Origin of the sequence: Niallia sp. FSL W8-0177 (assembly GCF_038006285.1) — a bacterium.
GTDB lineage: Bacteria > Bacillota > Bacilli > Bacillales > Cytobacillaceae > Niallia > Niallia circulans_A.
In genome coordinates, this window is sequence record NZ_JBBOUX010000001.1 from 692,057 (window position 1) to 807,399 (window position 115,343).

General features: G+C 35.7%; 105 protein-coding genes and 5 pseudogenes (1 of these 110 cut by a window edge). 71 read left to right on the top strand and 39 right to left on the bottom strand.

From position 1 onward, the window contains the following. Positions 1-4: 4 nt before the first annotated feature. Together NST77_RS03325 and NST77_RS03330 are read left to right on the top strand one after the other, a co-directional pair. Entirely contained in the window at positions 5-478 is a 474-nt protein-coding gene (locus tag NST77_RS03325; RefSeq protein WP_341122733.1) for a DsrE/DsrF/DrsH-like family protein, read from the top strand. Between the two features lie 31 nt (positions 479-509). After that, positions 510-806, top strand: a complete 297-nt coding sequence (locus tag NST77_RS03330) for a rhodanese-like domain-containing protein (RefSeq protein WP_123257296.1) — start codon at positions 510-512, stop codon at positions 804-806. A 51-nt stretch (positions 807-857) separates the two neighbouring features. Here NST77_RS03330 and NST77_RS03335 read toward each other — a convergent pair whose 3' ends face one another. Together NST77_RS03335 and NST77_RS03340 are read right to left on the bottom strand one after the other, a co-directional pair. Next, the gene (locus NST77_RS03335) at positions 858-1,214 is read right to left on the bottom strand and encodes a hypothetical protein (RefSeq protein ID WP_123259735.1); all 357 of its coding nucleotides are present in this window, start codon (positions 1,212-1,214) and stop codon (positions 858-860) included. A gap of 37 nt (positions 1,215-1,251) precedes the next feature. Beyond that, positions 1,252-1,446 carry a hypothetical protein gene (locus tag NST77_RS03340; protein ID WP_341122734.1) on the bottom strand — a complete coding sequence of 65 codons (195 nt, stop codon included), beginning with the start codon at positions 1,444-1,446 and terminating at the stop codon, positions 1,252-1,254. Between the two features lie 169 nt (positions 1,447-1,615). Here NST77_RS03340 and NST77_RS03345 point away from each other — a divergent pair, with 169 nt between their 5' ends. Both NST77_RS03345 and NST77_RS03350 read left to right on the top strand, forming a co-directional pair. After that, on the top strand, positions 1,616-2,290 hold the full coding sequence (locus tag NST77_RS03345; RefSeq protein ID WP_445668901.1) for a spore coat protein: 675 nt from the start codon (positions 1,616-1,618) through the stop codon (positions 2,288-2,290). Positions 2,291-2,359: 69 nt separating this feature from the next. Next, the gene (locus tag NST77_RS03350; protein WP_123257299.1) at positions 2,360-3,091 is read left to right on the top strand and encodes a polysaccharide deacetylase family protein; all 732 of its coding nucleotides are present in this window, start codon (positions 2,360-2,362) and stop codon (positions 3,089-3,091) included. A gap of 119 nt (positions 3,092-3,210) precedes the next feature. Here NST77_RS03350 and NST77_RS03355 read toward each other — a convergent pair whose 3' ends face one another. Further along, positions 3,211-4,737 (bottom strand): solute symporter family protein, encoded by a 1,527-nt coding sequence (locus tag NST77_RS03355; RefSeq protein WP_123257300.1) that lies wholly within the window; start codon positions 4,735-4,737, stop codon positions 3,211-3,213. Continuing rightward, positions 4,734-5,084, bottom strand: coding sequence for a DUF485 domain-containing protein (locus tag NST77_RS03360; RefSeq protein WP_095332143.1), 351 nt, complete (start codon positions 5,082-5,084; stop codon positions 4,734-4,736). Before NST77_RS03360 ends, NST77_RS03355 begins: the two co-directional genes overlap by 4 nt. A gap of 300 nt (positions 5,085-5,384) precedes the next feature. Between NST77_RS03360 and NST77_RS03365 the strand changes: the two genes are divergently transcribed. From NST77_RS03365 to NST77_RS03375, 3 genes are all read left to right on the top strand, one after another. Continuing rightward, positions 5,385-6,215, top strand: a complete 831-nt coding sequence (locus NST77_RS03365) for a manganese catalase family protein (RefSeq protein WP_095332145.1) — start codon at positions 5,385-5,387, stop codon at positions 6,213-6,215. 308 nt (positions 6,216-6,523) lie between these two features. Next, positions 6,524-7,627 carry a 5-methyltetrahydropteroyltriglutamate--homocysteine S-methyltransferase gene (locus NST77_RS03370; protein ID WP_123257301.1) on the top strand — a complete coding sequence of 368 codons (1,104 nt, stop codon included), beginning with the start codon at positions 6,524-6,526 and terminating at the stop codon, positions 7,625-7,627. Between the two features lie 122 nt (positions 7,628-7,749). Next, positions 7,750-8,301 (top strand): SF0329 family protein, encoded by a 552-nt coding sequence (locus tag NST77_RS03375; protein WP_163186116.1) that lies wholly within the window; start codon positions 7,750-7,752, stop codon positions 8,299-8,301. A 50-nt stretch (positions 8,302-8,351) separates the two neighbouring features. On the opposite strand, the gene NST77_RS03380 is transcribed toward NST77_RS03375, so the two are convergent. Both NST77_RS03380 and NST77_RS03385 read right to left on the bottom strand, forming a co-directional pair. Further along, positions 8,352-9,383, bottom strand: a complete 1,032-nt coding sequence (locus NST77_RS03380; protein WP_095332151.1) for a HAMP domain-containing sensor histidine kinase — start codon at positions 9,381-9,383, stop codon at positions 8,352-8,354. Continuing rightward, entirely contained in the window at positions 9,380-10,054 is a 675-nt protein-coding gene (locus tag NST77_RS03385; protein ID WP_095332153.1) for a response regulator transcription factor, read from the bottom strand. Before NST77_RS03385 ends, NST77_RS03380 begins: the two co-directional genes overlap by 4 nt. 177 nt (positions 10,055-10,231) lie before the next feature. Between NST77_RS03385 and NST77_RS03390 the strand changes: the two genes are divergently transcribed. The 3 genes and pseudogenes from NST77_RS03390 to NST77_RS03400 all read left to right on the top strand — a co-directional run bounded on the left by NST77_RS03390 (position 10,232) and on the right by NST77_RS03400 (position 11,578). Next, a complete protein-coding gene (locus NST77_RS03390) occupies positions 10,232-10,438 on the top strand; it encodes a hypothetical protein (RefSeq protein WP_123257303.1) in 207 nt (68 codons plus the stop codon). A gap of 194 nt (positions 10,439-10,632) precedes the next feature. After that, positions 10,633-11,147, top strand: a pseudogene (locus NST77_RS03395) (IS1595 family transposase); the annotation flags it as partial. Between the two features lie 17 nt (positions 11,148-11,164). Further along, positions 11,165-11,578, top strand: a complete 414-nt coding sequence (locus tag NST77_RS03400; protein WP_095332157.1) for a DUF6678 family protein — start codon at positions 11,165-11,167, stop codon at positions 11,576-11,578. 347 nt (positions 11,579-11,925) lie between these two features. Here the strand turns inward: NST77_RS03400 and NST77_RS03405 are convergent, their stop codons facing one another. Together NST77_RS03405 and NST77_RS03410 are read right to left on the bottom strand one after the other, a co-directional pair. Beyond that, a complete protein-coding gene (locus NST77_RS03405; RefSeq protein ID WP_095332159.1) occupies positions 11,926-13,647 on the bottom strand; it encodes a sensor histidine kinase in 1,722 nt (573 codons plus the stop codon). 1 nt (position 13,648) lies between these two features. Beyond that, complete coding sequence (locus NST77_RS03410) at positions 13,649-14,350, bottom strand: response regulator transcription factor (RefSeq protein ID WP_095332161.1); 702 nt, start codon at positions 14,348-14,350, stop codon at positions 13,649-13,651. Between the two features lie 149 nt (positions 14,351-14,499). On the opposite strand from NST77_RS03410, the gene NST77_RS03415 reads away from it, so the two are divergent. The 3 genes from NST77_RS03415 to NST77_RS03425 are packed head-to-tail and all read left to right on the top strand — an operon-like array spanning position 14,500 to position 16,317. Continuing rightward, positions 14,500-14,670, top strand: coding sequence for a hypothetical protein (locus tag NST77_RS03415; protein ID WP_164463596.1), 171 nt, complete (start codon positions 14,500-14,502; stop codon positions 14,668-14,670). Between the two features lie 55 nt (positions 14,671-14,725). Beyond that, positions 14,726-15,415 (top strand): ABC transporter permease subunit, encoded by a 690-nt coding sequence (locus NST77_RS03420; RefSeq protein ID WP_163186119.1) that lies wholly within the window; start codon positions 14,726-14,728, stop codon positions 15,413-15,415. Then, entirely contained in the window at positions 15,415-16,317 is a 903-nt protein-coding gene (locus tag NST77_RS03425; RefSeq protein ID WP_095332165.1) for an ABC transporter ATP-binding protein, read from the top strand. Before NST77_RS03420 ends, NST77_RS03425 begins: the two co-directional genes overlap by 1 nt. Positions 16,318-16,925: 608 nt before the next feature. On the opposite strand, the pseudogene NST77_RS03430 reads toward NST77_RS03425, so the two are convergent. Then, a pseudogene (locus NST77_RS03430) lies at positions 16,926-17,627 on the bottom strand (HAD family hydrolase); the annotation flags it as partial. Between the two features lie 203 nt (positions 17,628-17,830). Between NST77_RS03430 and NST77_RS03435 the strand changes: the two are divergent. Together NST77_RS03435 and NST77_RS03440 are read left to right on the top strand one after the other, a co-directional pair. After that, positions 17,831-18,620: pseudogene (locus NST77_RS03435) on the top strand (hypothetical protein). Positions 18,621-18,622: 2 nt separating this feature from the next. Beyond that, positions 18,623-19,090: a hypothetical protein gene (locus NST77_RS03440; RefSeq protein ID WP_341122735.1), complete on the top strand. Its 468-nt coding sequence runs from the start codon at positions 18,623-18,625 to the stop codon at positions 19,088-19,090. Positions 19,091-19,127: 37 nt separating this feature from the next. On the opposite strand, the gene NST77_RS03445 is transcribed toward NST77_RS03440, so the two are convergent. Then, on the bottom strand, positions 19,128-20,027 hold the full coding sequence (locus NST77_RS03445; protein ID WP_095332171.1) for a 3-hydroxyacyl-CoA dehydrogenase: 900 nt from the start codon (positions 20,025-20,027) through the stop codon (positions 19,128-19,130). Between the two features lie 214 nt (positions 20,028-20,241). Here NST77_RS03445 and NST77_RS03450 point away from each other — a divergent pair, with 214 nt between their 5' ends. After that, positions 20,242-21,543, top strand: coding sequence for a globin-coupled sensor protein (locus NST77_RS03450; RefSeq protein WP_095332173.1), 1,302 nt, complete (start codon positions 20,242-20,244; stop codon positions 21,541-21,543). Between the two features lie 46 nt (positions 21,544-21,589). Here NST77_RS03450 and NST77_RS03455 read toward each other — a convergent pair whose 3' ends face one another. The 3 genes from NST77_RS03455 to NST77_RS03465 form a co-directional block, all read right to left on the bottom strand. Next, positions 21,590-22,132: an NAD(P)H-dependent oxidoreductase gene (locus NST77_RS03455; RefSeq protein WP_163186122.1), complete on the bottom strand. Its 543-nt coding sequence runs from the start codon at positions 22,130-22,132 to the stop codon at positions 21,590-21,592. 134 nt (positions 22,133-22,266) lie between these two features. Next, positions 22,267-23,856 carry a response regulator gene (locus NST77_RS03460; protein ID WP_095332177.1) on the bottom strand — a complete coding sequence of 530 codons (1,590 nt, stop codon included), beginning with the start codon at positions 23,854-23,856 and terminating at the stop codon, positions 22,267-22,269. A gap of 1 nt (position 23,857) precedes the next feature. Beyond that, a complete protein-coding gene (locus NST77_RS03465; RefSeq protein WP_341122736.1) occupies positions 23,858-25,690 on the bottom strand; it encodes a sensor histidine kinase in 1,833 nt (610 codons plus the stop codon). Between the two features lie 210 nt (positions 25,691-25,900). Between NST77_RS03465 and NST77_RS03470 the strand changes: the two genes are divergently transcribed. From NST77_RS03470 to NST77_RS03495, 6 genes are all read left to right on the top strand, one after another. Continuing rightward, positions 25,901-27,181 carry a sugar ABC transporter substrate-binding protein gene (locus NST77_RS03470; protein WP_095332181.1) on the top strand — a complete coding sequence of 427 codons (1,281 nt, stop codon included), beginning with the start codon at positions 25,901-25,903 and terminating at the stop codon, positions 27,179-27,181. A gap of 75 nt (positions 27,182-27,256) precedes the next feature. Further along, positions 27,257-28,150, top strand: coding sequence for a carbohydrate ABC transporter permease (locus tag NST77_RS03475; RefSeq protein ID WP_204259854.1), 894 nt, complete (start codon positions 27,257-27,259; stop codon positions 28,148-28,150). Positions 28,151-28,164: 14 nt separating this feature from the next. Then, complete coding sequence (locus NST77_RS03480; protein ID WP_095332185.1) at positions 28,165-29,007, top strand: carbohydrate ABC transporter permease; 843 nt, start codon at positions 28,165-28,167, stop codon at positions 29,005-29,007. 18 nt (positions 29,008-29,025) lie between these two features. Continuing rightward, the gene (locus NST77_RS03485) at positions 29,026-30,126 is read left to right on the top strand and encodes a glycoside hydrolase family 172 protein (protein WP_095332187.1); all 1,101 of its coding nucleotides are present in this window, start codon (positions 29,026-29,028) and stop codon (positions 30,124-30,126) included. Positions 30,127-30,221: 95 nt separating this feature from the next. Continuing rightward, complete coding sequence (locus tag NST77_RS03490; protein ID WP_082138277.1) at positions 30,222-30,338, top strand: DUF4023 family protein; 117 nt, start codon at positions 30,222-30,224, stop codon at positions 30,336-30,338. Positions 30,339-31,048: 710 nt separating this feature from the next. Further along, positions 31,049-31,324: a YqhV family protein gene (locus NST77_RS03495; RefSeq protein WP_095332193.1), complete on the top strand. Its 276-nt coding sequence runs from the start codon at positions 31,049-31,051 to the stop codon at positions 31,322-31,324. A gap of 90 nt (positions 31,325-31,414) precedes the next feature. Here NST77_RS03495 and NST77_RS03500 read toward each other — a convergent pair whose 3' ends face one another. Next, complete coding sequence (locus tag NST77_RS03500; protein ID WP_095332195.1) at positions 31,415-31,837, bottom strand: hypothetical protein; 423 nt, start codon at positions 31,835-31,837, stop codon at positions 31,415-31,417. Positions 31,838-32,025: 188 nt separating this feature from the next. Between NST77_RS03500 and NST77_RS03505 the strand changes: the two genes are divergently transcribed. After that, a complete protein-coding gene (locus NST77_RS03505) occupies positions 32,026-33,315 on the top strand; it encodes an MFS transporter (RefSeq protein WP_235850314.1) in 1,290 nt (429 codons plus the stop codon). 29 nt (positions 33,316-33,344) lie between these two features. Here NST77_RS03505 and NST77_RS03510 read toward each other — a convergent pair whose 3' ends face one another. From NST77_RS03510 to NST77_RS03530, 5 genes are all read right to left on the bottom strand, one after another. Continuing rightward, positions 33,345-34,004, bottom strand: a complete 660-nt coding sequence (locus NST77_RS03510; protein ID WP_235850315.1) for a YitT family protein — start codon at positions 34,002-34,004, stop codon at positions 33,345-33,347. Positions 34,005-34,247: 243 nt separating this feature from the next. Continuing rightward, on the bottom strand, positions 34,248-35,042 hold the full coding sequence (locus NST77_RS03515) for an ATP-binding cassette domain-containing protein (protein ID WP_163186738.1): 795 nt from the start codon (positions 35,040-35,042) through the stop codon (positions 34,248-34,250). A 19-nt stretch (positions 35,043-35,061) separates the two neighbouring features. Continuing rightward, on the bottom strand, positions 35,062-35,844 hold the full coding sequence (ssuC, locus tag NST77_RS03520) for an aliphatic sulfonate ABC transporter permease SsuC (protein ID WP_095332203.1): 783 nt from the start codon (positions 35,842-35,844) through the stop codon (positions 35,062-35,064). Then, positions 35,841-36,842, bottom strand: a complete 1,002-nt coding sequence (locus tag NST77_RS03525) for a sulfonate ABC transporter substrate-binding protein (RefSeq protein WP_095332205.1) — start codon at positions 36,840-36,842, stop codon at positions 35,841-35,843. The genes ssuC and NST77_RS03525 overlap by 4 nt, the downstream gene beginning before the upstream one ends. Before the next feature lie 420 nt (positions 36,843-37,262). Next, entirely contained in the window at positions 37,263-38,723 is a 1,461-nt protein-coding gene (locus tag NST77_RS03530) for a spore germination protein (protein ID WP_095332207.1), read from the bottom strand. Between the two features lie 319 nt (positions 38,724-39,042). Between NST77_RS03530 and NST77_RS03535 the strand changes: the two genes are divergently transcribed. The 7 genes from NST77_RS03535 (at position 39,043) to NST77_RS03565 (ending at position 48,213) form a co-directional block, all read left to right on the top strand. After that, on the top strand, positions 39,043-40,014 hold the full coding sequence (locus NST77_RS03535; protein ID WP_163186736.1) for a LacI family DNA-binding transcriptional regulator: 972 nt from the start codon (positions 39,043-39,045) through the stop codon (positions 40,012-40,014). A 241-nt stretch (positions 40,015-40,255) separates the two neighbouring features. Continuing rightward, complete coding sequence (locus tag NST77_RS03540; RefSeq protein WP_095332211.1) at positions 40,256-41,245, top strand: ABC transporter permease; 990 nt, start codon at positions 40,256-40,258, stop codon at positions 41,243-41,245. Positions 41,246-41,289: 44 nt separating this feature from the next. Continuing rightward, positions 41,290-42,141: a carbohydrate ABC transporter permease gene (locus tag NST77_RS03545; protein ID WP_095332219.1), complete on the top strand. Its 852-nt coding sequence runs from the start codon at positions 41,290-41,292 to the stop codon at positions 42,139-42,141. 30 nt (positions 42,142-42,171) lie between these two features. Further along, entirely contained in the window at positions 42,172-43,785 is a 1,614-nt protein-coding gene (locus tag NST77_RS03550) for an ABC transporter substrate-binding protein (RefSeq protein WP_095332213.1), read from the top strand. 14 nt (positions 43,786-43,799) lie between these two features. Further along, positions 43,800-45,257, top strand: a complete 1,458-nt coding sequence (locus NST77_RS03555; RefSeq protein ID WP_341122737.1) for a glycoside hydrolase family 32 protein — start codon at positions 43,800-43,802, stop codon at positions 45,255-45,257. Positions 45,258-45,279: 22 nt separating this feature from the next. Then, positions 45,280-46,323, top strand: a complete 1,044-nt coding sequence (locus NST77_RS03560) for a carbohydrate kinase family protein (protein WP_341122738.1) — start codon at positions 45,280-45,282, stop codon at positions 46,321-46,323. Between the two features lie 30 nt (positions 46,324-46,353). Continuing rightward, positions 46,354-48,213 carry a glycoside hydrolase family 32 protein gene (locus tag NST77_RS03565; RefSeq protein ID WP_095332217.1) on the top strand — a complete coding sequence of 620 codons (1,860 nt, stop codon included), beginning with the start codon at positions 46,354-46,356 and terminating at the stop codon, positions 48,211-48,213. A gap of 209 nt (positions 48,214-48,422) precedes the next feature. On the opposite strand, the gene NST77_RS03570 is transcribed toward NST77_RS03565, so the two are convergent. From NST77_RS03570 to NST77_RS03595, 6 genes are all read right to left on the bottom strand, one after another. Continuing rightward, positions 48,423-49,991 carry a glycoside hydrolase family 32 protein gene (locus NST77_RS03570; RefSeq protein WP_217279858.1) on the bottom strand — a complete coding sequence of 523 codons (1,569 nt, stop codon included), beginning with the start codon at positions 49,989-49,991 and terminating at the stop codon, positions 48,423-48,425. Between the two features lie 447 nt (positions 49,992-50,438). Then, the gene (locus NST77_RS03575; RefSeq protein WP_095332225.1) at positions 50,439-51,902 is read right to left on the bottom strand and encodes a glycoside hydrolase family 68 protein; all 1,464 of its coding nucleotides are present in this window, start codon (positions 51,900-51,902) and stop codon (positions 50,439-50,441) included. A 302-nt stretch (positions 51,903-52,204) separates the two neighbouring features. After that, a complete protein-coding gene (locus NST77_RS03580) occupies positions 52,205-53,491 on the bottom strand; it encodes an ABC transporter substrate-binding protein (protein WP_095332227.1) in 1,287 nt (428 codons plus the stop codon). Positions 53,492-53,538: 47 nt separating this feature from the next. After that, positions 53,539-54,696 (bottom strand): response regulator, encoded by a 1,158-nt coding sequence (locus NST77_RS03585; protein WP_095332229.1) that lies wholly within the window; start codon positions 54,694-54,696, stop codon positions 53,539-53,541. A gap of 50 nt (positions 54,697-54,746) precedes the next feature. Then, positions 54,747-56,498: a cache domain-containing sensor histidine kinase gene (locus NST77_RS03590; protein ID WP_095332231.1), complete on the bottom strand. Its 1,752-nt coding sequence runs from the start codon at positions 56,496-56,498 to the stop codon at positions 54,747-54,749. Between the two features lie 460 nt (positions 56,499-56,958). Then, the gene (locus NST77_RS03595) at positions 56,959-57,870 is read right to left on the bottom strand and encodes a LysR substrate-binding domain-containing protein (RefSeq protein WP_095332233.1); all 912 of its coding nucleotides are present in this window, start codon (positions 57,868-57,870) and stop codon (positions 56,959-56,961) included. A 147-nt stretch (positions 57,871-58,017) separates the two neighbouring features. Between NST77_RS03595 and gdhA the strand changes: the two genes are divergently transcribed. From gdhA to NST77_RS03615, 4 genes are all read left to right on the top strand, one after another. Continuing rightward, the gene (gene gdhA, locus NST77_RS03600; RefSeq protein WP_095332235.1) at positions 58,018-59,400 is read left to right on the top strand and encodes an NADP-specific glutamate dehydrogenase; all 1,383 of its coding nucleotides are present in this window, start codon (positions 58,018-58,020) and stop codon (positions 59,398-59,400) included. A gap of 384 nt (positions 59,401-59,784) precedes the next feature. Next, positions 59,785-61,017, top strand: a complete 1,233-nt coding sequence (locus NST77_RS03605) for an MFS transporter (protein ID WP_095332237.1) — start codon at positions 59,785-59,787, stop codon at positions 61,015-61,017. Continuing rightward, positions 61,014-62,594 (top strand): gamma-glutamyltransferase, encoded by a 1,581-nt coding sequence (gene ggt, locus NST77_RS03610; protein WP_095332239.1) that lies wholly within the window; start codon positions 61,014-61,016, stop codon positions 62,592-62,594. The genes NST77_RS03605 and ggt overlap by 4 nt, the downstream gene beginning before the upstream one ends. Before the next feature lie 211 nt (positions 62,595-62,805). Next, positions 62,806-64,860, top strand: a complete 2,055-nt coding sequence (locus tag NST77_RS03615; protein ID WP_095332327.1) for an ABC transporter permease subunit — start codon at positions 62,806-62,808, stop codon at positions 64,858-64,860. 248 nt (positions 64,861-65,108) lie between these two features. On the opposite strand, the gene aiiA is transcribed toward NST77_RS03615, so the two are convergent. After that, positions 65,109-65,864: a quorum-quenching N-acyl homoserine lactonase AiiA gene (gene aiiA, locus NST77_RS03620; RefSeq protein ID WP_095332241.1), complete on the bottom strand. Its 756-nt coding sequence runs from the start codon at positions 65,862-65,864 to the stop codon at positions 65,109-65,111. A gap of 329 nt (positions 65,865-66,193) precedes the next feature. Here aiiA and NST77_RS03625 point away from each other — a divergent pair, with 329 nt between their 5' ends. From NST77_RS03625 to NST77_RS03650, 6 genes are all read left to right on the top strand, one after another. Beyond that, positions 66,194-67,633, top strand: coding sequence for a glycoside hydrolase family 1 protein (locus NST77_RS03625; protein WP_095332243.1), 1,440 nt, complete (start codon positions 66,194-66,196; stop codon positions 67,631-67,633). Positions 67,634-68,015: 382 nt separating this feature from the next. Beyond that, positions 68,016-70,421, top strand: a complete 2,406-nt coding sequence (gene nirB, locus NST77_RS03630; protein WP_341122739.1) for a nitrite reductase large subunit NirB — start codon at positions 68,016-68,018, stop codon at positions 70,419-70,421. 32 nt (positions 70,422-70,453) lie between these two features. Beyond that, on the top strand, positions 70,454-70,771 hold the full coding sequence (nirD, locus tag NST77_RS03635) for a nitrite reductase small subunit NirD (RefSeq protein ID WP_095332329.1): 318 nt from the start codon (positions 70,454-70,456) through the stop codon (positions 70,769-70,771). Positions 70,772-70,774: 3 nt separating this feature from the next. Further along, positions 70,775-72,211 carry a uroporphyrinogen-III C-methyltransferase gene (cobA, locus tag NST77_RS03640; RefSeq protein ID WP_303981777.1) on the top strand — a complete coding sequence of 479 codons (1,437 nt, stop codon included), beginning with the start codon at positions 70,775-70,777 and terminating at the stop codon, positions 72,209-72,211. Further along, positions 72,211-72,933, top strand: a complete 723-nt coding sequence (locus NST77_RS03645) for a sirohydrochlorin chelatase (protein ID WP_171509474.1) — start codon at positions 72,211-72,213, stop codon at positions 72,931-72,933. Before cobA ends, NST77_RS03645 begins: the two co-directional genes overlap by 1 nt. A gap of 25 nt (positions 72,934-72,958) precedes the next feature. Further along, entirely contained in the window at positions 72,959-73,759 is an 801-nt protein-coding gene (locus NST77_RS03650; RefSeq protein WP_341122740.1) for a formate/nitrite transporter family protein, read from the top strand. A 170-nt stretch (positions 73,760-73,929) separates the two neighbouring features. Here the strand turns inward: NST77_RS03650 and NST77_RS03655 are convergent, their stop codons facing one another. The 3 genes and pseudogenes from NST77_RS03655 to NST77_RS03665 form a co-directional block, all read right to left on the bottom strand. Next, the gene (locus NST77_RS03655) at positions 73,930-75,279 is read right to left on the bottom strand and encodes a sigma-54 interaction domain-containing protein (protein ID WP_095332253.1); all 1,350 of its coding nucleotides are present in this window, start codon (positions 75,277-75,279) and stop codon (positions 73,930-73,932) included. Between the two features lie 200 nt (positions 75,280-75,479). Further along, a pseudogene (locus tag NST77_RS03660) lies at positions 75,480-76,438 on the bottom strand (DUF561 domain-containing protein). Positions 76,439-76,466: 28 nt separating this feature from the next. After that, positions 76,467-77,144, bottom strand: a complete 678-nt coding sequence (locus tag NST77_RS03665; RefSeq protein WP_445668902.1) for an MFS transporter — start codon at positions 77,142-77,144, stop codon at positions 76,467-76,469. Between the two features lie 23 nt (positions 77,145-77,167). Here NST77_RS03665 and NST77_RS03670 point away from each other — a divergent pair, with 23 nt between their 5' ends. Beyond that, positions 77,168-78,472: an IS91 family transposase gene (locus NST77_RS03670; RefSeq protein ID WP_083967595.1), complete on the top strand. Its 1,305-nt coding sequence runs from the start codon at positions 77,168-77,170 to the stop codon at positions 78,470-78,472. Positions 78,473-78,494: 22 nt separating this feature from the next. Continuing rightward, complete coding sequence (locus tag NST77_RS03675; protein WP_341122616.1) at positions 78,495-78,638, top strand: hypothetical protein; 144 nt, start codon at positions 78,495-78,497, stop codon at positions 78,636-78,638. A gap of 17 nt (positions 78,639-78,655) precedes the next feature. Here the strand turns inward: NST77_RS03675 and NST77_RS03680 are convergent, their stop codons facing one another. Together NST77_RS03680 and NST77_RS03685 are read right to left on the bottom strand one after the other, a co-directional pair. Beyond that, positions 78,656-79,285, bottom strand: a complete 630-nt coding sequence (locus NST77_RS03680) for an MFS transporter (protein ID WP_341122741.1) — start codon at positions 79,283-79,285, stop codon at positions 78,656-78,658. 11 nt (positions 79,286-79,296) lie between these two features. Continuing rightward, positions 79,297-80,877 (bottom strand): acyl CoA:acetate/3-ketoacid CoA transferase, encoded by a 1,581-nt coding sequence (locus NST77_RS03685; protein ID WP_341122742.1) that lies wholly within the window; start codon positions 80,875-80,877, stop codon positions 79,297-79,299. 490 nt (positions 80,878-81,367) lie between these two features. Between NST77_RS03685 and NST77_RS03690 the strand changes: the two genes are divergently transcribed. Next, a complete protein-coding gene (locus tag NST77_RS03690) occupies positions 81,368-81,511 on the top strand; it encodes a hypothetical protein (protein ID WP_164463598.1) in 144 nt (47 codons plus the stop codon). A gap of 64 nt (positions 81,512-81,575) precedes the next feature. On the opposite strand, the gene NST77_RS03695 is transcribed toward NST77_RS03690, so the two are convergent. Together NST77_RS03695 and NST77_RS03700 are read right to left on the bottom strand one after the other, a co-directional pair. Beyond that, positions 81,576-81,953 carry an SLAP domain-containing protein gene (locus tag NST77_RS03695; RefSeq protein WP_095332261.1) on the bottom strand — a complete coding sequence of 126 codons (378 nt, stop codon included), beginning with the start codon at positions 81,951-81,953 and terminating at the stop codon, positions 81,576-81,578. A 72-nt stretch (positions 81,954-82,025) separates the two neighbouring features. Then, positions 82,026-82,229 carry a hypothetical protein gene (locus NST77_RS03700; RefSeq protein WP_341122743.1) on the bottom strand — a complete coding sequence of 68 codons (204 nt, stop codon included), beginning with the start codon at positions 82,227-82,229 and terminating at the stop codon, positions 82,026-82,028. Between the two features lie 194 nt (positions 82,230-82,423). Here NST77_RS03700 and NST77_RS03705 point away from each other — a divergent pair, with 194 nt between their 5' ends. The 6 genes from NST77_RS03705 (at position 82,424) to NST77_RS03730 (ending at position 87,359) form a co-directional block, all read left to right on the top strand. Beyond that, positions 82,424-83,050, top strand: a complete 627-nt coding sequence (locus tag NST77_RS03705) for a metal-dependent hydrolase (RefSeq protein ID WP_095332265.1) — start codon at positions 82,424-82,426, stop codon at positions 83,048-83,050. A 154-nt stretch (positions 83,051-83,204) separates the two neighbouring features. Continuing rightward, positions 83,205-84,335 (top strand): DUF4236 domain-containing protein, encoded by a 1,131-nt coding sequence (locus NST77_RS03710; RefSeq protein WP_341122744.1) that lies wholly within the window; start codon positions 83,205-83,207, stop codon positions 84,333-84,335. A 154-nt stretch (positions 84,336-84,489) separates the two neighbouring features. Beyond that, the gene (locus NST77_RS03715) at positions 84,490-85,686 is read left to right on the top strand and encodes a GTP-binding protein (RefSeq protein ID WP_341122745.1); all 1,197 of its coding nucleotides are present in this window, start codon (positions 84,490-84,492) and stop codon (positions 85,684-85,686) included. 129 nt (positions 85,687-85,815) lie between these two features. After that, positions 85,816-86,085 carry a 30S ribosomal protein S14 gene (rpsN, locus tag NST77_RS03720; protein ID WP_095332269.1) on the top strand — a complete coding sequence of 90 codons (270 nt, stop codon included), beginning with the start codon at positions 85,816-85,818 and terminating at the stop codon, positions 86,083-86,085. 26 nt (positions 86,086-86,111) lie between these two features. Then, positions 86,112-86,363 carry a type B 50S ribosomal protein L31 gene (locus tag NST77_RS03725; protein ID WP_047941460.1) on the top strand — a complete coding sequence of 84 codons (252 nt, stop codon included), beginning with the start codon at positions 86,112-86,114 and terminating at the stop codon, positions 86,361-86,363. 105 nt (positions 86,364-86,468) lie between these two features. Continuing rightward, positions 86,469-87,359 (top strand): fructose bisphosphate aldolase, encoded by an 891-nt coding sequence (locus tag NST77_RS03730; protein WP_123257334.1) that lies wholly within the window; start codon positions 86,469-86,471, stop codon positions 87,357-87,359. A 117-nt stretch (positions 87,360-87,476) separates the two neighbouring features. Here NST77_RS03730 and NST77_RS03735 read toward each other — a convergent pair whose 3' ends face one another. Continuing rightward, positions 87,477-88,724 (bottom strand): DUF438 domain-containing protein, encoded by a 1,248-nt coding sequence (locus tag NST77_RS03735; RefSeq protein WP_341122746.1) that lies wholly within the window; start codon positions 88,722-88,724, stop codon positions 87,477-87,479. Continuing rightward, positions 88,717-88,965, bottom strand: a complete 249-nt coding sequence (locus NST77_RS03740; RefSeq protein WP_123257336.1) for a DUF1858 domain-containing protein — start codon at positions 88,963-88,965, stop codon at positions 88,717-88,719. The genes NST77_RS03735 and NST77_RS03740 overlap by 8 nt, the downstream gene beginning before the upstream one ends. Positions 88,966-89,287: 322 nt before the next feature. On the opposite strand from NST77_RS03740, the gene NST77_RS03745 reads away from it, so the two are divergent. The 19 genes and pseudogenes from NST77_RS03745 to NST77_RS03835 all read left to right on the top strand — a co-directional run bounded on the left by NST77_RS03745 (position 89,288) and on the right by NST77_RS03835 (position 107,587). Further along, positions 89,288-89,737, top strand: coding sequence for a PTS sugar transporter subunit IIA (locus NST77_RS03745; RefSeq protein WP_235850318.1), 450 nt, complete (start codon positions 89,288-89,290; stop codon positions 89,735-89,737). Positions 89,738-89,752: 15 nt separating this feature from the next. Next, entirely contained in the window at positions 89,753-90,040 is a 288-nt protein-coding gene (locus tag NST77_RS03750) for a PTS sugar transporter subunit IIB (protein WP_095332275.1), read from the top strand. A gap of 20 nt (positions 90,041-90,060) precedes the next feature. Continuing rightward, positions 90,061-91,323 carry a PTS ascorbate transporter subunit IIC gene (locus NST77_RS03755; protein WP_235850319.1) on the top strand — a complete coding sequence of 421 codons (1,263 nt, stop codon included), beginning with the start codon at positions 90,061-90,063 and terminating at the stop codon, positions 91,321-91,323. 52 nt (positions 91,324-91,375) lie between these two features. Further along, on the top strand, positions 91,376-91,963 hold the full coding sequence (locus NST77_RS03760; protein WP_095332277.1) for an SIS domain-containing protein: 588 nt from the start codon (positions 91,376-91,378) through the stop codon (positions 91,961-91,963). Between the two features lie 79 nt (positions 91,964-92,042). After that, on the top strand, positions 92,043-92,969 hold the full coding sequence (gene dapA / locus NST77_RS03765) for a 4-hydroxy-tetrahydrodipicolinate synthase (RefSeq protein ID WP_095332279.1): 927 nt from the start codon (positions 92,043-92,045) through the stop codon (positions 92,967-92,969). Then, positions 92,956-93,591 (top strand): ketohydroxyglutarate aldolase, encoded by a 636-nt coding sequence (locus NST77_RS03770; RefSeq protein WP_095332281.1) that lies wholly within the window; start codon positions 92,956-92,958, stop codon positions 93,589-93,591. The genes dapA and NST77_RS03770 overlap by 14 nt, the downstream gene beginning before the upstream one ends. Before the next feature lie 106 nt (positions 93,592-93,697). Further along, positions 93,698-95,779, top strand: coding sequence for a BglG family transcription antiterminator (locus tag NST77_RS03775; protein WP_095332283.1), 2,082 nt, complete (start codon positions 93,698-93,700; stop codon positions 95,777-95,779). A gap of 259 nt (positions 95,780-96,038) precedes the next feature. Next, positions 96,039-96,152: pseudogene (locus tag NST77_RS03780) on the top strand (hypothetical protein); the annotation flags it as partial. A 338-nt stretch (positions 96,153-96,490) separates the two neighbouring features. Then, positions 96,491-97,369, top strand: coding sequence for an AraC family transcriptional regulator (locus tag NST77_RS03785; RefSeq protein WP_235850320.1), 879 nt, complete (start codon positions 96,491-96,493; stop codon positions 97,367-97,369). 298 nt (positions 97,370-97,667) lie between these two features. After that, on the top strand, positions 97,668-98,597 hold the full coding sequence (locus NST77_RS03790) for a carbohydrate ABC transporter permease (protein ID WP_217279861.1): 930 nt from the start codon (positions 97,668-97,670) through the stop codon (positions 98,595-98,597). A gap of 19 nt (positions 98,598-98,616) precedes the next feature. Beyond that, positions 98,617-99,471, top strand: coding sequence for a carbohydrate ABC transporter permease (locus NST77_RS03795; protein WP_095332285.1), 855 nt, complete (start codon positions 98,617-98,619; stop codon positions 99,469-99,471). A gap of 27 nt (positions 99,472-99,498) precedes the next feature. Continuing rightward, positions 99,499-100,866 carry an extracellular solute-binding protein gene (locus tag NST77_RS03800; protein WP_095332287.1) on the top strand — a complete coding sequence of 456 codons (1,368 nt, stop codon included), beginning with the start codon at positions 99,499-99,501 and terminating at the stop codon, positions 100,864-100,866. Between the two features lie 110 nt (positions 100,867-100,976). Beyond that, positions 100,977-102,014 (top strand): Gfo/Idh/MocA family protein, encoded by a 1,038-nt coding sequence (locus tag NST77_RS03805; protein ID WP_095332289.1) that lies wholly within the window; start codon positions 100,977-100,979, stop codon positions 102,012-102,014. 204 nt (positions 102,015-102,218) lie between these two features. After that, positions 102,219-102,977: a sugar phosphate isomerase/epimerase family protein gene (locus tag NST77_RS03810; RefSeq protein WP_095332291.1), complete on the top strand. Its 759-nt coding sequence runs from the start codon at positions 102,219-102,221 to the stop codon at positions 102,975-102,977. A 45-nt stretch (positions 102,978-103,022) separates the two neighbouring features. Further along, positions 103,023-104,186 (top strand): Gfo/Idh/MocA family protein, encoded by a 1,164-nt coding sequence (locus tag NST77_RS03815; RefSeq protein WP_095332293.1) that lies wholly within the window; start codon positions 103,023-103,025, stop codon positions 104,184-104,186. 63 nt (positions 104,187-104,249) lie between these two features. Then, positions 104,250-105,068, top strand: a complete 819-nt coding sequence (locus tag NST77_RS03820; protein WP_095332295.1) for a sugar phosphate isomerase/epimerase family protein — start codon at positions 104,250-104,252, stop codon at positions 105,066-105,068. A gap of 12 nt (positions 105,069-105,080) precedes the next feature. Next, on the top strand, positions 105,081-105,851 hold the full coding sequence (locus NST77_RS03825) for a sugar phosphate isomerase/epimerase family protein (RefSeq protein ID WP_095332297.1): 771 nt from the start codon (positions 105,081-105,083) through the stop codon (positions 105,849-105,851). 321 nt (positions 105,852-106,172) lie between these two features. Beyond that, positions 106,173-106,706 (top strand): cell wall hydrolase, encoded by a 534-nt coding sequence (locus NST77_RS03830; RefSeq protein WP_047941620.1) that lies wholly within the window; start codon positions 106,173-106,175, stop codon positions 106,704-106,706. A 107-nt stretch (positions 106,707-106,813) separates the two neighbouring features. Continuing rightward, entirely contained in the window at positions 106,814-107,587 is a 774-nt protein-coding gene (locus NST77_RS03835; RefSeq protein WP_095332299.1) for a serine/threonine protein kinase, read from the top strand. Between the two features lie 37 nt (positions 107,588-107,624). Here NST77_RS03835 and NST77_RS03840 read toward each other — a convergent pair whose 3' ends face one another. From NST77_RS03840 to NST77_RS03855, 4 genes are all read right to left on the bottom strand, one after another. After that, the gene (locus NST77_RS03840; RefSeq protein ID WP_370999853.1) at positions 107,625-107,825 is read right to left on the bottom strand and encodes a hypothetical protein; all 201 of its coding nucleotides are present in this window, start codon (positions 107,823-107,825) and stop codon (positions 107,625-107,627) included. Positions 107,826-108,112: 287 nt separating this feature from the next. Next, complete coding sequence (locus NST77_RS03845; protein ID WP_095332301.1) at positions 108,113-109,603, bottom strand: glycine betaine ABC transporter substrate-binding protein; 1,491 nt, start codon at positions 109,601-109,603, stop codon at positions 108,113-108,115. 94 nt (positions 109,604-109,697) lie between these two features. Continuing rightward, positions 109,698-110,813: an ABC transporter ATP-binding protein gene (locus tag NST77_RS03850; protein ID WP_095332303.1), complete on the bottom strand. Its 1,116-nt coding sequence runs from the start codon at positions 110,811-110,813 to the stop codon at positions 109,698-109,700. Between the two features lie 337 nt (positions 110,814-111,150). Then, the gene (locus NST77_RS03855) at positions 111,151-112,389 is read right to left on the bottom strand and encodes a helix-turn-helix domain-containing protein (protein ID WP_163186681.1); all 1,239 of its coding nucleotides are present in this window, start codon (positions 112,387-112,389) and stop codon (positions 111,151-111,153) included. 206 nt (positions 112,390-112,595) lie between these two features. Between NST77_RS03855 and NST77_RS03860 the strand changes: the two genes are divergently transcribed. The 3 genes from NST77_RS03860 to NST77_RS03870 all read left to right on the top strand — a co-directional run. After that, entirely contained in the window at positions 112,596-113,909 is a 1,314-nt protein-coding gene (locus NST77_RS03860) for an ABC transporter substrate-binding protein (RefSeq protein ID WP_095332307.1), read from the top strand. Between the two features lie 93 nt (positions 113,910-114,002). Then, complete coding sequence (locus NST77_RS03865) at positions 114,003-114,920, top strand: carbohydrate ABC transporter permease (protein ID WP_082138282.1); 918 nt, start codon at positions 114,003-114,005, stop codon at positions 114,918-114,920. Then, positions 114,920-115,343, top strand: the 5' portion of a protein-coding gene (locus NST77_RS03870) for a carbohydrate ABC transporter permease (protein WP_176474233.1). It continues 404 nt past the right edge of the window; 424 of the gene's 828 nt are visible here — the first part of the coding sequence; the start codon lies at positions 114,920-114,922; its stop codon lies off the right edge, out of view. Before NST77_RS03865 ends, NST77_RS03870 begins: the two co-directional genes overlap by 1 nt.

The following is a 115,343-nucleotide window of genomic DNA, read 5'->3' on the forward strand; positions in this document are numbered from 1 at the left end:
TAATATGGCAACGAAAACGACGATTGTGTTATTCAGTGGTGATTATGATAAAGCGATGGCTGCCTATATAATTGCTAATGGGGCAGCTGCTTACGATCATGAAGTTACTATCTTTCATACTTTTTGGGGATTAAATACTTTAAGAAAAGAAGAAAATATAAAAGTAAATAAGGGATTGTTAGAAAAGCTCTTTGGAAAAATGATGCCAAAAGGAGCAGATAGAATGGGGCTATCCAAAATGAATTTTTTAGGATTTGGTCCTAAGATGATTAAACATGTTATCAAACAGCATCAGGCAATGACACTTCCACAATTAATAGCAATGGCGCAGGAACAGAAGGTAAATCTTGTCGCATGTACGATGACAAAGGATTTACTTGGATTAAAAGAAGAAGAGCTGTTAAAAGGGATTGATTATGCTGGTGTTGCTGCCTATTTGGCTGAAGCAGAGGATGGCAATGTGAATTTATTTATCTAAAATTAGTTTTTCGAGGGAAGGGGTAAATGAAATGAAAGAAATAACAACAACGGAATTAAATAGCAAATTGCAGAGTGGAGAGAAAGTCTCGATTATTGATGTTCGGGAACCAGCGGAAGTGGCGACAGGGAAAATTCCTGAAGCGATAAATATTTCTTTGCGTCTTATTGAATTTAGAATGCATGAATTAGATAAACAAAAAGAATATTTTATGGTATGTCAATCGGGAGGAAGAAGTAGTCAGGCTGCTCAAATATTAAATAAAAATGGATATCGTGTAGTAAATGTCATTGGTGGTATGCAAAGCTGGGAAGGAAAAGTTGAATAAGAAGTATAGTTAAAAACAGGAAGCGTAAAACCTTCCTGTTTTTAAACATTGTTATTGTATCTTTGGAAATTTCACGGGAGTATTTATAGAAAGCTTGTCCTTGTAAGAACGGTAGGCGATCAATACATGATCTTTTGTACTCGCATCCAATTGTAAGATGAAGTCTCCATTTGTTTCTAAATAATAACGAATACCATTCTCTTGTAAGTGACTGAAGTAATAATAATTGCCTAATAAATATTTGCTTTCTGTTTTTGTTTCTTTATTTTCTTTTATATATTTTGCCAGTTCATTAACGGACAGAGAAGTTTCACCCGTTAAGGTGAAAAAACCTTTTCGAACCGAATCAGCAGCCTGAATAATGGAATCTTTCACTTTAGTGACCATCGTATCCAAATAACTATTCATTTTTTCCTCCATACAATTGCTAATTTTCGTGTTACTATCATTTATCTTTAAAAGACTGATTAAATTTTGTTAATTCAGGATCTTTTTTTAATTGCTTGACATGAAATGCTGTTGTTTCAACTTCTGTATCTCTACTTATTCCTAATTGATCTCCATCAGCGTCTGCAATCACACCTTCTCGTGGACCATCCATATTTGGATCAACATTCGCTTGAACTTGATTTCTAGGCATCTTGACACCTCCTAGTGTTAGGATGGATAAAAAGAAAGAAAAAAATCCATGGTTTAGTGTTTTTAAAACCTTTAGTCTCTAGTAAAAATTAACAAAGCAATAGTTCTATCATTGTCGATTATTAACAATTTTTAAGCGTATAGTTTATAGAGCGTTCACCATACTAATCATGTTGTTTAAAATCCATTTACAGGAGGAGATTATATTGTTGCAAAACGGACAGCAAGTACACCAAAATCTACAAACAGGTCAAGTTCCACAAGCGATGAATCATGGCGGACATGAAATGTTTGATGTTCATGAAGTACTAGTTGGAGCAATAAATACAATGAATTTGTATAAATTGTTAGGAAACCATATTCAGGATCCAGAATTACGAGATATTCAAAACAGACAATATCAATTTATTCAAGAAGAGTACAATTTAACATTAGAGTGTTTTCAAACTGGACAACCTCCTGCAAAGAGAACTGAACCATATATGATGAAAGAAAATAATGATTTCATCTTTGGAATGACCCAGATGCCTCCTGCAAAGCCAATTCAAAATGTGACGGAAATGAGTGATCAGGCAATGCTTAGTGCATTAAAAGCTTCTGCTTCCATGAAAACAATGGCAGCAGCTGAAACAACTAATCCGGTTGTACGTCGAGTTATTGCAGCTTCTATTCCGAACTGTTTGGAAATGGCTTATGAAGTATCTTTATACCAAAACAAGCATCATTATTATCAAGTTCCTCAGCTAGCTGCTCAAGATATGCAAAATATCTTAAACGGATTTGCACCTGCACAAGGAGCTCCAATGATGCAGCAGCAAATGAATATGAATAATAATATGCATTAATTTAAAGGAAGTTATCTCTCTTTGAGATAACTTTCCTCCATAATACTTTGTTAAAATGAGGTTTGTATGATGGGAAAAACGGTAATGATGTTAATTCTTTTAATTCCCTTTCTACCTTCTATGGTGATTGCACAAACAAAGATTCCTATTTTGGTTTACCATTCCATTGAAGAGTTCCATGGACAAGGTTCAAAAGAATTATATGTGACTCCAGCAAATTTTGAAAAGCAAATGATTTATTTGCGAGATCATGGTTTTACTCCGTTAACTTTTGAAAAATGGCAGGATATAAATAAAGTTAGAAAGCCAATTTTTATTACGTTAGACGATGGTTATAAAAATAATGTAAGAGTATTGGGAATTTTTCGAAAGATAAAAACAGACGATTTTACCCCAACAGCAACGATGTTTGTTATAGCAGATTTTATCGGAAATGCCAATAGGTTATCTAATCAAGAGTTGAAAGAATTAGCTAGTTCAGGTTTTCTATCAATTCAATCCCATACAGCAACACATCCTGATTTGGTGAAAACAACAGACTATAAACATGAGCTAAAAGATTCGAAAGACAAAATCGAAGCAATTACAGGAAAGAAAGTCATTGCCCTTTCTTATCCTTATGGAAATATTGATTCTAAGACAATGGAGGAAGTCAAGAAGCATTATTCTTTTGGGCTAACCACAACACCAGAATTCTATAGTGCAAAGGGAATAAAGGATGAACTCTATCTGTTACCGCGTAAGTATGTTAAGTACTCTACCACATTAGAGGAGTTTGCTGATATAGTCGAGGGGCAGTGAAGGGTTGATTGCTTTGAAAAGTAATCGACTTTTGGCGCTTTTTGTCATTTTATTTCCCGGAAAATGAAAAGACTGACTCTACTCTAACGTTTAAGCTATAGAAAGTCAGTCTTTTTTCTTCACTTCATACCCGTATTTGCTTTCACAATAACCTCGGCGTATTTCTTTTCATCTCGTTTATTGGAGAGGATGGTCCCAATAATTGCACCGAGAAAACCTGCAGGAATGGAAATGATAGCAGGATTTGTTAACGGGAATATAGCCGTTCCAGTTAAAATAGCAGCACCAGGTACAGGATTAAGTACACTTGGGCTGATGGCAACCAACACTAACGCCGTAAGTAGTCCTGTTACTACGCCTGATATAGCGCCGGCTGTATTAAATCTTTTCCAGTAGATTGTAAAAATGATAACTGGTAAATTAGCACTGGCTGCTACACAGAATGCAAGGGATACGAGAAAGGCTACATTCATTTTTTGAGCAAAAAGTGCAAGGATAATGGATAGCAAGGCTACTGCAACCGAAGCATAACGAGCTGCTTTCATTTGCTGTTTTTCGGTAACCTTTCCTTTTTTGATTATTTGACCATATATATCATGGGCAAAGGCTGAGGCACCTGATAATACAAGTCCTGCAACAACTGCTAGAATGGTCGCAAATGCTACCGCCGAGACAAAACTCATTAAAAAGTCACCGCCAAGAGCGTGAGCAAGCAATGGTGCTGCCATATTGCCCGCAGCATTTGCTTCCACAATGTTGCTAGCCCCTACAAAAGCAGCAGCTCCAAAGCCTAAAAAGATGGTTAAGATGTAGAAAATGCCTATAACCCAAGTTGCTGTTACAACAGAGTTTCTAGCAGTTTTCGCATCTTTTACTGTGAAGAAGCGCATTAGTATATGCGGCAGACCAGCAGTTCCTAGAACGAGTGCTGCCATCATAGAAATAGTATCGAGAGAGTTGGTATACTTCACGCCGGGATTAATATAGTTTTCTCCTAATGGTGTAAGTGTTTTGATTTCGTCGAACATCGTAAGAATATTAAAGTTGAATTTTGCAAGAACAAGAAAGGAGATAACAACTGTTCCAAGCATTAAAAGGACAGCTTTTATAATTTGAACCCAGCTTGTAGCAGTCATACCGCCAAATAATACATAAATAGTCATCATGACGCCAACAATTAAAACCGCAAGCCAATAATCGATTCCCAATAATAGCTGGATAAGGGCGCCAGCTCCAACTAATTGAGCAATCATATAAAAAATTACAATGGTAATCGTGCTTAATGCGGCTACACCACGCACTTTTTTCTGATCAAAGCGGGCATTTATCATATCAGCAATTGTATACTTTCCTAAATTTCTTAGTGGTTCTGCAACAATATAAAGAACGACTAAATAAGCAACTAAATATCCAATCGAATAGAAAAATCCATCAAAACCAGTTAACGCGATGGCACCTGCTATTCCGAGGAAGGAGGCGGCTGATAAATAGTCCCCTGCAATGGCTAAGCCATTTTGCCAGCCTGTTAATCCCCCGCCAGCAGTATAAAATTCACTGGTTGTATTGGTTCTTTTAGCTGCCCAATATGTAATGATAAGAGTGATGAGGACGATAATGACAAACAACATTAATGCGATTGGACTCATTTATTGTTAGCCCCTTCCATCTGGTTTTCTTCCACAATGTCAGCAGCTAATTCATCAAATTTCATTGCTTTTCGAACATAAATCATGGATAACACCCAAGTCATGATAAACTGTGCAAATGCATACACCCACGTCCATGTAATCGATCCGATAGCAGGCTTGTTTAAAATAGTTGTGTAAGAAGTCAAAATTGGTAACATAAAATAAAAGAGTAAAAAGAAGACGGTGAGAGGAATTAGAAATTTTTTCTTTTGGGACATTAATTGCTTGAACTTAGAACTATTGGCAATTTGTACGAAATCGTAAGGCGGAGATTGCTTTTTTGCATCTTTGGCCAAATTACTCATTCACTTTCCCCCTTGAAAATAATATATTTTTCAATATAACAATAGTGTAAAAACTTCATAGAAGAATCGCAATGGTTCTTTTTTCTTAAATGTAAGCGTTTTACTTGAGCGAAAGGGCTTATTTTTGTTGAAAACAACTAAATTTATGCGAATAGAAGCTTAAGGGAAAATGGAATTATTTTGATAGTGTTGTGTAGAAGTATTTACTATATTAAAATTTTTTTCTTTGTTTATTAAGTTTGAAGACGGGGTACATCTTAATCGAACAGCAATATGAAAAGTCAAGGAGGAGATAGCGTCATGTTTCGTCATCAAAAAGAATTACAGTTTGAAGTGAAAGTGGACAGACCAGATCCAATGTTAGCACGTCAAATTCAAGAGGTGCTTGGAGGACAATTCGGTGAAATGACCGTAATGATGCAATATCTTTTCCAAGGTTTTAATTGTCGCGGAGAAGAAAAATATAAGGATATGCTCATGGATATAGGAACGGAAGAGATTGGTCACGTTGAAATGCTTTGCTCTCTAATCAGTCAGCTTCTAGATGGTGCATCACCTGAGGATCAGGCTGAAGCAGCGAAAGATCCAGCAGTTGCAGCCATTATGGGTGGAATTAATCCACAACATCTACTTGTAAGTGGATTGGGTGGCATGCCAACTAATTCTAATGGGGTACCTTGGAATGGATCGTATATTGTCGCAAGTGGAAATCTTTTAGCTGATATGCGTTCAAATTTACATGCAGAAAGCCAAGGACGCTTACAGGTAGCAAGATTGTATCATATGACAACTGATGAAGGAGTAAGAGCTACATTTAGAAAAATGTTAGCTCGTGATCGTTACCACCAATATCAATGGCTAGCAGCAATCGAGGAATTAGAAGCTAAAAATGGTGTAGTTGTTCCAGCAACCTTCCCTCCGGAAGCAGAAAAAGAATCTCAGCCAGAAGCGTATGAATTCTGGAATTTATCAGAAGGAGATGCTTCTTCAGAAGGTCTCTGGGCAACAGGTAGTGCCCAAGATGGAACAGGAGATTTTGTGTATGTAAAAGAACCAGTTCCAAAGGGGCAAGTTCCTCTCAATCCCATTCCACCTGAATCATTGCATCATGATTTAAATATTAAAAAGTAAAAAATATAGAGGAAAATAGACACAAACTATTCGGTCCAATAATAGTTTGTGTCTATTTTTTTCCTTTTTATTGGCTAGTAATCTTGTTGGAAATAGTGTAGAATAACTTAAAAAAGTTTAAATAATCACAAGAGTTTAAATTTTTCGTGTTTCCATCGGCTTGTTTTCATGTTACATTTAAACAAGTTATGGATTCTAGCGGTGTGAAAGCCACAAGTTAGATTTTTCTATACATAAAAATATATACATATTTCTGAAAAATCTAATATTAAAGAGAGAGAAGAAATTTTACGGAGGTAGGGATTCAAATGACAAAAACGATTATTAAAGCACCATTTAGAGCAGATCACGTAGGAAGTTTACTGCGTCCTCAATCTATTCATGATGCTAGAAAGAAGTTTGCAGATGGAGTTATTTCAGCAGAAGAACTACGTGCAGTAGAAACAGAAGAAATTAAACGTATTGTGGACAAGCAGATTGAGGTTGGTCTTCAAGCCGTTACGGATGGAGAGTTCCGCCGCAGATTTTGGCATACTGATTTCATGGAGCATTTAACAGGAGTAGAAGGCTATGTACCAGACCATGGTTATAAATTTAATGGGGTTGAAACGGAAGCTTACGATGTGCGAGTAACAGGAAAAGTATCTTTTAATCCTGATCATCCTCATTTAAAAGATTTTAAAGAATTCTATGAGATTGTGGGCGATCGTGCCGTTGCAAAAATGACCATTCCAAGTCCAAACCAATTTTTCAATGCGGGTATCCGTAATGAAGAAATCTATCCGGATATTGAAGATTATGCAAATGATATTATCCAAGCTTATCGTGATGCTGTTCAAGCATTCTATGAGGCAGGCTGCCGTTATCTACAATTTGATGATGTATATATTGCAGGACTTTGTGCTCCAAAGCTGCCATTTGCAAAAAGTGAGTTAGAAAGACAAGAATTAATTGACCTAGCTTTACGTGTGGTGAATGGTGTTCTAGAAGGAAAGCCAGAAGATTTAATCGTAACAACACATCTTTGCCGTGGAAACTATCAATCTACTTGGGCGTTTGAAGGTCCATATGATAAAATCGCTCCTAGCTTCTTTGCAAAAGAAAAAGTAGATGGTTTCTTCTTGGAGTATGATGATGAGCGTTCCGGTGGATTCAGGCCACTTGAATTTGTACCAAATGGAGGTCCACAAGTAGTTTTAGGTGTATTCACATCAAAAACTGGTGAATTAGAAGATAAAGAAGCAATCAAAGCACGTGTAGAAGAAGCTTCTAAATACGTTGCCCTTGAACAGCTTTGTATCAGCCCGCAATGTGGATTTGCTTCAACCCATCACGGAAACATCTTATCAGAAGAAGAACAATGGAATAAATTAAAATATATTGTAGATGTAGCGAAAGAGATTTGGGGATAAGATAGGTTTATAGGAGGATAAAAGAGGCACATACTCATATTAAATGTGCCTCTTTTTTTAGCAACTTCTATAAAAAGATATAATAAGGTTATGAAGTTTGTTTTAGAAGAGAGGAATAGCAGATGCAATGGAGTAAGTTAAAGACCAAAATGGAAGGTTTTATTAGTGAAAAATTAAAAGATAGAATGCAAATTCATATTACTGCTTATCGAAAATTCCATGATAGCCCAAGAAGGATTTGGATAACTTTTGATAAAGAAGTAATAGTTAGTGCTTCGGATACTAACTATTGGATTTTACATGAGAAAATATATGAAGAAATAAAGTTTGAACAACGATTAAAGCCAATTCCGTATGAGGCGGATTGGTGGAAAATGTATGAATCAGAGGAGCGACAAGAATTGGTAAGAGCTTCTGAAGAGGCAGAACAAAGTCTCTTAACTGCAAATATAATGGATAGTGGGTATGTCTATCAATCCTTTCTTGATTATTGCTCTCTTTCTATAGATCATGCTTTACATTCTGAGAATGAATTTATTAGAGCTTTTGCTATGTTTGATAGGAGGATTGGAAAAAGGAGATTAAGTAATATAGATAGAAAGACACTGAATCATCCATTAATTAGTAAATTTTATCAAATACGATGTCAGGTAGAAAAAATGGCAAAAAGATAACGGATTAGCTACTGTCTAATTGGTTATCTTTTTGCCATCTTCAAACAAGCTTAGAGCCTCACCATAAAAATACTCCCTTTTCCTTTTTCACTCTCCACATAAATTTTCCCGTTACATAGTTCGACGATTCTCTTTACCAGTGCTAATCCTAAACCATTTCCCGATTGGGAATGAGAGGTATCGCCTTGATAAAATTTATCAAAAAGACGTTTTTTTGTTTGGTCATCCATTCCAGGACCATTATCTTGAATCGAAAAACAAACTTCTTCTTTGAACTTAGTGAGATGTATTGTTATGTTTCCGCCTATTTCGGAAAACTTAATAGCGTTATCTAAAAGATTTAGCCAAATTTGCTGAGTTAAATCTTCATTTCCGTGATAAGTAACTTCATCAAGCTCGACATCTATGACTATATCTTTTGCGGACCATTTTGGTTCCATCAATACAATCGTTTTTCGAATTTGCTCATCTAATCGAAATGGAGTTTTTTCGGTAATAATCTCGAGATTTTCATACTTTGATAGGATGAGTACATTTGTAGAGAGTGCAGCTAAGCGCTCAGACTCGGTAATGATTATATCAAGATATTCTTGTCTTTCCTCTTCCGTTAAGTTATTTTCTTTTAGTAATTTTGCGAAACCGCGTAATGAAACAATAGGTGTTTTGAATTCATGAGAAAAATTATTAACAAAATCACTTCGTAATGTTTCAATTCCAGAAAGCTCTTGGGTCATTTTATTAAAGCTATGAGATAATTCTTCTAATTCGCCTATTCCCTTTATGTTAACTTGTACAGAGAAATCCCCGCTGGCTACTTTATGGGTTGCATCAATTACCGTCCGAATAGGATTTAATGCTTTCTTACTGAGAAAGGCTGTTAGGGAAGTCCCAAGTAAAATGCAAAAACCTAAAAAGGCAATGAGCGGGAATACGGGAAGCTGACTATTGTCTGAAATAATCCCTAAATGCTGTAAAGCAAAAGTTATAACAGCAACAACTAGGACTGTTGCCATCATGACGCCAAAAACAAACATGACTAGTGTAATGGCAAGGCTTAAACGTTTTGTGAAAAATTCTCTCATCCTTTTTTCACTGCCTTATAACCAAGTCCTCTGACTGTTAAAATTTCAAACTCTGGAAAATCACGAAGCTTGTCTCTTAATCGGTTAATGTGGACATTGAGTGTACGATCATCCGTTTCAGATTCCATTCCCCAGATTTCATCCATAAGCTGAATTCGAGTGAAAATCATATTTGGATATGATAATAGTTTAAACAATAAGAAAAACTCTTTAGGTGGTAAGGTAATAACATGATTCTCACGAGAAACGGTAAGGGCATCATAGTCGAGTACAGTTTTCCCGATTGTTAAACGATGCTCATTTACAATCTTCGCTCTCCGCAGCAGAGCCTTAATACGTAAAATCATTTCTTCTTCATCTACTGGTTTGGTCATATAATCATCCGTACCAACAAGAAATCCTTTTCGTTTATCTGCTGCCTCCTGCTTGGCGGTAACCATTAAAATAGGGAGGTTCTCCCACGTCTGCCGCAAATGCTGTGTTAATTCGTACCCGTTCATTTTGGGCATCATTAAATCGAGTACAGCTAAATCAACATGCTCTTTTTCCATTATCTGAAGAGCTTCGATCCCATCTTTAGCTGCATAAGTCTGAAATCCATGGTGCTTTAAGACAGCACACATTAATTTTCTAGTATTTGTATCATCTTCTACCACGAGTATTTTAAACATCTAATACCTCCATTCATTTAAGTTATACCTATTTTATTATAAAAATGTAAACTGAAAATTAATTTAGAGAAGTTTATATTCAGTTTACTTTACCACGGTATACTAAGAAACATAAAGAAGAAACCGGATAATCATTAAGTAGACATTTGGATAGGTAGTAGAGAGGAGATCGTTTTAATGGGTTACACCATTTTATTCAGTTATTATGAAATAGTAGGAGAAGAAGCACATTTGATAGATGAATATAAACTTCCAGTTAAAGAACGAAAAGAGAGCTTAGAAACCTTATTAATAGAGCAGAACTACAAATTTATTGGAAATGTCGATTTATGGGGATTTCGTACTAGCAAATTTATGAATATTGCCGAGATTATTAAAAATTGAAGCAGATAGCCGGAAAGATACATAAATGTCGTCTTTTAATAAGGTCTGCTCATTTATAAAAAAGTTTGATTAAATTCCTGTGTAGATAGGCAAGATATTTCTGATTCGTAAACATGTCATATTCTTGCATAGAACTTTTAAAATCACTTTAGATAATTATGATAAAATAAGCGGAGGAGTTGGAGCTTAATATTGAAGGTATCGTTGAAGTTAACGAGAACCATTTTCAGTACTCTCAAAAAGGTCAACGTAGGATTTCGGAACGCAAACCTCGTAAACGTGGCGGGAAATCCAACCTTTGAGGCATAAGCCACGAACAAGTTTGTGTTCTTATTGCAAGAGACCGTATCAAAGCAACTGTCTCAAAAGTAGCTTGTATGGGGCATGTCGTTAAAATGATAGTGGAGAGTATGATTGGCTCTAAACTGACAACTGATAATCTACTCGTTACAAGATGCTTGGAGAGCCTATAAAACCTATGGAAAGGAAAAAGGATTAAAACATTATCGAATTAAATCAAACGATGGATAGACCGTTTTAAATGTGTAGATACAAAGTATCTCGACAACTATCTCGCGTGGTTTTTGTTTGTAGATAACCGTAGTAAGAAAGCATAAAACACAATATTAAAGAATTTCTGTTAACATCATTTGTATTTGAGATGACCGACACTTATGATAGTTTACGCCTATCAAAGTTTAAAGCTTAGATTTTAGGAGGGAGAATATGGACGAAAAGCAAAAGGTTGTTGCAGTTGTAAATAAAAAACAATTAGCTTCAGTTATGAACAACACGAAATGGGAGCAGTTGCAGAAATTTGTAATTGATACATTGCCGTTCACCCCACCTTATCAAGTTAAGTATGTATTAGAAGATGCTCCTTACCCAGAAACTTTTATAGAAGATGTATGGTATTGGGGTGATTGGGAACAGGGGCTGCGTCCGTTCTATTCCATAGAATGGTTGCGAATCAGACCAAGGTATGTAAAAAGTAGAGGTAGACTTATTGAACCTGAAAGATTTGATATAACTGATGAATTCATAGAATTATTACAAAAGCTAAATATTCCGTTTGTTAAAGAAGATAGCATAATTTGTATTTATGGTTATGTTAAAAGTACAGAAACATTCAATTGTTAAGCCCTGAATGAAAAAGAGCGGGGATCCAAAAAAGGTTCCCCTACTTACTATCCATATTTGTACATTAAAATTTAACAGAGCCTTTGTTTTTAATAAATAAAACTAGCGAGTAAAGCATAATCAATCGGATGCAATTGTTTTTTTATCGATCAAATACAGTTAAAAGAATATAAGAGAATGGCCCATGTTATAGTAGTTGCCTTTTTGCTATTACTGTTTATAGCTTGTTTAAACTTCAAGCTCTGCTCCCAAAACCAGGAGCAGAAACTATTAGACTCACCAGTTCATGAGACATTTTGCTGGGAAAATTCTTGAGAATTTATCTTTTTTTTACAATAAAGATAAATTTAATCATCAAGTAACGGAAGGAGTATTCTGATGGTTGTTCCCTTCTCAAGCTCAGTTCTTACTTTAATGGAACCGCCATGGAGTTCAATTAGCTTTTTTGTTATCGTCATACCGAGTCCTGTTCCGTTCATTGAGCTGCTTGTATTTGTTCCTCTGTAATAGCGTTCGAACAATCTGTTTAGTGTTTCATTATCCATGCCCACACCATTATCTTTAATCGTAATTACCAGCAAATGATGGTCAAGCTTTCCGATCGTTATTGTGACAGTCGTTTTTGGTGGATTATACTTAATTGCATTTTCAATTAAGTTTTCCATAATGCGTTGGAACCACTTTGGATCTACTGCTGCAATCAGTTCCTTAGGGGAAGGCTGAAATACAAATTCATATTGCTGTCCTGCAGGCCCGTTCACATAGTGGATGACAGTTCGTCTGATTTGTTCATTTATTTCCACTTTTTCCTTGGCGATAGGAAAGCCCTCACTTCTAAGCTGATACGTTAAGGTCAAATCTTCCAGAAGCTGTTTCATGTAGTGCGCCTTTTCCTTGATTGTGCTAGAAAAAGTCCGAACTTCTTCTTCAGTCCATGAATATTGATCTGATTGTAGCATCTCAGCATATCCTCCTATAGAGGCAAGCGGCGTTTTTAAATCATGGGATAGTCCGCTAATCCACTCATCTCGAGCTTTGTTAGCCTTTCTTCTTAATTGTTTATTTTGTTCCAGCGATGTTGTCAATTGGATAAGTGTGGTAATCAATTCCTTATATATTTTATATTTCCGTTGTAGCTTTCCTTTTTTCGTAAGCATCATAGAGTGCTTGTTATGCCCTTCTTCATAATTTTCCTTCCCCAAATCTCCAATCCATTTCATGATGGTAACAAGTGGAGCACCGAATTTATAACCAAACCAAATATTAAGCATAATTAACAATAAAAGAGCAAGCAAAAATAGGAAAAGAATTTTGTTCCCAGTATCTTGCATTATTTCTGTATCGGATTGCAAGCTGTTTGTTTGGTCTGTACCTGTTAGAAGAACCTGACCTGTCTCTCTATTATAGTAGGTGGATACATCCTTTTGTTCGTTCTTAGTAAGCTGAAATAGTTCTTGGAAAGAGTACCTATCCTTTTGATTGTCTGCTTCATAACTGTCCTGAACTACACCATCTTTACTAACCAGCTGAACCCAACCGTGTTTATTGGTAATTGTTTTTCCTTGAGTATCGGTAATATTTAGTTGGTTTTTCTGCCAGTTTACTGCAACTTTAATAGTATTTAAAATGGACTTGCTGCCAACTTCTTTTCCATAAAGGACAATGAGGGGCTCAGCAGTATCTTGTTGAATTGACCACATATAGTAATGGTATGAATCATCTTCACTTTCCGAAAGTAGCAGGGCAAAGTCGATTTTTGAGAAAGAGGTACCCTTTGGCAGATTATATGTTTTTATGGGATTTCCGTCCTCCGCCAAGATAGCAAGCCAACCATTCTGTTTCCTGACTAAATCCTTTAAATCATTGGATATAGAAATATGACTATTTTTAACTGATATCCAGTCTTCCATATTAGATGAGTCAGCCTGAGTCAAGTCAGAGTATAGTTCGTTTTTCATGACAGTGAAACCAATAATTGCCCAAAATAATAAAAAAATAATGGATACGAGAAAAAAAACAAACAAAAGCTGAAAAAAGAATTGCAGGATGAATCGTTTGGTCATATTCATTTTATTTGTAACCTTCTACAGATAATTTATAGCCGAGCCCTCTCACTGTCACGATATACTGCGGCTGGCTGGGATCTACTTCAATTTTTTCTCTAAGTTTGCGTATATGAACCATAATCGTGTTATCCTCTCCAAGAAAATTCTCGCCCCACACATTTTCATAAAGTTGAGCTTTACTGAAAAGTTGATTAGGATGCTTGCAGAAATATAGTAGTAACTGATACACCTGTGCAGGCATGGAAACTTTAACTCCTCTTACCATGACTTCTCCAGATGAACTATTTACAAATAAGTCACCATATTGATATGTAGTTGATTCCTTTACTGTATTAGCTGTATATCTTCTCAGATGAGCTTTCACTCTCGCTACTACTTCCAATGGATTAAAGGGTTTGGTGATATAATCATCAGCACCTAATGCAAACCCTGAAAGTTTATCAAGGTCAGTGGACCGCGCTGTTAAGAAGAAGATGGTGGCATTTGTCTTTTCTCTAATGAAAGGACAAATATCAAAACCACTTCGATCTGGAAGCATGACATCTAGAAAAATTAAGCCGTAATCGTTAACTGCACATAGTTGTAATGCTTCCTCCGCTGTTTCGGCAGTATCAATTCGCTCAAATCCTTCCTTCTGCAAAATAATCTTTAACATCTGGTGGATAGCCTGTTCATCATCCACTATTAACAATCTTATCTTTTTCATATAATTTGTCTCCCTAATGTCCAAATATAAAGATATCATATCATTTTTTATCCTCATTATTAGAAATTAAGGAAGAATTAAGGTTCTGATTTTAAAGGGTTAAGGTACGATAGATATAATTCTTATAGATTAAGGAAATGAGGTGTAAAATGAAAAAAGTATTTAGTGCTATAGCAACCGTAGCGGCCGTAATTATGCTTTCAAGACATATTGGAAATGAGTTTGCAGCTCAGAATTATTCTAGCTTAGCAATAATCCTGATGATTGGATTAATTGGTCAAATTCTCTTCCATTTTCGAGAGAAAAAAGTTAGTGATTAAGCAGCCTTTAAGAGAATCAGGATAAAATTTAGGATGAAAGAGAGAGTTTAATATTATGCTTACTATAGGGAAAAGAGAATTTCTCCAATTATTTAAAGGGTTTAAATCAATTTTATTAATTTTAGTATTTTTAGTCACATCCTATTATTCAGCTAAGTTTGCTGATGGTATAGCTGAGGCAATGGAACTGACAGCGCAAGAGGCAGGTGAAGCTCATTTAGTTGGATTATTGTTTTTAGTTATGTTTTTTGGACATTTATTTGTGGCGAGTCTATCTCATGACAGTATAAATAAAGAAATCCGTGAAAGAACCATGCGGTTTTTAGTAACTAAAACAACTAGATTTTCTATTATAGTTGGTAAGTTTTTGGGTATTTGGATGTTTTGGTTTGTTTGTCTGTTTCTGTCATTCTTAATAATTGCTCTAACAACAGAAAAAATAGATTTTCTAGTTTTTGCTCAGACGATGAGCCTACTTACATTGCAGATATCATTCATTCTCTTAATGTCCGTTCTCATCAATAAGCCAGGAGCAACAATGTTCCTTGGAATTCTTGGAGGGATATTGTTACCAATATTAGGAGGTTGGTTTGTGCTTACTTCTAATCCAGCAATTAGTTGGCTAAAATATGTATCACCTTTTTATTATCTGGACTTAAATGAATATAGCTTCTTAGTTCTTCTTGTAGTTGCAGCTATCTTAATTTATCTTACTAATTTATTATTCAAGAGGAGGGAATTCTGATGTCAGCTATTAAAGCAGTAAAGATGACAAAGAAGTATAACGGAGTAACAGTAGTTAACGGAATTGATTTAACAATTGAAGAAGGGGAATTATTTGGATTTTTGGGTAGAAATGGCGCAGGAAAATCAACTTTTATCAATATGCTGACAGGGATTGCGAAACCTACTTCAGGTTCATTTTCTTTGTTAGGAGGAAATATAGATCACATAGAGGTTAAAAGAAAAATTGGTGTGCTGCCTGATTATTCAAGTTTCTACGAATCCACTACAGCACTGGAGCATTTGCGGTTCTTCTCTGCACTATCTGGTGAAACTGCACAAAAAAGTGAGTGTCTTGAAGTATTAGAAGCAGTCGGATTAGCTGATCATGCTAATAAAAAATTAGGAAAGTTCTCGTTTGGAATGAAAAAGAAACTTGGTGTCGCTCAAGCCATTATCCATGATCCAGAGCTCTTATTTTTGGATGAACCAACATCAGGGATGGATGCAGAATCAGCAATTCAAATTCAACAGCTGATAAAAAGACTGCATGGAGAAGGCAAGACGATCTTTTTAACTTCTCATAATTTGGATGAGGTCGAGAAATTATGTACCAGAATTGCTATCATGAAAGAAGGTAGGATTGTAAAAATCGGAACAATGAATGAACTCAGAGCATTTTATCGTTCCAACATTATCGTAAATATTAAACATAGTCCAATACCTGTTTCAGAATTATCAAAGTTTCACCAATGGATTAAAGATAAAGGTACGGAAATTCACACAAAAGAGGAATCACTTACTATCACAGTTGAGGAAGAAAATAGAATTTCTGAAATCACAAGAGCCCTAACGGCATGTAATACAAATGTTTACCGAGTCAATGTTGAGGAACCAACTTTAGAAGAGATATTTTTGGACTGACCCCTTAAATTAGGGGTCTTAGACATTTAGACACTTAATGAAGGAGGCATAAGGATAAAAAATGGAGGTAGATATTAAAGTATGATCAGAAATATAATTGGAACTACGTTAATTCTGATAAGTTATTTAGTAATGGGAATAAATTGGTTTTATTTGCTGCCAAGAGGGTTAGAATCCATGCCATATTGGAGTTAGATTGTTTTTATAGGTGCTTTTTTTGGAGGGATTATTAAATATTATAAACCAAATTCTAAAAATAAAAATAAGGAATATAGGAAACTGAGTAAAATCAGTGAATTTTCGGATGATTTAATAGACGTTATAACAGGTCATATTAATAATGAGGATGAAATGGATAAAAATAAGCAGTCCAAGAAATAGACCGGAAAGAGAGATCGGCTATTTCTATAGGACTTACACATATCAGTCATTTTAGCTGATTTAAGTTTTACACCACAAAATTTAAGTTCACGACAATCAAAATAGCAAACAAAACTGGGTTCATATTAATGTAATGATCGTGGAAATATATAGAATTAAGCAAATGTTATGCCTGCATATTCCCTTTTTTCCCGAGGCTATGTTTGGTCTTTGGTATAAGTGAGCTATTATTTAATCGTATTATTTTTTATTTGAAATGCAGGTGATGCTGCTAGGATGGAAGTTAATTCGATAAGATCATCAATAACCATATCTGCTTGCTTCATTTCGTCATCTTTAGCAAAATCAAAATTACAACCGACAGATAGAAGGTCATTTTCTTTTGCAGCTTTTATATCAGATAAGCGGTCTCCCACAACAGCTGCTTGAGTAATTCCATGCTTCTTAATAATCCTACAAACGAGGTCAGACTTATTCAATGATTCAATGTCCTGAATACTGCATGTTTCTGTCACCCATTTATCCAATTGATAATATTCAACGATCGCTTGCAAGTATGCTGTTAAACCATTACTAGCGATATAAATAGAAATATCATTTTCCTTTAAATAGGAGAAAACTTCTTTGACATTTGGATATAAGGCCCCTTTGCCTTTTTTTATATTTGTCACTAATCGTTCGAGAAAATAAGCATCTATTTTTTCTCTTAAGCTAAGGGAATGATTAGGCAGTAATGTTTCCCACACAATCGGCAATGGAACACCCATAATTTCGCGGTATTTATCAATAGGTGTTTCTCCATCCCATTGATGAATCGAGCGCAAGTAATGAAAAGTATCATCTAAAGATATTTCTAAAATTTTGTCTGTTTGAAAGAGTGTACCATCCATATCAAATATTATTGCTTGAGACAACTCCCTTTCCCCCTTTTGAAACTTTATGTATTTATGTACAGTTTAACATAAACCTAATAAACCAAAGATTCTTATCAATTCTAATCTGTTTATTTTTCTTCTAGTTCTATTCTACTAAAAAAATCGGCAAATGGATGGAATTACATGATTTTGTTAAAAATAACTTTTAGTAATGATTTCTCTTTTATTATCCATAGATGGAAAAGGTGTAGGTGAGTATGGACAACTATAATAATGACAATACAGCAAGAAGATATAGAGCACATGTAAGTACGCTTGGTACTACACAAATTCACCTGCGAAATCCTTATATCATTGCATGGTGGAGTGCAGCTTTCCCTGGATTTGGTCATCTTTTATTATCCAAATATCTGCGAGGATTCGTTTTATTTATTTGGGAAGTAGTAGTAAATGTAAACAGCAATTTAAATTTGTCGATGATTTATTCCTTTCAGGGAGAGATTGAAAAGGCTAAAGAAATCTTAGATACAAGGTGGTTACTCATTTATATCCCAGTTTATATATTCGCTATTTGGGATAGTTATCGAACGACGGTAGATTTGAATAAAATCTTTGTGTTGGCAGAAAGAGAGGAGCACCGCTTTAATTCATTTAGTATCGGTATCATGGAAATCAATTATCTTGATAAAAGAAATCCTCTCATGGCTATCATCTGGTCCCTATTTATGCCTGGTTTAGGGCAATTATACATTCATAGAGTAATAACTGCATTCTTTGTTATCATTTGGGGCGTTGTGTTTTTTTTATTTATCTCATGGACTAGAAGCTTTGTCCTTATTGTTTTTGGGAGAGATTAAACAAGCGACGGATGTGATTAATCCAGAGTGGCTATTGTTTTTTCCATCTATTTATGGGTTTGCAATATTTGATTCTTATATAAATACGGTAGAAAACAATAAGCTATATGATAAAGAACAACGTTTCTATTTTAGGGAGAAATATCAATCTTCGTCTTTTCAAGTATTAAAAGGGCAAAAGGTGAATTAAAGATGCAATTATTTTCGACATTTGAACACTCAGTTTTTATAGAAATGGCACTCAGCACATTAGAAAAAAAGGGGATAAAAAAAGAAAATATATTTGTTGTTCCACTTGATAATAGAACCGAGCAACGAAAGATTTTTGATGACTTGTATCGATCAGACGGAACTTCTCTTATTGATATAGGTGTTGCATTAGCAACGGCATTATCTGTTGTGTTTGCAAGTATAGGATTTAAGCTTGCATGGGGGCCGATATACTGGGGACTAATTGGTGCGGCAGCTGGCTTTTTACTAGGATTTGTTATTCGTCTTTTTACAGAAATTATAGTAAAAAAGAAGAGAAGATTACTGAAGGGATTCCAATCTGAAATAATTGTTATTGTTGATTGCGAAGAGTCGCAAGGGGAGATGATAGAGAATGTATTATTTAGCCATTATGCTTTAGGGGTAGCGAAGGTAAAAGCAAAACAGTAGAGGAGAATCTATCTATTCTCCTCTACTGTTTTTAATGTTAATTTTTTAAGAAATCTGGCTGAATGAAGCTAGGGTTCGGGTATTTGTAGAATCCTTCTCCTGTACTTCTGCCTAATTTACCTTGATCAATATAGTTTGTTTTTAATAAGTGTGAAAGCTTTATATAAGCAGGGTTACCAGTAGCTTCCGCTTTGCCCTTTACGATATTGTAAGCAGTAGTAATACCAATTACATCTAGCATTGCAAATGGTCCAAGCGGCGCTCCTGTACCAATCATCCATGCTTTATCGATCGTTTCAATTTCTGCGACTTCGTTCACAAGTAACATTTCTGCTGATTCTAATAGAGGAACCAATAAAGAGTTTAATACGTAACCTGGTTGTTCCTTTTGAATCGGTAAAGCCACCATTCCGATACTTTTAGCAAAAGCAATCACTGTCTGAAATACTTGTTCCTCGGTTGTTTGATGCTTCATAATTTCTGCTGTGTTGTTCTTCCAAATTTCATTAGCGAAGTGAAGTGCTAGAAATTTTTCTGGACGACCAGTTGCTTCAGCAAATTGGCTTGGCAGAAGGGTAGAAGAGTTCGTTGCAAAAATAGTATGCTTCGGTGCTACTTTTGCTAATTCCTGATAAAAGTCTCGTTTAATTTGGACTACTTCTGGTATTGCTTCAATGACTAAATCTGCTTTCTCTGTTGCTTTTCCTAAATTGGTAGAGTAGAATAGGCGGTTATATACTTCTTGTAGCTCTTCTGGTGTTGCATCTAAATCTCTTTGATAAAATGCCTCTAATTGTTTCATTCTATTTTTAGACTTTTCTAGTACTTCATCATTAATATCATAAACAGCAACTTGAAATCCTTTATATGCCGCTTGAAAAGCAATTTGACTTCCTAATACGCCACTGCCTGCAACGGTGATCTGTTTAATATCCATGTTGTATGCTCCTTTTTTCAACTAATTTGCCCATATGTACCACTTCTTTCAATTCTTCTTTTAAATCTACGCAATTATTAAAATCTTGTCAACTTGAGTATGGTACAAATATATTATTTATTTCCCATTTATTTCTTATAATTCCCTCTTTTTTACTGTAAAATCCATTTTCTTTTCCGATATAAAGGAAAAGGACTTAGTAGGAGGAAAATCCATGCTTTTTAAAAAAGGTGTCAAAGAGAAAGAAAATAAAATTCAGCAACTCATTGACCAAGAAATAAATAAAGTATCAATAGATATTGAAAAAGGTTCAGATTATGAGATGCAGCTAAATGTTATTGGTTTAGAAAGAGAGGATTTAGCGTTATTAAAAAGCATTCAACCAATCGTGGCAAAGCATCTACCAGCTATTAGAACAGAATCATTTCATTTTTCACATGAAGGTATGTCTAAAATTATTGATACTTCCAGGATTGGAATCTCAACAGAAGACAGCATGAAATATTTCTTATCTTTTTTTAATGGGAAAATTGATCGGGAATACGTGCAAAGAAGAGCAATGTTAGCGCAAATGTATGTGAAAATAGGTGTGGAAATTCGCTGGTTTCTTTCTGTCTATCACTTGTTAATGACAGAAATTATGATAAAGGTCAACCAAGAACTACAGTTAAATGAAAAAGAAGCTACTATTTTATTTATGGCCATTTCCAAAATATTCAACCTAGAAAATCAACTAGTTATCGATTCCATGCATAATGCCCAAAAAAATATGATTGCTAAAAAAGAACAAGAAGCGAAAATAGATATTAAGAATTTTGTCGGAGGATTTGTGGAAAACTTGGCTGCTATGACAGAAGAAACGGGCGCTTCTGTTGAGCAAATTGTAGAACAATCTGGTCATATTGCTACAAGTGCTAAAAAAAGTTTAGCTAGTTCTATCGAAATGGAAGAACGATCAGAAAATGGAAAGCTTCAACTAGATAAAGTAATTAAAAATATGCAAGAGCTGAAGGAAGATATTCAACGAATAATGAAAACGATTGATGAGTTAGAAGATAACTCAAAGAAAATCGGTGGAATTGTCAATGTTATTACAGGGATTGCCGATCAAACGAACTTACTTGCACTAAATGCAGCGATTGAAGCAGCACGAGCAGGAGAGCATGGAAAAGGATTTGCGGTTGTCGCTGATGAAGTAAGAAAATTAGCAGAACAAACAAAGGACTCTTCTTCCAGTATTACAGAACTAGTCCAAGGTACTATTGCACATATCGCTAATGTGATTGAGCAAATTAGTACCATTAACAAAGTAGTTGATACAGGTAACCACGAGATTAAATTGACAACAGATGTTTTTGATAACATTTTAGGAAGCAGCAGAGATAATAATAAAATGATCAAAAGTACAGAAAATGATTTACAATTGCTTATTCAATTACTAGAGGAGATTAATCAAGCGGTAGCGAAAATGGCAGTATCTACAGAGGAACTGAATGAAACTGTGGCAGGATTTTGACCTTGACATAAAGAAAGAACGAAAGCAAGCAAAGATGCTTTCGTTCTTATAATAATTCCTTTTTTAACTGAGCAGCCGCAAAAATGGCATTTTTATCCTTCAAAATATCGCCAGGTTTATTGCCATTTCCTAAAATATACCCTCCAAACTCAATCCCCATAAAATCAAAAATATGTTGAAATTGCTGGATCATTGGTATCCCTTTTATAGTGGGATTATCTCCACCAACAGACAGAACATAAGCTTTTTTTCTCGCCATCTTCGCTTTGAAATCAGGAGAGCTTGAATCTCTGAGTGAGTGAGACCAGCGATCAATAAAATTTTTCATTAAACCAGACATGCTGTACCAATATATAGGAGTAGAGAAGATTAATATATCATGAGGAAGTATGCGATCTACTATTGAATTGTAGTCATCCTCTCTTTCTTGAAATCCTTCTAAAGTGTGGCGCATGTCCATTATAGGAAGGATAGTATACTCTCTAAGCAGAATAGTATCTACCGGAATACCTTCGATTACTTTCTCAGTCAGGAGAGCTGTATTCCCATTGGGACGAGTTCCTCCATCAATAACAGCAATTTTTTTCATGGATTTACACCCTTTCCTATTCATTTATATTAATCATATATTGGATGGGACGAATAATAAAGATGAATATTTAGATAGGTGTCATCGAGAAAATTGATAGTAGAATGAAGCGATCAAACAGAGTACAACTATATTTAAACGGTAGTGGAATGAGTACGATATTCAGTTGGTGTTAGTCCGGTTACTTTTTTAAAGGATGCACTAAAATAATATTGATTGGAATAACCTACTTTTTCACTGATCTCCATAATTGGTATACTTGTAAAAGACAAGAGTTCTTTTGCCTTATTTATTCTTAGAAATGTAATATATTTAGATATACTGGTATTTTTAATTTTCTTAAAAATAGATCCAACATAGGATGGACTCATATTAATATGATTACTGATCGTATTTAAGTTCAGCGTTAAATCATTATAATGATTCTCGATATATTGTATGATCTGTTCAGCAATCTGGCTATGTTTAGAATGAATAGATTGTTGAATTTTCTCGCTAGTAAGAAGACAAATTTTTTCTAGATTTTCACAAACTTCTTCTACCGTGTTAAATGTATCCAAGATAGAAAAGGTATGCGTTATTTTCTCCACAATTTCCGTATCTTTAATTTCAACTTCGTAAAGAAAACGCAAAATTTTTGACAGAATGGATGAAATGTATGAAAGAATGCCATTTTTATTATAATATACACTAGACCAGTTGTTTTCTATATAGGCTAGAAATTCTTTAATTCCCTGTTTGTCTTTTTTGGAGATTAAATTAATTAGTAATTCTTCATCCTGTCTTGATAGAAAAAGAGGAGGAGAAGCAGCTTGATGTATTTCTTCCGTCGAATATATATTATTGTCTCCAAAAATAAATTTATATTCTGTTGCTTTTTTTGCATTTCGATAGGAATTCGAAATTTCCCAGATAGATTGTACCGTATGACCGATTCCTATTGTAATCGTCAAAAAATCAAACTGTTTCTTTATCGTCTCGAAAGCTTTCATAACATGGGTACTTAATTTATGGGGATATTGCTTTTGACCAATAATAAAAATGATTCGTCCCCCTTGATTTATAGTATAGACATCTTCAGAGGCGAAGTAGTCTTCTACAGCATGAATCAGTTGAAAAGTATAGAGATGATATCGCTCTACTCCGAGGCTGTTCATGTAGTCTATATGTTTACTTATCTCTAAATAAATACAAATGTATCGCTTCTTTGTAAATTGCAAATTTAGGTAACTAGCTTGATTTTGAAGCATGTATTCTGCATAAGTTGGACCAGCATTAATAAGGTTTAAAAAGAATTTCTCTTTCAATATTGGTTGACTATGTTTTAACTGTTCCATCGTTTCTGTTTCTTGTTGAATATTCCGTAGTACTTTTTGAATGACAGTAGTGAGATAATCATAGTCAATTGGCTTTTCGACATAGTCACAAATATTAAGTCTAATTGCTTCCTGTGCATAAACAAAATCATCATAGGAACTGATAAATATAATTTTTATAAAAGGAAATCTTGTTAATATAGATTTTGCCAATTCGATTCCAGTTATTTCTGGCATTTGAATATCGGAAATAACTAAATCTGGCTGGGTTTTTTCTATTTCTTTCAGTGCTTCTATCCCACTAGCATATATCCCACAAACGGTCGCTCCAATGTCTTCCCACTTTATGTTTTTATAAATACCTTCTAAACAAACGGTGTTGTCGTCAATCATTATAATTTTTTTCATTTTATCCTCCTAATTCTTCAAAAAATAATTCTTCCGATATCATTTGGTGGATAGTGAAGGAAACTAGAGTACCCTGTGGATGTAATCTACTTATTTGTATTGTCGGCTTTTCGGATGAATATAAAGATAATCGATAATTTACATTGCTTAGACCAAAATGATTTGTACGAAAAGCGTTATTGTTTAGAACCTGACATAGTGTTTCTATTTTTTCATCCGTAATTCCTCGCCCATTATCTTGGATCGTAAATTGAATAGCATCATTTTTATAGGTAATAGAAATTTGAATGAATAATGGTGTGTTAACATTATTCATTCCATGGTGGATACAATTTTCCAAAATAGGCTGCAGAACAAATTTTGGAATAAGAAAATTTTCAATTCCTTCCTCTTTCTCTATCTTCCAATGAAATTCCATGCTTTTGTTTAATTTTTCTAACTGGAGATAAACTTGAGCAATTTCTAGTTCATCCTTTATTAGGATAAGTTCATCGCCTTTCTTTAAAATCATCCGGTAGAAATGCGCCAATTGGGATATCATTTTATTTGCATCATCTATTCGACCAAGGGTCTGACAAGTTTTAATAGAATCAAGCATGTTATATAGAAAGTGAGGGTTTATTTTAGATTGCTCTAACTGATATTTCATTTTTTCTTCTTGTATTTTGAAATTTAAAATAGCATTAAAATTGGTATTTATCGATTCTGTCATATTGTTAAATGTTATTGCTAATGAATCAAATTCATCTTTAAATTCCTTTTCTTTATCTATAGGCAACTTAACAGAAATAAGATTATTGTTATCAAGAGAGATTGATTTAATCGTTTTAGCTATTGTTCTTATTTTTTTACTTAATTCCTTGGAGATGAATAAACTGCTGACAATGCTAATGATGATAACTAGTATGACCGCTGAAATTAAGATACTTATAAGGACTATAGTATTTTTAACAATATAGCTTGTTGGAACTTCTGTAACAATATACCAGCCAGTTATTTCGTTACGTTTAAAAATATACTGGTTATTCTTGATTTTAAATGGCCCTTCATTCGTTGCTATTTTGTTAAATATCTTTTTTTTCATTTGCTGGCCGATTAGCTTGCTATTATTATGTGCTAAAATAATCCCGTTTTGATCAATTAAATAGCTATTAATAGAAGCGTCAGTAGAACTTTCATCAAGTAATTGATTTACTTCCTGTGCATCTAAATCAAGAAAAATGGCATAATCTATTGTTTTTGTGTCTTTCTTTTGATAGGTGATAAAACAAGTTAAATACCTTTTCTTTTGATAAGACTGGTTTACCACAAAGGGCTCATTAATATTCTCAGATAGAATCCATTCTAGCTTGTTCGTATTAATAGATAGTTGCTGCTCGTTTATTCCACGTTTATGTAACTCACTTGTAGGAAAGAAGGTAATTCCTTCATCACTGAAAAGAAATTGTGGGTTTATATAAATGGTGATATTATCCAACAAGTAAGCTTCTTTTAAGTAAATAATATTATTCCTAACCGTACTATATGATTCTAATTGGTCCGATAACTTTTGTGGTGGTTGAATTACTAACGGGTATAAATAATTCTGAATTAAACTGGAAGCATTTTTCATCTGCTCAAAACGATTAGAAAGAATCACATTTAATTGATTACTTGAATAAGAGATGGAATCAAATATTTTATTTTTTGCAATATTGTAAGACAGAAAATAAGAGAGAACGCATAAAGAGATTAATGGGATAATGGAAGTAAGAAGAAAACTCCATAAAATCTTCTTTTGAAAACTAGTAAAGTATCTTTGAAAAAGTTTCTTTAAATAGAAGTATAGACGCATACAATATTTCTCCCCCTCCATTCAGAAACCGCTTACTTTTTATCCATAAGTTTATCTAGAAAAGTTTATTAAAGCAATAGATTTAAAAAATATAATCAATCAACAAATATTATATTTTTTAGATGAGAATTTATATTTAAGTGTTTTTTTTTCTTTTATATAATGAGTTCGAATATGTGAAAGCGTTTTATAAAAAGGGAGGTTAAGGGAATGCAGAAATCAAGAAAGTGGTACAGTATTGTTTTATGCTTAATGATTGTAACAGCAATTTTCCTAACTGGCTGTGTCGGAGTAAATAACACAAGTTCTAATGCTGATCAAGCTTCCGGAGGCGAAGGGAAGGCTGAAGGAGAGACTATTACTTTAATGACAAATGATTCAACAAAGGCAGGATGGTCTGTTTATCAGAAGAAAATAGAAGAGGCTACTGGAGTAAAGTTAAATATTATTGTTACACCTACCAACCCAGATGATATGGTAGCCAAAATGACGACTATTCTTTCTTCAGGTGATAATACAATTGATTTAATGCATGTTAATGATGAATTAATTACAGCCTTTTCGAGAGCAGACTATCTAGAGCCCTTAGAGAAAGAGGTTATGACTCCTGAGATCGTAAAGAATTTTTCTGAGCAATATATAAAGGATATACCGACTTATAATGGGAGCATCTTTTCCGTGCCTAGCTACTTAGAAATCTTAGCATTTTGGGTGAATAATGAATTATTGAAAAAAACAGGCATGGAGGCTCCAAAATCAAAAGAAGAATTTCTTGAGTACGCAAAAGCGGCAACAAAAGATGGTGTATATGGTTATGGAGGCTCATGGGAAAAAAGTTATGTTTTTAATGAAATTGGTACTTTTGTTAATCTTTTTGGCGGCGATTATTTTGATTGGACCAATCCAAAAACAAAAGAAGCATTGCAGTTTATGTATGATTTAGCACACAAAGAAAAGGTAACCCCGATATCCCAGCTTGCTGATATCTATGACCCTATGAATCAAAAATTTATTGATGGGAAATATGGAATGCTATTTATGTATACAGGTGCAATTCCTACATTTGAAGAAGCTGGGAAATTTAGTCCTGAACAATTAAATATAGAGCCAATGCCAACTTTTGAGACAAACGATGCCTTTATTGCTTCCTGGCATTATGTATTAAATAAATCTTCTGAGAAGAAAGCTGCATCAAAAAAAGTACTGCAATATATTGCTAGCCCTGATGGACAATTAGCATATAGCGAAATGTCTGGGAGACTTCCAGCACGTCTCGATGTAATTAATGATCCTAATTTTACTGCCAAAGGATTAGAGAGTGTCAAAGAATATATCAGCAATAGTACGTTGAGAGGTAGACCTTTAGTTCCTCAGGCTATGGAGTTTGTTAATGGAATTGGAGCGATATTCCAAAAGTTTATTTCTGATGAAATAAGTTTAGATGAGGCAGTAGAACAAGCTCAAAAGGAAATTGCTCGTTTAGCCAAGTAAGTACAATCTTGAAACAAATGAAGAGGATCAAATTTATATAGAATTTTGGTCCTCTTTATGGAAAGGGGCTATAAAATGAAGACTGTTCTTAATAAATCCTTTCAAAACAAGTTAGTTATTGCTTGGATTTTGATACTACCAGTATTAATTATTAGAGGATTTACGATTATTTATCCCATTATAGTTACCTTTATTAATAGTATGTTTGAAATTAATATGTTTAAAGGCGGAGTTGCAACATTTATAGGATTTCAAAACTTTTTTGCTATTTTTAAAGATGATAAGATTATTACTTCATTAGAATTCACATTGATTTTTACCATCATATCCATGATCTTTCATGTAATCTTAGGTATATTCTTAGCCGTTTTATTAAATCAGAAGTTTAAAGGAAGGAAGTTTTTACGAACAATTGTTTTAATACCATGGGCGATGCCTATGGTTGTAACAGGGTTAGCAGCAAGATGGGCATTTAATGATAGCTATGGTTTAGTGAATGATTTAATACGAAGAATCTTTACTACATTTCACTTCGATTGGTTAATTCACCCAGAATCTACAAGAATTGCGGTCATTTTGGTGGACTTATGGAAAGATGTTCCTTTCTTTGCGATTCTCGTTTTGGCGGGACTTCAGTTTATCCCAGAAGAGATTTATGAATCGGCTAAAATGGATGGTTCAAATGTGGTTAGAACATTTTTCTCTATTACGATTCCCCTAATAATGAAGAATTTGTTGACATTATGTATCTTTTTCACCATGTGGCGAATTGTTAGCTATGATATTGTCTATGCCATGACTACTGGAGGACCTGGTGATTCGACGAGTTTACTAGCATATAGAATTGCAGTAGAAGCTTTCACGAACTTAAATATTGGTTATGCCTCTGCTATAGCAGTACTTTTATTTTTGATGATGATTATTATCAGCAGTATAAGTTTATTAGGGATCAAGAAAAATGACTATTAGGAGGTATGTAAAGAATGAATATAAGGTCGACGAAGAGTTTTTATTTTTTTCTTAGATGGGGATTGACCTTTGTTGTAGCAATTATTATCTTGCTGCCTCTTTACTGGATTTTTATTTCATCTATAACGCCAAAGGGTTCTCTATTCCAAACTCCTATTGATTACTTTCCTAAGACCATTACTTTTCAAAACTATCAAGATTTATTTATTCAATTGGGAATTGGGGAAATGGCGATTAATACATTGTTGATTACTGGTTTATCTTTAGTTGCTTCTATTATATTTGGTACGGCAGCTGCATATGGATTTGCCAGATATGATTATTCAAGAGGGGTTAGCTGGGGATATAAATTGCTGCTGTTTTCAGCACTAATCCCACCAGTTATAACTGCGCGACCGCTATACGATTTTATGAAGTCGGTACAATTGGTCGATACCTATTTAGGGTTAACCATTTTATATACGAGTTCCTTGCTCCCGTTCTCTGTTCTAATTCTATATAATTTCGTGAAACAAATTCCTCCGTCTTTGGAAGAAGCTGCTCAAGTAGATGGAGCAAATTTTTTACAAGTATTATTCAAAGTATATTTTCCGCTGATGAAGCCAGCTATAGCTACTGTTAGTATTATTAACTTTATCCAATGTTTAAATGAGTTTTTTACCCCTTTATTTTTTTCTTACAAAATTAAAGTATTAAGTGTGGGGATTACAACGATTCCAAGAACAAGTAATTTTGAAGTTCCATGGGATTTAATAAGTTCTATGGGCTGGTTCATTACTTTACCTATTATTTTATTTGTGATGATTTTTGAAAAGAACATTATGGAAGGAATTATTGCTGGAGGAGTTAAACAATAAAAAAATTGGAGTGATACGATGTTTAATGGACTATCTACCTTACCTATTTTAAATAATGGAAGAACAAGAGCAATTAATGCGGAAAATCCTACAGGTGAAAAAGGAGGTGGAGGGAAGGCAGCAAGTAATCTTGGGCCTTCGCGAAAAGGGGCTCCGTGCTTAAGAGACATTAAATCAGGCGAAGTAAAAGTATTAGCTGAAATAGATGGACCGGGTGTAATTGAACATATTTGGATAACGGTTCCTGCAAAGATAAATGATAAAAATCCGTTTGTATTAAGAGATATTATTATTAGAATGTATTGGGATGATGAAGAGAATCCATCAGTTGAAAGTCCATTGGGAGATTTCTTTTGCTGTGGATTTGGGCAAGGGTGTTTAGTGAATTCCATGCCTATAGCTGTTAATCCAAATAGAGGAATGAATAGTTATTTTTCTATGCCTTTTCATAAAAAAGCACGCATTACGATCGAAAATCAATGCGAAGAAGCAATTCCTGCCTTTTTTTATCAAGTAGACTATTGCTTATATGATACTTTGCCAAAAGAAATAGCTTATTTTCATGCCCAATGGAGAAGACAGAGTATTACTGAAAAAGGACAGGATTATATTATTTTAGATGGTGTGAAAGGAAAAGGGCAGTATGTTGGTACGTATATGGCATTATCTACATTAGAAAGATATTGGTGGGGAGAAGGGGAGGTAAAGGTTTTTCTAGATGGAGACAAGGATTACCCGACTATTTGCGGAACTGGAACAGAGGATTATTTTGGTGGTGCTTGGAGTTTTGCAACATACGATGAGCATGGCAAAATGGATGAAACAACTTATTCTACACCTTTTTTAGGCTTTCCGTTTTATGCGAAACAGGATAATACCGTTGTTAATCCTTACCATAATGATGATGTACCGCCAATGCGTGGATTTTATCGCTGGCATATTATGGATCCTATTCGCTTTGAAGAGGAAATTAAGATAACAGTACAACAAATTGGTGTTAGCCATCGTGGATTGTTTGAGAGACAGGATGATGTTTCTACTGTTGCTTATTGGTATCAGACATTGCCCCATAAGCCATTCCCTGTTTTCCCTTTAAGAGAAGAACGATGGCCACGATAAATATATCATCCCTAAATTAGAATTAATTTGCTCTCCAAGAATGTAAATCCTCTAAACGGTTAAAATAACAAGAACAACTTTTAGGAGGGTTAATAATGGAAGACACAGGTAAATTCGTGGAAAAACTTAAGGATGATCAAAAGAAACAGGAAAAAAATAAAAAGCATGGTAAAGGACATCCAGAGGCTAAATTACCAAATAAGCAGCACTAAAAATACATGCTAAAGAACTGCACCTCATCTTGTTGACAAAAGGAATTTAGGAAATGCAAATGGAATTATTATGCATTGATTGGAGTGGAAGGGGTGAGACTCCTGTGGGATCTGCGAGACAGTCTGAGACCCTGCAGGCCTTTAGGTCGAAGCGGCTCAGCGCGAGCCCCACGGAAAGCGAACCCCTGCAACGGAAATCAATTCTTATTTAAAAGAATGTATATGTATAAACTAAGACAAACTCCTAATTACTGAATTAGGAGTTTGTCGATTTTCTGACTGCATCTTTATTTAGGTTGCAGTTTTTTAGGGTACTATTCTCTTTCTTTTTCAAAAAAATCCTTATTGCTATCACGAATTGATAGCAATTTGCATACTTTAACAAAGGATATAGAGGAGAAAGGAAGAGATGGAATGAAAATTGAAAAAGTCATGACATATTACGGATATGATTTGATGATTAATGAAATTTTACATAAGAAGTGTCTGAAGTGTAAACAGTGGTATAAATTTGATGGGGAGTTAGGTTATTGTAATTCATGTATAAGGGAGCTAGATAAAAAAAGACAGCGTTCTTTTAAACAATAGATTTGTTGGCTTTTACTATTCCGTTCGTAATCAAGTTTCTATTCCGAGCTTCAAAAACATGTCCTATTAAACATCCCACTGCATATAATGGTAGTAAATTTTGCTATTGGTGGGAGGAGTATATGTTATCGTTCATTGAAAAAGCAGTTCTCGGAATGGTTATCCTAAGATTATTATCAGGAAGCATAGAAATTACTGCAGCACTTTTGATGCTGAAGGCAAATGAAATAGAAAAAGCACTTATAATCAATAGCTCATTAGCAATAGTTGGTCCTCTTGTACTTATAGCAACTACCTTTATTGGCTTATGGGGTTTAACAGATAAAATATCCTTTGTTAAAATGATGTGGATTTTATTAGGAGTTGGGTTGATTATATATGGGGTGAAAAGCGAATAATGAATATAAATTGCCTTTTTTCTCCTTGTCAGGTGGTCAAAAGGCAATTTATTTTGCTTTTGTTTTGGAAGAATATCGCAAAAAAAAACATTAGGACATAATGACTTCCTTCGAAAGAACATTTTCGATTTTCCTAAATAATTTTTGGATTTCCTCGCCTTTAGAAATATTGACATTTATTTCACTCAGGCAATGCTCTTTAATTAAATCTATCTTTTTCTTTTTGTTCTCAGCCTCAGCCCCATCCTCTTCGCTTTCTTTGCCGTTAACATTTTTTAATAGCTGTTCATTTCCATGGTGATTTAATATCCAAAAGGTATAAGTTAAATTTGGTTTTTTTTCCGGATAACTGAAAAATAGGACAAAGTGAATAAAAAAGTCTTTATCAAAATACTGTAATGTGCCTCTAAGATAATTCTCTTCATTCTTACTAGAGGAAAGAGAAGTGCGAAATCCTTTTTTTAATCCAATTTGTTCTATTTCATCCAAGATGTATTCGATAAATAATTTCAATTTTTTTCCTCCGTTGTTCAAGTTTTATAACACTTAGCTAATGTATTTTCTCCCTCGTCAAGTGTTTGTATTCTAGAAATAAACATATTTTGTAAGACGGAATAACTTCTCCATGTACGGATAATCTAACTAAAGATCCCTAAAAATCATAAAATATAATGGAATACGGATGTATAGTAACGGAGGTATTGTTTGTGGAGAAAAAAAATACAAAAATGACTGCAGTAGCGATTGGTTCTATCCCGCTCATTATGACACTAGGAAATTCCATGTTAATACCAATACTGCCAAAAATGCAAACGGAAATTAATCTTTCTGCTTTTCAAGCTAGTATGACGATAACAGTTTTTTCTGTAGTTGCCGCTTTTTTTATTCCCATTTTAGGTTATTTATCGGACCGCTTTACACGAAAATCTGTTATTATTCCTGCTTTGTTTTTATATGGAGTTGGAGGAATATTAGCTGGATTTGCTGCAGCGAAATTTTCTCATGCTTATACATGGATTTTAGTAGGACGGTCTTTACAAGGGATAGGTGCTGCTGGAACAGCGCCGATAGCAATGGCATTAACGGCCGATTTATATAAAGGAGCGAAAGAAAGTAGGATTTTGGGACTTGTGGAAGCATCCAATGGATTTGGGAAAGTACTTTCTCCTATACTTGGTTCTGCCATTGCCTTAATTGTTTGGTATGGCGTATTTTTTGCTTTTCCAATGGTTGTATTAATTTCTATTATCTTGTCATGGATTTTCATTAGAGAGAAAGAACATAGTAAAAAGCCTCCATCTCCAAGCAAATATATAAAAGGGTTAGTAAGTGTTTTTAAACATGAAGGAAAATGGTTATTTACGGCATACTTAGCAGGGGCAACCTGTTTATTTACTCTCTTCGGTATTCTTTTCTATTTATCAGATACTTTAGAGAATACGCATAAAATTGATGGAATTATCAAGGGGTTAATATTAGCAATTCCCTTATTAATAATGTGTACAACATCCTATATTACAGGAAGTAAAATAGGAAAAAATCAAAAATTAATGAAAAAGTTAATCGTTCTTGGTTTTATTTTTGTCACTGCATCTTATGCAACCTTAAGTTTATTTAAGAGTCTTGTTCCTTTTATAGCAGTCCTTGCAGTCAGCAGTGTTGGAACTGGTTTAATTTTGCCATGTATTAATAGTTTTATTACAGGTGCTGTTGGCCAAGAAAGAAGGGGATTCGTTACCTCCTTATATGGTTCTGTGCGGTTCCTGGGAGTTGCAATCGGACCGCCAATTTTCGGAAGGTTGATGGATTGGTCTCGGATAGGTATGTTTTTATCAATAGCTGGATTTACTTGTCTCGTTGGTCTTCTAGCTTTGTTATTAATTAAAGTAGAGGATAAAAAACAACCGCAGGGAGAAAAAGGGAAGAAAGACAAAAAAGAAGCGGATGCAAAAGAAGTTATTCCTTTTTTAGAGCCTATTGAAGGAAGATAATAAGGATGTTGGGGATTATCCCGACATCCTTATTTTTTCCGCCAGGCAAAGGCAGGGCCAGGTATAGGTAGTCGGATTCTTAAATTATAGAGATAGGCAACAATCTGTGTGGATAACCATTGACAGATGAGGGCTTGTATCACAATTTGCCAATCGATAATATAAGCAGTGATAACAAATATTACCCCATTTATCCAAAATAATGGTCTACCTGGATTAATATTTCTATATTTGGAGATGATTAAAGCAATAACTCCGATTCCGCCATTCGATACACCTTGCCTTAAAAGTATGCCAATTCCCGTACCGAGTACCAAGGATCCCATAAGCATATCTATCCACACATTGGAAAAGGGTGTACTGAAATAGGCTTGGGAAAGATTAACGGCTATTGAAGTGATCGTAATTCCAAATAATGTTCCAACTGCACTGCTGCCGCCTAAGAAATGGAGGGCAAAAAGGAGCATAGAAGAATTGATTATCCAAAGAATAATACTTAGGGGAATGTTGAAAAAATAATGAAAGAGAACAGTTAAACCGCCAGCTCCTCCAGAAGGGATAGAATTTGGAAAAAGGAATATACCCATTGCACATCCTTGTATAATCGCTCCAAGCAAAATGAAGGAGTATTGTCTACATATTCTTCTAAATCGATAAGGTGAATAAGTTACCGGCTTTTTTTTTCTCAAAAAAATCATCCCTCATTTAGTATGCATGTCCACTATAATAACAAGTGTATGCAGAACCATGAAAAGGAATGACTTTTATTAGAGGAATGGGGAGTTTTTCTTCCAAGAGACTGTTCGCTTTAACTGATGGTCAGTTGATGGGGGTATCTTGTTTAAAAAGGAGTATTAGGTTTATTCTGTTGCCATGCTAAAAAGAAAGAAGAAGACCAGACAAAAAAAGTTAGTCTCCTCCAATAACACTTATTAATTTAGCTTTGGAATCGTTTTTAATGCTAAGTTTCGTTCCTCCTCAATCATTCGATGGGACTTTTCGTCGGTTGGATGGAGGATTTTTTTTAATATATCGTTTACTAAAGAGGCAAAAGCAGCATGATTTCGCTGGCGTGACTTTTCTAGAGTAATTGGTATATCTTGAGCAATAATGCCATCCTGAAGAACGATGACTCGATCAGCAAGTGCTACAGCCTCTTCGACATCATGTGTTACTAATAAAGAGGTAAATCCGTGGGTCATTTGAATATTTTCAATCATAGATTGCATTTCAAGACGGGTAAGAGCATCTAATGCTCCAAGGGGTTCATCAAGTAACAGCAACCTTGGTTTATGCATAAGAGACCGAGCTAATGCTACGCGCTGCTTCTGTCCGCCAGAAAGATTTGCTGGCCATTCATCTTTCTTATCTTCTAATCCAACATCACGCAAAACCTGAATAGCTCCCTCTCGGCGAATTCCTTTTACTCCTAATTTCACATTATCTAATACGCATTTCCATGGAAGCAAGCGTCCATCTTGGAACATCATGCATGCTTCCCTATTTAAACTATTTAAAGGTTTTCCGTCAATGAGTATTTCACCTTTAGTTGGTTTTTCTAACCCTGACAGTAAGCGAAGTAATGTACTTTTTCCACAGCCGCTTTTCCCGACAATTGCAAGGAATTCGCCTTGATTTATTTTAAGATTTAGAGATTTTAAGACTTTGGTTTCATTGTAGCTTTTTTCGAGATTTTTAATTTCTAGATATATTTTTTCTTTACTCATCTTCCAATCCTCCTTTACTTTAGGAATGTTTTTGGTAGCTAGGATGCCATTTAAGCCATCGTGTTTCCATAAAACGAGCGATTACATCGGAAAGTTTTCCAAGTAATGCATACAGGAGAATACTTAATACAATTACATCCATCCTCATAAATTCTCTTGCATTCATTGCCATATAACCAATCCCAGAAGTAGAGGATATTGTTTCTGCGACAATTAAAGTAATCCACATAATTCCTAATGAAAATCGTAAACCTACAAGTATGGAAGAAAGAGCGCCTGGAAATATAACGTTTAGGAAAAGAGAAAAGCCATTTAGCCCATACATTTTTCCCATTTCGATTAATCCTTTATCAACGGATTTAATACCATGATAGGTATTAAGGTAGACGGGGAATAAAACCCCTAAAGCTACAAGAAATACTTTTGCTTCTTCTCCAATCCCAAACCAAAGAATGACTAATGGTATTAGAGCTAAATGGGGAATATTTCGTAACATTTGAATAGAGGTGTCAAGTAATAGCTCTGTAAATCGGAATAAGCCGTTTAATAAACCTAATACAAATCCAATCGTACCACCGATCAGAAATCCAATAGACGCTCTCCATAAACTAATCCATACATGATGAGTTAACTCTCCCGTTTGAAAGAGATTTATGGCAGCCAGATAGACATCCGATGGAGCGGGAAGTATTCGTGATGAAATAATCCCTGCCTTAATAATCCATTGCCAGCCGATAAGCAATAAAATAGGAATGCCCCATGGCAATATTTTTTTTATGAAGTAGAGAGATGTTTTCTTCACTTTTCCTCATCCTTTAAATCAATTGTATAAACGTTCTCATTCACCTTTACTTTCTTTGGTATAAGTTGGAGATTATAAAAGGTATCTGCAATTTCTTGCTGTTCTTTTATAATTGAATCACTTATTTCTTCTACTCCATAAACTCTTCTTTCCACAGCCATTCTCATAGAGGCTTCATCAATACCCAAAATAGAGGAAAGCATTTTTGTTAAATCTTCTGGATGCTCATTTGCCCACTGACATGATTTTTGTATCTCTTCCATCACTACTTTAATAATATCCTCGTTTTCTTGAAGAAAGTCAGAGGAAGCTAGAAAGAAATCGCGGTCACTAGTTAGACCTTTTCCATTTACTAATAGTGTTGCATCAGCTTGTAACTGTGTATTTGCGGTAAAAGGATCCCACACAACCCATGCGTCAATTTCCTTTTTTTCAAAAGCAATTCTTGCGTCTCCAGGCGATAAGTAAGCAGGTTCTATGTCACTATAGCTTAAACCAGCTTTTTCTAATGCTTTTACTAATAAATAATGGGAACTACTTCCCTTGGCAAAACCGATTTTTTTCCCTTTCAGGTCTTCTAATGTCTTGATGGAAGAATCATTTTTCACTAAAATGCCAGAGCCTTCAAACTTTGATTTTCCTGCCGCAACATACTGTAAGGCAGAATTAGATGCTTGAGCAAAGATTGGAGGAGAATCACCTGACCGACCAAAATCTATACTTCCGGCATTTAATGCTTCAAGTAAAGCCGGGCCTGCTTGAAATTCATACCATTCTACTTTATATCCAAGTGGTTCTAAACGATCTTCTAATGTACCTAGCTCCTTCAAAATAAGGAGTGGTCCATTTTTTTGATAACCAATACGGAATACCTCATCATGGCTGCTATTCTCACCTGGCGGATTTGGTAATGAACAAGCAGAAAGAAAAATGGTAGATAAAAGCAGCATACATCCTAAGATTAAAGCGACTGTTTTCTTTCTTATTCTTTTTTTCATATAGAAGCATCATCTCCTCATACTTTTATTTTATTTGTCAGCTATGTTAAGGAAGCTTGTAGAAGATGATATTCTCTGCCATCAATCAATAGTTAGACATTAACGTACATATATTTTCTTTCTGTAAAGTTGACTGTTTCATCATCAAACCAACCTATTTTTAACATAGCATTTCCGCTTATACTGTCTGGATTTTAAGTTCTTTATAAACTATGCAAAGAAAATTATTAGGTACCTGTTTAGTTTTTTTAGAAGTCATTTCTTTTTTGTCTTACCAGATAGGGAATTTGGAATGAAGGGAAGGGAGTAGTTAACCATTTATAGGGGGCCTCGGATAAAGGCATTTTAGCATATAGAAAACAGCCTTAGATTACCTAAGGCTGTAAGACCTTACAGATGCAGAAATTGCTGGGACGATAATTATCGATCAGGATCATTGGGATTTAAAATACGGGGACGGCGATTCTTTAAAGGAATTGGTGTTCTAACAAGAATATCTCTCATTGCACGGTAATTGAATGGAATGAAAGGCCATAGATAGGGAACTCCAAATGATTTCATGTTTGCAAGGAAGATAATAAACAGAGCTACGCCAACGATATATCCAGGAACTTTAAAGATAGCGGTAGAAATTAACAGCACAATCCGGACAAGTCTGTTTGCTAAACCAAGCTCATAACTAGGTGTTGCAAAAGTTCCGATCGCAGCAATAGAGAAATACAAAATAACTTCGTTTGAAAACAGCCCCACCTCTACTGCGACTTGTCCAATCATTAAGGCAGCCACAAGCCCTAATGCAGTGGCAAGCGATGTAGGTGTATGAATGGCGGCCATACGCAGCATATCCAGTCCAACTTCTATTAAAAGAAACTGAACAATTAAGGGAACCTGCCCTAATTCATTCGGTCCCAAAAACGATAAAGATCCAGGCAATAGGCTTGGTTCTATACTCACTAAATACCACAAAGGTAATAAGAAAAGGGAAGCAAACACACCTAGGTAACGAACAAAGCGTAAATAGGCACCTACAAGCGGATTGTTCCGATATTCTTCAGCATGCTGCAAATGATGCCAGAAAGTAACAGGTGTGATCATGGCAGACGGTGAGCCATCTACAAAAATACATACATGTCCTTCAAAAAGATGGATGGCCGTTGTATCAGGCCGTTCTGTATAACGTACTTTTGGGAAAGGGTTCCAGTTGTTTCCTGAAATAAATTCCTCAATTGTTTTTTCCGCCATCGGTAATCCATCAGTATCAATATGGGACATCGCTTTCTTTAATTGCTCGACCATATCTGGATCTGCAATGTCACCAATATAACAAATAACAATATCCGTTTTGGAACGACGCCCTACTTGCATAAATTCCATTCGCAGCGTCCGATCTCTGATTCTTCTTCTTGTCAGTGCTGTATTAAACACAATTGTTTCTACAAAGCCATCTCGGGAACCGCGGACAACTCTCTCTGTATCAGGCTCTTGTGGTCCTCTGACAGGATAGGTTCTAGCATCAATCAGCAGGACTTCGTCAATACCGTCGATAAGGAGTGCTGTTGGACCTGAGAGGACATTATCGACAACCTTATTCAAATCATCAACTGTGCTGATTTCTATATAAGGTATATAGGTACTCAATAATTTCTTTAAAACATCTTTTCTTAATTCCTCTTTTTTTACTTTGGCAAGGAACTTCATGAGCAAATGTAATATATCATCTTTTACTAATCCGTCTACAAGAAACATAGCCATTCGGATGCCAGCATATTCGACATCTAAATGGATCATGTCAAAGTTTTGTCCAACACCTAATTCTTCCTTTAGATATCCAACATTCTCATCCAAATGACTGGATACTTTTTTCTTACTTATATTTTCCATATCTCACCTCATACTAAAAACGGTTGGGGAATGATTTTTCTTTTTTATGTACTATATTTCATAATAGACATAGAGAAGGAAAAAAATACCTCTGAAGTAAAAGGCCAATATTCCTTGATTAGAAACCCAAATAAAAAGGAATGAATGGCAAATCCTTCTATCACTATAAGGGTAAATAGGGTTCTTGTAATCTAGAATTATAGGAGCAGAAGGAATATATTGGGTAGGTGGAAGATGCAAAAAAAAATAGTTTATGATAATATGTATGAAAACGGTTAACAGATATATTAAATAATTTATGATTTTTCGGGTGGTAATTATGAAAGTAAAATTAGAAGATGTAGCGGAGTTGGCAGGTGTTTCGCCAACGACGGTTTCACGTGTTTTGAATAATCGAGGATATATAAGTGCAAAAACAAGAGAAAAAGTAGAGCAAGCCATTAAGGATTTAAATTATTATCCTAATGATATAGCACGCTCTCTTTTTAAAAAACGGACCAATTTTATTGGCCTTATTTTGCCAACAATTAATAATCCCTTTTTTAGTGAATTAGCTTTATATATAGAGAATATATGCTCCAATCATGAGTTTAAAGTTATTCTCTGTAATAGTTTAGGACAAGTTGCTAAAGAAACTTCATATGCAGAGATGCTTATTAGGCATCAAGTAGATGGAATTATTGTTTGTTCCTATAATCGTGGAATTGAAATATATAAGAATTCTAACCTACCTATTGTCGCAATTGACCATTACTTATCACCAACAATTCCTGTAATAGGTTCTGACAACTATGAAGGTGGAAAATTGGCTGTTCAACATTTACTTAATCATGGTTGCAAAGCAATTGTTCATATAAATGGACCAAGTGAGTTAGAAACACCAACCCAAAATAGAAGAAAAGCCTATGAAGATCAAGTAGCTAATCCCATTACCTATGAATTGAATAGCGTTTTTGATGAGGAAGCAACTGCGGAAACAATCAAAAGGATATTTATAGAACACCCTGAAACGGATGGGATTTTTGCTAGTGATGATTTAATCGCATCTACTTGTTTGAAAGTAGCGAGTGAACTAGGAATTCAGATTCCTAATCAATTAAAAGTTATAGGATATGATGGCACGCAAAGTGTAAGGAGGCTGTTACCTCAATTAACCACAATTAAACAACCAATTGAGGAAATTGCACAATCAGCTGTATTAAGATTAATGGATATTATTAATGAAGTAAATAAGGATGAAAGAATGGAAGTTATATTACCTGTTCAATTGCTAAAGAGTGAGACGGCCTAATCTAATAGTTTCCTTTGATAAAATATAATCTAAAAAATTAGATTGTATTTTTTTGAAAATAAGTAAGTCAAGCGGTTGACACATCGAGTGAAAGCGTTTAAAATCAAATATATCAAGCGGTTGACATGAAAAAATATGAAAGCGGTTGATATACATAATTGGAGAAAGGAGATTTAGAAATATGTCAAGCGGTTGACACTAAAATCATTCAACTTTTTTCTAAAGAAGGTGGCGAAATAAAATGTCAGTTTCAGTACCTGAAACGAAAACAACTAATAAGAAGACTTCCCATAAAGTAAAAGGTGAATTTTTACCTGAGCACAAAAAAGAAAATTTTATTCAATATTTCAAAAAGAATTATGCTTTGTATTTATTTTTAGTACCAGCCATCATTTTAACAATTGTATTTAAATATATCCCAATGTATGGGGCAATCATCGCTTTTAAGGATTTTAGTCCAATGAAGGGAATTATCGGCAGTGATTGGGTAGGTTTAACACACTTTAAAGATTTTTTAACTTCTCCCAATTTTAAAGAGATTTTTATGAATACGCTTAAATTAAGTTTCTATGGTTTAATATTGGGTTTTCCAGTACCCATTATCTTAGCACTTAGTCTAAACCAAGTACGGCGAGCTGCTATCAAAAAAAATATCCAATTAATATTGTATGCACCAAATTTTATATCAGTTGTTGTCATTACAGGAATGTTATTTATCTTTATGTCACCTACAGGTCCAATAAATTCACTATTATCGGTATTTAACGATAAACCAGTTTCCTTTATGACAGAGCCTGAATATTTTAGATCCATTTATATTTTATCAGGAATATGGCAAGCGGCAGGCTGGTCATCGATTATTTATGTAGCAGCACTTGCGAATGTTGATCCTCAATTACATGATGCGGCAACAATCGATGGAGCAACACTATTGCAGAGGATAAGACATATTGATCTTCCTACTCTAAAACCAATCATGGCAGTGTTGTTTATTCTAGGAGCAGGTGGGATTATGGCGATTGGATTTGAAAAGGCTTACTTAATGCAAACCTCTATGAATCTGCCAACTTCAGAGATTCTGCCGACTTATGTATATAAAGTAGGACTGCAGGCCGGGGATTATGCCTATTCAACAGCAGTAGGTTTGTTTAATTCTGTTATTAACGTAGTTTTATTGGTATTCGTGAATTTTGTAGTGAAGAAGTTAAATGAAGGCGAAGGGTTATATTAATAAAGGGGGGATAATCATTGAAGAACCATTCCAAAACAGATAAAATGCTTCTTTTTAGTAACAAAATAATTTTAATACTACTTGTTTTAATCGTGTTATTACCATTACTTTATATTTTATTGGCTTCTTTTTTAGACCCCAATGTACTGCTTAGTAAAGGATTTTCCTTAAATCCATCTAATTGGAGTTTGGAAGGCTATAAACGGATTTTACAAGATGAATTAATGATAAAAGGATTTATCAATTCAGTCATCTATTCATTAGGTTTTACAATTGTCACAATTGTTATTACGATATTTGCTGCATATCCACTTTCTCTTGATGGATTTAAAGGAAAGAATATAATCATGGTTTTCTTTCTTATTACGATGTTCTTTAATGGCGGGTTGATTCCTACCTATTTAATAGTAAAGGATTTAGGAATGCTTAATACCATTTGGTCGATTATTTTGCCTGGAGCAATTAGTGTCTGGAATATTATCCTAGCACGAACCTTTTTTAAAGGGCTTCCAAAAGAGCTGTTTGAGGCAGCAAAAATTGATGGTGCTTCTGAATTAAAAATATTTCTAAAAATAGTATTGCCTTTGTCTAAACCAATTATTTTTGTAATCGCTTTATATGCCTTTGTTGGGCAATGGAATTCCTACTTTGATGCAATGATTTATTTAGAGGACCAAGAATTACATCCATTGCAGTTAGTGTTACGTTCCATTCTGATTCAAAATCAAGTTCAGCCTGGAATGATTAATGATCAATTAGCAATGGCTGAGTTGAGTAAATTAGCGGAAAAAATAAAATATGCATCTATTGTTATTTCAAGTTTACCACTTCTAATTATGTATCCATTCTTCCAAAAATACTTTGAAAAAGGTGTTATGGTAGGATCTTTAAAATAATTTAAATAAAAGCATATGGAGGGTTCATTTATGGGGAAAATCAATAAGCTTCTTTCCACTTTTATTGTTGCCGGTCTTGTTCTAACAGGTTGCAGTGGTGAAAAGACAAGTAAAAGTGCTTCAACAGAAGATTTAAAATTAACTGATGTTACATTTCCTTTGAAAGAGAAAGCAACACTTCGTTTTATGACACAAAGCTCAGCTTTGGCACCAACCGACCCGAATGAAAAGCTAATCTATCAAAGATTAGAGGAGCAGACAGGTGTTCATATTGATTGGAAAAACTATACGAAAGACCAATTTGTGGAGAAGCGGAATTTAGCGTTGGCAAGTGGGGAGCTGCCAGATGCCATTTTAGATGCTGCTTTCAGTGATTATGATTTATTGAAATATGCAAAGGATGGAACCATCATACCAGTTGAAGATTTAATTGATCAGTATATGCCTAATTTTAAAAAGGTGCTGGAAGAAGCTCCAGAATATAAATCGATGATTACAGCGCCAGATGGACATATATACAGTTTTCCTTGGATTGAAGAGCTTGGCAGTGGAAAGAGCCGCATTCAAGTAGTTGATTGCCTTCCTTGGATAAATGTAGAATGGCTCAATAATTTAGGGCTGGAAATGCCAACAACAACTGAAGAACTGAAAGAGGTACTTCTTGCGTTTAAAACACAAGATCCAAATGGTAATGGAGAAGCAGATGAAATACCATTATCTTTTATTGTGAATCAAGGAGGAGAGGACCCAGCTTTCTTATTTGCTTCCTTTGGTTTAGGAGATAACTGGGATCATACGGTTGTTTCCAATGAAGGAAAAGTTATTTTTACTGCAGCAGAAGAAGGGTATAAAGAAGCGTTAAAATTCTTTAATGAACTAAATGATTTAGGTTTAATTGATGTAGAAGCATATGAACAAGATTGGAATAAATATGTAGCGAAAGGAAAAGATTCAAAATATGGTCTTTACTTTACATGGGATAAAGGAAATATTAGTGGCATGAATGATACCTATGATGTAATGCCTCCATTAGAAGGACCAAGTGGTGAAAAAAATGTGGCGCAAACAAATGGATTTGGTCTTGATAGAGGAAGAATGGTTATCACAAGTGCGAATAAGAATTTAGAGTTAACCGCAAAATGGATTGATCAACTGTATGAACCACTGCAATCTGTTCAAGATAACTGGGGAACATATGGGGATACGAAACAGCAAAATATTTTTGAATTTGATGAGAAAGCTGGTATGTTAAAGCATCTTCCGCTAGAAGGCGCAGCACCAGTTGAAATAAGAGAAAAAACAAATATCGCAGGACCATTGGCTATACTAGATGAGTATTATGGCGTGTACACAACAAAACCAGAAGATGCTGCTTGGCGATTAAATATTTTAGAAAAGAATATGGTTCCTCATATTAAAGCAGAGAACTTTTATCCACCAGTGTTTTTCTCACTAGAAGAGGCAGATGAAAAGGCAAAAATTGAAACAGATCTATTTGCTTATGTGAATAGAAAAAGAGCTGAATGGATGAGTAATGGAAAAATTGAAGAAGAATGGGAAGATTACTTGAAAGAATTAGAGAGACTAGGTCTAAGCACTTGGTTGCAAATTAAGCAGGATGGCTATGACAGAACAGTAAATTAATTGGAGGCATGACATTGAAGATTACTAAACTCGAAAAATACAGACCAGCATTGCATTTTTCCCCTAAAAAAAATTGGATGAATGATCCGAATGGGTTAGTGTTTTTCAAAGGAGAATATCATTTGTTTTATCAGCATAATCCACATGGCAGCACATGGGGGCCAATGCATTGGGGGCATGCAGTCAGCAAAGATTTAATCGTATGGGAGGAATTAGAGATAGCTTTACATCCTGATGAGAATGGAACCATTTTTTCAGGCAGCATAGTTGTGGATTGGAATAATACAACAGGCTTTTTTAACGATGAACCAGGGTTAGTGGCTATTTTTACCCATCACTTGGAGCCAGTTCATGGCAAGGAGGCTGTTCAGACACAGAGTTTGGCATATAGCTTAGATAAGGGCAGATCGTGGATCAAATATGACGGGAATCCTGTACTTGCTCCCCCTTCTAAACCCGATTTTAGAGACCCTAAAGTTTTTTGGCATAAAGAGTCCCAAAAGTGGATGATGGCTTTAGCTACAGGGCAAACCATCTCTTTCTATTCCGCTCCAAATTTAAAAGATTGGAAGTTTGAAAGTGAATTTGGAGAGAATTGTGGTTGTCACGAAGGGGTATGGGAATGTCCAGACTTATTTGAGTTACCAATAGACAATTCAAATGATAAAAAATGGGTGCTTATTGTCAGTATTGGCGATAATCCTCAATATGATGAAGGGTCGCGCACGCAGTATTTTGTTGGTTCATTTGATGGAAAGGAATTTATGCCAGAACATGAAGAAATAAAATGGCTGGACTATGGGAAGGACAACTATGCTGGAGTGAGCTTTTCTGATATCCCTGAAGCAGATGGAAGACGAATTTATCTAGGCTGGATGAGTAATTGGCGTTACGCTAATCAAGTTCCCACAGAAGGATGGAGAAGTCAGATGACTCTCCCTAGAGTGCTAGAATTGCGAGAGGAGAAGGGAGAGTATTATCTCGTCCAGCATTTAGTGAGAGAATTAGATACCTATTTTGAAAGAAAAGAAGAAAGAACAGACACAATCATTACAGCCAAAGAAAGCACTGTTTTTGAAGTGGATGATGAATACACAGAGATAATCCTATCCTTAAAGAATATAAATGCAAATAAGTATGGATTAAAGATAGAACATACAGATTTACAGCATACAACCATTACTATTGACGTTAACGAAAATGTACTGAGTCTGTCTCGTGAAAAATCTGGGATAGTTGATTTTTCTGATAACTTCCCTAAATTGCAGCGAGTTTATCTGGAGGATTCTCAATCACTTGATCTACGAATAATTGTAGATTCTGCCTCCTTAGAACTATTTATCAATGGCGGAGAGCAAGCATTAACAAGTTTAATTTTCCCTGATAAAGTAAGCAAACGGGTATGTTTGTTTGCAAAAGATGGGGAAGTGAATCTAGTATATGGAAAGGTATCTGTTCCTTCTAAAAATTGATATATAACCGAAAGCCAGGGGATTGAATGAATCTATCCTCTGGCTATTTTATACGAAATTCAATGGAAAAAAGTTAGAAAAGTGGTGTAGAGATATGAGCGATGTAACAGCGTTAGGAGAAATTTTAATTGATTTTACTCCCCAAGGTGAAAATGAACAAGGGTTTCCTATGTTTGTTGCCAATCCAGGTGGGGCTCCGGGGAATGTTCTAGTGGCTTTATCCTGTTTGGGGCTGAGAACAGAATTTATTGGGTGTATAGGGAAGGATCATTTTGGGGAATTACTCGTTTCCACTTTACAGAATAAAGGAGTGCAAACAAATGGAATTGTTTATTCCCCAATAAAAACGACACTAGCATTTGTGCATATTGATCATCAGGGGGATCGTTCATTTGATTTTTATAGACAGCCTGGTGCAGACATGATGTTATCTAAAGATGATGTGGATTTATCATTAATAGCAGATGCAAAAATATTACATGTAGGATCAATATCCATGACAAATGAGCCAGCAAGAGAAGCAACTTTATTAGCATTAAATTATGCAAAAGAACAGCAAAAGATTATTTCATTTGATCCAAATCTTCGTCCATTACTATGGCAAAGCTTAGAGGAGGCAAAAGAACAAATCGAAGTAGTCTTGCATTTTGCAGATATAGTCAAAGTTTCGGAAGAAGAATTAGCATTTTTAACGGATACAACAGATATTTTTTCAGGAGCAAAGCAGTTATATAAAGAGTTTCATTTACGGCTGCTTTTTGTAACAGTGGGAGATAAGGGAAGCTATGCATATGGAGAGGATGGCTTAGTATTTGTCCCAGGAGCAGCTGTAAAAGCTATTGATACAACTGGATGCGGAGATGCATTTCTTGCTGGCGTTCTATATGAATTATTAAAGAGGGATCTATTGAATTTTAAAATAAGCGAAGATATATTAAAGCAAATATTGAATTTCGGAAATGCGATGGGAGCATATGTGGCAACAAATAAAGGTGGAATTCCAGCCATGCCTACTCTTCACCAAATCGAAGACTTTATAGTGGTCAATAAAAAGGAAAAAAAATGACGTTAAAAAGGAGGAGGGGGGGATTTCAAATTGAGAAAAAGAATATTAACGGCTGTTTTGTCTGTTACATGGCTATTAACGGGCTGTAGTATCAACCAAATGGGAAAGGAAGAGAAAAATTTGGATGGCTTGAGACCGGATAACATGGAAGCTGCCACTTCCGATTATTATACAGAATTGTATCGACCCCAATATCATTTTTCAACCCCTTCTGGAAACTTAGCTGACCCTAATGGACTCATCTATTTTGCGGGAGAGTATCATCTGTTTCATCAAAAAAATGGTAATTGGGCACACGCGGTGAGCAAGGATTTATTACATTGGGAACATTTGCCGATTGCATTAGAACATGACCAATTAGGGCAAGCATTATCTGGAAGTGCTGTGGTGGATTGGAATGATTCCACAGGATTTTTTGAAGGGAAAGCCGGGTTAGTTGCCATCTATACAAATACAGAGGGAGGAGAATCCCAAAGCATTGCTTATAGTAAAGATAATGGGAGAACATGGGAAAGATATAAAGGAAACCCGGTTATCCCAAACCCAGGAATAAAGGATTTTCGTGATCCAAAAGTATTTTGGCATGAGAGCACTAAAAAATGGGTAATGGTTGTTTCGACAAATCAAAGTGTGACGTTTTATCGTTCTGATAATTTGATTGACTGGGAGTTTCAGAGTCAATTTGGGGATAAGGAGGGATCTCATGCAGCTGTATGGGAATGTCCTGATTTATTTGAATTGCCTGTAGATGGTGATGAGAATAAGAAGAAATGGGTATTGCAAGTTAGCGTTGGAGATAATGAAGAAACAAATGGATCAACTGCTCAATATTTTATTGGAGAGTTTGACGGAACAAAATTTATTAATGATAATGCCCCAGAAACTATTTTAACAACAGATTTTGGGCAAGACTTTTATGCGGCTCAATCCTTTTCTGATATCCCGGAAAAAGATGGGCGCCGAATATGGTTAGGCTGGATGGCGAATTGGAGATATCCTTATCAATCGCCGACAGAACCATGGAAGGGATCTATGTCAATTCCACGTGAACTATATTTGAAAACCGTTAAGGATGGAAATATTAAATTATTTCAAGAACCGGTTAGAGAGTTAGAAAGTTTACGTGTCAATCATATTGCTATTGATCCTATGGAGGTAAATGGGGAGCAGGCAATTGCTGACTTTTCGGGTACTACTTATGAATTTGAAGCTGTGCTGGAATGGGAAAACGTAGAGGAATTCGGTATTCGCGTTCGACAATCAGAGGACGAAAATACGGTTATAGGTGTAAATACAAAAGAGAATAAACTATTCTTAGATAGATCTCGTGCTGGGTTAGAAACGATATTGGATCGAAATGGGAATCCATTTCAATTTGGGAATAACCATACAACTACTTACCCTATTGAGGAGAAGCGAATAAAGATTAGAGGATTTGTTGATGAATCTTCTGTTGAGGTGTTTATAAACGATGGGGAATATGTCTTTACGAATTTAATCTATTCCCAGCCTACGAGCAACGGGATAGAGCTATATACAAAAGGTGGAAGCATGAAGGTTGCTTCACTAGAATTTTATCCTTTATATTCAACATGGAGAGAGCGCCCAAAGGAAGAGGAAGTCGAACGTATAGTAGTAAGTTCGGAATATTTAACTCTTAAAGAAGGAGAAATCCAAACTATTAAAGCGATTTTAAAGCCAGATTGGATTAAGAGCAGTTCTCCTTTTAGTTGGGACATCGCTGAACAAGACATAATCGATATAACGGAGTCTACTGACGAAGGAAAAGGTATTTTCGTTAAAGCATTAAAACCAGGCGTAACAAACATACAGGTTAAGCATCCTGAAACGGAACTTACAAAGGAAGTAAAAATAAGGGTAATAAAATAAAAGAGAATGAAAGCATTATACAGTATGTAAAAGCACTTCTCCCAAATAAGGAAAAGTGCTTTTACATATTGTTTCTAAATAGAGGGTACTTAAGAAAAAATGCCATCACTAAATAGGGTAGACTCTACAGTAGATATGGTAAAAGGCAAGCTGACAATTAGTGAAAAAGGATATTCGGTTTTCTGGCTTTGGAAAGAGTGGCAATTCCATTAATCTAAGTGTGTAATCGTCATATTCTTAAAGATTGCTGTCCCGCCATCTGAATACAACGTGATGCCTTGATCAACTGCGTGAGGAAATATTAAATTCGATTGCACAACCTTCCCATCATCTACAAAAACCTCGATACTACTTTTATCAACAAGAATCTTTAAATGTACTTGTTTTTGTTCAGCAGGAAAGGGTGCTGTACTTTCTGAATGTGAATTCTGCTGATCTGGATGTTCGGTAAAAGAACGATCTACATACGAGTAGTTATCTTTTATAAATATTCCTACATTCACATATCGCGTTTGATCAGAAGATTCTCTAAGTCTTAAACCGACATTATCTAACTCTGTCCATGAGATGTCTGTCTCTAGTTGATAAATTTCTCCTGTCATCTCTAGTTGCTTTTGGCCATTTACTTCTATTTCCTTTAGATAATCGTTCGTCTTGGCTAGGTTGTTGTATGCTTCGATTGGTTGGGAAGCTAAATAATAGGAATTTTCCCCATTATTTTTTAATTGAATTTGTCGCACAACAGAATCCATTCCATTAAAGCCTTCTTGTAATGTAGGGGTATTGTCGGCATAATTCCAATTATTCATCCATGCAAAAGCATATCTTTTTTTGTAATCATCACTATTGCTTCCATCCTCAAATGTCACTCCAGCATACCAATCTAAACCATAATCAAGCCATTGGGGTTCTGGATGATCAGCTGTAAAATGCTTTCCATCAAAATGACCAATCCAATAAGCATAAGTATTAGGCTGATTCTTTGTTTTTCCATTTGCGCTCGCACCAAGCACCCATTTGAAGCTCCCATCATTTGTCTGCATATAGTAAAGGTCCGGACATTCCACAATTCCTATATCGTTTGTGAAGAAATCGCTGAGATATGTCCAATCTTTCAGATTAGAGGATTCATAAAAACCAACCTTTGTTCCTTCTGCCATTAACATTATCCATTTACGATACTCTTTTGACCAAATGATTTTGGGATCACGAAAATCATCGGTTCCGGGGTTTTCCATAATAGGTGTATCGCTAGATGAAGTGAATGTATTTCCATTATCGAGGCTATACCACAAGAACTGTTCTTGTTTTTGCTGATTAGCTGACGGCTGAGTGACGATTGCGATAAGTGCTCCATATCCAAATCCGGCAGTATTTTCCTTATCAACAACGACAGAACCTGACCAAGGGTCTCCATTTTGATTCGTGTATTTTGGAATGGCAATTCCTTTATCCTTCCAGTGCACTAAATCTTTTGATATAGCATGTCTCCATTCTGTACCATTACCATCAGGATAATCACCATTGTAAAGATAATAATAATGATAGTAACCATCTAAATAGATTGGTTTTTGCGGGTCGTTTTTCCACTTGTCCGGAGTAGTAAAATGGTATTTGGCACGATAGGATTGACCATCAGAAACAACGGTCTTTTCTTGCTGGTCTACTGTTTCAGTAAAAACCTTAGTGATTTGATGCCAAAATAAGAGGATGCCGACAAGTATAATAAGGCATAAGAGAAATAGGACTTTCTGTGTGTGCTTTGCTGGTTTCTTCAAGTAATATCACCGCGCTTATCCTGTATTTTTTGCTATTGGTAAAAGAGGGTGGGACAAAGCAAAATAAATAATGGATAAAGACGAACAATCTCTAATTTAGTGGTGAATCCAATTCGTTCCATTGCGTTACAGACACTCCATTTCACTCCGTTTTTAAAGAGTATTTCGTTCCAACATTTTTTTCAAAAAGAAACTAAATGGAGCAGACTGAATACACGGAGACTCCTATGGGAGCTGCGAGAAGTCCAAGACCCCGCAGGAACGAGGAGGCTTGGCGCTCGCCCCATGAAAAGCGAAGTGTATTCAGTCTGCGGGTGATTACCACACACCTTTTTTCTTCAATAAATAAAAATCCCAAACAATTATACCAATCCTTTTTAGTATGAATGTATAATTGTTCGGGTTATATTAAATTGAAATACTTTTATCCCAACCTCGTTTTTTTATTTATTTTATAGTGATTTGACCTTGTTCTAAAATGCTGTTTTTTACTACAGAAGTTTTATTGCCTTTAATTTTTAATAAAAAGCTTGGAGCAAAAGTGGATTGATGATCTTCAAATAATCCTCTATTTGTCATATAGCTTGTAACAACTACATTGTCACTGTTCTTTTGTGGAATCGCAAAATGAGCGTAGTTCCATGTAACATCATTTGGATCTAGATTTTGATGTAAGACAATACCTGTTTTGTTTAAAGGTTTGTATGGTCCAGTAATAGAATTAGCTACATATCCTAATAGGTAAATATCTTTGTCGTTAATCCCATCAATAGTCATTTTTGATCCTCTAGAACTTGTAAATAGATACCATTTTCCGTCTTTTTCAAAGATATTCGCACGTTCAATTTCATCTGTAACAGTGTTGGAAGCAATTAACGGCTTCATTTCTTTTTTTAGTGTATAGTCATCATTAATCTCAATAATTCCTAATGCGCCATTTGCTAGTGTTGCTAAATTCTTTTTCGGGCTTTGTAATAACTGCTCTTTTTCTGTTCTGAAAAATTTAGTGTTGCCCCCATAATAGATTTTATTAAATAATGATTCTTCTCCTTGATAGCCATAATCTGTTCCTGTATTAGCTTCAAATACAAGATATTTATGTCCATTGTCTTCAACGTAGTGAGGATCTCTTAATGTATGGTTATCTGCATAATTTCCGCCTGAAAAAGCTTGATCAACTGTTTGATATACAGATCCATCTCCACCATCATAGATGGATTTATGATCTTCCACCCCATCAATTTTTAATGTATTTGCATCTAGTTTAGATACATTAACTTGGGCAGTAGTTAATGTTTGTTTTCCAAAAAATCCATGATCAGGATCCCAGCCTTGACGATTTGTATAGAACAAGCGAATTTTGCCATCAGAAGTGAAAGTGGCTGAACCAGACCATTCTTCTGCTTGATTGTTTAAAATAACATCATTGGTAGCGTATTTATCGCTGTCTTTAAATACTCTTCCTGCATTTTTCCATGCATCAATGGAATTATCACCAATTTTTTTATAGAACATGTAAATAAATGTGTCCCATCCTCTATCAGGATCTCCAGCTAATCCAAATACTATTTGATAGCCATTATATTCTGCAACTGTTCCATCTGCATTTTGTAATGGCCATGTATCCCAGACATCTAAATCAATCAAATTACCTTTTTCATCATAGCCCTTTGCTGAAGGGATGTTTTTGATCGTTGATTCATCAAAAGCTGGCACTTTAAATTTAGAATCGTTTTGTTGTTCCGTCATTTTTTCCATATCGAATCGAGTGATATGTGAAATACCATAAGATTCTTTGTGGTCTAACTTTTCTTTTTGTTTTGCAAAAGCTAGTGATCCACTACCTCCCAATAAAATAGCTGCACTCAATGATACGACTGTTGCTTGTTTAGCAAGCTTGTTCAATTTCATGGTTTACCTCCTAGAATGTGTTAGATGAAACAAAAGATAAGGACAGGGCAAAGCTGCTGATTTATAAAAACAAAGCAGCAAATACACCGTGTTTCTAATAAAATTATAGGTTAATCTACTTTCTGCGCATATGGCATAGATTGATAGAAATCTAGTCTTATATTGATATAAGATAAATCGAATATACTAGAGGATGTAATAGAAGAACGGGACCTTCTTCCTTATTTCAGATAGAGAGAATGAATGTCTGCAAAAACACAAAAAATCGCTCCCTGCAAAAGGAAGCGATTAGAAGGCAGGAATTAGTGCGAAGACGAAGCGGTAGCCTTTTCCCATGACTTTTGAAATTCTTGTAGCAATTGATCTCGATTTAGCTGTTTACCTACGTATAATTGCATAGCTAATCCAAATTCTTCTCGTGCACTACCAGGAAAGGAAAACCAATTGGCTCTAAGGGTTTTTCCTGTTTGATAGTAGTTCATAATTTCCATTGCAAGCGGTCCTAAATGGTGTGCCTCTATATGGTCAAAAGCTGGAATGAATTTAAATTGTTCAGTCATAAAGGACTTTCCTTGCTCTGAAAATACCATCCAGTTTAGAAAATTTTTGGCTGCTTTTTTCCTTTCAGCAGATGATTGCTTGTTAACTACCCAATAATTAGAAACGTTAACAACGATTGCGTCAGCTGGTTCCTCGTTAATAGGGATTGGCAGGAATCCAATGTTCATGTTCGGTGATTGCTGATCAATCATTGGCTGAATCCAATTGCCTTGTTGGATCATCGCAGCTTTTCCCGAAGCGAAGAGGTCAACTTCTGTATTATAGTCCGTTGTTAGGGGATTTTGGTTTCCATATTTGATGGTAGTATCAAGTAAAGAAATAATATCTAAGAATTTTTGATTGTTCGTAATTTTTGTGGTTCCCTTGTTTAGTTGGGCAATAAATGCTTCAGGATCATCTTGTTGTGCAAATGCAATATTTAAGAGATGATCACCAAGCTTCCACTCTTCATAGTATCCAGTTGCAAAGGGCGTAATACCGGCTTCTTCTAATGTTTGTGCTGCTGCCTGTAACTCAGATAACGTTCTAGGAAGCGTATGAATTCCTGCTTTATGGAATAAATCTTTGTTATATATGAATCCATATCCTTCTATGTTAAGGGGCATTCCATACACTTTGCCATCCATTGTTACTGGTTTCAAGGTGTCTTTGTATGCATGAGAAATCCATGGTTGATCAGATAGATCTTCTAAATAATCACTCCATATCTTCACATTGTCATACCCTGTATTTGTAAAAATATCAGGACCATTCCCCGCTGCAATTTGAGCTTTCAAATCAGCAAGATCATCAGCAGCACCACCTACAGTGTGAACCTGAATATCTATATTTGGATGTTCGCGTTCATATGCCATCACCATTTCTTCAAATTGGGTAGAAATTTCTACTTTTGGATTTCGGATAGTTAGTGTGATGCGTTCATCGGCTGTTTTTCTTTCGCTTGAGTCTTCTTCTGATTTTGGCTGACAAGCTGAAAGTGCAACAATCAACAATCCTGCAATAAGCCATGTGAATGTCCACTTTTTCATAATTTCACTCCTGCTATTTCACTCTCAATTATTATTGATGGTGGTATCTACTTTGCGTCCAACGTTTTCTGACAGTTTCTGTACTCAAATGGCGTTAAACCAACCATTTTTTTAAATAATTTTGAAAAGTACTTTTCATCTTGATAACCGAGTAATAAAGCAATTGCATAAATGTTTTCATCTTTTTCCCGAAGCAAGAATTTGGCTCTGTCGATTCTAAGCTTCATAATATATTTGGATAAAGGCATCCCTGTTTGCTGTTTGAACTTTCTAGAGATATGCTCGCGACTTAAGAAAAATCGATTAGAAAGTTTTTCTAAACTTAATTCTTCCATATAATAAGTATCCACGTATGAAACAATATCCTGCATTCGCTTGGCATCGTCTATATCATTTAAACGGTGAATCGTCCGGTAATTTTGTTCTTCCACTGCCTTTTGCATCGATTGATAAGACTCATGGATTTTTCCTAACGATAGAAGGGACATTCCATTTACGATGCGGATAGGGATATCGAATTGCTGAATAATCCATTCTTCAACAGACAACCATTGTTGGCTAGTGGTAATTACTAAGCAAAGGCTATGATCATGTTGAAGGGTAAAAGCATTTCCTATTCCTTTTTCGATAAGTTGATCGGCAAGTAATTGGATATATGGCTCAGAATGGTGCATCTGATAAAAAGAAATAAGCGTTAGTTCATACTCAACTGCATCGGGAAGACTAGAAGCAAGCTCTATTAAGTCAAATTCTTCTCCCATACAGGCTTGTGTAGCCAATTGATTCAAGCGCAGTCTTTTGGCGTCTTCTAAAACACCTGCATCTTTATTCTCAGTTATCCATGATTGTACTGCTTCTGATAGAGTATTGTTTAAAGATTCAGCTTCAATCGGTTTTAATAAATAATCAAAGCTGCTGCACTGGATTGCTTTTCGCATATAGGTATAATCGTCAAATCCTGTAATCAGAATAACCTTACCAGAGTAAGAAATGGAATCTAGCCACTCAATTATTTCTATTCCATCCATTTTCGGCATCTTCACATCTGTAAAGATAATTTCCGGTTTTTGTTTTTGGATGATTTTTATCGCTTCTTCTCCATTGCTAGCTTCTAAGATGGTCGTAATTCCGTGTTTTTTCCATTCACCAATATAGCGAATAACATATCGTACATTAATTTCGTCGTCTATAATAAGAACTTTCAAATTGAATGAGCCTCCTCGAAAAGAATGGTTTGCGATGATGAACCATCTATTTAATTTTGCATCGGGATATATAGCTTTACGATAAAGCCATGCCCCTCGTTGGTATCTATCTCTAAACCTGCTTTTGATTCGTAGTTTAGAAGAAGACGGTCATGTATATTTTTTAAACCAATATGCTCGTGAGAAAATTCGCCAGCATAAGGAGCACGATAGATATTACTCCTTAAAGTGTCCAGTTCTTCCGCTGATAAACTTGAGTAGTCATTTTCAACGATTAGATATAAAAAATCCTCTTTAATTTCGCCTGTTATATTTAAGGTAGAATCAAAATAGCCTTGTTCATAGCAATGTTTAAAGTAGTTCTCTACAAGGGGTTGGAGTATCATACTAGGGATTTTTATCCCTTGGATTGCTTCACTTATCTGAATAGAGTAGTTTAGCTTACTGCCAAAACGTTCCCGTTGCAGCGTTAAGTATGCTTTTATATAATCCAGTTCTTCACGAACTAGAACCCACTGATCTGCTCGGATAGAGTATCTCATCATTTTTGATAAGGATGTTACAAGCTGATAGATTTTAGGAGAGTTATTTTGCAGCGCAACTGCTCCAATGGATTGAAGAGCATTAAATAGAAAGTGAGGATTCACTTGAGATTTAAGTGCTCGTAATTGATTTTTTCTATTCTCAATCTCCAATTTGTATTCTCGATCAATATGGAGGTTTATACGCTCCAACATTTCTTTCATATGCTTTTCTAGATGACCAATTTCATCTTCTCGGCTGTCGGTAAAAGGAATATTTAAGTTTCCTCCTTTAATAGAAAGCACCTTTTGGCTGAGCACTTTAATAGGACGTGATATATAGTAGGCAAGGATGCTGATCATTAATAGTCCTAGTACCCCCACCCCTATCCCAACCAATATGTTGGTGTAAGCGGTTTGTCTAGCATCATAAAATAATCTATCACTAGGTGTCACCTTTACGATTTTCCACTGATGAAGTGGTTTTGATAATGTTTTAGATAAGATAATATCATTGCTTTTATCCTGGCTGGCATGAAGGAATTTCTCATCTGCTGTTTTTCCTATTAGGGAATGAACATTTGTATACATTACAATATCATGTTCATTAAGAAGATAAATGGAATCTCCTTTCTCCTGTAATAGACTACTGCAAATCTGTGCATACTTATCTAGATCCATATCAATTGTAATAACCCCAAGAAATTCTTTGGAGAGAGGATCCAGTATTTTATGATGGATAGTCATAACCTCTGTTTTGTCTGATTCAGGTATAATCGCGGCATTATTATAGTTTCCAATCGTATGTGGAGGCTCTATTAAATAACGTGAATTGGAATGAAACAGCTTTTGCATGGAGTCTTGCTTCATAAAATCTTTTTGCGGTTTTCTTGCGCTGATCATCCCATTATAAATAGTGAATGATTCTTTATTCTTATCCAAATAGAAACGAATTTGGCGAATTTCGGAACGCATCAAGAAAAAAGTTTCAATATTTTCTTCCATAGCAATTGGATTAAAATAAATGGAATCTTCATAGCCATTAGTAAAAATCCGAAAAAAGTCTGGATTTCTATATAAAATATAGGGAAGGTCAATCATATCATTAAAATATTGTTCTAGTTCTTTGGATAATTTATCTAATTGTTCTTTGCTGTTTTGTAGTTCATGCTGTTCGACACTATCCTTCGTATATCCATAAATAATTAAAACCGTTAAAAAATAGGGCAGGATAATGAAAGCAAGAAGCATAAAAAATAAACGGCTTTGAATGCTTTTCATATTAAGAGGTTCCTTTCTTTCTATTAATATCATTATCTAGCCTTAAAAATTTAGTCGTATTTAATAAACCATATCTTTAAATCTAAATCTTTTTTTACAAATAAGTCAATATACACAGATGATAAAAAAGCTAGGTGGGATTTTTGGCGTTTTGTCCATTAAAACGCTGAATGGCATCGCTTACTATAGTACGTGGAAACGATAACAAAAAGATCAAAATTGAATCGATGGCACTAGGGACTAAATCTTCATTACGAAATTTAGGTAATTATCATTAAATATTGTCATACTATCTATTATTCCGTTACATTCTAGTCAAAATAAGGAAAATTAAACGGTCATTTATGTTGAGATTGGATAAATAAGGAGAATCTTCCGTTTATATTTTGCGATGCTAATTGCTGGTTTAATGTAAAAAGAGTGTCAGCAGCTAATATGCTAGACACTCTTGATTTGCTATTTACTTTTTAAACTCATTCAATCTTTCATATGTCTCTAAGAGAAACTGGTAAAATAGTGATTCTGTTGGAAGTAGTTTGCGATGACTTGGATAAATAACCCCAACGGTTCTTGTCAGATTAATATCTGAAAGGGGGATGACGCAGGTGGAACGTGGTGTGTTATCCACCAATGTCATTTCTGGCATCAAGGCTACTCCTAACCCAGCAGATACTAATCCTTTCAGTGCATCAATGTCTTTTCCTTCAAATGCAATTTGTGGAGAAAATCCTGCATCATGACATGCTTTAACCACTTGGTCCCTGAATACAAATCCTTCTGGTAAGACACAGAAGGGATCATTTTTTAAATCTTTTAGCTGTAATTCTTTTTGACTGCTCAATGGATGATGAAGAGGAAGAAGGGCAACAATATTTTCTGTAAATAATGTAGCACCGTTAATTTTATCCTCCTTTTCTCGGTTTGGCATTGGCGCAATCATTGCCAAATTAAATTCTCCATTAATAACTCCATCGATAAGATCATAATACAGGGCGTTGCTCATATGAAATTTAGCTTCTGGATATCGAGTACGAAAAGAATAGATGATAGATGGCAGTGTATGAGCAGCCATGCTGATAGGAAAGGCGATTCTAACTGTCCCTTTTTCAGGATCGAGCGACTCCTCCACTTCTCTTTTGGCGTCTTCCATCATACTCCATATTTGTTTCATCCGCTCAAAAAAAACTCTTCCAAGGGGTGTTAATTTTACGCTTCTACCTTCACGGATAAAAAGCTCGACTCCTAATTCTGCTTCTAAATTGAAAATTTGTCTACTTACTGAAGATTGGGCCACATGCAAAGCATCGGCAGCTTCTGTAATATGTTCCCTTTTGGCAGCTTCCAAAAAATACTGTATTTGTCTTATTTCCATGTCTGCACTCTTTTCTATCCATGCGCATAACGCATGAATTCAATCCGAAATTAGTATTGTACCTATTAATTATAAAATTATAAAATAAAAACAACTTTTAGAAAAGAGAATATTCTAACATTAATTTATTATAGGGGCTGAAAAAGGATGAAAGTGCTGGATAAAAAAGAAGAATTTCAAACACAAACGGTGAAAGATTACATAAATCAATTAATAAATCAAGTAAAAGAACGTAATCCTCACGAAAAGGAGTTCCAGCAGGCAGTTAAAGAAGTCCTTGATTCTTTAGTTCCTGTACTTGAAAAAAATCCAACATATGTTAAACATGCTGTATTAGAAAGAATGCTTGAGCCAGATCGACTAATTAGCTTTAAAGTCCCTTGGGTAGACGATAATGGAAATATAAAAGTAAACCGCGGCTATCGTGTTCAATTTAATAATGCGATTGGACCATATAAAGGAGGACTAAGATTTCATTCTTCTGTTAATGCCAGTATTATTAAATTTCTTGGATTTGAGCAAATCTTTAAAAACTCATTAACAGGTCAGCCGATAGGCGGCGGAAAAGGCGGCTCTGATTTTGATCCGAAGGGGAAGTCTGATTTCGAAATAATGCGTTTTTGTCAAAGCTTTATGACTGAACTTAGTAAGCATATCGGTCCGGATATCGATGTGCCCGCTGGAGATATCGGAGTAGGAGCAAGAGAAATTGGCTATATGTTTGGACAATATAAACGATTAAAAGGTGCTTATGAAGCAGGCGTCTTAACCGGAAAAGGGATCGGATATGGTGGAAGCTTAGGTAGAAAAGAAGCAACAGGATACGGCTTAGTGTACTTTGTGGAAGAAATGCTGAAAAGTCAGGGACGAGGTTTTGAAGACAATACGGTAGTAGTTTCTGGTTCGGGAAATGTATCGATTTATGCGATGGAGAAAGCAATACAGTTAGGAGCTAAAGTGGTTGCTTGCAGTGATTCCGGCGGTTATGTGTATGATCCAAATGGAATAAACCTTGATACGGTGAAACAATTAAAAGAAGTGGAAAACAAAAGAATCTATGAATATGTGAATACCCATCCTGATGCTATCTACCAGGAAGGATACACAGGTATTTGGACAATTCCTTGTGATATTGCGTTGCCATGTGCAACACAAAACGAACTGAATAAAGAATCAGCTGAAAAATTAATCGCCAATGGAGTAAAAGCAATAGGTGAAGGGGCAAATATGCCTTCTACTCTTGAAGCAGTCGATACCTTTATCGAGCATAAAGTATTATTTGCACCTGCCAAAGCAGCAAATGCAGGCGGGGTGGCAGTCTCCGCTTTAGAAATGGCACAAAATAGTGCGCGAATAGCTTGGACGCAAGAAGAGGTAGACAAGAAGCTACAAGCGATTATGAAAGATATTTTTAGTAAAAGTATCCAAGCATCAGAGGAGTATGCAGAAAAAGGGAATCTAGTTGCAGGTGCTAATATAGCAGGCTTCATCAAAGTTGCAGATGCTATGATAGAACAAGGAATCATATAAGAAGTTTTCAAATAGAATGATATTTTTATATAGTTTAGAAGAGAGAATCAGTATGTTGCTGGTTCTCTTTTTTATTGTAAAAATTCTACTTGGATAAGGATTTATATAAGAGTTACTATGTTGGCTCGCTGGGAGAGAGGTATATCCATATATACTTATTTAGATATATGAAAATGAAATTGGTTTCATTTTCGTTTGGAAACCTATAAGACCTTAATGAGAACTTTATGAAATAGATTGCTATTATTATTACAACAATCTGAAAGGTTTTACTTGAAAAATTTTTCTTATTGAAAAAATGTGTTAGATTTTCTGACAAGAAGCATAATTTATTTTTTTACTCATGTTACAATTGTCCCAACATTCAGAAAAGGGGATTACAATATGAAAAAATCACATCCTGTACTTGTTATCTTTTTATTCTTTTTAGGTTGGGTATTTATGTATGCAGATCGTAATATTCTATCACCAGTCATGGGAAGTATTGGAGAAGAATGGAACTTAAACCAAACCGAATTAGGATTAATGGCTACTGTGTTTTTTGCTGCCTATGCTTTTATGCAAATCCCTACTGGCTTTTTAGCAGATAAATTTGGGCGAGTAAAGGTGTTAGTAATTGGCTTTATCGTTTTTGGCGTTGGTACATATTTAAGTGGTGCATCTACTACGTTTGCAATGTTTTTAATCATGAGAGCAATTACTGGGTTAGGAGAAGGCACTTATTATGGTTCACAGTATGGTATCTCTTCTACGATAACCCCAAAGAAATATCGCGGCTTAGTCTCAGCTATTATTAATAGTGGCATGGCTTTTGGTATTTCGTTAGGATTTATGTCATCCAGTTATTTTACCTACACATTAAATAAAGGCTGGCAGTTTCCGTTTTATGTTTTTGCCATCCCTACCGTTTTGGTTGCTATTTTAATAGGCATATTTGTTCGTGATAATTCACATAAGGAGAAGAAAGTAGAATCTGAATATGAAAAAGTCGAGATGAAGAAAATTTTCACTAAAAATCATATTTTTGTATATATCTTAATCTTTTGTTCCTTATATGGATTTTTCGGTATGCTAACATGGCTTCCTTATTACTTACAAACAGCAAGAGGTATTGAAGCATCTCAAACGGGGATTATCTCTTCTTTAGTGCCTTGGGCTTCCATTCCAGGTGCCATTCTATTTGGTTTCTTATCTGATCGCATTAAAAGTAAAAAGCCGTTAATTATAACATTGGCATTAGCTGGAGCAATTTGTCAATTTGCTATTCCTTATACAGACAATTATTCCTTGCTGATTGTCGGATTATGTTTATATGGTTTGCTTGGAAAATTAGCGCTGGATCCAGTATTAATTTCGTATATGGCAGATATTACACCGAAGTCGATGTATTCAAGAGTTTATGGGTTCTTTAACTTTAGCGGGATGCTTTCTTCTATATTTGCGCCATATATTACGGGGTATTTCGCTGATAAAACTGGCAGTCTAGAATTCGGATTTTATCTAGCCGGCGGGTTATTAATTATTGGTGCCATATTGTTTATATTTACAAGCGATAAAGGGAAAGAAGACAATAAAGCAGCGATTAATGTTGGACTTAAGGAGGAAATAGTAAGTTGAATAAAGTAATAGTAGGCACAGAATCAATGATTGTAAGTCCACATTATTTGGCTTCACAAGCAGGTGAACAAATTCTCCAAAAGGGAGGCAATGCATTTGATGCTGCTGTTGCTGTGAGTGCTTGCTTAGCTGTAGTATATCCGCATATGACTGGTCTTGGTGGAGATTCTTTTTGGCTGACTTATAAGGAAAAGACAGGGAAAGTGCGTACTTATAATGGAAGTGGGAAGTCAGGAGCGGCTGTTACAAGAGAAATGTTTAAGGGAAAAGAGAGCATTCCTTTTCGAGGAATCGAAAGTGTTCTAACTGTTCCTGGCATGGTGGATAGCTGGGATGCTATCTTAAAAGAATATGGAAGTATGACTCTTGCAGAAGTCTTACAGCCTGCTATTGAATATGCAGAAAAGGGTTTTCCTTTATCTAATGATCAATATGAAAATACGATAAAAAATGAGGAGCTTTTAAGAAGTATAGAAGAAACTGCTGCTGTTTTTCTGCCAGATGGAAAGGTTCCTGAAAAATTTTCTCGGTTTGTGCAAAAGAATTTAGCGAACACGTTAAAACAATTAGGAGCAAAAGGAAGAGATGATTTTTATAAAGGAGAACTGGCCTATAGAATTATTTCAGGTTTGAAGAAAAAAGGAAGCTATTTAACAATAGCAGATTTTGCCGCTCATAAAGGGGAATGGAGTGAACCGCTCACTAGTACCTATCGCTCTTATACTATGTATCAGGCTCGTCCCAATTCACAAGGCTTTGTGGGACTCATGATTTTAAATATATTAGAAAATTTCGATTTTTCATCCATTCCGTATGAATCCTATGAATATTATCAGCTAATAATAGAAGCAGTGAAAAGAAGCTTTCAAGATCGGAATGAGCATCTGACAGATCCGACATTTCATAAAATTCCATTAGAGCAGTTATTAAGCAAAAAGTATTCTAAGGAGATGGCGGATTCCATCTCCTTAGAATATACAACAGATTATAGTTCGCGCCCTGTTGGAAGCGATACAGCTCATGCCGCCGTTGTGGATAAAGATGGGAATGCTGTTTCGTTTATTCAAAGCCTATATTTTGAATTTGGTTCTGGTGTGGTTGCGGGAGATACGGGGATTACTATGCAAAATAGAGGCTCATTTTTCTCTCTTGATCCTGATCATGTTAATACATTGGAGCCAAATAAGCGGACATTCCATACTTTGATGCCTGCCATGGCTTTTAAAGAGAACAAACCATATGTGTTGTATGGTACACAAGGCGGGGAAGGGCAGCCGCAGACACAAACTTTGATGATTACGAGAATGCTTGACTATGGACTTGATCCCCAAATAGCAATAAGTGAGCCACGGTTTGTATGGGGGCGTACATGGGGAGAAAAAACCGAAGAGCTAAAAATAGAAAACCGTGTTTCGGCAAATGTTTTGGAAAAGCTGCAAAAGGCTGGTCATATCGTAAACCGAGTAGAAGCATTTGACGGAATTATGGGGCATGCAAATGCTATTTTGATCGATGAACAAGGATTTTTATATGGTGGTGTCGACCCAAGAAGTGATGGAGCTGCCATAGGAAAATAAATAATCAAGAGTTAGGACTAAGAGTGAACTTCTGCTAGAAGTTGGCTCTTTTTTATGGAAAAAAGTTTATATCATTCATTCCAATCTGCCCTCGTCTAGCAAACTTTATTAAATTGGAAAAAATAGGGTTGAAAAACAAACGATATATCCATATAATTTGAGAATAGTACAAATATTAAAGTAAATGAAAAGGGGGAGAATGAAGGGAGCGATGAAAAAATTTGCGAAACTAATTATCTATTATTTACTTGGTGTAATAGCAATACTAGCATTAAGCGTTTTACCCCAATATTTTCAAATGAAAATGTTTTCAGAAGGGGAAAGTTATCTTTCTATGTTTGTATCTTTTTTAACTGACGAATTTTTCCAAATGGATAAATGGGTATACTCTTTAAAAGGAGCAGAAACGCCAATTTTTGATGTTCTATTGCCAGCATTCATCTATTCAATGAAGATTCTAGGTGGAGCGATTTTGTTAGGGTTTGGTATTGCTTGCATTTTAGCTCTTTTTGCTTTTTTTCTACCAAACTTTCTTCTACAGCCGATGAAAAGAATCCTAGATTTCGCCGAGTCCGTTCCAGATATCATTGTCGCTACACTACTTCAAGCATTTGTTCTCTTTATCTTTAAAACGACAGGTGTGGAAATTTTCCAAGTAGCTACATATTCAGAAAAAGCTTATTTAGGTCCTATTCTTACGCTATCTATTGTACCGGCTGTTTCTTTGTTCAAAATACTTCTTCTCATGATGGAAGAAGAATATTTAAAAACGTATGTTACGTTTGCAAAAAGCAAAGGGATACATGATTTGCCAATCCTATGCAAGCATATTATTCGTAATATTATTCCCGTCTCTTTTCACCACATGAAGATTATTATTTGGGGGTTATTGTCTAGTCAATTTGTTATCGAGCAATTGTTTAATGTTCATGGACTTACTTATTTTCTAAGAGCAAACTTTACGCCAATTACTGTCACTGTTTCTTTGTTATTAATCTTCACACCTTTTTTTATTATTTTTCAAATAGTAGACATGTTTGTAATAAAGAAAGAAGAAAAGGCGCGAGAAGTGAAGAGAGGATCATGGAAACAGAAATGGAACATACCTAATTTACGATTATCGCTAAAAATAAGACGGATGGATCTAAAAGAGAGTTTGCAGCAGTTTAATTGGGGAAAGTTTTCGATCATTCCACCAATAAAATGGTTAGCGCAAAGTATCGGATTACATATGAAAAATTGGAAATTTGCATTAGGTAGCTTATTTTTTGTTCTTACAATAGGGTATAGTCTTATTTATTCTGTAATTACTAATGATTATGTAGAGCAACAGAACTTACTTTATGCCGAAGATGGATCCACATTGCTAGCAGCACCACCATTCGCTCCAACAGAGCCCTATTTCTTTGGATCCGATAAAAGTGGAGAGAGCATCTTTGATCAAATAGTGGTTGGGGCTAAGTATACATTAATTTTTGGCTTACTTATTGCCTTTTTGCGTGTGATAGGTGGATTATTGCTTGGTGTGGTTTACTCTTTTTATTTAAAACATTCCTTTCAGCAATTTCTAGCCAAAATGGTAGATTCCATTCACTTTATGCCATTGAGTATAATCGCCTTTATTTTATTGACGCCAATTTTATTACCTGGAATTGACGGTACATTTACATATTCCTTTACGGAAAGAGTTATTTTAGAAACAATCATTTTAACGCTGTTAGTTATCCCATTAACGACTATCTTACTCGGGAAAGAAATCAATCGAGTATTAGAGTATGAGTTTATTGAAAGTGCAAGGGTATTGGGAGGTGGCAAATTTAAAATATTTATTCGCCATATTCTCCCCCATATAGGCCCAAGGCTTACGATTCTATTCGGACAGCAATTCATCCAAGTAATGTTAATCTTTATGCACTTAGGGATGTTTGATTATTTCTTTGGTGGTACGAAATCATCGATGGGTATGATGTTTGAAGATAACCCTAAATCAATTACCTATGAATGGTCGGGGTTAATAGGACAGGTTGGCAGAGAAGCAATCGGGGCAGGGAGATACTGGTTCTTATATATACTCGTGCCAATTATTATTACTATATTTGCCATGCAGTTGATTGTCCAAGGAGTAAAAGAGGTCCAGCAAGTAAAAGTTGGTGTAATCTTTAAACGTCCAAGCCTTAGTAAGAGAAAAGAGAAAGAAAATCCAAAAGAAATTAACTTAGGTGTCACAAAAGAAAGTTTTGCCCAAATAGGGGGAAAGGGAAATTAAAAGTTTTTATGGTCGGTTTTTGCATGAAAGGGAATGTAATTGCAGGAGGATAACATGGCAAATTTCATTATGCTGCACAAACGGATTGATTATATAAGCAAAGTTGAAATAGAATAGAAAATTGCTGTTTTACTGTTATGCTTTTTTAGGATAAGAGAAGAAATTATTAGGAAGGTAAAAGAAAGGATGCCGTTTTGATCTCGGCATCCTTTCTTTTTATTTCTTTCGATAAAAAACTTTGTTTATCTTTAAGAAAAATCAGGGTAAGTCTTCTGTGTAGTTGCTTGACTCAAATCATGACCATAAAAAATGTGGCTAGGGCATACTTCAGCCATAAGTCTTTTTATTTTTCTAATCGATTCACTGGCTAGTTGTTGATCAAATGTAGCAAATGGAATATCATCTTCGTAGTTTTCTCTCGTATATGCTAAATCAATCGTCAATAAAATAGGGCCAGATTGTTTCGTTGTAACGAGAATTGATTGGTGTCCTGGTGTATGGCCAGGAGTAAAGAGAAGTTGAATCCCTGGCATGAGTTCATAATCACCTTGAATGGCTTTATAATTTAAGTTATCTTGAGTACACTCTGGTGGAGCATAATTTTCGTTTCCAATAGCAACATCCAGCTCTGCTTGTTGAACAAATATAGGTGTTTTAGGAAACAGAGGATTTCCACCTGCATGATCCATATGTAGATGAGATGAAATGATCGCTTGAATGTCATTCGGTTTATAACCAATATTATCTAAAACAGCAAGTATATGATCTTCCTTTCTCATATTTGGTAAAAATAAACCTTCATATGGGGTATCATCAAAGTAACTTGGATTTTCAATAAATGATTCTGGCATTCCTGTGTCAATAATAATTGGGCCCTCCTTTGTTTCTAGGAGATAGGACCATATTTGTAAGGTTAAAAGCTTACCAGGTACTAATTTTTGGTTTAAAGACGAATGATCAAGCGTTAGCTTTCCTGTAGGTAACCAGTAAAGTCTTTCTATCATCTATTTCTCCTCCTTAATTTTCTTAATAGTCAGATTTATTATAGTATGTCATAGATTTCTTTTTTGGACAAAGAAATTTTTATAGTGGAAATTATTTGGGGATTTGAGTTCAATCGAAATCTCAGAATATATATTTTTAAGTAAAGCATTTTGCTGGTATTCATTTGAATGTCTATTCCCCTTTAACTGTCATAATTATTTAATATACAAAAGTTGCCAAAATATAATTATATGTATATACTTATTTTATAATCAACTATACCTTTGATAGTAGAATATGTATAGTTAAATAATTAATGTTAAGTCTATCGAATAAGGAGTGTAGCCAAATGATTCACCAATCTTTGAAAGCGTTCCCTAGTAACTTCCTTTGGGGTGCTGCATCGGCAGCTTATCAAGTAGAAGGTGCATGGAATGAGGATGGCAAGGGAGTATCCATTTGGGATACGTTTGTTAGAATACCGGGAAAAACATTTAAAGGTACAAATGGGGATGTAGCGGTAGATCATTATCATCGTTATAAAGAAGATGTACAGTTAATGGCTGAAATGGGAATGAAGGCATACCGATTTTCGGTTGCTTGGACGCGAATTTTTCCGAATGGAAAAGGAGAGGTAAATCAAGCGGGAATTGATTTTTATAATGATTTAATTGATGAATTAATTAAATATAAAATTGAGCCAGTGCTAACTCTTTATCATTGGGATCTTCCGCAAGCACTGCAAGATGAATATGGTGGGTGGGAATCGCGCCAAATTATTGAGGATTTTACGAATTATAGTATCGAATTATTCAAGCAATTTGGAGATCGAGTGAAATATTGGGTAAGTTTAAATGAACAAAATATTTTCACTGGTTTAGGCTATCGCATGGCTGTACATCCACCTGGAGTAACAGATGAAAAACGATTCTATCAAGTGAACCATCATGCGAATTTAGCAAATGCGAGTGTTATTAAGGCTTTCCGCCAATATGTTCCAAGTGGGAAAATTGGACCAAGCTTTGCTTACTCTCCTGCATATGCTTTAACTTCAAAGCCAGAAGATATTATTGCAGCAGAGAATGCGGAAGAATTAAATAGTCATTGGTGGATGGATATGTATGCATGGGGAAGATATCCAGAAGCTGCATGGAACTATTTAGAAGCAAATGGATTGACTCCAGAGGTTGAAGAGGGAGATTTTGAATTATTACGAGAAGGCACTCCTGATTTCATGGGACTTAACTATTATCAAACAACGACCTTTGAGAAAAATCCTCTAGAAGGTGGAGTAGGCAGTGCTGAAATGAACACTTCTGGTAAAAAAGGAACTTCGCAGGATTCAGGAATTCCTGGAGTGTTTAAAACAGTAGAAAATCCAAACTTAGAAAGAACGGATTGGGATTGGAATATTGATCCACAAGGATTACGGATCGCTCTTCGCAGGATTACAAATAGATACCAGCTTCCTATTCTTATTAGTGAAAATGGCTTAGGTGCTTTTGATAAACTAGAAGAAGGCGATATTATCAATGATGATTACCGTATTGATTTTATTCGATCCCATATAAATGCGATGCAAGAAGCTATTACGGATGGTGTAGATCTGCTAGGATATTGTGTGTGGTCATTTACAGATCTGTTAAGCTGGCTGAATGGCTTCCAAAAACGATATGGTTTTGTCTATATCAATCAGCATGAAGAGGGAACACATGACCTTCGTCGAATCAAGAAGAAGAGCTTTTATTGGTATAAAGAAGTAATTGAATCAAATGGTGAGAATCGCTAGGAAGGAATGAACCTGCATATATTTGCAGGTTTGTCCTTCTTTTTTTAGTTTAAATTTACTTTGTACTTTTCTGCTAGACATAAAAATGACAAAAGATGTTCATGGAATCGTCAAATTTACCCTCCGTTTTTGCCCATAAAAGAATATATAATGAAACTGCAAAAGATGTATTTTAATTATTTCTTTTGAACACTATGTTGAAAAAATCCATACTCCAATAGAGTTTATCTTCAAGAAGGAAAATTTAGGGATATGACTATTCTCATTAGCATAGTGATAAGAGGACATACGAAAATTATTTACGAATTGTTTATTATGGATTTTTATGTGATTTATTTCACAAACAAATCACCTTACTAGATAAGTCTTGGAGGGACGAAAAATGAAAAAGAGATTAGTGATGATTGGAAATGGAATGGCAGGAGTTCGGACGATTGAAGAAATATTGAAGAGAAATGCTGACCTTTTTGACATAACGATTATTGGGGATGAGCCATATCCAAACTATAATCGGATTATGCTTTCAAATGTTTTGCAAGGAAAAACAACAGTAAATGATATTAATATTAATGACTGGAATTGGTATCAAGAGAATCATATTCATCTTTTAACAGGCGAAAAAGCAATAAAGATTGATCGAGAAGAGAAAGCGGTCCTTACGGATAAAGGAAAAGCGATAGAATATGATGAACTTATCCTTGCAACAGGATCTAGTGCCTTTATTTTACCGATATCTGGAAGTGATTTAGAAGGTGTAATTGGATTCAGAACCATTGACGATACGGAAAAAATGCTGGAAACAGCAAAGACTTATAAAAAAGCGGTTGTTATCGGCGGAGGATTACTAGGATTAGAAGCTGCAAGAGGATTAATAGATCGTGGAATGGAAGTTCATGTTGTTCACTTATTGCCAACTTTAATGGAGCAGCAATTAGATGCAGCAGCAGCAAATCTTCTTAGAAAAGATTTAGAAGCACAAGGTATGAAGTTCTTAATGGAAAAACAGACGGCAGAGATATATGGAGATAAACGAGTTCAAGGATTGAAATTTACAGATGGAACAACAGTTGATTGTGATCTTGTCGTAATGGCTGTTGGTATTAGACCAAATGTAGCAATTGCCCGTGAGGCAGGATTAGAAGTAAATCGCGCGATCATTGTGAATGATCATATGGTTACATCTGATCCATCCATCTTTGCAGTAGGGGAATGTGCAGAGCATAATGGAATTGCCTATGGATTAGTTGCTCCTCTATATGAACAAGGAATGGCTCTTGCCGATTATATAACAGGCAAAGAAGGAAAAGGATATCAAGGATCAATTCTTTCTACTCAATTGAAAGTAGCAGGGTGTGACTTATTTTCAGGAGGGAAAATCCATGAGGATGAAAATACGGAAGCAATTATTGTTCATGACCAATTTGCAAAAGTATATAAAAAGATTTTAGTAACAGACAACAAAATTGTTGGAATTGTCTTATACGGAGATGCTTCCGATGGAACTCGGCTATTTAATATGTTGAAGAAACAAGCAGATATTAGTGAGTATACAAGTTCCTCTGTATTAAGCAAGAGCGGGGAGGACGCAGAAGAAGATTTAGTAGCAAGCATGAGTGCAGATGACACTGTATGTGGATGTAATGGGGTAACAAAAGGTACTATCGTTCATTCTATCCTAGAGCAGGGATTAACTACTTTTGAAGAAGTAAAAGGATGTACAAAGGCAGGAGCATCTTGTGGTAAATGTAAACCACTAGTTGAAGGGATTTTAGCGCATACACTTGGTGACAGCTTTGATGCATCCATTCAAAAAACAGGGATGTGCAGCTGTACAACACTTACTCGTGATGAAGTAGTAGCACAAATAAAAGAAATGCAGCTTAAATCTCCAAAAGAAGTTAGAATGGTGCTTGGTTTTGCAAGTGAAGAAGGCTGTTCAAAATGCCGCCCAGCGTTAAACTATTATATGCGTATGCTGTTCCCAGAAGAGTACGAGGACGATAAGGCATCAAGATTTGTTAATGAGAAAATGGAAGGGAATATTCAAAAAGATGGGACATTCTCCATCATTCCTCGTATGTATGGCGGAACAACTACTGCAGAGGATTTAGTGAAAATCGGAGAGGTAGCGAAAAAATACAATGTGCCATTAGTGAAAATTACCGGGGCAAGCCGGATTGGATTATATGGTGTGAAGAAAGAAGATGTCCCACATGTTTGGGAAGAGCTAGGAATGCGTTCTGGTTATGCTTATTCTAAATCTCTTCGTAACGTAAAATCATGTGTTGGGTCAAGATTTTGCCGCTTCGGCACCCAAGATTCATTGGGACTTGGCATTAAGTTAGAACAAGAACTAGAAATGGTCGACACTCCGCATAAAATGAAAATGGGAGTAACAGGATGTCCAAGAAACTGTGCAGAAGTATTGACAAAAGACTTTGGTGTTATTTGCGTAGAAAATGGCTATCAGTTGTATATTGGTGGAAATGGCGGAACAGAAGTACGTGAATGCGATAGCTTAACAACAGTTCAAACAGAAGAAGAAGTAATTACAATGGCCAAGGCATTTGTTCAATATTATCGTGAAAATGCGAACTATGGAGAAAGAACGGCTCCATGGGTGGAACGTATGGGGATTGAAACAGTGAAAGAAACACTACTAAATGCTAGAAATATGAAACAGTTTGTAAGCAGATTTGAGCGTGCAAAAACAACATACGAAGAAGCTTGGTCTACTGTTTTAAACGACCAAATGAAGAGAGAAATGTATGAAGTGATAAAAGGCTAATAGCTATAGAACAAAAATGGAGGGAATACATGATGACGGCAACTTTAGAATGGAATAAGATTATGAAACTAGCTGATTTACCTAAACAAATTGGTAAAGAGGTTCATTTAAAAGGAAAATCAATTGCTTTATTTCATCTTTCTAATGGAGAGGTTAGAGCTATTGCGAATAACTGTCCCCATCAAAATGGTCCATTGGCAGAAGGAATTGTATCAGGCGAATTTGTTTTCTGTCCATTGCATGATTGGAAAATTTCTTTAGTCACAGGCGAAGTTCAAAAACCGGATAATGGCTGTGTAGAGGTTTATGAAACACAAATAAAAGATGACTATATTTATATAATGGTGTAAGAGATGGATACGAACAAGGGGTATGTAGCATTTGTGGGAGCAGGGCCTGGGGATATTGGTTTAATTACAACTAAGGGGAGAGAATGTTTAAAAAAAGCAGATGTTGTCTTGTATGATCGACTTGCCAATCCACGCTTATTGCGTTTTACAAGCAGAGATTGTGTGTTTATCTATTGTGGAAAGCTGCCCAATAATCATATTATGAGACAAGAAAAGATTAACGAAACTTTAGTAGCAGAAGCTTTAAAAGGAAAGTATGTTGTGCGGTTAAAAGGAGGAGATCCTTCTGTTTTTGGAAGAGTCGGGGAAGAAGCAGAAGCAATAGCAGCATATGATATTCCTTTTGAAATAGTACCCGGAGTGACGTCAAGCATTGCAGCAAGTGCTTATGCCGGCATTCCGGTAACACATCGAGATTATAGTACTAGCTTTACGATACGAACAGGGCATGCTTGTAAGAAAAATGAAGCGGTCATTCATCATAAGCCTAAGCAAGAAGCGATAGGAGATACACTTGCTTATTATATGGGGGTGAAAGGCTTACCGGGAATTTGTGAAAGCTTAATAGCTCAAGGTAAGTCTAGTGACACGAAAGTAGCTGTTATTGAGTGGGCCACTCTAGGAAAACAACGAGTAGTCGAAGGGACCTTAGAAACAATAGTAGAAAGGGTAAAGGAAGCAAAGCTTGGAAACCCAGCATTAACAATAATTGGTGATGTTGTCCAGTTAAGATCGTCTATTGCATGGTTCGAGAAAAAATCCTTTTATCAAAAGAAGCTATTGATTGCAAAAAGCTTATCAGAAGAAAGTGTACTAGAAAGATATTTTTCTAAACATGGTGCAGAGGCTTATGCCTTCCCCACTATCAAATCTAACGCGCACTCCTATACAGCGGAGGAGATACAATTGATAGTAAATGCAGAAAGACTGATTTTTGCTTCTGTAGAAGGAGTAGAGCTTGTGTTTACTCAGCTATTTAAAGCAAATTATGATGTGCGGGATCTTCCTCGACAAATAGAACATCTGTCTGATAAAACACGCAAGGAATTAGAAAAAAGGGGCATACACAGTCTAAAGGCATCGTATGACAAAAGAAGTGCTATTTTAATAGGAAATGAACAAGCAATCGAGAAACAAGCCTTCTCCGATAATTTACTAGCACTTCCTAGCCATATGATTGAAATAGATGAACGTTTTCAAGAAGTAAATGAACGCTTGTTGACAGAAGACCAATGGGAAACGGTTATTTTTCCAAATAAACGGTCTGTTGATTTATTTTTACAAGAATGGCGTAAATTTAGCACACAGAATCCAATGGAACTGTCATTTGCGGCAATCGGCCAATCGGTGCAGGAGTATGTTGTTAAGCAGGGATTTAATCATATAGATGAACAGGTACAGCAAGTATTAGATAATCAGGAATGGAAGTGTGAGAGCTGATGGATGCAGTTGTGTATATTGGCCATGGCAGCCGCATAATCGAAGGTAATAAACAATTCATCGCATTTATTGAAGCAGTAAAAAAAGAAATAAATATCCCTGTTCAAGAAATTGCTTTTTTAGAACTAACGTCACCTTCTATTGAGGAAACGATGGAAAAAGTAATTTGGGCTGGAGCAAGGGATATTCTCGTCGTACCTGTTCTATTGTTTGCAGCAGCTCATTTTAAAAGAGATATACCAGAAGAATTACTGGCAGTGAAAGAAAGGTTTCCAGATGTACGATTTTCTGTTTCTAAACCATTTGATGTCCATCCAAAAATGCTGAACTTAGTTATGAAAAGAATCAATGAACAAGGATGGGATTATGATGGGGGAATTCTAATAGTCGGGAGAGGCAGCAGTGATCCCGAACCAATTGGAAAGCTGAAGGAAATAAGTGAGCATATACAACAAAAATTAGCTTGCTCTGTATACCCTGCATTTTTAACAGCAGGGAAGCCAGAGTTTGAGGAGGAACTACAAAAGCTTCAATTAGCATATAACAAGATTTATATTGTCCCGTATTTACTTTTTACAGGAAGGTTATTAAAAAGAATGGAAAGCACGATAGAAAGCAGCGACAAAGAAGTGATTCTTTGTCAGCCGTTAAAATACGACCAGTTGATGAAGGAAGTTTTGCTAGAAAGAATGGAAGAGCAATTCATGAGCCTTACAATATAAAATAAAAAGGTAGAGGAGTGTCGTTATGAAAGAGGTTATTACTGCATTTAGTAATACGGCATTAATGAAAAGCAATGCTTTAACTGCAAGTAAAAAGAAGTATTTAGTTGGTTCGATGCTTGCGGGTTTTTTTGTTGGATTAGGAATTATTCTTATTTTTACTATTGGCGGCTTACTTGGTGCGACCGGTTTTGCAGGTACCAAAATTGTCATGGGAGTCTCCTTTGGGATTGCATTGAGTTTAGTTATTATGGCAGGGGCTGACTTATTTACCGGTAATAATATGGTAATGACAATAGGCATGCTGGAGAAGAAAGTCACATGGAAGGATACTGGGAAAGTATGGGGATACAGTTATATCGGTAACTTTATCGGTTCTATTCTCGTAGCATTATTATTTAGCTATTCTGGTTTGGCAGTTGGAGGGTTAGCGGATTTTATAACAAACGGAGCGGCAGCGAAAATGAATGCTCCTTTTATGGAATTATTGATTCGAGGGATTCTCTGTAATATTCTCGTTTGTTTAGCTGTTTGGTGTTCCGTAAAATTAAAGGATGAAACAGCGAAATTAATTATGATCTTTTGGTGTCTGTTTGCCTTTATTACATCAGGGTTTGAACATAGTGTCGCCAATATGACCTTATTGTCTATTGCACTTATCATTCCTCATCCTGAAACTGTATCGATTGGCGGACTAATTGCTAATTTACTGCCAGTTACAATTGGAAATATTATCGGTGGAGCTGTTTTTGTAGGAGCTGCCTATTGGTATCATATTTCGGAGAAGACACAAGCAGTGGTTAAATCTTTTAAAAAAGAGGCTTAAATTTACTTGTTTATGTGAAAAATATCACAAAAAGCTATCTGATAAGAAGATAGCTTTTTTTATTGCTTATTTTACTTATAGGAGGGAATAGTTGTCGCATACAATTAGAGGCAACTGAATATAAAGGGATTTTACCATATTCTTAACGGCACTGATGGAGCCTCGTTTGATTATAAATCTTTTAATACTTTTTCCATCTTCTTTAGTTTACGATAAATTACGGACCGGTCAATCCCTAACTTTTTTGCTGCTTCTGTGCTATTATTATTGCATATTTCTATCATTTGTTGAATATATCGTCCTTCTGTAATAGCAGTGTAATCTTTTAGTTGAGATAGTTTGCTCATATTGCTTTTAATAAAGTAATCAAGAGTAAACCAATCCGTTACTTGTTCTTCCTTTTCTCTCATCACAGTTTGTTCTGTTAAAACCAATCGTTCAATATAGTTTCTTAGTTCTCTTGCATTTCCTGGCCACTCTTGATGAAGCATGTATTCAAATTCCTCTGCTTTAAAGCGATAATTAGTACCATAATTATCATTAATATTCTGCAAAAAGTAAGAGAGTAACCCAACTAAATCTGGCTTTCGATGCCGAAGTGGGGGAATATAAATAGGAATGACATTAATTCGATAGTACAAGTCCTCTCTAAATTTATTCTGTTGCACAAGGCCCCATAAATCACAATTAGTAGCAGTAATTACCCTACAGTTGATAGGGATTTGCTTTGTTCCACCAATGCGGCGCAGTTCGTTTTCCTCTAGTACTCTTAATAGTTTTGCTTGCATTTCTAAAGGTATTTCGGAAATTTCATCTAAAAATAAATAGCCATTATTTGCTTCCTCTATCATCCCTTTTTTTTCGTCAAATACACCAGCTAGCACACCTTTTTCATATCCAAATAGCTCATATTCAAATAAAGAATGCGGAATAGCTGCACAATTAATTGTAATAAATGGCCCATCTGCTCGGTCGCTATGTTGATGAATATATTTTGCTATGACTTCTTTTCCAGTACCAGATTCGCCATAGATAAGTATTTTACTATTGTAATGAGAAATCTTTCTACATACTTTCATTATTTGCTTCATAGCTAAACTTTCTACTACTAATTTTTGCTGTTCTCTTTTTTTCTCTTGTTCTTCCATTTTATTAACGGAATCAACTTCAATGAAGGTTTGCTGATTTTCTATTTTGATATTATTGGAAGTGGTTACAACTAATTGCACTTCACCACTTTTATATAAGAGGGGTGTTGCAGTGGATCTAATATTAAACCCTCTATTGGTTTTAATTGTTTTGCATACTTTTTGTTTTGTTTGAATGGCCTCCATTGTAATGGAATGTTTATAATATCCTGCTTTAACTAAGTCCTGTACATTTAGCTGCAATAGCTCTTCTAGTGACATTCCTAATGTTAGAGCAGTAAATTCATTAGAAATTAAAATGTTTCCTGAACCGTCCGTAACAAATAAACTGGAGGGTGAATCAATAAATGGTTGCATTGTTTTTTCAGTCATCAATGATTTCCATCCCCTTTGTATAAAAACTACTTACACCTTCTAATTATAAGGGGCTACATAGTATGTGCTCGTCCTAATTATGTCTATTTTAAGGAAAAAAATAGATAGATGAGCAGGAAGGGTTCTTTGAAAATGGAACAAATTAGCAGAATGGAAACAGCCAAATAGTGCTCCGTTCTTGACTGTTTCTCGGTCATTTAATTATTAACTGTTTCTTTAGCGGGAAAAGATAGATTTGCTAGCTTTCTTTGTACTTCCTCTGCTTCTATGAACAGTGTTGTAATCATTTCTTCTACTGTAGTAAGTTCATTACATAAGCCACAAATTTGGCCAGCCATAACAGACCCTCTATCAATATCGCCCTCAAAAACTGCTTTTCTTAACGAGCCTAATGACAATTTTTCTAAGTCATCTCTTGAGGCATGCTGCTGTTCTAGTTTTAGGTATTCATCAATCATACTGTTTTTAATACTTCTAACAGGTCCGCCTAAACTTCTGCCTGTTACTGTTGTACTCGTATCTATTGCATCAAGCACTGCTTTTTTTACATTTTCATGAACAGGACATTCATAAGTAGCTAAGAAACGTGTACCGATCTGTATACCTTGTGCTCCCAATGCAAACGCAGCCACAATTCCTCTTCCGTCAGCGATACCTCCTGCTCCAATAACGGGAATAGAAACAGCGCTTACTACTTGAGGTAATAAAGCCATAGTGGTAGTCTCTCCAACATGACCTCCAGCTTCGGTACCTTCAGCTACAATAGCGTCTGCTCCTAATGCTTCCATTTTTTTGCGATTTTCACAGAAGGAACAACCGGGATAACTTTTATGCCATTCTCTTTAAAAAGCGACATGTAAGGGGCTGGTGTCCCAGCTCCTGTTGTGACAATTTTTACTCCTTCTTCAATAATAACATCGATTAATTCAGGAATATTATTCATCATCAACATCAAATTTACAGCAAATGGGTTGGTGGTAATTTCTTTTGTTTTTCGAATTTCTTCCCGTAAAGCGTCTGCGGATAGACCACCAGAAGCAATAATTCCTAATCCGCCTGCGTTTGAGACTGCTCCAGCTAATGGTGCAAAAGCAATTTGTGCCATTCCCCCTTGAAAAATTGGATATTTAATATCTAATAATTTTGTAATACTCATTTTTTTTCTCCTCCCAAGGTTATTATATTTATACTATTTTAGTAGAACTTGTAATTGTTTTAGGCTGTTTATTCTCCATTGATTTATATATAAATGTTAATATCAATCCAACTAATGAAATGATTAATGCAATATAAAATGCGTTTGTAAAATCTCCATTATTTAATTCTGCAACAGTATTGGCGATTCTTGGCCCAAAAAAGGCTGCTGCAGAATAGCCAATAAAGGTAACCCCATAATTAACACCATAAAATTTCATTCCAAATTTTTCGCCGACAATGGAAGGGAAAATCCCCATTGTGCCGCCAAAGCATAATCCGATTCCGATAATAGCAACAGCAAAACCAATTACTGATGTTGATAATGCAATGGTTAAAAGCATGGAGGCGATGACAATATAAATTAACATTAAACAGATAGTACGTCCTAATTTATCAGAGATTGCTCCCCAAAAAATACGTCCAAAACAGTTGCTAAGTGAGTATAAGCTCACGAAAAGGGCTGCACTAGCAGCAGATAGCCCAAACATACTTTGAGCAATAACTGATGCATTGGAGGTTACCATCATTCCTGATAATGCTCCAATCATGAACATACTAGCAATAATATAAAAAATAGGTTTTTTAATCATTTCTCTCCAATTTATTTGAACACTGGCTTTTTTAAAAGATAAGAAAGTATAAAAATTTGGGTCTACCACAGTCATTTAAGCTGTGGTATTTTCATTTTATGGAGACCAATATATTGAGAAGAATATTTTTTGATAAACACCAACATTGGGAAGCTTTCAAAAGAAAACACGGTGCTAAAATCCGCCCTATCGTAATTAAGGAGGTTGAGAAATTTCGAGATTGTGGGGATATCAAAAATGGATTTAAGTTATTTGTGTGTGAAGGTTGTCATGATGTGCGAAAGGTTCCTTACCGATGTAAAGGTCGATTTTGTACCACGTGCTCTGTTGGAGAAAGTGAAGAATGGAGTAGGTTACTTACTGAAGATGTTCTTCAGGTTAATCATCGGCACGTAATTTTTACGATTGATGAAGGACTAAGAGATGTATTTCTCCTTCACCGACATCTATTAAAAGATTTAATGGATGCTTCTGCAAGACTACTTACTGACTTCTTCAAAAAGAAAGCAAAGGTAACACCTGGGATTATTGCTGGACTCCACACTTTTGGTTCAAGGGTCAACTTCAATCCTCACGTACATATGTTAGTTACAATGGGTGGATTAACAGAAAAAGGAGAATGGAAGCAGTATGATTTCTTGCCATTTACGATGCTTCGTAAACAATGGCAAACGGTCGTATTAAAATTAATTAGAAACGGAGTTTCACCAAGAGAAAAGAAAAGAATCCAACCAAGACTTCAAAAGGCGTTCACCAATAATGGCGAAGGCTTCTATGTGTATGCACCTAAACAGAGGGGAAAAATAAAAGAACAACTTCGTTATATTGGCCGTTATATTCGTCGACCAGCGATTGGAATCAATCGGATTGAGGCATATGATGGGCAATTCGTTACGTTCAAATATAAGGATAAAACTGACGGAAAAGACAAATCCGAAACCGTAAGTGTCGAAGAATTTATTTCACGTTTAATTCGCCATATCCCAGACGAGCAATTTAAAACTATTCGGCATTACGGTATGTATTCAAGAAGATCAAAAAACTTGTGTAAAAAAGTGTTGAGTACTTGGCAACAAAAAGCAAGACGTTGGGTTGTAAAAGTTAAGAAAACCTTACGTCGCCAGACGTGGCGTGAAAGAATAGTAGCCAGTGGCAAGAAAGACCCTCTCGTTTGTCAGAGGTGTGAATGTTACTATGAATACAAGGGAGAAGTCTGCCTTGAAAATGGTAAATTAGAAATAAAGGTAGCCTTATGCAAAACTACAAGAGCTTATTTAGAAAGGATGATTAACGATCTCACCGGTATCAAAAACCCGCAAAAAGGGAAAGAAAAAGAAGAAAAACATAAGCCTAAACCAGTCCAAGCAACAGAGCGTCAGCTATGTTTGTTTGGCGTGTCATGAGAAAGAAGAGATTCCTATTAACGTGGTAAGGGATTTCGATTTAATGGATGATGGAGATCCGACAACTCCTCCTATGTTTGCATGTGAAAAATGTGGGGGTGAAATGTATCCTGAGTATTATAAAGGGGTACATGGCATAGAGTACAAATTATCGGATATTCTCTAACCATGAAAAGGACCGGGCTATGCCCGGTTTTTCTTATTTTCGTTTTTATTCCCAGGAATCGTCCATCCATCAGGTAAATAATTATTAGGACAAACTTGAAAGAAGAAGCTGCAGGCCATGATTATTATTAAGAAAGAGATTCCAATGGTTATTAATGCAAATTGAACATCGTAGGTTGTAATGAGGGCATTAGCTATAGGTGCGATAATAATTGTTCCTCCTCCATAACCAGCTGTTACAATCCCTGTTCCTAAACCTCTTTTGTCTGGAAATAGCTTGACTGTGTTTCCAATCGTTGCCGAGTAAACAATTCCTTGACCAATACCAGCCAATAAACCGTAAGTAATATATAGTACCCATGGAGTTGCTGCAAGTCCGGAAAAAACAAATCCAAACCCAAACATTAAGCCTCCGATAATAATGGCTTTTTTAGCCCCGCCTTTGTCTACAAGTTTTCCACCAATGATCATAGGAATAGGAGAAATAGCTGCATTGATGGTGAAAGCAATCATAATAGTAGACATACTAGCATGGAATTTTTCTGTTAATGGTAATGCGAATACACTGAAAGCATAGACGGCACCAACACATATATTGATTAAAGTGGATGCAGTTAAAACACTCCACCTGTTGATATTAGTATGCATAGCTAATCCTCCTATATAGTCCTAACTAGCTGTTTTTGATTTAAAATGGAATGTAATTCCCCCCAATGTTCTAAGAACATTTCCTTATCCATTTCTTTTAAATCTGGAGAAATGACAGGAGTAAATTCCATTTGATGGAGGATATTTCTTTCTAAATCCACTCCTGGAGCAATTTCAGTTAACGTCACTTTTCCATCTATTAACTCGAAAACAGCTCGTTCTGTCACATATAAGACAGGTTGATTAGTCTGTGCAGCATACCAACCGCTAAAAGTTACTTGTTGTACTTTCTTTATGAATTTTTTCACCTTGCCTTCTTGAAGAATTTTTAGTTTTCCATCATTAATTGCAATTTTTAATCCAGCTGCAGTAAATGTTCCAGCAAAGACAAGTTTTTTTGCTGATTGTGAAATATTGATAAAACCTCCACAGCCTGCTACTCTAGTACCAAATTTACTTACGTTGACATTACCAAATTCATCTGTTTGAGCTAATCCAAGTACAGAAAGGTCAATACCTCCTCCATCATAGAAATCAAATTGAGCATCATGGTCAAGAATTGCTTCAGAATTGTAGGCATGGCCAAAGTCTTTAAGACCAGCTGGAATGCCTCCAATTGAGCCCGCTTCCGTTGTTAATGTCAGTAGTTCACTTACACCTTCTTCGGCTGCAATAGTAGAAACGCAGACAGGAATGCCAACTCCAAGGTTTAAGATAGAGTTTGGCGTTAATTCTTTGGCAGAACGTCTCGCGATGATCTTTCTCTCATCTAATGGAATAGACTCGATATTTTTAACTGGAACTTTAATGTGGCCAGAAAATGCTGGGTTATAGTAAGTATTTTCGGTTTGAAAGTGATTTTCTGGTTTGGATACAACGATATAATCTACTAAAATACCAGGAACTTTAATATCTTTTGGATTTAATGTACCATTTTTGGCGATGGATTCTACTTGAGCAATAACAATCCCCCCAGAGTTGCGGACTGCTTGTGCTATCGGTAATACCTCCATATGAAGTCCTTCTTTTTCTAAGGTAAGATTGCCATTTTCATCAGCTACTGTTCCTCTAATTAAGCCAACTTGTATGGGAAATGCTTTGTAGTACAGCCATTCTTCTCCTTCTAAATCAATTACTTTTACGATTTCTTTTTTTGTTGAAAGAGACATTTTCCCACCTTCTAAACGTGGATCAACAAATGTTCCTAAGCCAACTTTGGTAATAACCCCAGGGCGTTTAGCGGCAATTTCACGATATAATTGTGTAATGACACCTTGAGGCAAATTATATGCTTCACATTTGTCTTCCTCAATTAATTTGGCAAGTCCTGGAGAAGCAGAGGCAATTCCGCCAATCCATCTCTTTATTAGTCCCTGATAGGCTAGATGACTCATCCCTTTATCTTTACGGTTTCCTACAGCACTAGCATGAATTACCGTTAAATCTCTTGGATGACCATTTTGGAGAAAGGCTTCTTCTATTGCAATTCCCATTTCTTCTGCCCAGCATGATAATCCAAACCCGCTGGCTGCGATTGTATCATTATCCTTTATCAATAGAGCTGCATGTTTAGATGAAATTACTTTAGACATGTTAAACACTCCCTTGTGATTTAATTCACATAATCAGCTGAATTTATTTGTGAATATTTTCACTAAGATAATATAACGTTGGATGAAATGAGTCAATAAAGGGAAGGAAAGCGAAAAAGAGAAGAAAAAAGTGTAGCATTTTTGCCGTTTATTTTCCATGATTATGGAGCTAGCTGGATAGAAAAAGGGAATGATAACAAAGTAGAGGGAGGGGGAAGTAGCAAGGTGTGCTGATTTCATCGTCAAGAGAAGTGTTGTCTATAAGCAACAATAGGAGAACTAAAGGATTAGGAAATAAAAGTAATGGGAGTTTCCTAGGTTGTTTTCCAGCATGAGGTTTATGAAATTAGAGAGTTTTATATAAATAAAAAAATTATAAAAAAAGATAAAAATGAAAATGAGCAATAATGCTACACTTAAAGGTACGTATATCGTGCTCCTTTATGAACAAAATAAAACAATAAATAGATAAAATCACATTTTAAAGGATGTGCAAAAAATAGTTACAAGTGAAGTGCTTCAACCTATTCAACAATATAGTAAACCATTTAAGAATATAGAAGATTTACGAGATTTAATTAAAGCTGCAAGTAAAGCAAAATATGTATTATTAGGAGAAGCTACCCATGGATAACAAAAATGGAGGCTAACGATTTAGTGTTAACCTCCATTTCGTATGAATGATTATAGTTTAGCACCTAGCTGAACTTTATTGTTCCATTCTTAAAAGAAGTTGTCATTTGATAAGAACCTTTAGGGAAAATAAATGTCCAAGGCATACTTGTATGGGCTGGGATAACAAAATCCGGAAGGGTGAAAGTTCTTTCAGCAATGATATCTCCGTTAATAGAATAAGCCAATTTAGTATCATGGAATGACAGTGGACTATCTGTGAAATTATGAACCAATACAGACACAAGCAATGCCTCTTTATGATTAATTGCTTCACGGATCGGAGAGAAAAGGATGTTTAAACTTGTTAAATCCTTAGTTTCTCGGAAGATTTTTTCTATATTTATTCGATCCTGAGGTGCTAATTGTTTATCCCAGGAAGCTTCAAATAGTAATTGCTGCATATGCACAAAACCACCTTTTGAAGTGAGTGTAACATAAGTGAATAAAAGAATCTATTAATGCTGACTTACACACTAATTATTTTTTCTAGACAGTAAATTTAAGATGAAATCTAAACCGAAAGCAACTAGCAATCCTGACCAAAAAATGATGGTTGTGCTAAAAGGCTCCTTCTGGAAAAACAGGGAACTAGTATAGTTGACAAATAACAATAATAAATAGACGTAGAACCCGGCTATTGTCCCTTTTCGCCAATTAGCTTCTTCACTGTTAGACATTTTTCTGAAAAACATTTCTTATACACCTACTTTAATTTTCTGGGTTACCATTATTTTACCATGAAGATTAACTAGTTTTTAGATTAATAGTCATTATCTATTTTTTGTAAACGAAATTAAGTCTAAACAGAACAAATGTTTTGGTGTAGAATAGTAATGTTGCAAAATTATTAAATGTTAGAGGGGTAATCAACTTGAATGGAACATCACATGCTGTAATTGGATCAGCGACTGGATTTATTGTTGCTCATACGGTGCAATCCACACCATCGGAGACACTCTTGTTTGTTTCTATAGGAGCAGTGTCTGGATTAATTCCCGATCTTGATATTGATGGAAAACTTAGAGGGAAAATTACTTTGCCTCATCAAATGATTCAGCTATCTGCCCAAGTCATCGGAATAATGATGATTCTATATAGCTTCTTTGATAGAACAGCGTTAGAGAGGTGGATGGGTGTCGGAATCGGTATACTGATTTTATTTATCGCATCTTTGATTAAACAAAAACATATGCTTACAATCACGGGTATTGCTGTACTCATGGGGGGGATATCTTTAGAAGAGCGCTGGATTATTCTGCTAGGAATTTATATCATGATTGCATCTTTTACTTCCCATCGAAGTTATACACACTCCATCTTAGGCGTGATCTTTTTTGGAATTATTGCAGCTGATTTAGAGACTTCGCTCGGTATTAATGGATTGTTTTACACTTGTATAGGCGGATACATAAGTCATCTACTAGCTGATTTGAAAATACTGCCAGTTAATAAGCGCGGTGTTAAACTGTTCTTACCTTTATCATCAAAGGAATTTTAATTAGTTGATAGTTATCTATCTTTATACATAACTAGAAGTTAGATAGGAAGAATCCCCCATTCAGGCGTGAGGAGGATTCTTTCTATTGGAAGCATAAATCATCAACATTGTCTAATCAGGTATAATCGAAGTTTTCGCGGGATTAGGTTATAATATGGAAAAAAAAAGAGGGGCGTTAAGAATGGGATATGGTTTTCGCAAGAGTTTTAAAATAGCTCCTGGTGTTCGTGTAAATGTGGGCAAAAAAAGTGTAGGAATAAGCGCTGGTGTAAAAGGACTAAGATACAGTGTGAACTCACGAACAGGCAGTAGAGTAACAGCAAGTATTCCGGGGACAGGATTATCCTATAGTACCTCAGGATCAGGAAGCAGAAGTAGAAAATCGCCTGCCTATCAAAGACAAACTGATATAAATAGAAGACAACGAGAGATAGCAAAGCTAAATGAATTAGAGCAGGCAAGGCTTGCGGTGGAGGCATATGAAAATACGATCGAGCGTATCCATAGCATTCATATAGAAGCAGATGATTCTATTAATTGGATTAAAGTGAGAGGTTCAGAACCACCTTATCAACTTCCAAGTGGAGAAATGGGAGAAAAGGAAAAAGCGGCATTGCAGAAGCTGCAAAATTATAAACCAAGCCTTTTTTCTAAACTCTTCAATCGAGAAGCTGCGGAACAGAAGCTGCGAGAAGAAGTGATAGCAGCAAGCGAACAGGATAAACAAGAATATCTTGCCTGGGAGCGAGACGTACAGGTTGCTACAAAGGTGTTAGAAGGGGATATAGATACATATTTTCAAGTTATCGAGGAATTTGCTCCATTAGATGACTTAACGGAATTTGGAAGCGGGTTTGAATTTGGCTGCGAGGACCCGAAAGTAATGGAAATTGAATTTGAAGTAAATACAGAGGATGTTGTTCCGAAAGAACACTTATCTTTAACGAAAACAGGGAAACTTTCTAAAAAACAAATGCCGAAGGGAAGGTACTTTGATATTCAACAAGATTACGTATGCAGCTGTGTAATCCGAATTGCCCGTGATATGTTTGCTTTATTACCCTTACATACGGTCTATATCCATGCAGTCGATAATCGTTTAAATACCGCAATCGGATATGTAGAGAAAATCACCATTCTATCTGTCAAATTAGAAAAAGGCAAACTAAATAGATTAAATTTTGCTAATATCGACTGCTCCGATGCTTTAGAAGCTTTCAAACACAAAATGCATTTCAAAAAGACTAAAGGCTTTGAACCAGTCGCTCGATTAGCGATAAATTAAGAGAATCAGAGGAGACAATTCTAATGAGGTCAATTTTAATGCAAGGAACTCAGAAGAACGTTTCCTTGATACCCTTGCATTTTTTTATTAATGAGTTTATTATATAAATCGTAATGATTACGATTTATAAGAAAATAATAACGGGAGTGGAAAAATGAAAAAAATACCAGTTACAGTGTTAAGTGGCTATTTAGGGGCAGGGAAGACGACTTTACTGAATCATATATTACATAATCGAGATGGGGTGAAGGTTGCAGTAATTGTAAATGATATGAGTGAAGTGAATATTGATAGTGAATTAGTGCAAACGGTAGGCGGATTTTCCCGAACAGAAGAGAAGCTTGTGGAAATGTCGAATGGCTGCATTTGCTGTACATTGCGTGAAGATTTGCTTGTTGAAGTAGAAAGGCTGGCGATAGAAGGGGATGTTGATTATATTTTAATTGAATCCTCGGGTATTAGTGAGCCTATCCCGGTTGCCCAGACTTTTTCTTATATTGACAAAGAGATGGGGATTGACCTAACAAAGTTTTGCAAGCTGGATACAATGGTAACGGTCGTAGATGCAAATCGCTTTTGGCATGATTATGAGTCAGGAGACTCTTTGCTCGATCGAAAAGAGGCAGTGGGAGAAGAGGATGACAGAAATGTCGCTGATTTATTAATCGATCAAATTGAATTTTGCGATGTTCTCATCTTGAATAAATGTGATTTAGTAAAAGCGGAGGATTTGGACAAATTAGAGAAGGTAATTAGAACATTACAGCCAGTTGCTAGAATTATTCGCACAGTGAACTGCGCGATCGATCCGCACGAAATACTAGATACGAATCTATTTGACTTTGACCGGGCTAGTGAATCGGCAGGCTGGCTCAGAGAGTTAAATTTGGGTCCGAACATGCATACTCCAGAAACAGAGGAATATGGAATTAGCTCGTTTGTTTATTCTAGCAAAAAGCCATTTCATTCAGAACGTTTCAATGATTGGTGCCATTCTATGCCACTCTCTATTGTACGGGCGAAAGGGATAGCATGGTGTGCGACGAGGAATGACTTAGCATTATTATTATCGCAGGCAGGTCCTTCCGTAAGTATTGAGCCAATTTCTTACTGGGTTGCAGCACTTCCAGAAGTTAGGCAAGAGGAAATTTTGAAGGTCAATCCTAGTTTGCGCGGAAATTGGGACCCTCAATTTGGAGACAGACATACAAAACTTGTATTAATCGGAATGGATTTAAATGTAGAGCTTATAAAAAAGGAACTGGATGAATGTTTATTAACAGAAGAAGAGTTTCTTGGAGAGTGGCAGCAGTTGAGAGATCCATTTTATTGGCAGCTATCAGCAAGATGATTTCGCAGAAGCAGAAAACTTGTAAATCGTAATCATTTCGTTTTAATATATAAGAAGAGTATAAAGTAAATATTTTTTGATAAGGTAAATCGTAATGATGACGATTTGTGGAAAAGGAGGAAAAACAGCTTGGCAAAAAAATCAAAGGTAGTAAAAGAAAGAAAAAGAAGAGAAATAGTGGAGAAATACGCTGAAATTCGCAGAGAGTTGAAGGAGAGGGGCGATTTTGAAGCATTAAGAAAACTGCCGAGAGATTCCTCACCTACTAGGTTAAAAAATAGATGTGAAGTTACAGGAAGGCCGAGAGGTTATTTAAGAAAATTCAAAATGTCTAGGATTGCATTTAGAGAGTATGCGCATAAAGGACAAATACCTGGTGTGAAAAAATCTAGCTGGTAATAAGAAAAATTGGAGGAATGATTAGTATGAAAAAAGGAATACATCCAAATTATCAAGAAGTTGTTTTTATGGATGTTAATAGCGGATTCCAATTTTTATCTGGATCCACTAAACAATCAAAAGAAGAAATTGTTTGGAAAGATGGAAAAACCTACCCGCTTCTAAAAGTAGAAATCAGTTCTGATACACATCCTTTTTATACTGGACGTCAAAAATTCTCCGATCGTGGTGGTAGAGTGGAACGCTTTTATGAAAAATATAAACAAAAAAAGTCATAATAAAAGAGGTGTGTTTTCCGTTTTCTTTTCTAATGAAATGTTTTAACTCCCTTGCGAATGTGAATAATTTAAGTAGAACGTGCAATTGAAAAGGAGGATAAAAATATGAACAGCCAATTAGAGAGAATGAAAACGAAAAAAGGGTTCATTGCTGCATTAGACCAAAGTGGTGGCAGTACGCCAAAAGCGCTGCTTCATTACGGAGTGCCAGAAAGTGCTTATACGAATGACGAGGAAATGTTTGATTTGGTACACAAAATGCGGACAAGGATTATTACTTCCCCAGCATTTAATTCTGAATATATTCTTGGAGCAATCTTATTTGAACAAACGATGGATAGCAAGATTGAAGGTATGTATACGGCGGATTATTTAGCACAGAAAAAAGACATCCTTCCCTTTTTAAAAATTGATAAAGGATTAGCAGATCAAGCAAATGGAGTTCAGCTAATGAAGCCAATCCCAGATTTGGATGAAATTTTGCGACGTGCCAATGAACGCAATATTTTTGGAACAAAAATGCGTTCTGTTATTAAGGAAGCTAATCGAGATGGAATTAAAGAAGTTGTGGAACAACAGTTTGAAATAGGAAAACAAATAATAGCAGCAGGCTTAGTACCAATTATCGAACCGGAAGTAGATATTTATAGCCAGGATAGAGAACAGTCTGAGGCTATTTTGAAAGAAGAATTGTTAAAGCATCTCGATGACCTAAACGAAAATGAAAATGTCATGTTAAAGCTATCGATTCCTGCTATTGCGAATACTTATAAAGAATTAACCACCCATCCACGAGTAGTTCGAGTAGTTGCCCTTTCAGGAGGATATAGCAGAGAAGAAGCAAATCAAAAATTAAAAGAAAATGACAATATAATCGCAAGCTTCTCTAGAGCTCTAAGCGAAGAACTAAACGTCAATCAATCAGAGGAAGAATTCAATCAAAGCTTAAAAGAAGCTGTAACCTCTATTTACGAAGCTTCCACCGTCAAGAAATAACAGAAACATTTTTAATTGTAATGCCGTTTTAATAAGGAAAAACCGAATATTAGAAGATGAGAAAAAGAAATTTTAAATGGAAAGGCTCTGATATTGTTTATCAGAGCCTTTATATGATTAATCAAGAATTCTTTTTTCTCCGTCTATCGCTTGGATAGGTTGTATATTCTGCGTGAACTCCAGTGTTCCCATATATTCGCTTTGTTCATTTCTTACAGCAAAGTACCGTATATATACATATTTATCTTTGAATTTAATCCAAAAGTCTTCACTATCTTTTTTTCCTGATTTAAAGTCATTTAATAACTTTTCTACTACATGCACGCTTTTAGGTGGATGACAGTTTTGGACAGTTCGTCCAATGACAGCTTTTGTTCGGGCAAAAATTCTTTCTTTTCCATGAGAAAAATAACGCACCACATCATCTTTATCAATAAAGGTAATATCCACTGGCAAATGATTCAGCATCAGCTCAAGCTGTTTGACAGATAAAATTCCAGTTTCAAAATGAATCAATCCACTTTCGATCTTATCTAAAGCAGAGCTCTCTTGCATAGATACTCGCTTTGGAATCCACTTTTCGACCGGTTTGATCAAACAATAGCCAATTTCCTCGCTTTCCGCTGCAATTTTTATCCATTCATCTTCGGTTAATGTGCTTAGGGCCATTGGAAAGAGAATATTCTCTTCTTTAAAAATCATTTCAGTAGCTTCTTGAATGATAAAGTAAATATTATTCAGAATGTCTTGTTTTTCCCCATGATAGTCTTCCAATTGTTGCTTGGCTAATTTGATAGCTGCACGAATTCGATCATCTACTCCCCACATTACCTGGGTTGGTCCATATATACCGTATTTTTCAAGAAAGGGGAATAGTAAATTTTCTTTGCGGCTATAGTGTTTATCGATTTCTACTAATAATTGTATATCTTCTGAAAGTTTTTGGAGATTTTTGGGAGAATCTTCTTTTTCAAATCGTTCATAATGAAGCTGAAGCTTGAAATTCACCAACAAATCAATTTCCTTATTTTCCAGTTTAAAAGTATGGATGGGATGTCCTGCTTCTTCTTCTGCTTTTTGTGAAGTGGAGGCATGAATATCATCAATAGATCCTTTGAATACTGCTGTGTGCACAGAACATAATCGTTGTACCTCTTCAACTGGGATACCTTCCTCTTCCATTAATGCTTGTTCAAGCTGTGATATTTCCGATACCGATATATTACCAACTGCTTTTTCAAATTGAGCTTTTACTTCTTCCACGGACCTGCCAGCATGTAAATCTTTCATAATTTCTTTTAAAAGCTGCTGGCGCTCAGAAGCATCTTTTTTTAATTCTGTTCGATTGTTAATTAATTCACTCATATGTGTCCCTTCTCTCTTCTATAATTGTAAATCCATGATCTATACAAGTTTGCTTTACTGTGTTCATTGATATTTTTCTCATGCGACACCCTTTTGGAATCGTCATTATTCGTCCGGCAGTTTGCATCATCCGAGGATCTGTAATCTTTTCAAAGCCAAGATCTTTTAAAACGCTGACTAATTCTGGATAAGTAGTGGTTAGTTCCAAGATGGTTAGATTTAAATCTAATACTTTAGCCAATCGATAACACCTCTTTTGCTGATAATAATTCTCAATGGAAGTATAACAAAATAACCAAAACAAAAATGTGATGGAAATCACACTTTAAAAATAAGGGATAAACAATAGTACACTTACAGGAGCCATTTTATTTAGGTTCATGATTTGTTTCAGTTGCCAACAAAATAAGAACTCAATGATCGTTGAAGAAGAAAGCGCTACAAACTACAATTTAATTAAAGGTGATCACCTTAAAAATAAAGACATGGAGGATGTATAGCTTAAAAGAGAGTTAATACAAAAAGGCTGAAAATGAAAAAAGGAAGCTGCTTTAAAGGAGGTAGTGATATTGTTAAGCAATATCTTAGAAGAAGAATTTATCCAATTAAATGTGAGGGTGGATAATTGGGAGGAAGCAATTAGAAAAGGTACACTACCTCTCGTAATGAAAAACAAAATAACAAAAGAATATGTCAATAAAATAATCGAAATTGCTAAAACAATAGGACCATATATTGTCATTACTAAGCATGTAGCTTTACCACATGCTCCTGCAGAATTTGGGGCAAAGGAAACAGCAATTGGGATTACTACTTTAGAATATCCTGTTAGGTTTGGAAATGAAGCAAATGATCCTGTTAAGTACTTGTTCTGCTTAAGTGCTACAGATAGTAATAGTCATTTGGAAGCATTGGCAGAATTGGTAAAACTCTTGGAAAATGAGGAGTTTTTTAAGCTGTTAGATACAAGCAGTAGTCCGAAAGAGATATTTTCATATATTAGTAAAATTTAAAAGGGAGAGATTTCTATGTATAAAGCATTAGTAGCGTGTCGAGCAGGTGTAGGTTCAAGTTTGATGCTAAAGATAAAGGTAAATGAGGTTGTGAAAGAAAATAAACTGCCTATCCAAGTCGAACACTCCTCATTGGATGGAGTGGCTGGGTTTGATGGCGAAATATTAATCACACTTGTCGATGTTGCACAGGAATTGAGTAATAAAGGAATAAAGCAGCATATTATTGGTATTGCAAATATTGTAGATAAAAAAGAAATTCTTGAAAAATTAAATGCATTTTTACAGCAAACGGAAATTTGAATAGAAGGAGCTGTTAGTAAATGATGCAATTCATAATTAGTTTATTTAGTAATCCTGCAATTATTCTAGCGTTAGTTGCATTGATTGGATTGCTGGCACAAAAAAAGGCAATGACAGAAGTAATGACTGGCACCTTTAAAACACTGATTGGGTTTTTGATCTTTGGAATAGGTGCTAGTACGATGACAGCTGCATTGAAAAACTTTAATGTCTTATTCCAAGATGGCTTTGATTTAACTGGAGTTGTCGCATCTCCAGAAGCCGCAACAGCCCTTGCACAATCTGAGTATGGGTTTGTTGTATCCTGCACATTGATTTTAGGGTTTGTAATGAATCTAGTTTTTGCAAGAATAACTCCTATGAAGAATATTTTTTTTACAGGAGGGCATAGTTTATTCTTTGCATGTGTACTGTCGCTCATTATTAAATCGTATGGGTATTCAAATACTATTTCAATCCTTGTTGGCGGGGTTATTTTAGGTTTTTGTTCAGCCGCTTTACCGCAATTATGTCAGCCTTTTATGCGGAAAATTACAGGCAGCAATGCTACTGCTATAGGGCATTTTAATATGTTAGGCTATGCTTTATCAGGCAGTATTGGAATGTTATTCAGCAAACATCAAGAGAAAAGCACGGAATCAATTAAATTTCCTGCTTGGTTATCCTTTTTTAGAGATTTTCTGATGGGAATGGCTGTTATCATGTTGATTCTTTTCTATGTCTCTGCTCTAAAGGCGGGAAAAGATGTTACACAAGAATTAGCTGGTACAACCCACTGGCTAGTCTTCCCTTTAATCCAAGCATTTATGTTTACAGCAGGGATGTCGATTTTAATGACAGGAGTACGTATGTTTTTGGCCGAAATTACAGCAGCTTTTGTGTCTATCTCGGAGAAATTTATCCCAAATTCGCGTCCGGCTCTAGATGTTCCAACTGTCTTCCCATTTGCGCCAACAGCAGTAATTGTTGGTTTCCTGTCTGCGTATGTAGCTGGACTTTTGGCAGTATTTATTATGGTGCTTTTTGATTTCCCAGTTGTTATTATACCTGCTGCTCATATTGCTTTCTTCTCAGGAGGAACGGCTGCGGTTTTTGGTAACTCAACAGGGGGCTGGAGAGGAGCAGTTGCAGGATCATTTGTTGTTGGCTTATTACTAGCCCTCTTACCAACAGTTCTTTATCCGGTATTTGCTGGTATGAACATTGAAGGGTCAACTTTTCCAAATATTGACTACAATATTACTGGTATGCTTCTCAATAAATTCTTAAGCTTTTTCCACTAAGTTTTAGTTAAGTTATGGGGAAAAAGAAATCAAGAGGAAAGGAAAAGAAGAAATGAGTGAGGCGAAGAACTATTTAGAAGCGATACAAGAAGAGATGAATCAATTAATCAATCATATTTCCATAGCTAATCTAGAAGAAGCAAAGTCCTGTATTATTAATGCTGGAAAAAAAGGAAAACGATTACATCTCACTGGTATTGGAAAACCTAGCTATGTTGCCCGTTATAGTGCATCTTTATTATCCTCTACCGGAACTCCAGCCTACTTTTTAGATGGAACAGAAGCAATTCATGGCTCGTCGGGTCAAGTAGTGGAAGGAGATGTCGTAATTGCCATTTCCAATAGTGGAGAGACAGAGGAATTAAAAAAGACGATTCACACTTTAAGAGAAAATGGGGCAATTATCATTTCCCTTACAGGGAATCTGCAGTCCTCGATTGCTCGGCAAAGCGACTTTGCAATTTTTGCAGGTGTATCAAAGGAGGGGGATGGTCTTAATAAGCCTCCTAGAGCTTCTGTTGTTGCTGAACTGCTTGTACTGCAAACCTTATCAGTATTACTTCAAAATGAGATAGGCTTGGATGCACAAACTTATGTAAAGTGGCATCCAGGTGGAACCCTTGGACAATCCATTAAATAATAGGGAATTTTAAAAGGCTATAGAGGAAGAAACTTTTTCTATAGCCAGCAAAATAAATACTTTAACAGAGGTGAAGATAATGAGGCCTAGTGGAATCATCACGGCAATGGTTACCCCTTTCGATCAGGAGCAAAAGATAGATATACAAGCAACACGTAATCTAGTAAATCGCTTAATCCGTTCAAAGGTGGCTGGATTATTTATTTTAGGTACGAATGGAGAATTTCATGTTTTATCAAGAGAGGAAAAAGTCGAATTTGCCTCACTTGTCATTAATGAAACAAATAAACGCGTTCCCATTTTTGTAGGAACTGGGGGGAATAACACAGCAGAAGTCATTTCTCTATCAAAAGAAATGGAGAAGCTGGGAGCAGATGCACTTTCTGTCATTACGCCATATTTTCTGTCGTTAACAGAAGATGAATTATATCATCATTATAAAAAAATTGCTGAATCGGTAAGTACTCCAATATTACTTTATAATATTCCGAAAAATACTGGTATTCACTTAAGCCCGCCATTAGTAGCACGACTGGCTAAGGTGGATAATATAGTAGGAATTAAAGATAGCAGCGGGGACATTGAAAATATTAAAAACTATATTAGCGTGACAAAAGAAGAGGCTTTTTCTGTTTTATCTGGGTCTGATTCTTTAATTTTAAAAGCTTTAGATGAAGGAGCGACAGGAGCAATTGCCGCAACTTCGAACTTATTAACATATATAGATGTTTCTATTTATAAGCATTGGCAAAAGGGAGAAAGACAGGAAGCGGAAGAAGCACAGCAAAGTTTAGAGGAGCTGCGTCGAGTATTAAAACTCGGTTCCACCCCTTCTATCTTAAAAAAGGCAATGGAGCTTGCGCAGATTCCAGTTGGGCCAGCTAGGTATCCAATCTTAGAACCAAAAAGTGATGTAATCGAAGAAATTAACTCGGTAATAGCAGCATATCTACAAAAATATCATCAATTATCGTATGAAGGGGCTGCTATTCATGTACAAAAATAACATTCTTAATAGAATCGAAAATACAGCAATTATGGCAATTGTAAGGGTAGAAACATTAGAACGTGCCTATGAAATTGCAGATGGATGCTTAGCTGGAGGAGTAGATGTATTAGAAATTAGCTACACATTACCAAATGCGGGGGAAATTATAAAGGGGTTAAATGAGAAATATGGTGCTCGTTTACTAGTAGGGGCTGGTACAGTCTTAGATACAGAAACAGCAAGATTAGCGATATTAGCTGGAGCGAAATTTATCATTGCACCAAATTACAAAGAAGAAGTTAGTAGAATATGCAATCGATACCAAGTACCTTATGCTCCAGGCTGTACAACCATTTCGGAGATGGTGGATGCGATGGAATCAGGTGCTTCCATGATTAAAGCATTCCCGATTTCTAATTATTACGGATCCCAGCTTGGAACAGTTTTTAAAACACCGATTCCTTATATGCCTATAATGGCTTCTGGAGGTGTAACGATTGATAATATCATAGAGTGGTTTGAAAATGGAATTGACTGTGTAGGAATCGGTAGTTTGTTAACAAAAGGAACATCATCACAAATTGAACAAAATGCTAGAGAACTTGTAGAAAAATTAAGGGAATATCGAAACAAGAAGTGAAACATAGAGAATAAAGCAAGAGAAATAGTTAATGAGAAATAAGGCAGCAATCATTAGTCTATTTCTCTTCTATTATTAAATGTATCAATAAATGGAGTGAAGTCATTTGCTAGATGAACGATCATACCTCATTATCCAAAAAATTATGGAACGCCCATTTATAGAAAAGCAAAACTTACAAGAACAAACGAAATTAACGCAAAGACAAATTGATTATAGCCTAGAGAAAATAAATAGCTGGTTAGCATCCCATCATAAAAAACCAATCGAAATAAATAGCTACAACCAAATTTCTGTTGACTATGAAACGAGGGAATTATTAATAAATGAGGTATCAAATACTATTCCAGTTGATGAGTATGTGTTAAGTAGTGAGGAACGGATACAATATATGTTTCTTTATCTTTTCATAAACATAGAGTATCTGTCGATAAACCATTTCATTGATGCTTTAAAGGTTGGCAAAACAACAATAATGGGAGATTTAAAAGCTTTAGCTGCAAAATTACAGCATAGGGGAATTTCTTTGGGATACAATCGGAAACAGGGATATCATTTGGTAGGAACCGAGAGCGAGATACGCTATTTAGGATTAAAGTTAATAGTAAAAGAATTAAATACAAATAATAACACCAAATTATTTGGCTATTTTTTACGAGAAAATCATCTTGAAAGCTACGAGCAAATGAAGCAAATTGTATTATTTTATTCGAATAAACATAAGATTCATTTTATCGAGAACAGGTTAACAGAATTTATTTATTCCTTTTTATTTTTAAAGACAAGATTAAAAACGAAGGAATCTGTTAACTTCATCCATGAATGGAAATCGGTTAAATCTACAAAAGAATATCAGTTTGCAGAAGAGCTATTATCATTTTATCATTTGCAGAAGGAAGATAATATTTGCTACTTAACAGCCTGGGTACTAGGTCTAACATTAGGGGAGGCTGATGAATATCGCGAAGATTTTCCACTTATTATGGACTTGGTTGAACATATCCGCATGCGTTTTGAATCTTTTTCCGGCATTCGCTTTGAACATCCAAGAGAAGTATCTAAGCAAATTTTCCGGCATTTCCGATCTGCCTATTATAGATTGCTTTTTCATTTGCCGATCGTTAATCCACTGTATGAGAAGATTATAGAGGAATACAATCATCTATTTACTATCGTGAATGAAACGATGAAGCCGCTTAGCGTGCTATTTAAACATCCTATTCCCGCCGAAGAAGTAGCCTATTTGACGATTCATTTTGCATCCTTATCCAGGAATGAAAAAGAGGGAAAGGTAAATAAAAAAGTAGGTGTGATTGTTTGTCCAAATGGAGTGGGGAGTTCCTCTATTACGCATACCGTTTTAAAGTCTATTTTTCCCGAGTTCACTTTTTTAGCTCCTATCGAAACACAACAGCTGGATAAAATAGACGTTGATTATGATTTGTTATTTTCTACCGTACCAGATATTCGCTTGTTTTATACGAAAAAACCTGTTTTTATTGTAAGTCCTGTTATGGATATAGCAGAAAAATATCGGTTAATAAGAGATGTTTATACAGAGCTGGGGAATTCCTTTTTTAAATTGCCCAGTGTAGAATTAATTACGCAAATTGTGGAGAAGTATGCTGTAGTGAAAGAAAAAGAGCAAATGAAGCGAGAATTATACGAGTACTTTGCAGTAAATGAAAAAGTAGAGCTAAAAAAAGAGCAGGGACCAAATTTAAGTGAAATTATCTCCCCAAATCTTATTCAATTACATGTATTGGCAAAGAATTGGCAAGATGCCATTTCTTTATCTGCCTTACCATTATTACAAGAAAGAAGAATAACAGAAAATTATATTCAAAAAATGATCGAAAATGCTAGGAAAGATGGTCCTTATATGGTCATCATGCCAAATGTCGCGCTTCCCCATGCAAGACCAGCAGATGGCGTAAATCAATTATCCATAAGTATAGCTGTATTGAATGAGCCAGTATACTTTGATAAACATACTAATAAACCGGTTCAATTTGTCTTCTGTTTGGCAGCCATAAATCAGGAATTTCATTTGAATGCACTTTCACAGTTAGTACAATTGCTGGAAAAAGAGGAATTTTATCATATCTTAAAAACAAGTAATACTTCTGAAGAGGTTTTTGATTATATATGCTACCAGGAAGAAAATAATATAAAGCTAGTGCCATAATAAGGGATGAGTGCTAGTAAAACAAGGAAGGCAAGGCACCGATGAAGAGAAGGTGCCCTGCCTTATTGAATTTCTGAATGGAACATAGGTACACCGTAGAACGGTCCACCGGATTACCTTATTGGGTGATGTGCTCTTGGCTGGCTACAACGATTTCGATGTTGTTTTCTTGGGCATATGAGATTTATCAAGACTTAACCAAAAGTTGATAGTGGAATAGTTAAATACAGTTGATATGAATAACTAATAATTGAGTGTTTTGGGAAATGTATTTGAAAAACTAAAAAATTATATTAATGGAGAATGTGTAGAAAGCAAAACGATTACATATAAAGATGTATATTACCCAGCTACTAAAGACATTATCAAACAAGCTCTACGAAGTCGCACTATCTGCGAACTCATGCACTCGTGGATTTGTTTGCCTATATCGATGTTATACTAACAATGTTTTATCGAGATAAATTCACCTACTATTTATCCATCTTTTTGAGAGTAGGAAGATTTTGAAAATTCTATTACTGCTCTTGAAAATAGTTATTTTGTAAGGAATAACCAATAAAATTAAATATAATTTTGTAATTTTAAAAGGTGACTATCATAAGAATAGAGAATAAATAAGAGTAAAATTTTCAGTAAAGATATTAGTTGGGGATGGTGGCAAGTTTATTTTTAAATGAATTGAAAACGCTTTAAATAGGAGGGTTAAGGATGACGGAAAAAATAATCGCACTCTATCGTTTAATGGATAAGGTGGAAACTTATGAAGATTTTAGTTACCACTCTCATGATAGATATGAAATATACTACTTTCATGGGGGAGAATGTAAATATTTAATTGGTGATCGTATTTATCGTTTACAGGAGGATGACTTAATTATTATGAATGGCCTAACATTACATCGAGCCTATCCTGAGCCTGGGGCTTATTATGAGCGCAGTGTGATTGAATTTTCTTCCGAATGGCTGCGGCCACTTTTAAACAATTTAAATGTCCCGGAACTGCTATCGCCATTTAATCAATTGAGCAATACTTTATTTCATATAAAAGATAAAGAACAGTCTGCTGAAGTAAAAGCATTAATAAAGAAATTGGCAGAGAAAGTGAAAAGATCCAAGGAAGAAAACGCAGGCGACGTTCGCTTCCAAGTGGGAGAGTTAACAGCGATGCTGATGCAGCTTTTATTTAAGGTTTATGAGTTAAGTAAGCAGCAGCTTGAACATAATATTCATGCTGAATCTGATAAAAATCTTCATGTCAAAAAAATGATTGAATGGATTGATACGCATTTCTGTGAACCAATCACGTTAGATGATATTGCCCATCATTTAAATATTAGCAAGTATTATATGTCGAGAATTTTTAAAGATGTAACAGGATATACAATTATGCAATATATCATGAGCTGTCGAATAAACCGCGCCAAATATTTACTGGAGATCCATCCAGACAAATCGATTCTTGAAGTATCTCTTGAATCAGGATTTGAAGATTCCTCTCATTTCAGTCGTTTTTTTCGAAAACAAATGAAACTAACTCCTACAGAATACCGTAATAGCAAAGCAATTCGTATGAAAAACACGAATTAAGCTAAATTCTCCCACCATGTCTCTACAGCAACGATTTTTAAATATGATTATTTAAAAGAGCAATAAAAAACAATTTCTTCATCAGATTACACAATTCTATCCACGTTAAAAATAGATAACTTTCATACAATGGAATCAGAAGGGAACATAAACACGTAACCTCGATAAAAGTAATAGTATTGTTTATAGAAATGAGCATGCGAGATATAGTTAGTATCTCGTGTTTATTTCTACAAAATTGAAAGCGTTGTCATATTGTGGTAAAAGTAAAATCGATTCATTAAGGAAAGGAGATTTTATGGAAGACAATCATGTTACGGCTACGGAAACCAGTATGTACATGGAGGCTGCGAAGAAGAAAAAGAAAAGAAGAACGACACAATGGACATGGTATATTTTCTTAATTCCTAGTTTTTTAGGGATTTTGCTGTTTATGGTTTATCCAGTTATCGAATCATTTAGATTAAGTTTTTTTAAATCAAATGGGACAATAGAAAGCTTTACTGGTTTAGATAATTTCCGCACAGTCTTAACATCAGGACCATTTTGGAATGCTGTATGGAACACTTTTTTTATCGGAATATTTCAAGTCCTAATCACCATTCCCTTAGGCTTCATTTTTGCTACCTTAATTAACTCTGTTGGAAAGGGAAAGAATTTCTTTAAAGTCATCTACTTCTTGCCCAATGTTACTTCAATTGTTGCTGCGGCCATGATCTTTCAATTTGTTTTACATCCAGAAATGGGAATTGTTAATTTTGCGTTAGACTCTATGGGACTGCCGACTCCAGGGTGGTTTTCTGAACCTAGTACTTCTAAATGGGGCGTTATACTGCTAGCTGTTTGGCATTGGATTGGCTTTGTTATCATTATATGTCTTGCTAATCTTCAAGCAATTCCATCAGAAATGTATGAAGCCGCAAAAATTGATGGAGCAAGTGGGGTGCAGCAGTGGCTATTCATTACGATTCCTAATATGACGGGGACATTTGCATTCTTATTAATAACGGGCTGGATTGGAGCTCTGCAACGTTTTAATGAGGTGTATGTAATCGGTGGACCAAATGGAAGCCCTGCTCGTTCCATTCAAACAATGGGAGCCTTTATTTACGAGCGTGGGTTTACCGGTTTTGAATTCGGGATCGCCTCAGCTGCCACATATATTATGTTCATTATTATTTTAATTTTTACGTTTATCAACTTAAAAATATCGAAAATGAAAATCTAATTTAATGGAGAGGGAGACGATGAAAAATACAATCTCGATGAAAAAGCTGGAAAGAATGACAGCCATTATAAAGTATATTGTTCTGTTCGTGTTTGGCATTGTTTTGATGGCGCCATTTGTTTGGATGATCAGCGTAGGGTTTGATCGAACAGCTAATATTGTTATGCCTTTTCCACCGAGGCTAATACCAGAAGCTATTTCATCCTTCAATTATGGGATCGTTTTTGAGAATGGAAGACTTATCCAGGCATATGTTAATTCCGCTATTGTAACTGTAAGTTCTGTCTTTTTAAGTGTATCTGCTTCTTTATTAGCGGGGTATGCATTCTCGAAAGGGAAATTCAAAGGAAAAAGAGTCTTGTTTATCATTGTCCTTTGTACATTAATGATCCCAATGGAACCACGGTTAATCCCTTTATATACTTTTTTTAATCAACTTGGCTTATTAAATACTTTTTGGCCCTTAATTCTTCCATCTGTTATTAGTGGAATGCTTATTTTTCTATGTAAACAGTTTTTCGATCAACTGCCAGATACATTAAGGGAAGCGGCACAAATTGACGGGGCGGGAGAATTTAAAATTTTCTTTCGTGTCTACTTGCCGCTGGCAGGTCCGATAGCAGCAACAATGGTCATTTTATCGTTCATTTGGAGCTGGAATGATTTTATGTGGCCATTAGTTGTTATTAATGATTTGAATTTGCAGACGATTCCGCTTTATTTAGCGAGTTTCTCGCTGGAAAATGGGTCTAGTCTCGGCGGGTTAACGATGGCTCTAGCAACAGTAAGTGTATTACCAATTGTCATTGTGTATTTATTTTTACAAAAATATATTATCCAGAGTATTGCCTTAAGTGGTGTCAAAGGGGAATAGAAGATTCAAAAAAATGGGGGTTGGAAAATGAAAAAGAGGTTATTTTCTAAGACGGCAGCATTTGCTTTGGCATGGATGATGGTAATAAGTGCTGTGCTTGCTGGGTGTAGTTCTAAATCAGGAGGTTCCTCAGGCTCCGATAAGGATGGAGAATGGGCGGGACAGCAAATAACTGTTATGATGATTGGTGATTTTGTGATGGAAGACAAGACAGATCCGATTACGGGTGATTCAGTCAAAGGGGTAAAAGTGCTGAAAGAAGAATTTGAAAAGCAACATCCTGGTGCTACTGTGAAATTTGTTCTGATGCCTTGGGAAGGATACACGGAGAAAACCCAAGCAATGATTACGTCGGGGGAAGCAGATGTGTATCAAATGCCAGGTGTTGCTGATTTTGCTCCACAAGGTGTGTTAGAACCATTGCAGCCATGGATTGATAAAGATCCAGAATTTGATTTAGATATTTTTATCGATAATCAAGTAGAAGGTTGGAAAGCTTTAGGTCCAGATAGTAAGGAGTTAGATATTTTCGGGCTTCCATTTTTAGGAGATGCACGTTTTATCAGCTATGATAAACAGTTATTTGAAGAATGGGGAGTAGAATATTTGTCTGAGTATCCAACAATGGAGGAAGTCGCGGAAAAGGCGAAACAAATGACTGGGAAAAATCCGAAAACAGGGGAGCAAAACTATGGGATTTGGTTCCGGGGTGACTGGTCATCAGCCTTCACTTTAGTCGATCTGGCGGAAGGACAAAACGGACAGTGGGGAACTGGATTTGCCTGGGATGAGGTTGAATTTACTTTTAATTCAAAAGAAATGCTGAATGGCTTAAATTGGCTACTAGATATGCAAAATTATGCTCCTAAGGGCATTGTGAGTAACCAAGGCAATGAAAAATGGTTAACAAAAGAAAATAATATTGCGATTATGCTAAACCAGGGACCTGGCGATACGGTAAAATCAGCCTATGCCCAAGGACTTGGCGATCGAATTGCCATTTCGCAAGAGTTCAAGAATGATGATGGGCAAGGCGGATTATTTGCAGGAAGTCCAATCACTATTGCCAAAGACAGCAAGAACAAAGAATTAGCTTGGGAGTGGCTTAAATTTGCCACAAGTGATTTTGTTCAAAAATATGTCTATGAAGAACTTGGTTTAGTACCATCTGTGAAATCAGCAACAGAATGGGATAGTGTGAAAGATCAACCTTTGATGCTCCCTGTGTTTGAAGCAATGTCTACTCCAATGACACCAAGATATCCTTGGGGCTCTTCACAGCCACGCTATATTCTAACATCTGAAATTGAAGCCGCTTTAACAGGAAAAAGAAGTGCAGAAGATGCGCTGGAAAAAGCGCAAAAGGAAAGTACGGAGTGGGTCAAGAACCGCTAGAAGATAGACGCTAATTTGCAGGAATGAGGCAGATGGGATACTAGAAACTAAAAAAAAGAAAAAAAGTGTATCCAGTCTGCCTGTTTTTTATAAAAGGAGGAGCATGTCTAATGTTAAAAATAGCTGTGATTGGTCTCGGCGATATATCAAGTATTCACCTCTCTGCTATTCAAGCAAACCCAACAGCTGAGTTAGTAGCAGTAAGTGATATCGATGAAACACGAAGGGAGAGTGTGCAGGGGGTAAATTTTTATACAGATTACCAAGAAATGCTGGAGAAGGAAACGTTAGATTGTGTACACATTTGTTTACCACATTATCTTCATTATCCAGTGACAAAAGCTTGTGTGGATAAAGGTGTTCATGTCTTGCAAGAAAAGCCACTGGCTTTACACACAGAAGAAGGTCTTGAACTACTAAAACTAGAAGAGGACAACAAACAAGTGAAAATCGCTATTTGTTTTCAAAATCGCTTGAATGAAACGGTTGAAAGACTACGGCAGATTATCGCAGAAAATAAGTATGGAAAAATTGTAGGGATCAAAGGGATCGTCACTTGGGCAAGGTCAAAATCCTATTATGACAATAAGCCGTGGCGCGGGAAATTAGACTTAGCAGGTGGGGGAGTCATGATTAATCAAGCGATTCACACTTTAGATTTAATGCAGCTTTTGGGAGGGGAAATAGCGACAATAAGAGGAACTGTTGACCAACTTCTTGATTATGGCATTGAAACAGAAGATACGGCAGCAGCCAGAATAATTTTCAAAAATGGGATTAACGGGTTCTTTTTTGCTACAAACGCGAATGGAAATAACTCAAGTGTAGAGCTTCAAATCGTCTGCGAAAATCAAAAGTTTACCATTAAGGACAATATGTTAACGATTCTAGATGAAAATGGCAAAAAGATAGTGATAGAAGAAGATACTAAGCTTTATGGCTCTAAGTTCTATTATGGAGCAAGTCATAAAAAACTGATCGATGGCTTTTATGCTTCTATTTTAGAGAATAGACAGGACTATATACATGTCAAAGATGCCTTGCCTTCCTTACAAATGATTGATGCGATCATCCAATCATCCAAGCTGAGGAGGGAAATCAGAATCGATGAAGTCCTTGTTTCCAATCGATGTTTAGGAGATATGTAGTCTTTAGGAGATTATATTTATTTAAGAATGATACCTTCTTTATTTTTGTGCACGATTGAGCAAATCGTCTGCGTTAAGACATTGAAAAAGCAATAGGGGTAAAATAATTGCCAATAATGAACAAGATTAGCTGATGCGTTTCTCATTTTAGCGATTAAGATAGAGGTATCGACTTTTTATTTTACAAAAAAAGGAGCGAGTTCGATGCATAATCAGTTTGCTGCCCAATTGTTTACAGTAAGAGAAGAATTAAAGAGAGGAATTACCCCTGTATTTAAAGAGTTGAAAGAGATGGGGTGGGACGGGGTTCAGCTATCTGCATTACCTGCTGGCTATGATCCGCATGAAGTAGCAAAGGCCTTACAGGAAAATAATCTAGGCACAGCTGGAATACATATCCCGCTTGATCGGTTAGAAAACGATTTAGACCAAGTAGTGGAGGAAGTAAAGCTATATAACACAAAAGACATTGTCTGCCCATTTTTACCAGAGGATGTAAGAAATCAAGACGGGTATGAGCGGGTAAAGGCGCTTTTGAATGAAGTGGCGGAAAAGGCACCAGAATTTCGCATCAGCTATCATAATCATGCCTTTGAATTTGATACAGACATGGATGGGAAATCAGCGCTGGAATATTTATTGGAGCCTACTTCCGATAATAAGATCTTTGCAGAAATTGATGTTTTTTGGGTGAAAAAGGCTGGAAAAGATCCGCTGCAATTTCTTAAACCCTATGCAAATAGAATGCCAATCATTCATTTAAAAGATATGACAAATGATGAAAGACAAACTTTTGCAGAGGTTGGTACAGGGCTGATCGACTTTCCCCCTATTTTAAATTGGTGTAAAAAAGCTGGAGTCGAGTGGTATGCAGTCGAACAAGATATTTGTCCAGGAGATCCGCTGGATAGTCTCCGAATAAGTTTAGAAAATCTTAAACGTTTAACAAGACTTTTGCAGTAAAGCTTTAGAAATGAAAAAGCGAGGTTAGGAAGGAGACGGAGAAGATTGGCTAAAGTCAAAATAGGCATTATCGGTATTGGTAATATGGGAAGTTCGCACGCCATGTATTTAAATAATGGTGAAATTGCGGGAGCGGAATTAGTTGCTGTATGTGACAGCAATCCAGAAAGATTGAAATGGGCAAAGGAAACATTAGGAGAGCATATTCAGCAATTCGATCATGTTGACCGCTTTTTTGAATATGCGGATATGGATGGAGTTATTATTGCAACGCCTCATTATGATCATCCGCCATTGGCAATTCAATCACTAGAACAAGGGTTTCATGTTTTAGTTGAAAAGCCTGTAGGTGTATATACAAAAAAAGTAAGGGAATTAAACGAGGCTGCAAGCAAAAGCGATAAGGTATTTGGGATTATGTTTAATCAGCGAACCAATCCCTTATATCAAAAGCTGAGAGAGCTTGTGCAAAGTGGCGAAGTGGGAGAAATTAAACGAACAAACTGGATTATCACCGATTGGTATCGTTCACAAAGTTATTATGATTCAGGTGGCTGGAGAGCGACATGGGCGGGGGAAGGAGGCGGAGTTCTTCTAAATCAAGATCCGCATCAGCTGGATTTATGGCAATGGACAAGTGGATTAATGCCTAAACGAGTCCGCGCATTTTGTGGATTTGGGAAGTTTCATGATATTGAAGTAGAAGATGATGTGACCGCATATGTGGAATATGAGAATGGAGCAACAGGCGTCTTTGTAACATCTACAGGTGATTCTCCTGGCACGAATCGCTATGAAATATCGGGTGATCGCGGAAAAGTAGTGATAGAGGATGGAAAGTTAACCTTCTGGCGACTAAGACAATCGGAAAGGGAATTCAATAAAGAATATAAAGGGGGGTTCGGCGAACCGGAATGCTGGAAAATTGATATTCCTATTAAAGGAGAAGCTACACAGCATAAGGGGATCACAGCAAATTGGGTAAATGCTATCCGCAATGGGACAGAGCTGCTTGGACCTGGTGTAGAAGGCATAAAGGGATTGGAAATCTCGAATGCCATGCATTTATCGGCATGGATCGATGATTGGGTTGAACTCCCTATTAACGAAGATCTTTTTTATGCTAAATTACAAGAAAGAATAAAGACATCTACTTTTAAAAAGAACAAGCATGCATCGATTACATTAGATGTGAAAGGTTCTCATTAAAGACAGGGGCAGATTAGTCTGTCCTTTTTTTCAAGAATAAGAAAAATGTGGGAGGTACAGAAGATGAAATTAGCTTTTACTACTCTTGGATGTCCTCATTGGAATTTAGAAACAATTATCCAACATGCAGTGGAAAATGGCTATTCAGGCGTTGATTTTCGTGGGCTGCTAGGAGAACTTGATCTATATAAGCTTCGTGAATTTTCAGCAAATGTAAAAGAAACGGTACGTCTCTTTAAGGAAGCTTCTTTAGAAATTCCGTGTTTTTCCAGTTCAGTCAAATTGGTAACTCAATCGCAAGAAGAATATGAGAAGTATGTAGAGGAATTAAGAGAGTACGCATTGCTCTGTAAGGAATTCAACACTCCATATATTCGTGTATTTGGTGGGGCAATCGGAAAGTGGAAGAGAGAAGAAGCAATGGAAATCGCTGAGAAAAATATCCATGATTATTTGGCGATTGTAGAGGATATCAATGTCAAACTTCTCCTAGAAACACATGATGATTGGACAGATAGCAGATATGTGAAAGAGCTGGTTCAGCGAGTTTCCTCTGATTATTTGCAAGTATTATGGGATATCCATCATCCCTTTCGAACAATTGGCGAAAAGCCTGATGTTACTTGGGAGAATCTTGGGGAATGGGTTGCCTACACCCATTGGAAGGATTCTTATCTAAAAAAGGAAGCAGAAAGAGGCTATCAGCTTTGTCTTTTAGGAGATGGGGATATACCATTACAAGACATATACACTTTATTAAAAAGGAACGGGTATGATGGCTACTATACATTTGAATGGGAAAAAAAGTGGTGTCCTGAATTGGAGGAGCCGGAAATAGCCTTTAAGCAGTTTAGTAAGTATATGAAAAATATTCTTGTGTAGGGGGGAAATCCTATGAGGTTCGGATGCTGCGCTGCTATTGATCAGGCAGAGGCATTGGATAAAGCGGGGTATGATTTTATCGAATGTACGGTTATTTCCTTAATGCCAGAAGAAAAGGAAGAGGTATTTAAAACAATATTAGAAAAATATCAAGCTTCGCCTTTACCTATTGAAGCTTTTAATATTCTTTTGCCAAGTGACTTAAAAATAGTGGGCGATAAGGTAGATAATCAGCGAGTGAAAGATTATTTAAAATCTGCATTAGAGCGTGTTTGCCGAATAGGTGCGGATACAATTGTATTTGGTAGTGGTGGTGCAAGAAGTTTTCCGAAAGGACTGTCGAAAGAAAAGGGCAGAGAACAAATGGCAGCCTTTTTATCGACAGTATCGGATATGGCGGACCAATTAAGCTTAACGATTGTAATAGAACCGCTCAACAAAAAAGAATCGAATATTATTAATAGTATTTCAGAAGCTGTTGCATGGTCAAAGGAATTTAATCAAAAATCGTTAAAAACATTGGCTGATTTCTATCATATGGAAGAAGAAAAGGAACCACTTACGAATCTCTATGAATATAAAGATTTTATCCAACATATCCATGTTGCTGATACGAATAGGCTGGCTCCTGGTACAGGAATGTATCCCTATCCTGAGTTTGTGCGAAACATTCATAAAGCAAACTATGATGGCAGAATCTCCATTGAATGTAATTGGAGGAATTTTGCAGAAGAAATTGGACCAGCACTTGATTTCTTAAAAAAGCAGTTTTCTTGTCATTAAATGAGTCTTTAAATTTTTTTAGTACCTTTTTATTTTTGGTTACAGATAAAAATGGTTTGTAACAATCCTTCCTAAAATTTCCTGAAATTAGATGTTATTTGCTAACTAACTCGATTGGTTAATACTTCCACCATGTTGTAAATCCCTTTTTTAGTAAGCTATCAACCTAGCAATCTTTCGTTTACCACTTTTTGGACGATGAATCGAAATATTACATCTGCTAGCCTAATAGAAGACATCAGAAATAACGACTACTAGGAGGTAAGATTTTTGAAAAAATTAATAGTAGCCGCTGGATTAGTGCTATCTATTTCAGCATTTATGTTAATCGATAAAGCAGATGCAGCAACGAATCGAACGATTCAATCTGGGGATACTTATTGGAAAGTGGCCAAGGGCTTTGGGATTCCAATCGGTGATTTAATGAAGGCAAATAATAGCAAAGCCTTAATTACAGGTCAAAATATTATTCTACCAAATGCCACTGTTTCACCAGCCGATAAAGATTTAATGGCGAGATTAGTTCGCGCTGAGGCTGTTGGTGAACCATATGCAGGAAAAGTTGCAGTAGCAGTGGTTGTTTTGAATAGAGTAAAAAGTAATCAATTTCCGAATACTATTCGTGATGTCATCTATGAAAAATCGAATGGATATTATGCTTTTACCCCTGTTCAAAATGGGGAAATTAATAAGGCAGCTGATGCGGAGTCAAAAAGAGCCGTTAATGAAGCAATTGCATTAGATGGAAAAGGAAATGGTTCTCTGTATTTCTTTAATCCAAAAACAGCTACAAGTGACTGGGTTTTCTCACGAGAAGCAACGGTTACTATTGGAAACCATCGTTTTGCTAGATAAATAGTAAAGGGGCACCGGTCTTAAGATTGGTGCCTTCAGATTTTTAAAGTGTAGACTCTTTTTGTTACAATGAACCATAGAACATCAAATAGAAGGAGTAAAGCATTTTGAAATGGAGTTATTTAACACGTTGGATTTTTGATAGGCCGCATAAGAAGGGCACCACTCTGTATACATATGAAGTTGAAAAATGCCTTGGATTGGGAGCATATGGAATTATTTACTTGTGTAAAGATAGAATGGGGAAGAAATATGTAGTTAAACAATTACGGCCAAGCAAAGGAAAAAAACAGCGTGAACGTATGCGATTTAAGGATGAAGGGGAATTGTTGAGAAAAATAGATTGTCATGCAATCCCGTCTCTTCTTGATGTATTTACAATAGAAAAACACCATTATTATGTCATGGAATATATAAATGGGGAAAATATAGAGGATTTATTGTTTTTTCAAAAGCAAAAGTTTACAGAATTTGAATCCTTACGCATGATGAAACAGCTTCTTTCTATTATAAATTATCTACATGACCATCATATCTATCACACGGATATTAGACCACCTAATGTAATTCTTAAACAAAAAAAGGTGTATTTGATTGACTTTGGATTAGCGAAACGAGTCGATATAGACAATTTAAAAGAAGTAAGTAATTCTCGCCAAGATGATTATTATGATTTTGGACAGATGCTTTTGTTTTTACTATATTCAAATTTTAAAGGGAAGAAAGGCAAGAAGCGCACATGGTTAGAAGAATTAACCTTGCATCCGGCAACAGTCCAGCTGCTCAAAAGATTATTAGGAATTTCCATACATTATAGCAGCGGAGTAGAAATAGAAAAGGATTTAGATAATGCCCTAGCTATTTTAAAAGAAGCAAACTAGAAAAACTCTTGTAACTTGCTACAAGAGTTTTTTTGTATTAGCTACTATGCTTTCGGCGTTTATAATAATGACTACCGCCGTATGGATTCCGTTTCCGATGGTCCGAACTACTATAGCTTTTGGATTTTCGATAACCTCTTCTATCACTGCTGCTATATCTTTTATAGTTCTTATGACGACGACTATTACTATAGCTTCCTGAAAATTGCTGTATCTTCTTCATAATTTTTCTAAACATTTTCTCACCCCTTTGGAGATTCCACTAGATATTAATTTTAGCAAATAGCGTGAAAGTAAAACGAAAATTTACAAAAAAAATACATGAATGTAATATAAATCGTTGCTTTTTAAAATGAGTCTGCTTACAAGTGATGAGTTATTGATTTGCTAAACGATACGAAAGCATTTGTGGAGCAGCATGATTTAGAAGAAATTCTTAAATTGGCAGAATGATAGATAGTTTGAATTGAAAGACCACAAAGGGGTTATAGAAAATCTATAACCCCAACATATCAGCCTTATAAACTAATCAATAAGCCCTTCTTCTTTCAAAAATTCGACCGCAACATCTTCATATTGCTCTTTATCAATATCTACTTTTGCATTTAATTCTTGCATTTTTTCATTATCAATTTTTCCGACAAGCATGCTTAATACATCTTCTAATTCTGGATATTTTTCTAATGTTTCCGCTCTAATTACTGGTGTTGCATAGTATGGCGGGAAGAAGTTTTGATCATCTTCTAGTACCTGTAAATCAAATGCTGGGATACGGCCGTCTGTTGAAAAGGCGTCAATAACATCGACATCACCGTTTTTAATCGCACTGTACATAATCCCAGAGTCCATTGCTTGCGTATTTTTAAATTGTATTCCATAGGTATCGATAAGACCTGGATAGCCATCTTCTCTTTCTAAGAATTCCGGTTCAGATCCTAAGGTTAGGTCTGGTGCGATCTTTTTTAAGTCTGAAATAGTCTTTATTTGGTACTTTTCCGCATCTTCTTTGCGCAGTGTTAATGTGTATGTGTTGTTAAATCCAAATGGCTCTAGCCAAACTAAATTATAGTCTTCTTTAAATCTTTTTTTCACTATTTCATAGGCTTCGTCAGGATCACTAACCATATCTTCCTTTAAGATACTTAATAATCCAGTACCTGTATATTCCATATACATATCATAATTTCCAGTATTAACTCCCTCAAAGGCTGGGGCGGTTCCGCCGAGAAAAGATTCATAATTTACTTTTAAGTCTGTGTGTTCTTCAATGAGATGCCCCATGATGTAAACCATAATTTCTTGTTCTGTGAAATTTTTTCCAGTAATGGTGATGGTATCTTTTCCGCTTTTTCCACTGCTGAAATTGGCAATGACAGTCGAAAGTGGAAGGATTACAATTAAACCTGCAACAATCCAGATTCGTATTTTGCTTTTTTTCACTTTTTTATTTTGAAGACCTTGAGGGGTCACATCTGTTTCTAATAGTTTTAATAAGTAATCAAATATAATAGCCAAAAGGGCAGATGGGATGGCTCCAGCAAGGATAAGGCCAGTATTATAGGTTTGTAAACCACGGAAGATTAAATCTCCCAGTCCGCCTGCGCCGATTAATCCAGCGATTGTTGCCACCCCGATTATTAATACTGTTGCAGTCCGAATTCCTCCCATAATAACGCTTAAAGATAGTGGCAATTCAACCATCCATAACACTTGGCGATTGGTCATACCCATACCTACGCCAGCTTCGATTGCAGATTTTTCTACTCCGACAATTCCTAGATATGTATTGCGCAAAATAGGTAATAGACCATAAACGGTTAAAGCAATAATGGCTGGAAGTTTCCCAGTACCGATGAATGGTACTAGAAATACTAGTAATGCCAAACTTGGTATGGTTTGAAATACGCCGGCTACTCCAATGATGGAGTCTGCAATTTTTCTGTGGCGAGTTAAATAGATTCCTAGTGGAACGGAAATCACGATTGCAATGGCAATAGAGATAAGAGAAAGATACATATGCTCTAAAATTAAATTCCATATTGTCGGCCAACGGTTGATGAAGACATCTATTGTGTCTGTGATTATATTAGGAATGGCTCATCCCTCCTTTTTATTCTCCAATTTGGTCAGCAATATATTCCACAAGACCTGCACGGTTGACAATACCAATAATTTTAGAATGCTGGTCAATTACTGGAATAAAGCCATATTGGGATTCACTAACAAGTTGAAAAGCTTTTTCCGTTGTTTCTTCAAGATGAAGCGTTTTTATATTCGTATCCATTATATCTTTCAAGGTTAATTCTTCTTCTCTATATCGTTTTTGTACCTCCCACACATTCGCTATTCCGAGAAAGGTATTAGATTTGTCGACGACCACTAGACTATCCACACGCTTTCTTCTCATTAATTTCAATGATTCTGCAAGACCGCGAGACTCACCGGCTGTTACAGGAGGGACCATTAATTTTGCTAATTTAGGTAAAGAAATATTTTCTTGCAAACGATCTTCTCCAATAAAATTGCGGACAAATTCATTTGCTGGGTGACGTAATATATTTTCTGGCCGATCTAATTGCACAATTTCTCCGTCTTGCATAATACAAATTCGATCCGCTATTTTAAGAGCTTCATCCATATCATGTGTAACAAAGACAATTGTTTTTTTGATATCCTGCTGCAAGCGGACTAATTCATCTTGCAATTGTTCGCGGCTGAGAGGATCCAAGGCACTAAACGGTTCATCCATCAAAATTATTTTCGGATCTGCCGCAAGTGCTCTAATAACCCCGATTCTTTGCTGCTGTCCACCGCTTAATTCAGAAGGGTAACGATCACCAAATGTATCAGGATCTAACCCGACCATTTTCATTAAATCATTAATTTTGTCTACATATTGTTCTTTTTTCCATTTTTGGAGTCTAGGAACGAGCGATACGTTTTCTTTAATCGTCATATGGGGTAATAAACCTATTTGCTGAATGACGTAGCCAATAGTTCTGCGGAGTTTTACAGGATCCTCTGTGGAAATATCCTTTCCTTCGATTGTAATGGAACCACTAGATGGTTCTATAAGTCGATTGATCATTCTCATCGTAGTTGTCTTGCCAGAACCACTTGGACCAATTAGAACAAGTAATTCTCCTTCCTTTACCTCGAATGTAATATTCTTCAGCGCTTTAAATCCATCTTGAAACGTTTTGGTTACTTCTTTAAAATGAATCAATTTCTACGAACACCTCCAGACCTTTCTTTAAAACTAATTACCCGTTTTTGCTAACTAACTAACCGCCTTTTTTAAACTATTTATGAAAGACATTTACTATTATATCATTATTTTTAGAAAAATAAGACCAAAAAGGAATATTTAAGGGAATTATAATTAGAATTTTCAATGAAAAGATAAAGGAGAATAATAATGTAATTATATTTTGGAGAATCCTAGAACGAATTATCTGACTAGCTATTTGTTACCAAATATGTATTTATAAGAAATATTTAATACGGACAGGGGTTATCCTAACACAAGTAAATAACTATTGGATAAGCCCTAATTCTATTCTCTATAAAAAATTAACCGTATTCTTTCTAAATTGTTTAGGAGTAATTCCGGTATACTTTTTAAATACTTTCGTGAAATAGCTTTGATCGGTAAAATGTAAAAGGGCATGAATATCAGATAAGGAATGTTCTGCAAAAGTCATCAGTTTTTTTGCTTCCTCAATTTTCATTTGCTGTATGTATTCACTAATAGGAATTCCCACTTCTTTTTTAAATAAGTTGGATAGGTATTTGGGGCTGATAGATAAATGCTCTGCAATGGACTGTAAGGTTAATGGTTCATAGATATGCTTGTAAATATAGTTTCTGCACTGAAAAATCGGTCGCGAATAATTTTCCCTATTTGTTTTAGCTACTTTATCTGCAAATTCATACAAGATATTTTCTGTGAAGAAATGAATGTCCTTTATATCTTGTAATTCCTCTAAGTCTTGAATGTAGCGGTCTCCTAAAGAATAGGCGATTTCAGGATGAAGACCGCCTGTAATGGCCGCACGGGTTGCAAGGGTAATGGTTGCAATAGTTAAATTTTTTTGATTTCTTACTTCATTTTTTTTAGAAAGTTTTCCAAAATGAAAGGAAGTATTTTCTTTAAAGGCTTTCCAATATGCAAGCAGATGTTCTTTTTGTCCATCTATAATAAATTGATAGAGTTTTTTCTCAGCGATAGGATCATGGTGAAAGGAGGAATTTTGGTGTGTTTCTAATATGTATTTATTTGCAGTCTTGTCATCGGTTAAATGATTGGGCGATTGCATTTTTGGAATGATAATGTCTTTGTCATAAATCTTGTTATTGTATAAAAAATAGATAAGTTTGCAGATTTGTCCTAATTTCGCATTGCTTATGACGGGAAGAGAATAATAATAGTCGCTTAAGGCTTCTTCCAAACCTTTTTTCCGATAGGCAGTAATCAAGTTATCTATCAGCAGTCTACTTGGTCGTTTAGATAAAACGGGGCCTAAAATAATGGTACCTAAGTTGGCAATCGGAATGATGGATACGTTTTCAAAAAAAGGTGTACCTATTATGGCGGGAGACAGAGAATTCTTTCCATTTCTAGGAATGACCTGTCTATAAAAGGATTGTTTAGAAGGATAAAGAGGATTAATTAGTTCGTTCGCTGTTTTTTCTGCCATTATAGTTCCTTCATTATTAAGTAAAGTAATAGAGATATTTAATATATCTGTCATTAAATTACATATATACTCCAAATTCTTCATATTTAGACGATTTCCCACTAGATTCTCCTCCATTAAATTGAATGTTGTCAAAATTTAGAGAGTGATAAGGTAGTTGAAATACCAAAATAATAGAAATTATACCATAACCATCTTTGATAACAGTATATACTTGGACTACTCAGGTAAGCGTTTTCTATTCATTTTGTTTTCTTTTTAGATTTATAGAAAGCAGAAAAAATCTCTTTTAAAAGGAGTGGAACTTTATGAGGAAAATCTATGGTTTTGTTTTATTATTTCTATTTATGATTGTGTTAGGGGCATGTAGCAATAGCTCCTCAACGAGTACAGAAGATCTAACCATTCCAGATAATCCAGAGGATATAAAAGGGGATGTCACCGTCTGGGCCTGGGCATTAGAAGCAAATTATTTAGAAAAGGATGTACTTCCTGCTTTTAATAAGAAATATCCTAATGTAAACGTGAAGGTTGAGCATATTGGTGTTGATCAAGTATACCAAAAGGTTAGTGCGGGTCTTTCATCAGGGGGAAGCGGATTACCAGATGTAGTACAGGTAGAAAATAATCGTATTCATTCATTTACAGATGATTTTCCTGATGCATTTACGAATTTAAGTTCACTTGGCTTTGACAAACATGAAAATGAATTTTCTAAGTCGAAAATAGATGGGTTAAAGGATAAGGATGGAAATATTATTGCAGCACCAAGAGATTTAGGACCAGTGGGTGTTATCTATCGGACAGATATTTTTGAGGAGGCAGGAGTTGACCCAGCGACTATCAAAACATGGGATGACTATATCAAAGCGGGGAAAAAGGTTGTTGAACATACGGGGAAGGCATTTCTAGGAACAGATGGAGATGGATTGCTTAGAATTATGCTGCAGCAGCAAGGAAGCTATTATTTTACAGAGGATAATAAATTAGATCTTACTTCAGACGCAGCCAAAAAGGCCATTGATATTTTGCAAAAAATGAAGGATGCAGAATTAATTATCTACACAAATAACTGGGATGGGCAAGTAGCAGCAATGAAAAATGGAGAGGTCGCAACACAGCCTGGTGCTGTCTGGTGGAGTGGAACGATGATTGAACAAATGCCTGAGCTGTCAGGTAAATGGGGCATGTTCCAACTGCCTGCTTTTGAAGAAGGGGGAGGGAGAGCTTCTAATGATGGAGGATCTGCCTTAGCGATTCCAAGTAAATCGGATAATAAAGTAGCAGCATATGTGTTTGCTGAATTTGCATCAACAGATGTAGAATCACAAATTAAGGCACTTACGAATAGAGGATTATTCCCAGCGTTATTAGCAGCATATGAAGAGCCGGTTTTCAGTGAAGAACAAGAATATTTTAATAATCAAACATTCTTTAAAGATTTTGCTGATACAGTAACAGATATTCCCTCTGTTAATCACAGCAGTGCAGAGCTAGAACTCAGATCCATTATGACAAGTCAAATGGAAGCGTTTTTACTTGAGGATAAACCAGCAGCACAAATATTGGAGGATGGAAAGAAACAAGCTGAGCAGCAAACTGGATTGGAATCGAGCAAATAAAAACCATTTTTGCTAAAGGATTAGAGGCTGACTTTGAGAATAGCATTTGAACCTATTTTTGAATGCAGCCTCTAAAAAAGGAGGGGGAGAAGGATGTCGGATAATAAAATGCTAGAAACAGGAACAAATTCATTAACTATAAAAAAGAAAAAACAATTTATCACGCCTAAGACCGTTCCTTATCTATTTGTTGGTCCAGCCTTGCTATTGTTTATTGCTTTTACGGTTTATCCTATAATTGCTTCTTTTCTATTAAGCTTTCAAACAAAGGTGGCAGGTGTGTATACTTTTTCTGGGCTTGCGAACTATACACGGCTTTTCAGTGATCCACTCTTTTACAAAGCGCTTGGCAATACATTTATTATTTTGCTAGTGCAGGTTCCGATTATGTTATTCCTAGCCGTCTTATTAGCGAGTGTATTGAATTCTAGTTTATTAAGAATGAAAGGTTTTTACCGGGTCGCTTTTTTTACTCCTGCTGTTACTTCATTAGTCGCAGCTTCCATCATTTTTGTATTGCTGTTAAATACAGACTACGGTTTAATCAATTATTTATTCACTTCAATCGGTCTTGAGAAGGTTCATTGGCTGACAGATCCTTTCTGGGCGAAGGTCTCCCTTATTCTTGTAACAACTTGGAGATGGACTGGCTATAACATGGTTATCTTATTAGCTGGCTTGCAAAATATCCCGAATAGTTTGTATGAAGCAGCTAGTATAGATGGTGCCAGTACAATCAAGAAATTCTTTTATATCACGATTCCACAGCTTAAGCCCGTTCTGTTATTTACTTTTGTAATGTCAACAATTGGCTCCTTTCAATTATTTGATGAGCCGTACAACTTAACAAATGGCGGTCCAAATAATGCGACCATAACGATTACTTACTATCTTTATAATCAGGGCTTCAGTTTCTTTAATTTTGGTTATGCATCGGCCATTGCTTATGTAATTGTGCTCTTTATCGCGGTTCTATCATGGATTCAATTTAAGGTGGTGAGAAATGACTGATGACAAAACAGAAACGCATTCAAAAAATATTTATGCACCTATTTTTACTTATTGGTGTGGTCATTTCGATTGGTCCATTTTATTGGATGCTTGTAGGGGCAACAAATCCTTCAGGCGATGTGCTGGCCTTTCCTCCAAAATTGATTCCTGGTAATTATTTGCTGGAGAACCTACGAAATTTAAGCAATTCTATCGATATTGTCAAAGCGGTAACTAATTCATCAATCATTGCGATTGTTTTTGTCATAGTAAGTTTATTCATTTGTTCCGCAGCAGGCTATGCTTTTGCGAAGTTTAAATTTAAGGGCAGCAATCTGATTTTTGCATCCTTTTTATTGGCGATGATGATCCCGTATCAGGCTACGATTATTCCACTATTTCAAATCTTTGGATCGTTAGACTGGATCAATACGTATCAAGCGA

What these genes read in the sequence shown, in the direction of transcription:
- NST77_RS03445 (WP_095332171.1), bottom strand. Translation starts at nt 20,027, where the DNA reads ATGGATATTAAACAGATCACCGTTGCAGGCAGTGGCGTATTAGGAAGT.
- NST77_RS03495 (WP_095332193.1), top strand. Translation starts at nt 31,049, where the DNA reads ATGTTATCGTTCATTGAAAAAGCAGTTCTCGGAATGGTTATCCTAAGA.
- NST77_RS03360 (WP_095332143.1), bottom strand. Translation starts at nt 5,084, where the DNA reads ATGAGTAATTTGGCCAAAGATGCAAAAAAGCAATCTCCGCCTTACGAT.
- NST77_RS03335 (WP_123259735.1), bottom strand. Translation starts at nt 1,214, where the DNA reads ATGAATAGTTATTTGGATACGATGGTCACTAAAGTGAAAGATTCCATT.
- NST77_RS03440 (WP_341122735.1), top strand. Translation starts at nt 18,623, where the DNA reads ATGCAATTATTTTCGACATTTGAACACTCAGTTTTTATAGAAATGGCA.
- NST77_RS03820 (WP_095332295.1), top strand. Translation starts at nt 104,250, where the DNA reads ATGAAATTAGCTTTTACTACTCTTGGATGTCCTCATTGGAATTTAGAA.
- NST77_RS03400 (WP_095332157.1), top strand. Translation starts at nt 11,165, where the DNA reads ATGGACGAAAAGCAAAAGGTTGTTGCAGTTGTAAATAAAAAACAATTA.
- NST77_RS03865 (WP_082138282.1), top strand. Translation starts at nt 114,003, where the DNA reads ATGTCGGATAATAAAATGCTAGAAACAGGAACAAATTCATTAACTATA.
- NST77_RS03715 (WP_341122745.1), top strand. Translation starts at nt 84,490, where the DNA reads ATGAAAAAAATACCAGTTACAGTGTTAAGTGGCTATTTAGGGGCAGGG.
- cobA (WP_303981777.1), top strand. Translation starts at nt 70,775, where the DNA reads ATGGATACGAACAAGGGGTATGTAGCATTTGTGGGAGCAGGGCCTGGG.
- NST77_RS03550 (WP_095332213.1), top strand. Translation starts at nt 42,172, where the DNA reads ATGGGGAAAATCAATAAGCTTCTTTCCACTTTTATTGTTGCCGGTCTT.
- NST77_RS03665 (WP_445668902.1), bottom strand. Translation starts at nt 77,144, where the DNA reads ATGACTGTGGTAGACCCAAATTTTTATACTTTCTTATCTTTTAAAAAA.
- NST77_RS03535 (WP_163186736.1), top strand. Translation starts at nt 39,043, where the DNA reads ATGAAAGTAAAATTAGAAGATGTAGCGGAGTTGGCAGGTGTTTCGCCA.
- NST77_RS03415 (WP_164463596.1), top strand. Translation starts at nt 14,500, where the DNA reads ATGAAAAAAGTATTTAGTGCTATAGCAACCGTAGCGGCCGTAATTATG.
- NST77_RS03625 (WP_095332243.1), top strand. Translation starts at nt 66,194, where the DNA reads ATGATTCACCAATCTTTGAAAGCGTTCCCTAGTAACTTCCTTTGGGGT.
- NST77_RS03450 (WP_095332173.1), top strand. Translation starts at nt 20,242, where the DNA reads ATGCTTTTTAAAAAAGGTGTCAAAGAGAAAGAAAATAAAATTCAGCAA.
- NST77_RS03530 (WP_095332207.1), bottom strand. Translation starts at nt 38,723, where the DNA reads ATGGAAAATATAAGTAAGAAAAAAGTATCCAGTCATTTGGATGAGAAT.
- NST77_RS03680 (WP_341122741.1), bottom strand. Translation starts at nt 79,285, where the DNA reads ATGCATACTAATATCAACAGGTGGAGTGTTTTAACTGCATCCACTTTA.
- NST77_RS03860 (WP_095332307.1), top strand. Translation starts at nt 112,596, where the DNA reads ATGAGGAAAATCTATGGTTTTGTTTTATTATTTCTATTTATGATTGTG.
- NST77_RS03525 (WP_095332205.1), bottom strand. Translation starts at nt 36,842, where the DNA reads ATGAAAAAAAGAATAAGAAAGAAAACAGTCGCTTTAATCTTAGGATGT.
- NST77_RS03460 (WP_095332177.1), bottom strand. Translation starts at nt 23,856, where the DNA reads ATGAAAAAAATTATAATGATTGACGACAACACCGTTTGTTTAGAAGGT.
- NST77_RS03580 (WP_095332227.1), bottom strand. Translation starts at nt 53,491, where the DNA reads ATGAAAAAGTGGACATTCACATGGCTTATTGCAGGATTGTTGATTGTT.
- NST77_RS03670 (WP_083967595.1), top strand. Translation starts at nt 77,168, where the DNA reads ATGGAGACCAATATATTGAGAAGAATATTTTTTGATAAACACCAACAT.
- NST77_RS03730 (WP_123257334.1), top strand. Translation starts at nt 86,469, where the DNA reads ATGAACAGCCAATTAGAGAGAATGAAAACGAAAAAAGGGTTCATTGCT.
- NST77_RS03385 (WP_095332153.1), bottom strand. Translation starts at nt 10,054, where the DNA reads ATGTTTAAAATACTCGTGGTAGAAGATGATACAAATACTAGAAAATTA.
- NST77_RS03470 (WP_095332181.1), top strand. Translation starts at nt 25,901, where the DNA reads ATGCAGAAATCAAGAAAGTGGTACAGTATTGTTTTATGCTTAATGATT.
- NST77_RS03355 (WP_123257300.1), bottom strand. Translation starts at nt 4,737, where the DNA reads ATGAGTCCAATCGCATTAATGTTGTTTGTCATTATCGTCCTCATCACT.
- NST77_RS03345 (WP_445668901.1), top strand. Translation starts at nt 1,616, where the DNA reads ATGTTGTTTAAAATCCATTTACAGGAGGAGATTATATTGTTGCAAAAC.
- NST77_RS03455 (WP_163186122.1), bottom strand. Translation starts at nt 22,132, where the DNA reads ATGAAAAAAATTGCTGTTATTGATGGAGGAACTCGTCCCAATGGGAAT.
- NST77_RS03805 (WP_095332289.1), top strand. Translation starts at nt 100,977, where the DNA reads ATGTTAAAAATAGCTGTGATTGGTCTCGGCGATATATCAAGTATTCAC.
- NST77_RS03700 (WP_341122743.1), bottom strand. Translation starts at nt 82,229, where the DNA reads ATGTCTAACAGTGAAGAAGCTAATTGGCGAAAAGGGACAATAGCCGGG.
- NST77_RS03410 (WP_095332161.1), bottom strand. Translation starts at nt 14,350, where the DNA reads ATGAAAAAGATAAGATTGTTAATAGTGGATGATGAACAGGCTATCCAC.
- NST77_RS03615 (WP_095332327.1), top strand. Translation starts at nt 62,806, where the DNA reads ATGAAAAAATTTGCGAAACTAATTATCTATTATTTACTTGGTGTAATA.
- NST77_RS03340 (WP_341122734.1), bottom strand. Translation starts at nt 1,446, where the DNA reads ATGCCTAGAAATCAAGTTCAAGCGAATGTTGATCCAAATATGGATGGT.
- NST77_RS03330 (WP_123257296.1), top strand. Translation starts at nt 510, where the DNA reads ATGAAAGAAATAACAACAACGGAATTAAATAGCAAATTGCAGAGTGGA.
- NST77_RS03770 (WP_095332281.1), top strand. Translation starts at nt 92,956, where the DNA reads ATGTACAAAAATAACATTCTTAATAGAATCGAAAATACAGCAATTATG.
- NST77_RS03590 (WP_095332231.1), bottom strand. Translation starts at nt 56,498, where the DNA reads ATGAAAAGCATTCAAAGCCGTTTATTTTTTATGCTTCTTGCTTTCATT.
- NST77_RS03490 (WP_082138277.1), top strand. Translation starts at nt 30,222, where the DNA reads ATGGAAGACACAGGTAAATTCGTGGAAAAACTTAAGGATGATCAAAAG.
- NST77_RS03655 (WP_095332253.1), bottom strand. Translation starts at nt 75,279, where the DNA reads ATGACTGAAAAAACAATGCAACCATTTATTGATTCACCCTCCAGTTTA.
- NST77_RS03750 (WP_095332275.1), top strand. Translation starts at nt 89,753, where the DNA reads ATGTATAAAGCATTAGTAGCGTGTCGAGCAGGTGTAGGTTCAAGTTTG.
- NST77_RS03605 (WP_095332237.1), top strand. Translation starts at nt 59,785, where the DNA reads ATGAAAAAATCACATCCTGTACTTGTTATCTTTTTATTCTTTTTAGGT.
- NST77_RS03830 (WP_047941620.1), top strand. Translation starts at nt 106,173, where the DNA reads ATGTTAATCGATAAAGCAGATGCAGCAACGAATCGAACGATTCAATCT.
- NST77_RS03735 (WP_341122746.1), bottom strand. Translation starts at nt 88,724, where the DNA reads ATGAGTGAATTAATTAACAATCGAACAGAATTAAAAAAAGATGCTTCT.
- NST77_RS03420 (WP_163186119.1), top strand. Translation starts at nt 14,726, where the DNA reads ATGCTTACTATAGGGAAAAGAGAATTTCTCCAATTATTTAAAGGGTTT.
- NST77_RS03405 (WP_095332159.1), bottom strand. Translation starts at nt 13,647, where the DNA reads ATGAATATGACCAAACGATTCATCCTGCAATTCTTTTTTCAGCTTTTG.
- NST77_RS03480 (WP_095332185.1), top strand. Translation starts at nt 28,165, where the DNA reads ATGAATATAAGGTCGACGAAGAGTTTTTATTTTTTTCTTAGATGGGGA.
- NST77_RS03365 (WP_095332145.1), top strand. Translation starts at nt 5,385, where the DNA reads ATGTTTCGTCATCAAAAAGAATTACAGTTTGAAGTGAAAGTGGACAGA.
- NST77_RS03370 (WP_123257301.1), top strand. Translation starts at nt 6,524, where the DNA reads ATGACAAAAACGATTATTAAAGCACCATTTAGAGCAGATCACGTAGGA.
- NST77_RS03390 (WP_123257303.1), top strand. Translation starts at nt 10,232, where the DNA reads ATGGGTTACACCATTTTATTCAGTTATTATGAAATAGTAGGAGAAGAA.
- NST77_RS03785 (WP_235850320.1), top strand. Translation starts at nt 96,491, where the DNA reads ATGACGGAAAAAATAATCGCACTCTATCGTTTAATGGATAAGGTGGAA.
- NST77_RS03800 (WP_095332287.1), top strand. Translation starts at nt 99,499, where the DNA reads ATGAAAAAGAGGTTATTTTCTAAGACGGCAGCATTTGCTTTGGCATGG.
- NST77_RS03795 (WP_095332285.1), top strand. Translation starts at nt 98,617, where the DNA reads ATGAAAAATACAATCTCGATGAAAAAGCTGGAAAGAATGACAGCCATT.
- NST77_RS03760 (WP_095332277.1), top strand. Translation starts at nt 91,376, where the DNA reads ATGAGTGAGGCGAAGAACTATTTAGAAGCGATACAAGAAGAGATGAAT.
- NST77_RS03645 (WP_171509474.1), top strand. Translation starts at nt 72,211, where the DNA reads ATGGATGCAGTTGTGTATATTGGCCATGGCAGCCGCATAATCGAAGGT.
- NST77_RS03840 (WP_370999853.1), bottom strand. Translation starts at nt 107,825, where the DNA reads ATGTTTAGAAAAATTATGAAGAAGATACAGCAATTTTCAGGAAGCTAT.
- NST77_RS03575 (WP_095332225.1), bottom strand. Translation starts at nt 51,902, where the DNA reads ATGAAATTGAACAAGCTTGCTAAACAAGCAACAGTCGTATCATTGAGT.
- NST77_RS03545 (WP_095332219.1), top strand. Translation starts at nt 41,290, where the DNA reads ATGCTTCTTTTTAGTAACAAAATAATTTTAATACTACTTGTTTTAATC.
- NST77_RS03380 (WP_095332151.1), bottom strand. Translation starts at nt 9,383, where the DNA reads ATGAGAGAATTTTTCACAAAACGTTTAAGCCTTGCCATTACACTAGTC.
- NST77_RS03465 (WP_341122736.1), bottom strand. Translation starts at nt 25,690, where the DNA reads ATGCGTCTATACTTCTATTTAAAGAAACTTTTTCAAAGATACTTTACT.
- NST77_RS03515 (WP_163186738.1), bottom strand. Translation starts at nt 35,042, where the DNA reads ATGAGTAAAGAAAAAATATATCTAGAAATTAAAAATCTCGAAAAAAGC.
- NST77_RS03825 (WP_095332297.1), top strand. Translation starts at nt 105,081, where the DNA reads ATGAGGTTCGGATGCTGCGCTGCTATTGATCAGGCAGAGGCATTGGAT.
- NST77_RS03350 (WP_123257299.1), top strand. Translation starts at nt 2,360, where the DNA reads ATGGGAAAAACGGTAATGATGTTAATTCTTTTAATTCCCTTTCTACCT.
- nirD (WP_095332329.1), top strand. Translation starts at nt 70,454, where the DNA reads ATGACGGCAACTTTAGAATGGAATAAGATTATGAAACTAGCTGATTTA.
- NST77_RS03375 (WP_163186116.1), top strand. Translation starts at nt 7,750, where the DNA reads ATGCAATGGAGTAAGTTAAAGACCAAAATGGAAGGTTTTATTAGTGAA.
- NST77_RS03810 (WP_095332291.1), top strand. Translation starts at nt 102,219, where the DNA reads ATGCATAATCAGTTTGCTGCCCAATTGTTTACAGTAAGAGAAGAATTA.
- gdhA (WP_095332235.1), top strand. Translation starts at nt 58,018, where the DNA reads ATGAAAGTGCTGGATAAAAAAGAAGAATTTCAAACACAAACGGTGAAA.
- NST77_RS03595 (WP_095332233.1), bottom strand. Translation starts at nt 57,870, where the DNA reads ATGGAAATAAGACAAATACAGTATTTTTTGGAAGCTGCCAAAAGGGAA.
- dapA (WP_095332279.1), top strand. Translation starts at nt 92,043, where the DNA reads ATGAGGCCTAGTGGAATCATCACGGCAATGGTTACCCCTTTCGATCAG.
- NST77_RS03475 (WP_204259854.1), top strand. Translation starts at nt 27,257, where the DNA reads ATGAAGACTGTTCTTAATAAATCCTTTCAAAACAAGTTAGTTATTGCT.
- NST77_RS03695 (WP_095332261.1), bottom strand. Translation starts at nt 81,953, where the DNA reads ATGCAGCAATTACTATTTGAAGCTTCCTGGGATAAACAATTAGCACCT.
- NST77_RS03710 (WP_341122744.1), top strand. Translation starts at nt 83,205, where the DNA reads ATGGAAAAAAAAAGAGGGGCGTTAAGAATGGGATATGGTTTTCGCAAG.
- aiiA (WP_095332241.1), bottom strand. Translation starts at nt 65,864, where the DNA reads ATGATAGAAAGACTTTACTGGTTACCTACAGGAAAGCTAACGCTTGAT.
- NST77_RS03485 (WP_095332187.1), top strand. Translation starts at nt 29,026, where the DNA reads ATGTTTAATGGACTATCTACCTTACCTATTTTAAATAATGGAAGAACA.
- NST77_RS03325 (WP_341122733.1), top strand. Translation starts at nt 5, where the DNA reads ATGGCAACGAAAACGACGATTGTGTTATTCAGTGGTGATTATGATAAA.
- NST77_RS03845 (WP_095332301.1), bottom strand. Translation starts at nt 109,603, where the DNA reads ATGTATCTTTCTCTTATCTCTATTGCCATTGCAATCGTGATTTCCGTT.
- NST77_RS03725 (WP_047941460.1), top strand. Translation starts at nt 86,112, where the DNA reads ATGAAAAAAGGAATACATCCAAATTATCAAGAAGTTGTTTTTATGGAT.
- NST77_RS03540 (WP_095332211.1), top strand. Translation starts at nt 40,256, where the DNA reads ATGTCAGTTTCAGTACCTGAAACGAAAACAACTAATAAGAAGACTTCC.
- NST77_RS03650 (WP_341122740.1), top strand. Translation starts at nt 72,959, where the DNA reads ATGAAAGAGGTTATTACTGCATTTAGTAATACGGCATTAATGAAAAGC.
- NST77_RS03790 (WP_217279861.1), top strand. Translation starts at nt 97,668, where the DNA reads ATGGAAGACAATCATGTTACGGCTACGGAAACCAGTATGTACATGGAG.
- NST77_RS03755 (WP_235850319.1), top strand. Translation starts at nt 90,061, where the DNA reads ATGATGCAATTCATAATTAGTTTATTTAGTAATCCTGCAATTATTCTA.
- NST77_RS03425 (WP_095332165.1), top strand. Translation starts at nt 15,415, where the DNA reads ATGTCAGCTATTAAAGCAGTAAAGATGACAAAGAAGTATAACGGAGTA.
- NST77_RS03685 (WP_341122742.1), bottom strand. Translation starts at nt 80,877, where the DNA reads ATGTCTAAAGTAATTTCATCTAAACATGCAGCTCTATTGATAAAGGAT.
- nirB (WP_341122739.1), top strand. Translation starts at nt 68,016, where the DNA reads ATGAAAAAGAGATTAGTGATGATTGGAAATGGAATGGCAGGAGTTCGG.